The 115,343-nt window shown below is 68.8% G+C and carries 88 protein-coding genes, 3 tRNA genes and 3 pseudogenes (1 of these 94 running past the window's edge); 32 read left to right on the plus strand and 62 right to left on the minus strand.

All coding sequences use genetic code 11. The annotated features are described in order from the left end of the window. Positions 1-148: 148 nt before the first annotated feature. Complete coding sequence (locus ACIQU6_RS07400; protein ID WP_403480668.1) at positions 149-3,346, minus strand: cytochrome P450; 3,198 nt, start codon at positions 3,344-3,346, stop codon at positions 149-151. A gap of 145 nt (positions 3,347-3,491) precedes the next feature. Between ACIQU6_RS07400 and ACIQU6_RS07405 the strand changes: the two genes are divergently transcribed. The 4 genes and pseudogenes from ACIQU6_RS07405 to ACIQU6_RS07420 form a co-directional block, all read left to right on the plus strand. After that, on the plus strand, positions 3,492-4,220 hold the full coding sequence (locus ACIQU6_RS07405) for a PAS domain-containing protein (RefSeq protein ID WP_403480669.1): 729 nt from the start codon (positions 3,492-3,494) through the stop codon (positions 4,218-4,220). 36 nt (positions 4,221-4,256) lie between these two features. Further along, positions 4,257-4,718 carry a universal stress protein gene (locus ACIQU6_RS07410; protein WP_403480670.1) on the plus strand — a complete coding sequence of 154 codons (462 nt, stop codon included), beginning with the start codon at positions 4,257-4,259 and terminating at the stop codon, positions 4,716-4,718. Between the two features lie 101 nt (positions 4,719-4,819). Further along, positions 4,820-5,035: a dodecin gene (locus tag ACIQU6_RS07415; RefSeq protein ID WP_403480671.1), complete on the plus strand. Its 216-nt coding sequence runs from the start codon at positions 4,820-4,822 to the stop codon at positions 5,033-5,035. 121 nt (positions 5,036-5,156) lie between these two features. Then, positions 5,157-6,488, plus strand: a pseudogene (locus ACIQU6_RS07420) (amino acid permease); the annotation flags it as partial. A 738-nt stretch (positions 6,489-7,226) separates the two neighbouring features. On the opposite strand, the gene ACIQU6_RS07425 reads toward ACIQU6_RS07420, so the two are convergent. Together ACIQU6_RS07425 and ACIQU6_RS07430 are read right to left on the minus strand one after the other, a co-directional pair. Then, positions 7,227-8,327, minus strand: coding sequence for a methyltransferase domain-containing protein (locus tag ACIQU6_RS07425; protein ID WP_403480672.1), 1,101 nt, complete (start codon positions 8,325-8,327; stop codon positions 7,227-7,229). A 380-nt stretch (positions 8,328-8,707) separates the two neighbouring features. Further along, a complete protein-coding gene (locus tag ACIQU6_RS07430; protein ID WP_403480673.1) occupies positions 8,708-8,902 on the minus strand; it encodes a hypothetical protein in 195 nt (64 codons plus the stop codon). A 1,019-nt stretch (positions 8,903-9,921) separates the two neighbouring features. Here ACIQU6_RS07430 and ACIQU6_RS07435 point away from each other — a divergent pair. Together ACIQU6_RS07435 and ACIQU6_RS07440 are read left to right on the plus strand one after the other, a co-directional pair. Next, complete coding sequence (locus tag ACIQU6_RS07435) at positions 9,922-10,632, plus strand: GntR family transcriptional regulator (protein ID WP_403480674.1); 711 nt, start codon at positions 9,922-9,924, stop codon at positions 10,630-10,632. Positions 10,633-10,634: 2 nt separating this feature from the next. Then, positions 10,635-11,198 (plus strand): hypothetical protein, encoded by a 564-nt coding sequence (locus ACIQU6_RS07440; protein WP_403480675.1) that lies wholly within the window; start codon positions 10,635-10,637, stop codon positions 11,196-11,198. Between the two features lie 940 nt (positions 11,199-12,138). Here ACIQU6_RS07440 and ACIQU6_RS07445 read toward each other — a convergent pair. From ACIQU6_RS07445 to ACIQU6_RS07615, 35 genes are all read right to left on the minus strand, one after another. After that, positions 12,139-12,621 (minus strand): hypothetical protein, encoded by a 483-nt coding sequence (locus ACIQU6_RS07445; RefSeq protein ID WP_403480676.1) that lies wholly within the window; start codon positions 12,619-12,621, stop codon positions 12,139-12,141. A 150-nt stretch (positions 12,622-12,771) separates the two neighbouring features. After that, positions 12,772-13,161 carry a hypothetical protein gene (locus tag ACIQU6_RS07450; RefSeq protein ID WP_403480677.1) on the minus strand — a complete coding sequence of 130 codons (390 nt, stop codon included), beginning with the start codon at positions 13,159-13,161 and terminating at the stop codon, positions 12,772-12,774. 993 nt (positions 13,162-14,154) lie between these two features. Beyond that, positions 14,155-15,228 carry a helix-turn-helix domain-containing protein gene (locus ACIQU6_RS07455; protein WP_403480678.1) on the minus strand — a complete coding sequence of 358 codons (1,074 nt, stop codon included), beginning with the start codon at positions 15,226-15,228 and terminating at the stop codon, positions 14,155-14,157. Positions 15,229-16,002: 774 nt separating this feature from the next. After that, positions 16,003-16,434, minus strand: a complete 432-nt coding sequence (locus ACIQU6_RS07460; RefSeq protein WP_403480679.1) for an endonuclease VII domain-containing protein — start codon at positions 16,432-16,434, stop codon at positions 16,003-16,005. 129 nt (positions 16,435-16,563) lie between these two features. Then, positions 16,564-18,423 carry a DNA polymerase gene (locus tag ACIQU6_RS07465; RefSeq protein ID WP_403480680.1) on the minus strand — a complete coding sequence of 620 codons (1,860 nt, stop codon included), beginning with the start codon at positions 18,421-18,423 and terminating at the stop codon, positions 16,564-16,566. Positions 18,424-18,509: 86 nt separating this feature from the next. Beyond that, on the minus strand, positions 18,510-20,732 hold the full coding sequence (locus ACIQU6_RS07470; RefSeq protein ID WP_403480681.1) for a phage/plasmid primase, P4 family: 2,223 nt from the start codon (positions 20,730-20,732) through the stop codon (positions 18,510-18,512). 214 nt (positions 20,733-20,946) lie between these two features. Next, on the minus strand, positions 20,947-21,300 hold the full coding sequence (locus ACIQU6_RS07475; RefSeq protein WP_403480682.1) for a hypothetical protein: 354 nt from the start codon (positions 21,298-21,300) through the stop codon (positions 20,947-20,949). A 586-nt stretch (positions 21,301-21,886) separates the two neighbouring features. Beyond that, positions 21,887-22,066 carry a hypothetical protein gene (locus ACIQU6_RS07480; RefSeq protein WP_403480683.1) on the minus strand — a complete coding sequence of 60 codons (180 nt, stop codon included), beginning with the start codon at positions 22,064-22,066 and terminating at the stop codon, positions 21,887-21,889. Between the two features lie 94 nt (positions 22,067-22,160). Beyond that, positions 22,161-22,877: a hypothetical protein gene (locus ACIQU6_RS07485; protein WP_403480684.1), complete on the minus strand. Its 717-nt coding sequence runs from the start codon at positions 22,875-22,877 to the stop codon at positions 22,161-22,163. Between the two features lie 106 nt (positions 22,878-22,983). Further along, on the minus strand, positions 22,984-23,637 hold the full coding sequence (locus ACIQU6_RS07490) for a Bro-N domain-containing protein (protein ID WP_403480685.1): 654 nt from the start codon (positions 23,635-23,637) through the stop codon (positions 22,984-22,986). A 114-nt stretch (positions 23,638-23,751) separates the two neighbouring features. After that, positions 23,752-24,573, minus strand: a complete 822-nt coding sequence (locus tag ACIQU6_RS07495; RefSeq protein WP_403480686.1) for a hypothetical protein — start codon at positions 24,571-24,573, stop codon at positions 23,752-23,754. Between the two features lie 553 nt (positions 24,574-25,126). Continuing rightward, positions 25,127-25,384, minus strand: coding sequence for a hypothetical protein (locus ACIQU6_RS07500; RefSeq protein WP_403480687.1), 258 nt, complete (start codon positions 25,382-25,384; stop codon positions 25,127-25,129). 84 nt (positions 25,385-25,468) lie between these two features. After that, positions 25,469-26,737 carry a hypothetical protein gene (locus ACIQU6_RS07505; RefSeq protein WP_403480688.1) on the minus strand — a complete coding sequence of 423 codons (1,269 nt, stop codon included), beginning with the start codon at positions 26,735-26,737 and terminating at the stop codon, positions 25,469-25,471. A 424-nt stretch (positions 26,738-27,161) separates the two neighbouring features. Next, entirely contained in the window at positions 27,162-27,743 is a 582-nt protein-coding gene (locus ACIQU6_RS07510) for a hypothetical protein (protein ID WP_403480689.1), read from the minus strand. 49 nt (positions 27,744-27,792) lie between these two features. After that, complete coding sequence (locus tag ACIQU6_RS07515; RefSeq protein ID WP_403480690.1) at positions 27,793-28,080, minus strand: hypothetical protein; 288 nt, start codon at positions 28,078-28,080, stop codon at positions 27,793-27,795. A 244-nt stretch (positions 28,081-28,324) separates the two neighbouring features. Continuing rightward, complete coding sequence (locus ACIQU6_RS07520; protein ID WP_403480691.1) at positions 28,325-29,578, minus strand: peptidoglycan-binding protein; 1,254 nt, start codon at positions 29,576-29,578, stop codon at positions 28,325-28,327. A gap of 85 nt (positions 29,579-29,663) precedes the next feature. Further along, positions 29,664-30,275, minus strand: a complete 612-nt coding sequence (locus ACIQU6_RS07525; protein WP_403480692.1) for a hypothetical protein — start codon at positions 30,273-30,275, stop codon at positions 29,664-29,666. Continuing rightward, on the minus strand, positions 30,275-31,051 hold the full coding sequence (locus ACIQU6_RS07530; protein ID WP_403480693.1) for a hypothetical protein: 777 nt from the start codon (positions 31,049-31,051) through the stop codon (positions 30,275-30,277). The genes ACIQU6_RS07525 and ACIQU6_RS07530 overlap by 1 nt, the downstream gene beginning before the upstream one ends. A gap of 550 nt (positions 31,052-31,601) precedes the next feature. Beyond that, a complete protein-coding gene (locus tag ACIQU6_RS07535; protein ID WP_403480694.1) occupies positions 31,602-32,192 on the minus strand; it encodes a hypothetical protein in 591 nt (196 codons plus the stop codon). A gap of 1,071 nt (positions 32,193-33,263) precedes the next feature. Beyond that, entirely contained in the window at positions 33,264-34,457 is a 1,194-nt protein-coding gene (locus tag ACIQU6_RS07540; protein ID WP_403480695.1) for a hypothetical protein, read from the minus strand. Then, positions 34,457-35,605 carry a hypothetical protein gene (locus ACIQU6_RS07545; RefSeq protein ID WP_403480696.1) on the minus strand — a complete coding sequence of 383 codons (1,149 nt, stop codon included), beginning with the start codon at positions 35,603-35,605 and terminating at the stop codon, positions 34,457-34,459. Before ACIQU6_RS07545 ends, ACIQU6_RS07540 begins: the two co-directional genes overlap by 1 nt. Positions 35,606-35,800: 195 nt before the next feature. Beyond that, complete coding sequence (locus ACIQU6_RS07550; protein WP_403480788.1) at positions 35,801-38,809, minus strand: phage tail tape measure protein; 3,009 nt, start codon at positions 38,807-38,809, stop codon at positions 35,801-35,803. A 292-nt stretch (positions 38,810-39,101) separates the two neighbouring features. Next, complete coding sequence (locus ACIQU6_RS07555; RefSeq protein ID WP_403480697.1) at positions 39,102-39,305, minus strand: hypothetical protein; 204 nt, start codon at positions 39,303-39,305, stop codon at positions 39,102-39,104. Positions 39,306-39,544: 239 nt separating this feature from the next. Beyond that, positions 39,545-39,844 carry a hypothetical protein gene (locus ACIQU6_RS07560; RefSeq protein WP_403480698.1) on the minus strand — a complete coding sequence of 100 codons (300 nt, stop codon included), beginning with the start codon at positions 39,842-39,844 and terminating at the stop codon, positions 39,545-39,547. A 115-nt stretch (positions 39,845-39,959) separates the two neighbouring features. After that, positions 39,960-40,622 (minus strand): hypothetical protein, encoded by a 663-nt coding sequence (locus tag ACIQU6_RS07565; RefSeq protein ID WP_403480699.1) that lies wholly within the window; start codon positions 40,620-40,622, stop codon positions 39,960-39,962. A 71-nt stretch (positions 40,623-40,693) separates the two neighbouring features. Further along, positions 40,694-41,077 (minus strand): hypothetical protein, encoded by a 384-nt coding sequence (locus ACIQU6_RS07570; RefSeq protein ID WP_403480700.1) that lies wholly within the window; start codon positions 41,075-41,077, stop codon positions 40,694-40,696. A gap of 632 nt (positions 41,078-41,709) precedes the next feature. After that, positions 41,710-42,153, minus strand: a complete 444-nt coding sequence (locus tag ACIQU6_RS07575; RefSeq protein WP_403480701.1) for a hypothetical protein — start codon at positions 42,151-42,153, stop codon at positions 41,710-41,712. Further along, positions 42,153-42,527 carry a hypothetical protein gene (locus ACIQU6_RS07580; RefSeq protein WP_403480702.1) on the minus strand — a complete coding sequence of 125 codons (375 nt, stop codon included), beginning with the start codon at positions 42,525-42,527 and terminating at the stop codon, positions 42,153-42,155. The genes ACIQU6_RS07575 and ACIQU6_RS07580 overlap by 1 nt, the downstream gene beginning before the upstream one ends. A gap of 664 nt (positions 42,528-43,191) precedes the next feature. After that, a complete protein-coding gene (locus ACIQU6_RS07585) occupies positions 43,192-44,370 on the minus strand; it encodes a hypothetical protein (RefSeq protein WP_403480703.1) in 1,179 nt (392 codons plus the stop codon). A 69-nt stretch (positions 44,371-44,439) separates the two neighbouring features. Then, entirely contained in the window at positions 44,440-44,979 is a 540-nt protein-coding gene (locus tag ACIQU6_RS07590; RefSeq protein ID WP_403480704.1) for a hypothetical protein, read from the minus strand. Between the two features lie 763 nt (positions 44,980-45,742). Beyond that, a complete protein-coding gene (locus ACIQU6_RS07595; protein WP_403480705.1) occupies positions 45,743-47,125 on the minus strand; it encodes a phage portal protein in 1,383 nt (460 codons plus the stop codon). A 35-nt stretch (positions 47,126-47,160) separates the two neighbouring features. Further along, a complete protein-coding gene (locus tag ACIQU6_RS07600) occupies positions 47,161-48,555 on the minus strand; it encodes a terminase (RefSeq protein ID WP_403480706.1) in 1,395 nt (464 codons plus the stop codon). A gap of 2,087 nt (positions 48,556-50,642) precedes the next feature. Beyond that, a tRNA-Thr gene (locus ACIQU6_RS07605) sits at positions 50,643-50,710 on the minus strand. 60 nt (positions 50,711-50,770) lie between these two features. Next, positions 50,771-50,844: transfer RNA gene (locus ACIQU6_RS07610), tRNA-Asn, on the minus strand. A 723-nt stretch (positions 50,845-51,567) separates the two neighbouring features. Further along, positions 51,568-53,274: a recombinase family protein gene (locus tag ACIQU6_RS07615; protein ID WP_403480707.1), complete on the minus strand. Its 1,707-nt coding sequence runs from the start codon at positions 53,272-53,274 to the stop codon at positions 51,568-51,570. A 45-nt stretch (positions 53,275-53,319) separates the two neighbouring features. On the opposite strand from ACIQU6_RS07615, the pseudogene ACIQU6_RS07620 reads away from it, so the two are divergent. Both ACIQU6_RS07620 and ACIQU6_RS07625 read left to right on the plus strand, forming a co-directional pair. Continuing rightward, positions 53,320-53,436, plus strand: a pseudogene (locus ACIQU6_RS07620) (amino acid permease C-terminal domain-containing protein); the annotation flags it as partial. Positions 53,437-53,538: 102 nt separating this feature from the next. After that, the gene (locus ACIQU6_RS07625; RefSeq protein WP_403480708.1) at positions 53,539-55,926 is read left to right on the plus strand and encodes a GH92 family glycosyl hydrolase; all 2,388 of its coding nucleotides are present in this window, start codon (positions 53,539-53,541) and stop codon (positions 55,924-55,926) included. A gap of 75 nt (positions 55,927-56,001) precedes the next feature. On the opposite strand, the gene ACIQU6_RS07630 is transcribed toward ACIQU6_RS07625, so the two are convergent. The 5 genes from ACIQU6_RS07630 to ACIQU6_RS07650 form a co-directional block, all read right to left on the minus strand. Next, complete coding sequence (locus tag ACIQU6_RS07630; protein WP_403480709.1) at positions 56,002-58,491, minus strand: ABC transporter; 2,490 nt, start codon at positions 58,489-58,491, stop codon at positions 56,002-56,004. A gap of 263 nt (positions 58,492-58,754) precedes the next feature. Beyond that, a complete protein-coding gene (locus ACIQU6_RS07635; RefSeq protein WP_403480710.1) occupies positions 58,755-60,050 on the minus strand; it encodes an NAD(P)/FAD-dependent oxidoreductase in 1,296 nt (431 codons plus the stop codon). Then, a complete protein-coding gene (locus ACIQU6_RS07640) occupies positions 60,047-60,241 on the minus strand; it encodes a ferredoxin (RefSeq protein ID WP_274912218.1) in 195 nt (64 codons plus the stop codon). The genes ACIQU6_RS07635 and ACIQU6_RS07640 overlap by 4 nt, the downstream gene beginning before the upstream one ends. 67 nt (positions 60,242-60,308) lie before the next feature. Continuing rightward, positions 60,309-61,538 carry a cytochrome P450 gene (locus ACIQU6_RS07645; RefSeq protein ID WP_403480711.1) on the minus strand — a complete coding sequence of 410 codons (1,230 nt, stop codon included), beginning with the start codon at positions 61,536-61,538 and terminating at the stop codon, positions 60,309-60,311. A gap of 274 nt (positions 61,539-61,812) precedes the next feature. After that, a complete protein-coding gene (locus tag ACIQU6_RS07650) occupies positions 61,813-62,433 on the minus strand; it encodes a TetR/AcrR family transcriptional regulator (RefSeq protein WP_274912220.1) in 621 nt (206 codons plus the stop codon). A 434-nt stretch (positions 62,434-62,867) separates the two neighbouring features. Here ACIQU6_RS07650 and ACIQU6_RS07655 point away from each other — a divergent pair, with 434 nt between their 5' ends. Further along, positions 62,868-63,638, plus strand: coding sequence for an alpha/beta fold hydrolase (locus ACIQU6_RS07655; protein ID WP_403480712.1), 771 nt, complete (start codon positions 62,868-62,870; stop codon positions 63,636-63,638). Between the two features lie 16 nt (positions 63,639-63,654). Here the strand turns inward: ACIQU6_RS07655 and ACIQU6_RS07660 are convergent, their stop codons facing one another. Continuing rightward, positions 63,655-65,742 (minus strand): restriction endonuclease, encoded by a 2,088-nt coding sequence (locus ACIQU6_RS07660; protein ID WP_403480713.1) that lies wholly within the window; start codon positions 65,740-65,742, stop codon positions 63,655-63,657. Between the two features lie 261 nt (positions 65,743-66,003). Between ACIQU6_RS07660 and ACIQU6_RS07665 the strand changes: the two genes are divergently transcribed. Genes ACIQU6_RS07665 through ACIQU6_RS07680 form a run of 4 tightly spaced genes read left to right on the plus strand, consistent with a single transcriptional unit; the run spans position 66,004 to position 69,457 of the window. Continuing rightward, positions 66,004-66,846: a triose-phosphate isomerase family protein gene (locus tag ACIQU6_RS07665; RefSeq protein WP_403480714.1), complete on the plus strand. Its 843-nt coding sequence runs from the start codon at positions 66,004-66,006 to the stop codon at positions 66,844-66,846. 29 nt (positions 66,847-66,875) lie between these two features. Next, the gene (locus ACIQU6_RS07670) at positions 66,876-67,337 is read left to right on the plus strand and encodes an RpiB/LacA/LacB family sugar-phosphate isomerase (RefSeq protein ID WP_403480715.1); all 462 of its coding nucleotides are present in this window, start codon (positions 66,876-66,878) and stop codon (positions 67,335-67,337) included. Positions 67,338-67,394: 57 nt separating this feature from the next. Further along, positions 67,395-68,408, plus strand: coding sequence for a zinc-dependent alcohol dehydrogenase family protein (locus ACIQU6_RS07675; RefSeq protein WP_403480716.1), 1,014 nt, complete (start codon positions 67,395-67,397; stop codon positions 68,406-68,408). Next, the gene (locus ACIQU6_RS07680; protein ID WP_403480717.1) at positions 68,405-69,457 is read left to right on the plus strand and encodes an NAD(P)-dependent alcohol dehydrogenase; all 1,053 of its coding nucleotides are present in this window, start codon (positions 68,405-68,407) and stop codon (positions 69,455-69,457) included. The genes ACIQU6_RS07675 and ACIQU6_RS07680 overlap by 4 nt, the downstream gene beginning before the upstream one ends. Before the next feature lie 24 nt (positions 69,458-69,481). On the opposite strand, the gene ACIQU6_RS07685 is transcribed toward ACIQU6_RS07680, so the two are convergent. Next, positions 69,482-70,522 (minus strand): glycoside hydrolase family 88 protein, encoded by a 1,041-nt coding sequence (locus ACIQU6_RS07685; protein ID WP_403480718.1) that lies wholly within the window; start codon positions 70,520-70,522, stop codon positions 69,482-69,484. A gap of 489 nt (positions 70,523-71,011) precedes the next feature. Between ACIQU6_RS07685 and ACIQU6_RS07690 the strand changes: the two genes are divergently transcribed. Then, on the plus strand, positions 71,012-71,851 hold the full coding sequence (locus tag ACIQU6_RS07690; RefSeq protein ID WP_403480719.1) for a nitroreductase/quinone reductase family protein: 840 nt from the start codon (positions 71,012-71,014) through the stop codon (positions 71,849-71,851). Between the two features lie 28 nt (positions 71,852-71,879). Here ACIQU6_RS07690 and ACIQU6_RS07695 read toward each other — a convergent pair whose 3' ends face one another. Continuing rightward, a complete protein-coding gene (locus ACIQU6_RS07695; RefSeq protein ID WP_403480720.1) occupies positions 71,880-73,442 on the minus strand; it encodes an AMP-binding protein in 1,563 nt (520 codons plus the stop codon). Between the two features lie 175 nt (positions 73,443-73,617). Between ACIQU6_RS07695 and ACIQU6_RS07700 the strand changes: the two genes are divergently transcribed. Beyond that, positions 73,618-74,193 (plus strand): TIGR03086 family metal-binding protein, encoded by a 576-nt coding sequence (locus ACIQU6_RS07700; RefSeq protein ID WP_403480721.1) that lies wholly within the window; start codon positions 73,618-73,620, stop codon positions 74,191-74,193. Positions 74,194-74,264: 71 nt separating this feature from the next. Here ACIQU6_RS07700 and ACIQU6_RS07705 read toward each other — a convergent pair whose 3' ends face one another. Beyond that, entirely contained in the window at positions 74,265-74,435 is a 171-nt protein-coding gene (locus tag ACIQU6_RS07705) for a hypothetical protein (protein ID WP_403480722.1), read from the minus strand. A 423-nt stretch (positions 74,436-74,858) separates the two neighbouring features. Between ACIQU6_RS07705 and ACIQU6_RS07710 the strand changes: the two genes are divergently transcribed. Next, entirely contained in the window at positions 74,859-76,283 is a 1,425-nt protein-coding gene (locus ACIQU6_RS07710; protein ID WP_403480723.1) for a lipase maturation factor family protein, read from the plus strand. Here the strand turns inward: ACIQU6_RS07710 and ACIQU6_RS07715 are convergent. Next, the gene (locus tag ACIQU6_RS07715; protein WP_403480724.1) at positions 76,177-77,265 is read right to left on the minus strand and encodes a tetratricopeptide repeat protein; all 1,089 of its coding nucleotides are present in this window, start codon (positions 77,263-77,265) and stop codon (positions 76,177-76,179) included. The genes ACIQU6_RS07710 and ACIQU6_RS07715 overlap by 107 nt on opposite strands. A 246-nt stretch (positions 77,266-77,511) precedes the next feature. On the opposite strand from ACIQU6_RS07715, the gene ACIQU6_RS07720 reads away from it, so the two are divergent. Both ACIQU6_RS07720 and ACIQU6_RS07725 read left to right on the plus strand, forming a co-directional pair. Continuing rightward, positions 77,512-78,663, plus strand: coding sequence for a lactonase family protein (locus ACIQU6_RS07720; protein ID WP_403480789.1), 1,152 nt, complete (start codon positions 77,512-77,514; stop codon positions 78,661-78,663). 93 nt (positions 78,664-78,756) lie between these two features. After that, entirely contained in the window at positions 78,757-80,193 is a 1,437-nt protein-coding gene (locus ACIQU6_RS07725) for an amino acid permease (RefSeq protein WP_403480725.1), read from the plus strand. Between the two features lie 251 nt (positions 80,194-80,444). Here the strand turns inward: ACIQU6_RS07725 and ACIQU6_RS07730 are convergent, their stop codons facing one another. Together ACIQU6_RS07730 and ACIQU6_RS07735 are read right to left on the minus strand one after the other, a co-directional pair. After that, positions 80,445-81,185 carry a transglycosylase family protein gene (locus ACIQU6_RS07730; protein WP_403480726.1) on the minus strand — a complete coding sequence of 247 codons (741 nt, stop codon included), beginning with the start codon at positions 81,183-81,185 and terminating at the stop codon, positions 80,445-80,447. 743 nt (positions 81,186-81,928) lie between these two features. Continuing rightward, complete coding sequence (locus ACIQU6_RS07735) at positions 81,929-82,678, minus strand: PaaX family transcriptional regulator C-terminal domain-containing protein (RefSeq protein WP_403480727.1); 750 nt, start codon at positions 82,676-82,678, stop codon at positions 81,929-81,931. A gap of 165 nt (positions 82,679-82,843) precedes the next feature. On the opposite strand from ACIQU6_RS07735, the gene ACIQU6_RS07740 reads away from it, so the two are divergent. From ACIQU6_RS07740 to ACIQU6_RS07755, 4 genes are all read left to right on the plus strand, one after another. Beyond that, positions 82,844-84,493 (plus strand): acyl-CoA dehydrogenase family protein, encoded by a 1,650-nt coding sequence (locus ACIQU6_RS07740; RefSeq protein ID WP_403480728.1) that lies wholly within the window; start codon positions 82,844-82,846, stop codon positions 84,491-84,493. After that, positions 84,493-85,278, plus strand: coding sequence for a crotonase/enoyl-CoA hydratase family protein (locus tag ACIQU6_RS07745; protein WP_403480729.1), 786 nt, complete (start codon positions 84,493-84,495; stop codon positions 85,276-85,278). Before ACIQU6_RS07740 ends, ACIQU6_RS07745 begins: the two co-directional genes overlap by 1 nt. 182 nt (positions 85,279-85,460) lie before the next feature. Next, on the plus strand, positions 85,461-87,608 hold the full coding sequence (locus tag ACIQU6_RS07750; RefSeq protein ID WP_403480730.1) for a SpoIIE family protein phosphatase: 2,148 nt from the start codon (positions 85,461-85,463) through the stop codon (positions 87,606-87,608). 140 nt (positions 87,609-87,748) lie between these two features. Further along, positions 87,749-89,317, plus strand: a complete 1,569-nt coding sequence (locus ACIQU6_RS07755) for a caspase domain-containing protein (protein WP_403480731.1) — start codon at positions 87,749-87,751, stop codon at positions 89,315-89,317. Between the two features lie 52 nt (positions 89,318-89,369). Here ACIQU6_RS07755 and ACIQU6_RS07760 read toward each other — a convergent pair whose 3' ends face one another. From ACIQU6_RS07760 to ACIQU6_RS07780, 5 genes are all read right to left on the minus strand, one after another. Further along, positions 89,370-90,767, minus strand: coding sequence for an NADP-dependent succinic semialdehyde dehydrogenase (locus tag ACIQU6_RS07760; protein ID WP_403480732.1), 1,398 nt, complete (start codon positions 90,765-90,767; stop codon positions 89,370-89,372). 487 nt (positions 90,768-91,254) lie between these two features. Continuing rightward, complete coding sequence (locus tag ACIQU6_RS07765) at positions 91,255-92,496, minus strand: MFS transporter (RefSeq protein WP_403480790.1); 1,242 nt, start codon at positions 92,494-92,496, stop codon at positions 91,255-91,257. A gap of 124 nt (positions 92,497-92,620) precedes the next feature. Further along, positions 92,621-93,769, minus strand: a complete 1,149-nt coding sequence (locus tag ACIQU6_RS07770; RefSeq protein WP_403480791.1) for an amidohydrolase family protein — start codon at positions 93,767-93,769, stop codon at positions 92,621-92,623. Between the two features lie 47 nt (positions 93,770-93,816). Further along, positions 93,817-95,199, minus strand: coding sequence for a glutamine synthetase family protein (locus tag ACIQU6_RS07775; protein WP_403480733.1), 1,383 nt, complete (start codon positions 95,197-95,199; stop codon positions 93,817-93,819). A 79-nt stretch (positions 95,200-95,278) separates the two neighbouring features. After that, a complete protein-coding gene (locus tag ACIQU6_RS07780; protein WP_403480734.1) occupies positions 95,279-97,342 on the minus strand; it encodes a SpoIIE family protein phosphatase in 2,064 nt (687 codons plus the stop codon). Positions 97,343-97,547: 205 nt separating this feature from the next. Between ACIQU6_RS07780 and ACIQU6_RS07785 the strand changes: the two genes are divergently transcribed. From ACIQU6_RS07785 to ACIQU6_RS07810, 6 genes and pseudogenes are all read left to right on the plus strand, one after another. Next, entirely contained in the window at positions 97,548-98,537 is a 990-nt protein-coding gene (locus tag ACIQU6_RS07785; protein WP_403480735.1) for a TetR family transcriptional regulator C-terminal domain-containing protein, read from the plus strand. 225 nt (positions 98,538-98,762) lie between these two features. Further along, positions 98,763-99,662, plus strand: coding sequence for a 3-keto-5-aminohexanoate cleavage protein (locus tag ACIQU6_RS07790; protein WP_403480736.1), 900 nt, complete (start codon positions 98,763-98,765; stop codon positions 99,660-99,662). 220 nt (positions 99,663-99,882) lie between these two features. Continuing rightward, positions 99,883-100,839: pseudogene (locus tag ACIQU6_RS07795) on the plus strand (3-hydroxyacyl-CoA dehydrogenase NAD-binding domain-containing protein); the annotation flags it as partial. A 194-nt stretch (positions 100,840-101,033) separates the two neighbouring features. Continuing rightward, positions 101,034-101,567 (plus strand): thioesterase family protein, encoded by a 534-nt coding sequence (locus ACIQU6_RS07800; protein WP_403480737.1) that lies wholly within the window; start codon positions 101,034-101,036, stop codon positions 101,565-101,567. A gap of 502 nt (positions 101,568-102,069) precedes the next feature. Further along, positions 102,070-102,399 carry a DUF427 domain-containing protein gene (locus ACIQU6_RS07805; protein WP_403480738.1) on the plus strand — a complete coding sequence of 110 codons (330 nt, stop codon included), beginning with the start codon at positions 102,070-102,072 and terminating at the stop codon, positions 102,397-102,399. Positions 102,400-102,643: 244 nt separating this feature from the next. Then, complete coding sequence (locus ACIQU6_RS07810; protein WP_403480792.1) at positions 102,644-103,141, plus strand: DUF309 domain-containing protein; 498 nt, start codon at positions 102,644-102,646, stop codon at positions 103,139-103,141. Between the two features lie 46 nt (positions 103,142-103,187). Here the strand turns inward: ACIQU6_RS07810 and ACIQU6_RS07815 are convergent, their stop codons facing one another. The 6 genes from ACIQU6_RS07815 to ACIQU6_RS07840 form a co-directional block, all read right to left on the minus strand. After that, a complete protein-coding gene (locus ACIQU6_RS07815; protein ID WP_403480739.1) occupies positions 103,188-104,144 on the minus strand; it encodes a D-alanyl-D-alanine carboxypeptidase family protein in 957 nt (318 codons plus the stop codon). Between the two features lie 208 nt (positions 104,145-104,352). After that, positions 104,353-105,576 carry a cytochrome P450 gene (locus ACIQU6_RS07820; protein ID WP_403480740.1) on the minus strand — a complete coding sequence of 408 codons (1,224 nt, stop codon included), beginning with the start codon at positions 105,574-105,576 and terminating at the stop codon, positions 104,353-104,355. Positions 105,577-105,701: 125 nt separating this feature from the next. After that, positions 105,702-106,922, minus strand: a complete 1,221-nt coding sequence (locus ACIQU6_RS07825; RefSeq protein WP_403480793.1) for an MAB_1171c family putative transporter — start codon at positions 106,920-106,922, stop codon at positions 105,702-105,704. Continuing rightward, positions 106,915-107,487 (minus strand): hypothetical protein, encoded by a 573-nt coding sequence (locus ACIQU6_RS07830; RefSeq protein ID WP_403480794.1) that lies wholly within the window; start codon positions 107,485-107,487, stop codon positions 106,915-106,917. The genes ACIQU6_RS07825 and ACIQU6_RS07830 overlap by 8 nt, the downstream gene beginning before the upstream one ends. 61 nt (positions 107,488-107,548) lie before the next feature. Continuing rightward, positions 107,549-108,055, minus strand: coding sequence for a helix-turn-helix domain-containing protein (locus ACIQU6_RS07835; RefSeq protein WP_403480741.1), 507 nt, complete (start codon positions 108,053-108,055; stop codon positions 107,549-107,551). A gap of 323 nt (positions 108,056-108,378) precedes the next feature. After that, a tRNA-Pro gene (locus tag ACIQU6_RS07840) sits at positions 108,379-108,452 on the minus strand. A gap of 169 nt (positions 108,453-108,621) precedes the next feature. Between ACIQU6_RS07840 and ACIQU6_RS07845 the strand changes: the two genes are divergently transcribed. Both ACIQU6_RS07845 and ACIQU6_RS07850 read left to right on the plus strand, forming a co-directional pair. Continuing rightward, positions 108,622-109,380: a transketolase gene (locus ACIQU6_RS07845; protein ID WP_403480742.1), complete on the plus strand. Its 759-nt coding sequence runs from the start codon at positions 108,622-108,624 to the stop codon at positions 109,378-109,380. A 124-nt stretch (positions 109,381-109,504) separates the two neighbouring features. Then, the gene (locus tag ACIQU6_RS07850) at positions 109,505-110,398 is read left to right on the plus strand and encodes a transketolase family protein (RefSeq protein WP_403480795.1); all 894 of its coding nucleotides are present in this window, start codon (positions 109,505-109,507) and stop codon (positions 110,396-110,398) included. A gap of 21 nt (positions 110,399-110,419) precedes the next feature. Here the strand turns inward: ACIQU6_RS07850 and ACIQU6_RS07855 are convergent, their stop codons facing one another. Beyond that, a complete protein-coding gene (locus ACIQU6_RS07855; RefSeq protein ID WP_403480743.1) occupies positions 110,420-111,334 on the minus strand; it encodes an alpha/beta fold hydrolase in 915 nt (304 codons plus the stop codon). Between the two features lie 166 nt (positions 111,335-111,500). Here ACIQU6_RS07855 and ACIQU6_RS07860 point away from each other — a divergent pair, with 166 nt between their 5' ends. Both ACIQU6_RS07860 and ACIQU6_RS07865 read left to right on the plus strand, forming a co-directional pair. Further along, entirely contained in the window at positions 111,501-114,713 is a 3,213-nt protein-coding gene (locus ACIQU6_RS07860; RefSeq protein WP_403480744.1) for an amidohydrolase family protein, read from the plus strand. A 274-nt stretch (positions 114,714-114,987) separates the two neighbouring features. Continuing rightward, positions 114,988-115,343, plus strand: partial view of an acyl-CoA dehydrogenase family protein gene (locus tag ACIQU6_RS07865; protein WP_403480745.1) — the 5' portion only. Its footprint extends 901 nt past the window's final position; only the first 356 of its 1,257 coding nucleotides appear in the window; it begins with the start codon at positions 114,988-114,990; its stop codon lies beyond the right edge, outside the window.

A 115,343-nucleotide genomic window follows, 5' to 3' on the forward strand; every position in this document is an offset into this window, starting at 1 on the left:
GGCGGCGGCGGGGGGGGGGGGGGGGGGGGGGGGGGGGGTGGGGGGGGGGGGGGGGGGGGGGGGGGGGGGGTGGGGGGGGTGGGGGGGGGGGGGGGGGGGGGGGGGGGGGGGGCCCCCCCCCCCCCCCCCGCCGGGGTGTGACCGTGTGTCAGCCGGCCGCGTAGACGTCCTCGATGTAGCGGCCGGCGGCGGTCAGTTCGCGCAGCCACGCCTCGGACTCCTGCTCCGAGGCGCCGGTGGCGGCCCGGTGCACCGCGCGGAAGGCGTCCCGCACGCCGGGCGCCATCCGGCTGCCGTCGCCGCAGACGAAGACCCGGGCGCCGGCCCGCAGCAGCTCCCACACCTCCTCGGCCTCGGCCGCGATCCGGTGCTGGACGAAGCGGTGGCCGTTCTCGGGGCGGGCGCTGAAGACGGGGTGGACGGTGACCGCGCCGGCCCGCTCGGCGGCGGCGAACTCGGCGGCGTGCAGGAAGTCGCCGTCGCGGTCGTCACAGCCGAAGTAGAGCCGCGCCGGGCCCCGTTGACCGGTAGCGACGCGGTCGGCGACGGCGCCGCGGAACGGCGCCAGCCCGGTGCCGGCGGCGACCATGACGACCGGGGCGTCGTCGGCCGGGTCGAGCCGGAACGCCTCCCGGCACGGCTGGACCCGGGCCAGCAGGACGTCACCGGGGCGCAGGGTGTGCAGATATGTGGAGCCGGTGCCGCCGGGCAGCAGCGAGACCATCAGTTCCGCGTGCCGGGGGTCGGCGGCGGGTGACGAGGACAGCGAGTAGTGCCGCGGGCGCAGCGGGGGCAGCAGTTCCAGCACCGCCGGCCAGGGCAGCGCGCCGCGCAGCGCCGGGTGCGCCTCGATCAGCTCGACGACGGTGCGCGGATCGTCCTCGGGGAGGCGTTCCAGGGCGTGCCGCTCGGGCGGGCAGGGGTTGTGCGCGGCGAGCAGCGCCATCTGCCCGCGGCCGGCACGTGCGCCCAACTCCACGTGATAGGTGAGTAGTTGGCGCACCGTCAGGGGGCGGTCGACGGGGAGGGTGGCGCGGGTCGGGCGGCCCGTGGGCGGGCGGAGCGACAGCACGGTGTCGAGGTCGACGCCGAGCGCCCGGGCGGCGCGGTCCACCGCCTCGGGGGTGTTGACCGGCAGCACGGCGAGGTGGTCGGCGGTGCGGTAGGTGACGCCGTCGGGGAGGGCCAGCCGCAGGAAGCGCTTGGGGCGCGGCCAGCCCTCGGCGGTCAGGTCGTGCGCCTCGGTGACGACCATCGGGACGAGGTCGTGGCGGGCGGCGAGCGCGTCGAGCGGGCCGCCGGTGAGCTCGGTGACGGCGTAGCCGGGGTCGGCGGCCTCGCTCCCGGCGCCGTCGGTGGCACCGGCGGTCGCCGGGTCGCCGTAGCGGGTCAGCAGCTCGGTGCGGAGCGCGGCGGCGAACCGGGTGACGGCGGTGGTCAGTTCGCCGGAGGCGTCGGCCTCGGCGCGGGGCAGCAGCCGCTCGCCGCCGAGCGCGGCCAGCCGGTCGTCGAGGAGGGTGGGGACCTGCTGGTAGGTGGCGGCCCAGTTGCGGTCGCCGACGCCCAGCACGGCGAAGTGGACGCCGGTGGTGGATCCCTCGGGTGCCGCGGTGAGCCAGGCGGTGAACGCGGCGGCGTCGTCCGTCGGTTGGCCGTTGTAGGAGGCCGCGACGAGGACGACCGGGCGGTCGGTGGGCAGGCCGCCGGCGTGCGCGTCCAGCGGCGCGACCTCGGGGGCGAAGCCCAGACCGGTGGCCTCGTCGGCGAGCCGCTCGGCGAACTCCCGGCAGGTGCCGTAGTTGCTGCCGTGCAGCAGGAGCAGCCCGGTGTCCTGCGGGACGCGGGTGGGCAGGCCGTCGTCGGGCGCGGCACCGGGGGTGCCCCGGTCGGTCGGGCCGCCGGGCAGCACGGCGAGCGCGGCGCGGACCGCGGCCCGGTCGGCGGGGGTGCGCGGGGCCAGGGCGAGGGTGAAGCCGTCGGGCTTGAGGGTGAGGGTCTCCTTGATGCGGAGCCGGTAGTCGGCGTGGTCGACCAGCCGGTAGCGGTGCACCAGCAGGGCCAGCAGCATGGTGGCCTCGTGCAGCGCGAACTGCCGTCCGATGCAGGCGCGTTCACCGGTGCCGAACGGCTTGTAGGCGTGTGGGGAGCGGGCCGCCTCGGCCTCCGGGGTGAAGCGGAACGGGTCGAACGCGTCGGGGTTGTCGCCCCAGACCGGGTCGCGGTGCAGCATCGGCGTGAGCACGGTGACCAGTTGGCCGGCGGCGACCGGATAGCGGCCGCCGAGGACGGTGTCGGTGCGGGCCTGGCGGGTGAAGGCGGCGGCGGTGGGCCACAGCCGCAGCGCCTCGTTGAGGACCTGGCGGGTGAAGGGGAGCCTGCCGATGTCCTCGAAGGTGGGGTCCGGGTCCGGGTCGTCGCCCCACAGCTCGTCCGCCTCGCGCTGCGCCAGCCGCAGCGCGAGCGGGTCCTTCAGCAGGTGGTACAGGGCGAACGAGAGGGCGCCGGAGGTGGTTTCGTGGCCGGCGATCAGGAAGGTGATGACCTGGTTGCGGATGTTGGCGAGGTCCAGGACCGGCCCCTGGGCCGCGCCGCCGGCCTCCGTGGCGGCGAGCATCAGCCCCAGCAGGTCGTCGTCGCGACACTCCCCGCCGGCCGTGCGGGCGGCGATCACCTCGTCGACGACGGAGGCGAGGTAGTCGGCGTCCGCGCGGAACGCCGCGTCGGCGGCAAAGTGGTCGCCGCCGGGCGGGCGGGAGAACTTGGTCATGCTCCACTGGAGGCAGCGGACCATCGCCTCGACGAAGGGGTGCGGGGTGTCCCGGGAGAACGACGCGAAGTCGAAGCCGAATCCGGCCAGTCCGATGGTGTCCAGCGTCATCCGGGTCATGTCCTCGGCGACCTCGACCGGGCGGCCCTCGGCCAGCCGTCGGTCCCAGGCCGCCGTCACCCGGCGGGCGACCCTCAGCATCGCCGGGTGGTACGTCCGCATCGAGCCCAGCGCGAAGGCCGGCATCAGGACCTCGTGGGCCCGGGCCCAGTTCGGCTCCTCGTTGTAGGCGGTGAACAGACCGTCACCGGCGAACTCCCGGACGTCCTCCAGGACCACCGAGACGCCCTTGGCGAAGCGGGTCTCGTCGGAGACCTCGGTGACCAGGTCGAGGGAGGAGAGGAACAGCGTCTCGCGGGCGCCGAACTTGCGCAGGTACGCCGGGCCGTGGACCCGGGCCAGCTCCATGGCCTGCTGAATGGGCGTGTTGCTGATCCCGGTCGTCGTCAGGTCGGCGACCGGGAGGCTCGCGGCGGCGGTGGCGCGGTCGCCCGTCTGGGGCGCGATGGTGTCGGTCATGACTCCAGCGTGACCGGCCCAATGACCGTCCCTTACCCGGCGAACTGCATGATTGTGCAGTGGTTCCTCGCCCGGCACCCTTGCGCCCGCGGCGGGGATGGGCAAGGACGGGCCCCAGCACCGGAGAAAGGGCGGAAACCGGGCGATGGACAGGGCGACGGGCGGGGCGACGGGGGACGACGGGGGTACGGAGGCGGCGGGCCCGCCCGCGCCGGCCGCGGTGAGCCCGTTCCGGGACTACTTCGTGATGCTGCTGGACCGCATCCCCACCCCGATCGCGGTGTGCCGGGCCGACGGTGCGGTGCTGATCGCCAATCCGGCGATGGCCGCGCAGTGGGGCGCGGTCCCCGGCCAACTCCGCGGCCGCAACCTGCTGGACCTCTTCCGGCCCCGCGACCCGGCGCAGATCGTCCGGATCATGGAGGCGCTGCGGCTGGGCCGCCGGTCCCGCTATCCGGTGCAGGTGCGCTGGCGGACCGCGCCCGGGGAACCGGAGCGGCACGGGGAGCTGACGATCGATCCGGTCGGCGACCCGTCCGCCGAACCGCCGGCGCTGCTGGCCCTGTTGCGGGAGGAGACCGGGTCCGCGGCCACCGCCCCGCCGCCCGCGCCGCGCGCCGCCACCAGCCCCGTCGAGGCCCGGATCCTGGCGCTGGCGGCGGGCGGCGCGACCACCGCGGCGATCGGCGGCGCCCTGGGGCTGACCGTGGACGGGGTGAACTACCACCTGACCCGGCTGGCCCGCCGCTGGCGCGTCCAGGGCCGCACCGCGCTGGTCGCCAGGGCGTACGTGCTGGGGGTGCTCGACCCGGACCGCTGGCCGCCCGCGCCCGCCACGTCGGAGGCCGGTGGCGCCCAACCCCCCGGCCCCTGAACCCGACAGCACGCGTGTACGGATAACCTCGCGGGTGTGGAGGACAAAGCAGCCGCGCCGTTCGAGCGCGGAACGGACGGCCCGAAGGTCATCGTCGTCGGCGTCGACGGCTCCGACTCGTCCTGGCGCGCCGCGGCGTACGCGGCCGGACTGGCCAGGCGGCAGGGGTCGAAGCTGGTGATGGTCTACGTCCAGCCGGTGCTGGCGACCGGCGCCGCGATGGGCGCGCCGGTGATGGACGCCACCAACGAGGTCGCCGAGGAGCTGATGGCCGAGATCCGCGAGGCCACCGAGCGGATCGACGGGATATACCACCTGCGGTGGGAGTTCCACACCCTGCGCGGCGACCCGTACAACGGCATGGTGCAGATGGCCGACGAGCTGAAGGCGGACGCGGTGGTGGTCGGCGCCTCGGAGTCGGCCGGGCACCGCATCATGGGGTCGGTCGCGGTGCGGCTGGTCAAGGCCGGGCGGTGGCCGGTCACGGTCGTGCCGTAGGCCCCCGGCCGGCCCGGTCCGGCTCCGCTGGTGGGCCGGGCCGGGCTGAGGCACGGTGGAGGGTGGACGGGCGGAGCGCCGCCCCGGCGAGGGAGACCACCGTGACCGACCGCACGTACCGCGTGACCGAGATCGTGGGGACGTCCCAGCAGAGCGTGGACGCCGCGATCCAGAACGGCATCAGGCGCGCCTCGGGCACCCTGCGCAACCTCGACTGGTTCGAGATCACGCAGGTCCGCGGCCACATCGTCGAGGGCCGGATCGACCACTACCAGGTCGGTCTGAAGGTCGGCTTCCGGCTGGAGGACACCGACTAGGCACCCCCGGGGCCGATTGGCTCCCCCGCCGCCGCGCCGCCTTCGTCCGGCGTCGCCGGCAGTCCATGATGATCCGCCGTCGCACCACGACGGAACGCACCGAGCGTACGGAGGGTCATCCATGGCACGCCTGTTGCGAGCGGGTCAGGGCGTATGGCGCCGCAAGCCCATCGAGCACATCGAGGAGCCGGAGGGCGGCGCCGCCCAGCAACTCACCCGCGAGCTGGGGCTGTGGCAGCTCACCGCGATCGGCGTCGGCGGCATCATCGGCGCCGGCATCTTCACCCTGGCCGGCACCGTCGCGCACGAGAAGGCCGGCCCCGCGGTCCTGGTCTCCTTCCTCATCGCGGGCGTGGCCAGCGCCGCCGCGGCCTTCTCCTACGCCGAGTTCGCCGGGCTGATCCCGAAGGCGGGCTCGGCCTACACCTACGGCTACGCGGTGCTCGGCGAGCTCGCCGGCTGGTTCATCGGCTGGGACCTGCTGCTGGAGTACACCGCGATCGTCGCGGTGGTGGCGATCGGCATCTCCGGCTACTTCTCCTTCCTGCTCGGCGAGTTGGGGCTGCGGCTGCCGGCCTGGATGCTCGGCGCGCCCGGCACCGGCCCCGGGCACCGGGTGGACCTCTTCGCCTCGGTGCTCTGCCTGTTGATCGCCTATCTGCTGACCCTGGGCATCAAGAACGCCGCGCGCTTCGAGACGATCGTGGTCGGGCTGAAGGTGCTGGTGGTGCTGCTGGTGGTCGGGGTGGGCTTCCTCCACATCGACACCGCCAACTACCGGCCGTTCTTCCCGTTCGGGGTGGGCGGCGCGTTCACCGGCGCGGCCACCGTCTTCTTCGCGGTCTTCGGCTACGACGCGATGAGCACCGCGGCCGAGGAGTCCCGGGACGCGCAGCGCCACATGCCCAGGGCGATCATGTACTCGCTGGCCCTCTCGATGGTGCTGTACGTGCTGGCCTGCCTGGTGTTGACGGGCATGCAGGACTACCGGCACATCGACCCGGAGAGCGGCTTCTCGACCGCCTTCAAGTCGGTCGGCCTGGACGCGCTGGCGAACGTGATCGCGGTCGGCGCGATCATCGGCATCCTGACCGTGATGTTCACCTTCATGCTGGGGGTGACCCGGGTCTGGTTCTCGATGAGCCGGGACGGGCTGCTGCCGAAGTGGTTCGCCAAGACCAGCGCCACCCGCCACGTGCCGGTCCGGGTCACCTGGATCGTCGGGGTCGCCGCCGGGCTGATCGCCGGCTTCCTGCCGATCGGGGAGGCCGCCGAACTGACCAACATCGGCATCCTGTTGGCGTTCGTGGTGGTGTGCGTCTCGGTGATCGTGCTGCGCTACAAGCGCCCGGAGCTGCCGCGGACGTTCCGCACGCCGGGCATGCCGGTGGTGCCGGCGCTCGGGGTGTGCTTCTCGCTGTGGCTGATCACGTTCCTGGAGTGGCAGACCTGGGAAAGCTGCCCACACCCCATACTAGCGAATAGGCAGGTAGGAACGGCAAAGGCCCGTCTCAACTCAGAGGCGGGCCTTACTAGTTCCGGCTACTTGCCGACCGGTGTCACACGGACGCGAACCCCGTTCCCGTTGAACGAGGCACTCCTCCCCTGCTTCACCGTCCGTGCCGCCGTGCCGACGAGCCAGACCCCCATCGCGGGCATGAAAGCGCTGTACGCCTCTGCACGCTCCTCCGCATCGTCCATACCGTCCAGGTGGGCCTTTAGCTCCGCTTCGAGCTTCAGGCGGGCGTCTGTGGCCTTCTCGGCGGTTCCCTCGCCCTCGGAGATCTCTGGTGTCCACGTGAACACCCACGTGTACCTCATGGTCATGCGTGAGCCCTGCGGTGCCGGGCAACCCACGTCTCGGCGGGGGCTTGCCCCTCGGAGCGTACGAGCGCATCGCGGTTGTGGGCTTGCACGCACTCGTCACACAGGGGTTCGCGCACGCGGCGGGCCACTGCTTCGGGCGACGGCACGATCCGCATGGGCTCGCCGTCCGGGCCGCGTGCCACGTCCGGCGCGATCCCCGTCTCAGGGTCGATGAACACGGTCGATACGCAGTCGGGGCACGCCATGAATCCCGCGCGGCAGGCAGTGCAAGTCATGATCGCTAGAACTTTGGATTCCAACATGCCCCCGAGCATACGAAAGGGCCCCTCCCCATGTTCGGAGAAGGGCCCTTAGGTACTGCTTGTCAGCCGATGACGTTGTGTGGATCGTCCAGCCACACGCGATGGCCGCTGGGATCGGCAGTAAGGCCGAACCGGGTTCGCTGCGGTTTCCCTAGGTCGTGCCACTTCAGGAACGCGGCTCGCACTTCATCCCAGAGTGCCCGTGGACCGAACTGTTCAACTTCGTACGTGTCGGCGTTCGGCACGTATTCGACCGTGGCCCACGACTTGCCGTCGTCGGCGAAGAACCACAAGGTGGCTTCCTCGCTGCCGTCGTCAGCTTCGCACCACTGATACCAAGCGTCAGTGACGTTGAGGCTGATGAAGAACGCCGGATCGTCCTGAATGACGTTCTGAGGCGGAATCTCGGTCGCGCCTTGCTGGCCCGTCTCCCCGTGGTACAGGTCGGAGATGCGTGCGGCCCCGGCCCGTTGGGTGCGGTCCCACATGAAGCAGGGGTACCCGGAGAACGTTCCTTGCGCCTCCCCGTCCACCACGCTCAGCGAGACGTATGAGCCGCTGAAGAAGCTACTCCCCCACGGGGTGACGATCCGCCCGTTAGGGCACTGCTCCAGCCACGCACGGGGAATCTTCCGCATGGTGCAGGTGCAGATGATCCGGTTGTACGGCGCTCCCCCGGGGTAGCCGTCGTGCCCGTTACCGACTATCACCGTGGGGAAGAACCCTGCGTACTTGAGGTTCTTCCTCGCTGTGGCCGCGAGTGTGGGATCCAACTCCACTGAGAACACACGGTGTTCGCCTAGGCGGTGCGCCAGCCATGCCGCGTTGTACCCGGTCCCCGTGCCGACCTCCAACACGGTGTGCCCGTCATGCACCTTGAGCAGGGTGAGCATTTCGAGCATCACGGACGGCATCGAGGATGACGACGTTGAAAGGCGGAACTCCCCTTCAGGCGTGCTCTTGCCGTCGTTGATTTGGGTGATGATCGGGGCGTCACGGTAGATGGCTTGTATCCAGGCTTCAGGATCGGCGTGGAAGTCGCCTCCCTCGAACACCTCGGGAATGAACAGTGCCCGGTCTACCGATGCCACCGCGTCTCGCCATTCGGCGGGTAACAGCCCCTCCCCCGCCAGGCTTTCAACTAGGTCCCGCTGGTTGGTCATTCGTCCGCCTCACTTCTTCGGAGGCTCGTACGGCTTCGTCGGCCCCGGGGGCCTGTCCCGGTGGCCGTCACTACCGGCCGTGTCGGGCTTGCCGGAGTGGTCTCCGCCCTTCTTGCCCATGGCGTTCTCGCTTCCTGTCTCGGCTCTGATGTAGTTGCCGTGCGACCCGTCCGGCCGCCACCGTCACGCAGGCGACCGGACGGGGTTCTCCCAGACAGTCAGCCCACAGTCCAACTGTTTTGACAGTCCAGGCATGTGTACGTCTTGCCGTCGTACGTGACGACGCTGCAACTACCACAGTTGCTACAACTTGAGTTGCGCAGGATGAGGGCGGATCGAATTGCCGTGTACAGACGTTTCATCACACTCACCTCTTTGACTCACTCGTATTCGTCGGGTGCGCCTCCGTGCTGGTCCTGGGGCCACGCAATACGGCAGTCCAGGCAGGTGAACCGCCAGAAGAGCCGCCCCGTGTCGGGGTGTTTGGCCTCGGACAGGATCACGGAGGTGTCAAAGCACTTGATGCACCGAACTGGCGGTTTTTGCGGGGTATATGGGCGGTAGCTGTCGCTCATGGTGGCACTCTGGCGTCAGAATCGCCCCTCCCGCAACTGGCCTTCTTCCTACCGCTTGTAGGGCATGACCTGATGACCCGCCCGGCCGCCGCTTCCGTGACGTCCCGGTGACCGGGCGGGGGTTCTAGGTGCGGGTGGGGGTGTCGTCGCCGGACGTGCGGCTGCTGGCCTGCCCCTTCCCCGCCCTGGTCTTACCCGTCGGGCATGATGGTCCCCTCGGTTGTAGCTCTTTGGAGTTGTGCCGAACAGTCCGCCCCGGTGCTGATGAGTCCCCACTCCGTTGCCACCGGGGCGGACGCTTCAGGGGTGAGGGCGGGCTTCCTCCGGGGCAGGCAGCGCCTTGACTACCTCACCCGCGATGATCGCTCCCTCGGGCGGGATGGCCTTGCACACGTCCCCCATGCTGCGCCGGAACGTTGTGTGCCCCGTCGCCTGGACGTGGGTCGCCATCCACTGCTCACGGGCTTTCAGGGTCGGGTGCAGACCCGAGAAGGCCGAGCAGTCGCCAGGGGCCGAGATGCACAGGGCGGAAAAGTGTGAGTGACTGTCCGCCTGGTGCACGAAGTCCCATTCGGCGTAGCGGAAGACTCTCGACTCACCCACGGTTCGAACCGCCGTTCAGGCACTCAACGTGCGTGTAAACCACGAGAGTTCCCCGGGACTGCTGTTCCTGGTCACGCCGCCGGACCGGCTCTAAGTCGCCGATCCGCCCCTGACACCTGGGGCAGGTGTTACCCGGCGGAGCGTACGTCACGTAGTCCCACGGTCTGAGGCTGGTGTTGGGTTCAATCTTCACTGCCCGGCTCACAGTTGCGCCCTTCTTGCGCAGAGGCGGAGACGGGCGGATGCACTGCCGGGTTCGGGGGCCTCGGCGTACAGCGACCTTCTCCGCACTGATGCGCGGTCCGCTGTGGTCATGTGATCGCTATGAGTATTGAGCTAGCTCGAAGGTAGAGTCAACTAGCTTGCCGCCGCAAGGTACTTGAGTGAACTAGCTCGAAGGTGGGAACCTCATTTGCATGCACCCTTACGAGCGCATCGCGGAGCACTACCGGCAACAGATCAGGGATGGCGTGCTATCGCCCCGGGAGAAGTTGCCGACCGTCAAGGAACTTGCGGAGGAGCACAACGTCGCCACGGCCACCGTTCGGAACGCTATGGGCTGGTTGAAGACTGAGGGGTACATCTCAATCAGCCACCGAGGAACGTTCGTTGCAGAGCACCCGCCGGGCGGTGCAGCGCCCCGTGATCGGCTAGCCCGGGTCCTGCGGACCGGTTCTCTGTTCGCCACGGGTGAGACTGCCCGCGTCACAGCGGCCGAGCTGGTCGTTCCGCCGCTGTACGTGAGTGAGCTGTTCGACCTTGACCCCGGAGACCAGGTGATCAGGCGCGAGTACGTCACCGGCCGGGGCAGTCAGCGACTCATGTTGGCCGTGGACTGGTACCCGGCGCAGTTCGCGGCCGTGCCGGATATCCTCTCCACCGCCCCGGGCAAGGCCGATCAGGTGCTGTCTCAGATCGAGGAACACACCGGCCGACGGGCGACCAGTGGCCGGGATGCTGCGCATTCGCGGGCCGCAGACGAACGGGAGGCGAACCTCCTCGGGTTGCCACCCCACTCCATGATTCTCGCTGGGGCTCACGAGTGGTCAGACAACCAAGGCTTGATCACCTACGGGGAGTGGTGCCTTCCACCCCGGTTCACCATCGGATACGAGTACGAGGTCTGAACGTGCGCGGAGTTGGGATCATCGGCCGACCCCGGGTCGGCAAGGACAGCGCCGCTGATCACCTGATCCAGCGACACGGGTTCACCAGGGTTTCGATCGCCGATCCGATCAAGCGCGCGGCCCTCGGAGCAGACCCCATCATCGGGTGGTCCAAGAACGCGGGCGAACCCGTCAGGCTCGCCAAGACCGTTGAGCGGTACGGGTGGGAGTACGCCAAGGACACCTTTCCAGAGGTGCGGCGGTTCCTGTGGAAGATGTCCGTTGACGGGGTCGCTACCGTCCTCGGCGAGGACGTGTGGACCGATGCCGCCGTGAGGGCGATTCGGGCCGTCAGCGGGCCCGTGGTGGTTACTGACGTGCGCCTGATAGAGGAGGTCAAGGCGCTGCGGGCAGAGGGGTTGCGCATGGTCTACATGACCCGTGAGGGCGTGCCCGAGCTTGACAGTCGGGAGGGTGAGCACCTGGGCCCAGATGCGGCCGATTTCCGGTTGCACAACGGCGGGGGCCTGGACGAGCTAGGCGTTCAGGTAGACGCGCTGGTGACGCGCATACGCGACGAGTCCTGACACACCCTCAAACGCTGCGAGCCCCCGACCATTTCGGCCGGGGGCTCGTCCCGTGACTCGATATGATTACTTAGGCTAACTATTGAAATAGTTAATGTCTGATGGATCGTCAGTAACCCACGTCTCCCCCGTTTACTCCCAGATACCGGCAGCGTCTCGACGGACCACGCAATACGCCACCATTGCCCCCGTATCGAGACGACGGACAGTAACGCGTAGATAGTCATACGTGCGTTCCACATTGCCTCGGCCGGCATTCCACTTTCGGTAGGCGCGACACAGAAACGCCGTAAGCCGATACGTGGCCGTGTACAACTCATCAGCGCTGCGCACATCCTCCAGCGCTTCAGCGGGCCCCTTTGGGGACATGTGAGGCAATCCATGCCATACGTCCGTTCCGTCGGCGTATTGCCCCTCAAAGGTGATACTAATGTTGCGTTTATCCACGGTGCCCGCCTGCCTCAAATAATCAAGGATAAACGAAAATAACCCCCTGCCGCCCACTTGAGCGATAGGGGGGTTAGTCCGTTTGGCGGCAAGAGTCGAATTCGACGCTAGGCCGACAGAACAGGGGGTGAGTGCTTCGCTCACCATGCGACCATTCAGCCTTACCTCATGCGAAACATTCGGCTCATGCCGGATAGCGCATGGGGTCACCATGGCAACGAAAAAGCGGGCAAGAGTCGAAAATGACTCTTGCCCGCCGCACGGCTATGCCACTACTCCAGCCCTAGCCCCCGCTCGGACAAGGCCGCTCCCAGCGCTAGAGCCACAGTTACGGCCGTAACGGCTTCACCTCGACCACCGGAACCGCTACACCAGTCACGCCAAAGATCCTTACGAACCTGAAGAAGTTCCTCGTTAGACACCCCATCCTTTGGTCTGGTGAGCCATGAGGTTACGTCTGCTCGCGCCCGGAGGTTCGTATACTCCTCGGCCATCACTTAATGTCCTTCTTGATCTTGAACTCAGTGAGAGTGATCTTCGTTATCTTGTTATCGGGCTTGTTCATGTCGGAAGCGCCAAGCTCCTCCCGGGCCGTCTCCCCTCCTGAGAGATCAACGAAGTTCGTGCCCTCGTACACCCGAACGCCGTTCTTGTCGAAGCCCTTCCATGACAGCATGATCTTACGGTCACCGTTTGACTTGTTCTTGAGCGTGATCATGCGCTTTGAGTTGCAAGTTCCAAACTCGCAGGAAGCAGAGAACTCCCCTATCTCGTACGAAACAAACCCCTTCTCCCCCTTCTCCTGTGGCAGGTCACCCGAAGGCTTGCCCATTGCTGGGCTGTCAGTAGCCGGATTGGAGGATGCGGCGGGCGCGCCGGACGACTTCCCTTCCGCATCAGAGCCACACGCCGTAAGAGCCAACGCCCCAACGGCCACGAGTGGAACCGCCAGACCCGTGATCTTCTTTACCTTCACGTCTCCACCTCTCCACGGGGCGGGGTGCCCCGGTCTTTGCAACCCCTTGACCCTTGCACATAGCTAAAGGGTTCACCAAATCACCGCAAAGTGATCATGACCACAAGCAAAAGGGCCCGCCCCCAAGGAAGCGGGCCCAAACTTCACGGATCAGCCGTAATGCACCTTGCCAAATACGGCAACCTGTACTACCTCATCCGCCCTCTTCGCATCGAAGTCACACCCGTCAGCGTTGCCCAGCAGCATTCGAAGGGACTCCTTCGAACACAGCTCACTGACGTACTTAGCTTGTCGCTGGTCCTTGTCTGCGCAGATCCGAAGCGCCCGCATCACGTCCGCGTGAGTCAACTCAAAGGCGTATTCAAACGCACCCTCTTCGCCGTACGGGTCATCCGCGAACCCGGAAACCTTCCAGTCATCGGCTACATCATCAATGGGGTGAACCGCACCTTCCACGCTGTCCACGTCCCACCATGAGTGAGCGAACGCGAACGCCCCAACGATGTGCGCGTACGTGTCTTGCGGGGTTACCGACTCCATCACATCTCCACTTTCGCCGTGTCAACGGGAGCAACGTAGCAAGGGGGCGCGGAACTTAGCAAGCGTCGAATTCGACCCTTGCCACAACTTCACCCCCCTCATCTCACCCCTAAGGACTGGCCCTAAAGTCTGATGCGAGCCGTACGGACTCCTCGGCAGCGCAGGCCAGGGCCTCAGACAGTGCGCGAGCCGCACGGTAATCCAGAACCAGAACCGTCCCGCTGCCCGTCGGGCGACAAGCCGTCACCTCCACGCACGCCAGACCATCCGGAGTGACAGCAGGGATGGCAAGCCCTTTCGAGTTCAGCGCGCCGTAGACCGTCCTCACCGCTCCCCCATCTCAGATTCAGCCAGGAACCGAGCCAGCTCAACAGCCGCACCGTGAGAGTAGGAATACGGGCCGCTCTTCAGCAACTCCACCGCCCGCAGGTAGTGACGCTCATGACTCGCCGACCGAGAAGAGTTGGGCAACATCACGTCTCGGAACGTCGGAACGGCCGGAACGTTCGACGGGGACGACATTTCTTCCGTTGCCCGCCGATGCTTGCCCGCACCCTCCCCGACACCAGGGAACGTCTCGTTGAACGCCTCTCGCGCACGCTCCCTACCCGACTCAAACTCTTTCGTCCGCGCAACTTCCACAAGGTCCCGAAGATTCTCGGCCAACGTAACCGCATCCGCAGCACTCAGGTAAACGATCCGAGGGGACCCCATACCTTCCCGAATTGTGAACTCGAACTCTCCATCCGAATCCCCGCGCACAGTGAGGTAATCGCCCTCGTCCTGCGTGCATTGAAACCGTTCCGCCTTAGAGCTCATCGTCCCCCGCCTCCCACTTGTCGCCATCCCATTCGGTCCAATCGGGACCGTCCAGAACCGACATGCCTGCAAGCGCGGCATCCTCCGGCGTCAGATGGTTAGTCACTTTCCGTACTCTTCCTGTGAGTCGTACGGGGCCCGGCCGTATACCGGGCCCCGGTCGGCATGGCCGCCTTAGATCTCTCCAGCCTCGCGCGCCTTACGGGCCTTAGCCCGTGCACGCTTCAAGGTCACGTTCACCGTGTTGTGCGTCTTCCCCAGCGCTTCGGCGATTGCATGCAGATCAGGCGAACCCTTGTCATTCAGCAGCGGAGAAGCCCCACCAATGCCGTAGGCAAGTTCCAATACCTGTCGCTCGCTAGGCGACATGAGGTCAAGTACGATGGCCGCCTTTACCTGAACGGCCCCCAGGTACCGGGCCCGGGTCTCTGCTTCCGCATCCCGGTCAATGAGCGCGCCCTGTCCGTCCTTCGCCTCTCCCTTGCCCTGCCCTATTCGCTGGTTGAAGTCCGTTCGGTCAGCGCGGCCCTTGCGGGGTGCGACAGGGTTAGCCATGTCCTTGCCGCCGGTCGTCTGCACGCCCTTCGCCCGTATCGCGTCACGCGACAGATCGAGCGGGTAACACATGTGGTCCGGCAAGTCGCCTTGCGACTCGGCCCAAACACTCGGGTCCGTGCTTTCCGTGGATTCCTGAACGAGCGCCCCGAAGTTATACATGCCTGCATCCCGTCCCAAGGGGGAATCGACGGGCACACCTACAGCCGCCCCCGCGTCGTAGACACCCGTACCCGGTGTGTCCATCGAAACAGTGCCCTCAAAGGCCCTGCGCACGTGCTCCGCCTGCTCAGCAGAGAACCGACGCTTAGAGTCCGCAAGGGCCGTCAGTTCCGCCACAGCTTCATCATGGTCACCCTTGTTACGCCCCAGCGCTCCGGCGTAGGCCGCTGCCGCACTCTTAGCTATGCCCGGGGCCTGCGCCCGTAGCGACTCATCCTGAACGCGGCGATACGCCACGTCATAGGCGTAGGTAGTGAACGCCCCCTCCCCCGGGGTGTAGTCCTTGATGGCGCGCCATATGGCAAGTCGTGATTCCTGCTTGAGATCTTCGAGCGAATCGTTACCGCCCGGCATGCGCTTCGCCCGGTCGATTGCCAGGTAATCCGTCATCGTCTCAAGCTCACGCAGTATCGCTTCAATAGCTTCACGGTCGCCCTGCTGTGCAGCTTCGATCAGGTCGTTTGCACTCATGGGAATGCCTTTCGTTCGGTTCCGGAAAGGGGGACTCGGGGTGGGGTACAGCCCGGCCGGAACCGAAAAAGGGCATGGCGAAGCCACATGAGGGCATGCCGAAGTCCCCGAACGGCGGGTTGGCCGGGCGGGGATATGGCTGGATACAGCGATGCCCCTGCGCCGTCAGCGAGACGGGCAGGGGCAACCGACCTGCGACACCGCTAGCGGGTGCCTAGGTTGATGTGATGCCGCTACGCCGCCTTAAGCGGCGGAATGGTGTGGCAAGAGGCGTGCAAAAATGCCGTTGTCACTCGGCAGGCGCACGCATAGCGCCTCAAGGGCCCGCGCAGACATGATCTTTCGAATGAGGTCAACGCGGCGAGACAGGCGCAACGGGCGTTTGAGCCACGGGAGCACCACGCGGGCGCACCATCGGTAGATACGCCTTGACACCTCAGCAAAGTTGAGACCAAGCGTCTCAGCGAAGCCACGAAGGGTCTCGGTATCGACCTTGACGAACGCACGGAAGCGCAGGCGGAACAGCGCACGACGGGTCTCGTGAGTGACGCTCCGGTTGCTGCCTCGGCGCATGCCTACACCTCCCAAGCTGTGCGTTCGGCGTTCTTGATGATCAAGACACAACCCGACCACACCAAGGAGAGGCAAACTCACACACGGTAAACGCAACGATTCGTTACGTTGATCTCCTACCTATGAATGAGGGTCTGACCTGCGAAGTTACGAGGCGATCACGGGGCAAGGGCCGAATTCGACTCTTGCCCCTGGTGACGATCAACACACGTCGCCGACCTGCGTTCTCGGCTCAGCGTGACGAGATACGTACCGTGCGGCGCGCTCCAGCCAATCCGGCCGGTCACGCAGTAGCCCAAGGGCCGCATTGCACTCCGAGTGCAGCAGCCCGCGAACGCGCCCGGTCGCGTGATCATGGTCCACGACGAGACGAACCCCCTTCGGGGCCCGCTCTCCGCACACCAGGCACCGCCAACACTGCCGGGCACCCATGGCCCGGTACTCGTCCCCTGTGATGCCGTAGGCGGTCCACAAGCGACGTTCACGCTCTCTGGCGGGGTTACGGGCCCTCTTCCTCCGCACGGCCGTACAGACGCGACAGCGTCCCGTGCGACCATCCGCGCTCCGCACATGCTTTGGAAAGCGCGCCAATGGCAGTAGATCTCTACAGTCCCCGCATGGCTTAACCGTCATCCCCGTTCATCCCCCGTCTCCTGGCAGGTTCCCCCGCTGGAATGAGATCCAATCATCCCTATGTCCGTATCGCAAGGAATTTCGATCTTGTTCGCAACCGCCACATTTTCAACCAATGACATGATCTCGTCACTGATTGGCACCGTATGCCCATTCTTGCGGCAATCCGTAACCATCAGCCCAGCTAGGGCCGGTCACTTCGCAATCCGTATCGAGAGGCACACCCAAAAGATCCATGCGCATAGCCTCGGCGCATTCCTCGGCAATCTCCTGTGCCGACTCTCGCGGGGCCGTTCCAACTACTTCGTCATGAATCCACCCAGTGAGATAGGGAGTGAGGCCCCGATCGTCCATCTCAATAAGGGCCCGGCCCATGGTGTCCCGCGCCGTGGACTGACAGGCATACGCAACAACCTTGTAGAGGCGATCGCGATCTAGGTGCAGCCGCCGACCTGTAACCGTCGTCAACACCGCCCCGTCAGTCATCGCAGCTCGTTGCATCCAGTTCGCCCAACGACGGATTCCCGGAAACGCCCGGTTGTACCGGTTCAGTGTGTCCCGCATAACGTCAACAGGCTGTCCTGTCTGCTTAGCCAGCGTTGCCGCCCCGCCCTGATAGGCCGTACCAAGACCGGCGATCTTGGCCAACGTGCGCTGAGGCTTAGTGAAGTCGGGCCCGAACATCATCTCTGCGGCGAACCCGTGAAGATCCTTACCGTCAGCGATAGCCTGTTTCATCTTCTGCTCACCCGAAAGGGCCGCCAATACACGCAGCTCTACCGCCGCCTGGTCAACAGAGAAATACACTTCTCCCGGATCAGCCACCACGCAACGGCGGATCATCCACCCCTTAGAAGGGAGTTGCTGAAGCGGAGGATTCGAAACAGCCGCACGCCCCGTCTGAGCCCCGAGAGGGTTCAAGTCCGGGTGTACCCGGTCGGCAGCATCACGGTTCGTCAACATCGCTTCCGCGTACGAGGTAGACCACTTACCAGCGCGCTTCGCCCGCAACACCGCATCAGCGAGAGGGTTCGGCTTGCGGGTGTTCAGCCGCTCCCAATTGCCGTCAAGGTCCGCGAGAGGCAACAAGACCTCCTTGCCCACCGCAACCGCTCCCCCGGCTGTACGCTCCGTTAGCCGCTCCCCCATCGCCATCAAGGCTTCCGCTACTTGCTTCGGAGAGTTAACCGACACAACGCCATAGCGGGCCGCAAGGGTCTCGTACTTGTTCTTCTGATTGACCAGTCTGCCGACGAGCCCGGAAGTGTATTCCGGATCGACCCGCATTCCCCGTCGCCGAATCTTCGCGCACACCACGGCTAGCTGATGCTCGTACGGGATCAGCGCTTCGCGTCCACCCTCGGCGTGGAATCGTTCCAACAGCCTCGGGAGCAGTCGCACGCACAGCACCGGATCAAGGGCCGCATAGCGCAAATACTCGGGGTTGAAGAGATCTATAAGACTCCACCCGGTTGACTGATTACCCCCGGCCGCCCTGAACTCCGCCTGTAGAGCCTTCTGGGGGTCCTCCGCCGTCGGGTCTACGTAGTGAGCTGCAAGGCTCTTCAGCGTCAGCCCAACACCCCCCTCGAAGTCCTGCCGAGAATCCGTCAAGTGGGCGACAATGCGGGTATCCGTAATCTTGGGCATGTGCTCTTCGATCGGTACCCCGAGGTGCCGGTCAGCGACGAGTGCATCAAAGGTCCCGTTCTGGTAGACGAGATTCGGAAGCACCCGAAGCGCCCACGCTACGGCTTCCATGAACTGCGGGCCCAACTCGACTGGAACGACCCATGCCGCGCGCTCTGTACCGAATTGCCATAGGCGAACACGGAACGTGGGCGAATACCAATCGAGACCACTCGTCTCGCTGTCCGACCCAACGGGGCAACCGGAATCGACCATATCCGCAATCCACCTCCGGAACTCCCAAAGGTCGTCCAGCCGCTCACACACGCTGTAATACACGTGCTCGCCGTCAACTGTCATTACTCGGCGGATCATCTTGCCTCTCTCCAGGCATGCAAAAGGGGGCAAGAGTCGAAAATGACTCTTGCCCCCTTGGGGGTTGCTTCTTACTCTCCGCTAAAGATTCCCGGCCCAGCGGGACCGGTGGCCACACCGGCTATCTTCACGCCAACCAACACCATGCCGGAGTTGCGGCGGGTGCGTGGCACTCCTCGTTCATCCATCGCTGCAAGGAACGCGCGCTTCGTCCACCGTTCCTTGAGTGGAAGGTTGTTCTCCTCGCACCATTCGAGATACAAGTTGAACGCCTCTTGTGCCGGAACAACGTCCGAATCCTCGCCCTTGACTAGCACGCCAGGGAAGAACTCAAACAGCGCGTCCGAGGTTTCTCGATAGTTCTTCGTTGCCGCCCGTACGACTTCAGGGTCTTGCAGTCCCCCGGCGAACCACTCGACAGCCCCACGAACGGCCCATGCGACGATACCGGCGCGCTCCGAAAGTAGCTTGTCCCCGAGGTCGTAATCACGCTCGTGGGGGGCGAAATAGCGATTGAAAGGTATCAGCTTCACCCTTCGCCACAATCCATCATCCTGCCCCTTGAACGCCGGACGGTGGTTCGTGGCGAGCATGATGAGGAATGTGGGTTGAAACGTGAAGAACTCTTGCCGGAGAAACCGGGCTGTCACCTTGTCCTTACCCGTCAGCCGCTTAATGACCGACTCCGACATGGGCTTACCCGCTTCACCCTCACTCGCCATAACGAGTCGGGCATCTCTCAGCGCGGCAATGTCATTCGGGATGCCGCCGCCCTTCTTTTCCTCGAAAGTGTCGAACGGGGTCGTCTTAGTGATCTGCCCGAACACGTCCGTGATCGCATCCGTAAGAACCGACTTGCCGTTAGCGCCCTTACCCAGCAGCACAGCGAAACACTGTTCAGTCGTGTACCCCGTAATCCCGTAGCCGATCAAACGCCGCAGGTACGCGGGCATCTCAGGCATGCCAGGCATGATCTCAGCTAGGAACGCTTCCCACCGTGGACACTGCGCGCCCGCCTCGTAGTTGAACGGCAGCGTCACCGTGAGCATGTCCTCTTTACGGTGCGGGCGGAGTGTCCCCGTGCGCAGTTCAACCACGCCATTCCGGAAGCTCAGCAGATCCGGCTGCGCATCGAACTCCGCCGCCGCAACATGCACGTTTGGCACCGATCGAAGTTCGGTCATGAGATTGTCAATGCGAGTAGTCATAGTGAACGGCTTAGCCTTATCCGTCTTCCCGGCGACAAGCAGAGCCGCCCCCATGCGGTGAATCTCTTGCCGAACCTTCACCTCGGACGATTGCCACACAGTCCCGTTCCACACCATGTAGCCGAGACCCGGGGCGTACTTGATCCGGCCCTCCGTCCATGCAACGAGCGCATGCGCGTTCATCGCATCCGAATCGCCGTACCGCTCAATCAACTTGTCAAGCATGCGAGCCGCTTCCGACCCCTCATCAGAGGAGACGACAGCCGCACCCGTACGCTCAGCCAGATCAAGCGACGAATTCGACTCTTGCTCAGGCTCACGAGCCGAACGAACGGCAGCGTGAAGCTTGGCCGTGAAGCGCTCCGGATCATCCGCGCGCCACGCATTCAAGTCCCCGAACTGCTTCGGGATATCGAGAAGTCGAACCGTGATACCTGCCGCTCGCAGCGAGCGAGTCAGATCCGCCGTGAACGTCTCCCCCGCCGTATCGTTATCCCCAGCGAGAATCACTACACGCCCACGCAGGCCATCTACCAGTTCACGCACCAGTGACTCAGAGCGAGCCAGACCAGCACCCCGAACCGCGATAGCGTCATAGCCCACACCAACGGCCGTCAGCGCATCAGACGGGCCCTCACAGATCAGGATCTGGTCAAATCCAGAACCCGCCTGGAAGTACCCGTACTTCTGCCACACGAGACCATCAGGGTTCCCTAGGCTGCACCAGCGGACGAGACACTTACCCGTCACGTCACGCCCCTGCAACCCCCGCACGATACCCGTGAAGTCACGAAACGGCACGACTAGGCGCGGGTACTTCGTGAACGCCCGAGTCACATAGGGGAACGTCGAACCGGTCGCGCCGTCGTCGTATCCCAGCTCAAGCTCGGCTGCCTGATCATCCGTGAGACCGAACCGCGCAAGGTAATCGCGGCCAGGGGCCGACCCCGGGGAGAAGTCCCAGAGTCGGCCCGCCATCTCATCCACGTACATGCGCAGCGCAGCAACCTGCGCCGGACCAACAACAGCGGCCGGGGCCGACGACACCGTACGCCCTTCTCCGGTCGCATTGAACAGATCAGACATACTCAGCCCCACGGCCTTAACCACATCAGCAGTAAGGCACCCGGCCCGACACGTAAGCCTCACCTTGTTATCGTCCCCGCGCCATATTCGGAGCGAGGGACGCGAGTCATTGTGCGCGGAGCACAGCGCCAGGTAACCCCCGTCGCTGTGGTTCTCGATCCCCTTAAACCGCGCCATGATGGAACCGAAGTGCACGCCTAATCTCCCTTTAGCCCTATAGGGGTTCAATCCCCAGCACCACAGCGCGCAGCTTGCGGAACTGCTCCAGCGACATGACGACGTAGGCCGCCCCCGCACCCTTACCGCGCCTCTTGACCACAGCGGCACCAAAGGGCGTGTCGGCCGCCTCGGCTTCCCGTTCCGCCTGGTCCACGAACGACGCTAGGTTGATCTCTCGATGATTTTTCGCCTCGATCGTGAAGGGCCAGGCATCGACGTCGCCGGTATCCCGGTAACCCGTCTGAGCCTTCCGGAAGGCCATATGGCGACGGTCCGTGAGTCCCTCGTTCAGGTACTCACGGACCGCTGATTCAAAGGCCGTTCCAAGCCTCTTCCTAGCTGCACTCATGCCGCCCCCACTCCCTCACTTCACGCGCCACAGACGCGACCACGTAGCCGAGTAGGTACGGCCAGAACTCCCAGCCAACAAGCCGAAGCGTGCCAACACCCGCCAGAACCACTAGAAGCTCAGGCACGATTCCGCGCACCGCTTGCCAACCCTTCAAAGCCCCACCCCCGTTACCCGGGCACCCCGGTACATAGCCACACCAGCAGCAGCCCAGTAGCGAACAAAGTCCTCACGCTCCCGCGCATCCGACGTGAACACGATCACGTCCCCCGGCCCGCACTTCGCGATGTCACCCAGCGCGGGAGCACTCTTCTTCATGATGTGACGAGTCACCGCACATGCCTCCACGTCGTTCGCTGGCATGCGTGGCGAATCGTCCGAACGCTCACGCCGAACGCGGCAGCGAGACCGGAGTAACTAGCGCCCGCATCAGCAGCAGCACGGATAGCCCGAATCTTGCCGTCATGTAGCCGAGCGGCGCTGTTGCCTGTACCCGTGGACGGGTGAAGTTCGTTCTCAAGGTCTCGCATCTTCTCTTCTCTCTCCTGAAGTTCTCGCAGCAACGAACCGGGAATGTAAGTCCAACTCACCGGCCGCCACGCTCCCCAACCTGCGGATGCATGAGCCCCAGTCGGCCGTAGAGATAGGCCAGCGAGACGCGAGCCTCAAACGCGTCGGCCGTCCAGCCAATACCGGGCACGTCTTGCTGAAGCTTGATCAGCAGGTCATCAACAGTCTTCAGGTGCTTAAGCGCAGCCTCGTTCATCCCTGATCTCATCTCTCTACGACCGGGGGCAAGCGTCGTTTTCGACCCTTGCCCCCGGCACCACTTCAACTACCGTGCAACCGCAGCACAGTTACTAGAACGGCGCGTCGTCCGCGTACGGGTCATCCGCAATCGCATCGTTGAATGCCTTGATGACCTTGATGACCGGCTTCCGATACGACACGGCCTGTCCGGTCTTGGTCACGAACTCCACAGCCTCAAGGCCCAGTTCACACAGCGCGGGACCGCCAACGCGCTCTAGCGCATCCTCAATCTCGTGAAGAACCTTCACGAGTTCCCAAGAGGACGACACAAACCGGAACTTGCCCAACTCCACATCATCCGCAAGGCGGAACGCGACTCGAATGTTCGGAGAAGGGCCACGCTCTGCCCGAGCCGCCGCCTTGCGATCGGCGAGAAGTTCCGGGCAACCGCAAGCCTTCCCCTTGTCCTCCTCCAGGCTCAGGAAGAACCGCCCATCACACTCATGAATCGGGCCCTGTCGCCCCCAAAGGACCATCGAAGCCCTGATGGCATCCGGCCCGTCAATAACTACCTTGACGCGCTCCGCATCGGTAATGACCTCCGTGGAGTCCTCGCCAGAGGTCTCCCACTCCTCCGCTGTACCGCCCATGAGCTGAGCGACAGCACCCGCAACCGTCGGATCACCGGTCGTCACCCGCCAAGTAGCGAGCGCCTGCGGACGCTTACCAACCAGGCGGCCGGAACGGAACCGCCCAACGATGTCATCCTGAAAACGAGGCTTAGGCATGCTGCCAGGGTCAGTCTCGAAGATACGCAGACCAGACATTGAATACTCCTGTGAGCTAAGGGGTTTTGAACCAGCGAGAGAGGCGGGGTTTCCCGCGCCGCCCCTCTCGCTTCACAAACCTGGACTCGGGGCGGGGTACAGCCCGTCAGGCGTACTCAGAACGCAGGAACTCAGCACCCGCCCGCGTCACGTGCACAACCCCACTCGACAGCGCCAGATAGCCCAGCTCACGCATGCGGCGAGTCGGCTTATAGCGACGCTGCGAACCCGCATCGTCCGGAATGAGGAACTGATCCTCAATCATCGCGGCGCGCAGCAAACGCACCGGCACACCCATGCTCTTCGCAACATCCGACAGCAAATACCCGCCAGCGTTCTCCTCGGCCGAACGCCACATCATCAGCGGAGGAACCGCCTCACTCCGCAACTTCGCAATCTCCTCCGCAAGCGACGCAAGCTGATCAGCCGTCGCATCCGGACGCACATAACCACCGGTCTTACGGATGGTGGGCAGAACCTCGGAAGTAACCCAACGCTTAAAGCGTCGAGCCTCTTCCTTCTTGCTACCGAAGATCAGCGCGTAAAGACCGGACTCATTGACGGTAGCCGTTCGCTGCCTACCTCCAAGGGTGTCGCAAAACGCGACACCCTTGTCATCCTCGTCAACGTGCTTCCGGATGGCGTCTCGGGGGTTGACGTAACCCAGCGCCCGCGCCACATCCGTCGCAACAAACCACGGGTCTCCGCCCTCAACAAGGGTGCGGATCTCGTGAGCCTCAAACTCGAACTTCTCAAGCATCGACGCTGTTCCTAGTCTCTGGTCTCAACACGGGGGCATGCGAAGAGGGAGACACGGCGTAACCGTGTCTCCCACTCGCTTCAAAAACGTCTACTTGGGGCGGGGTACAACTCCCTAGCGGGCCGCCCGTCGAGCCGTCCCCGTCATCTCAGACGACACGTGCAGCGGCGTACCAATCACGCCCTTAGACATGACCCGGTCCCACTCGAAAACCTTCCGCAGACGCTTGAACATGTCGAACACGTCATACTCCGCACGCACCGGCGTGAACTGCCACGCCTCCGGACGACTGTGGAACACAGCCGCCGCCGTAATCTCCTCGGGCCGCACGGTCGTGATCTCCGATCCATCAGCGCCATCGAGGTACTTATCCGCGTACCGGTAGGCGGAGAGCTGAAGAGCCACATCCGCATGGATGCCGGAACGCGTCGTCTTCCAGTCAGCCATCACCACTTCCGGCGTACCGTCCACAGTCACACGCATGATCGCGTCATACGAACCGGCGTACTGGTGACTGTCCGACCAAGCCACGTGCTCCAGCGACAGAAACTCAGGCTGGAACCGATCAAGAAACTCTGCGAAGTTCGTACGGTGCGGCTCTAGATCCGGGTGTACCCGGCGCACATCCTCACCCCGAGCCATCCGCTCAAACAGATCATGCGCATCGCTGCCAAGATCCGCAGCCTTAGCCGTCGTCCGCGTCGGCGTGCGCTTCAGGTAGTCAATCGCGGCGTCCCGGTCGCGCATGGCAATACCCAACACGTGCGGCAGGTTCTCAACCGCCTCTTCGGCTACCAGCTTCGCAGCCCAGAAGGTGAGGAACCCCTTCGGGAGCATGCCGCATACGGAAGTCACGCCCGGGTACTTGATGCCGGGATCTTCCGGCGAGACGTAGAAGCGGCTACCACCGCGCTTGATGGTGTTGACCTTGCCCATTCTGTTCCCTCTTTCGTTGCCTCGTTGGCCTTGCGAAAAGAGGGACATGGGGCGGGGTACAGCGGGGCGGGCCCGGGCACACGGTGTAGAAGTGCACGAATGAGGTGTCTTTCTGTATGCCCTATAGGGCCTCTATGTGTATTCCAGAAGACACCTCTATATCTACACTTCTGCACTTTCCGCAGGTCAGAGGGGGTGCGCCTTCCAGCCGCCGGTGTAGTTGTCACCCGCTGTGCATGCCACCCTCAACGGAGCGTCACGGAAGCGCTCAGCGCCCGTCTGCGGGCATGAAAAAGCCCCCGATACCTTATAGGTACCGGGGGCAGGGTACAGCCGCCAGAGGGCCGCCTAGGGGCGCTCAGACGTCTCCACATCTCGCCGTACTGACACGTGCGTGCCGTATTTCGTCGCTGCCCACATCGCAATACCGATGTGGAGGGACTTGCTGCACGCGTGAACCTCCCACGCCCCACCTCCGGGGAGCGTGACCGTCGCATGCAGAACGGGAGACCCTTCACACTCGGAGGCTGCTAGAACGCGCTTTGCGGCGCACTCAGTCACTGTCGCGCTCACCTTCGCCGTTGTCGTCGCGGTCGGTGATCGCGGAACGCGCGTCGGGATCCTCGCGCTCCCATGCTTCGCCAACCCGGTCCACAAGACCTCGAAGCATGGTTCCGAGCGGGTCAGTGTCGGTGTCGGGGAGTTCGGCCGCACGGTAAGCCAGCGATCTCATGACTTCCCGGAACTCAGCAACGTTCAGCGTGAGCGTCAGCGTGCGTGTGTGATCGTCCGGCAGCGTCTTGTCTGTCATGTGCGCCTCTCTGAAACGAAGGGGCCCCGCTCGCAAGAGTCGAATTCGTCTCTTGGTCGTGCGGGGCCCTACTGCCTGGGGGTCTTACTCGTCGTTGTCGCCGCTCAGTCGCTTGATGACCGCCTCGGCCCAGTCGCGCAGACCCTCGGCGTTCGTTACGGCCATGGTCAAGTCGTCGCCTTCCAGGCCGTCAAGGTACGCGGGGTCGAGCTTGTTGGCCGCGCTCAGGAGCGCGCCGAACACGTCGCTGACGCGCTTCTGCGGAGCTTCCCGCTTGCTGCTGTCCGTAGCAGATTCTACGGACTCCCCCGCCGCGTCTACGACCTTCTTAGCCTCAAGCTCAGCGCGCTTCTGCTGAGCCTTGAGCTGAGCCTTTTGGGTGGCCAACTCACCTTCGGAAAGGGGGTTGATCTTGTAGGTGCGGAAAACCGCCTCAGAGATCTTCTCGCCCTCCGCAAGCTCTACGAACCCGTACAGCTTGGCTTCCTCCGGGCTGTTGTCCAGCGCGCGAATGTAGTCCACGCGAGACTGAGACCGGGCCCGCTTGATCGTAGACTGAGCGGCAACGGCACGCTTGCGCTCTTCGTCGCTCTGCCCCTCCTTGCGGGCGATCCCCGCCGCCTCGTAAACCTCGTTCGCCCAATCGCGGTACGCCTGTGAACGGAAGCTCAGGTCCGGGCGACCGTCCTTGTTCTTGGAAAGGGTGGCCATGGACACCTGAGTACCAGCGAACGCGCGAGCACTCGCACCGGCACTAGCGAACCCGGCTACAACGTCCTGAGCTTGCTGCGTGCCCTCGTCAAAGAGGTGCTTACCCTCGGGAATTTCCTTCTTCCAGTCGAGAGTCTCCTTGGTCTCGATCTCCTTCGAAGCAGCCTTGCCCTTGAAGCTCTCACGGGCCTTGCTCATTGCTTCCTTCATCTGCATGCGCAGACCGGCACGCTTGCCCGAGGGAAGTCCGAGAAGTTCCGATTCGATCTTTGCTTGGATGTCAGAGGCAGCGGTGTCGGTCTTGGCTTCCGCAATAGTATCGATCATGCCCTGAATCAGGGCGCTGATCTCCGCCTCGGACGGCTTGTCGGTGTTCTTCTTGGTGGCCACGCCATCACCCTTTTCTTCGGGAGTTCCAGCAAAGACGCTCGACGCGCAGCGTGCGCAGATCTTCGTTTCCAGCGTCAAACCCTTCACGCCGTCAACGTGCGCAACAGCGCGAATCTCCTTGGCAACCTTCGCGTCGGCGCATCGCGTCAGAGCCTTACCCGGCCGCAGGACGTGAGGAACCTTGCCGCTACCCACCATGCCAAGCGCGCCGTCCGCCTCAAGCACTTCACCTACGGTCAGCGTCTTCGCCATGGGAACTCCCAACCTCTGAGTCTGCCGTCCGGGCCCGTCCCGGGCGGCTCAACGGGGACGACGCTACGCCCACGATCATGGGGTGTCAAGCCCGCAGGACAGCGAGTCGCGCGCCTCTAGCGTCGAATTCGACTCTTGCCAGGAACGCAAAAAAGCCCCCGTGACAGGATGAACGTGTCATCCCACCACGGGGGCAGTGAGCCGCTAAACGGCCCTATTAATGGCCGGAACGCCGTCCCGATAGCCGGGTACAGCGGCCCGCATTCGGGCGTTCGCGGCAATCTCGGAACGCATTGCGTCACCGGTCGCAGGGGCCTTAACGGGCGTGTCGTGATGACCGGCCGCGATGAGCATTCCCTCGTACTCTGCAACGGTCTCGTTCATCTGCTCTGCGGTGTACCCGCCGAGCATTCGAATCAGCGCCTTACGCACTCTGTAGTTCTCCCATCATCACGTCTACGCGTTCATGTAGCTTTTCAACCGTGCCGTCATTCGTCAGCACGTAGTCGGCGATATCGGGGCCTAGCTGTTCCGAACAGTGATCTCCCTTCCGGTCGCCCGGCCGATGGAGATACACAATCTTGAAGCCTCGGCCCTGAAGCCTCGAAGCCTCGTTCTCGAATCGCACGTCTGGCACAACGACCGGCCGCATGTCGCGTGCGACAAGTCGGCGTGTTGCCCGATGCTTGAACAGCTCAGATACCCAATGCCCGGGGTCTACGTGATCACGCACGCCCTCGGACCCGAGCCGCTGAAGAAACCTGCGTGCTTCCGGATAGAGATCCTTCACCCGCTCCCACCCGTGAGCCTCAACTACCGTCTCAAGGTAGACCGGCAGGTGTCCGAAGTGCAGCGGCTCATAACCCACCACAGGGTTAACAGCTAGGGCCATGTCCTTAAGTGGATCAGCGAGTGCCATGCGCTGAAATCCGTGCTGTTCAACCAGCCGGGCCGCCACGGTGTCCTTACCGCTGCGGGCCCGGCCGATGATCCCGATTCCGTTCATGCGCTCCCCTCATGTAGGTGCGCAAACATTGACTCGGGGCAAGGTACGTCTAGACGTGCGGTTCGTTCGGCTCGGGTAGCACGTGAGGACACCCGCAGCACTCCACTCGCGCCGCCTCAACGAGCGACAGCGCCTCATCTGTGCTCGCGCCGTTCACCTCATGCGTAACAACTTGCTTGCCGGCCGAGTGACCGAACCACAGGGCCACTACAGCGACGATCACGGACGTGATGGCGTCCGAGTCGATACCGGCAGGAACGATCAGCGACACGAGCGCCACAAGGGCCGCGCGGGCCCGAACCGGGTTCTCTCGAATGAGGGTCTTGAGTACCTTCATGTCATCCCTTCCCCACTGCTGTAACGATCGCTGATGCGACACCACCAACCGCGCCGACTGTCGCCACGGGTAGGGCGAACTTCCATCGCTCTACAGCCCGTAGACGCGTCTCGTGATCGGCGAGACGTTCAGCGATGTGCGCCTGGTGATTGGTCAGCGTGCGAACGTCGTCCCGCAGGCCAACAATCTCGTCATAGATTTCGCGGGGCCCAATCCGGACCCCTCCCATGTCGTCACTCACGACTTACCGCCCCCGAGGTGTCTTGGGGTTTTCCATGAGAAGGGCCCACGTGTGCGGACCCGGAAGCCCGTCAGACTCCGTACCGTCCCAACCTTGCGCTATCTGGAAGTCGCGCACGTTCAACCGGTCAACCTTCCGCCATACCGGATCAGGCCCAACTCGGTAATGTCTGCCGAATCCGTGAGCAACCAGCCGCTCACCCAGTAGCGTGATGTGGTCCCCACGCTGGCCAACACCGAACCGAGAAGCCCCCGGGAAAGCCCTATAGGGGGCCTTAGAAGGCTTCTTGGGCTTCTCGGGTACCCGACTACCCCCAGGCGTCTTAGAGGGCGTCTCCCGGGCATTCGGAGGCTTTGCGGGAACCGTGATCTCTTGACCCTCATTGATGCGATCCGGGTTCTTGATCTGAGGGTTCAGCGCGAGAAGCCCCACAACCGTCGTGCCGAACAGTGCGGCAATCGCCGTCAATGTCTGTCCGGTCTTAATCCGGTACTTCGCTGTCTGAGGCTTCACGGGATCGCCGTGTTCCCGGAGCAGCTTCGCAAGTTGCTTCGGGCCCGGCACACCATCCGCGCTACCGTGATCACCAATCTTGATCTGATAGGCACGCATCGATTCAGTGTCAGCAGATGTCCAGTTAGGGCCCGGACCCTCCTTGTACCGACTGCAACTCGCACGAACCAGCGCCCGACCCATGACCGTAATGTGATCCCCCTTGGAGCCCGGACCGTACGGCTTACCGTCGATAACGACCGCACCGCCGGAGCTAGAACCCCCCGCCCCGTAAGACGGGCGACCAAACCCGAGAATCACGCTACGCGGACGAGTCTTGTAGCAGACAGCCCCGCCGCTCCCCTGGTTCGGACCGTCACCCGCAACCGTGTTGCCCTCAATGGTCCGCACGTTGCCACTGGACGAATCAGCGATCACGAATCCGACGTGATCAGCAGTCGGCCCGCCATCCCACGAGAAGAACACCACATCGCCCGGCCGAACCGACGCGTTCCGCCCGAGCCACTGCCCCCGACTCTTGAACCACTGCACATGGCTCGGACAGTAGGCAAACTTACCGACCGCCGCACCCTCCCCCGCAACCGCAGCGCAGTACGAAACGAACATGTCGCAATACGGCTGATGATTCATCGGATACCAGCGACCAAACGGCGTGTCATACCGCTTACCGCTAGGCGACAGACCCCCCACGTACCCCTGATCGGCCCACTTGCGGGCTTCTGACAGAGCAGAGCCAACGCTCATAACAACCTTCCCTCAAAGCATGCAAACGCCCCGCCAACCGAAGTCGGCGGGGCGCAGGTCAAGAGTCGAATTCGACCCTTGCTGTTCAGTGATGCGCGTACGCAAGATGCGGAGGCCACACCCTTCCCCGGTAGACGGAACGCACCTTCGGGCCGCCATCGGCGTACGCGGCGACCGGAAGCGCGTGCGCCTGCCTCACCTCCACATCGACCCAACGGGCCTTCTCTGGCGAGACATTCGGCATGTAGCCGTGTTCGCCCGCAAACGTCAGCTCTTCGCCGTACAGGGCGCTGTCAGCGTCACACCCGGGTGCAACCCGGTGCTCCGCCTTACCGGCCGCCGTGCGCAGCGGTACGCCCGTTCCCCGATTCCGAATGCGGATCGAGTAGGCGGGAAGTCTGTCCCCCGCCGGAGTCTCGCCGCACTTCGCACCCGCACAGCGAAGCTTGACTGTCAGCGATGGCATGGAAACCTGTTCAAGGTCGAGCGTGAACCACGGCACCCACCCGCCCGCCGAAACCTCATGAACCACCGGCGGAAAATCAACCGCGCCAGGATTGACGGCCACCCCCAAGACCGGGACACGCTCCGTAGCCTTTCGCCCGTTGGAGGCAAGCTCTAGAGACTGCACGCGAATTCGCAAATCCTCAATCTCAGTGAAGATACTCGGCGCAGTGAGCCGATAGTTGGTTTGCATCAGTCAGACTCCGTAGCTCGAAACATGTCCCGCTCAATCAGTCCTAGATCAACGGAACAAGAACCGTCGTCGCCCACGGTGGTCTGAGTCTCGGTAATCATGTAGGCCGTAACCATCTGCTCACCGAAACGCGACCGAGGAACCTCAAGGTGAACGGTGTCACCCTTGTTAGCTGTCACCGTTGCTAGGTCAAGTTCACCACTCGTGGTCTTGATCGGCAGGTGCGAATACAGCGTGACCCGAGGAATCGTAATTGCACGCTGCCCGAAACGAAGCATCGTTTCCGCCTTCTGCGTAAGTGTTTCCTTGAACTGAATACTCGTGTACTTCCGAAACACGTCCCGTACTGGCCACTGATGCCGCTTACTTGTCGGGTTATGCATCGTAACCAAGGGGTCAGGACTTCCATGCTCGGCGGCCTGCCCGTACGCGTAGGCGACGCGTGCCCATGAGGCACCATCAATGAACAGCTCACCAACCGAACAATTCTCGCCGTCAATCAGCTTGGCCACATGCTTAGAAGCAGGTTCACGCTTAGCAAAGAACATCGTGTGCTTTAGGTCTCCACCCGGAGCCCCCGCGTTAGTGACCTCCGGTTGCATCCACGCAAAGAAGCCCTTGACATTGTCGGCGAGATCGTACGCGGTCTTAGCGGCCGGGTGATACTCGTTCGTGTAATCAAAATCCATCTCGGGTTGTTTCGGCAGTGCCGCGCGGTTCAGCCCGGTATTGATACCCCAGTTGCCATCATCAATCCCGTGCTGATAGATGACCATGCACGGCTCATGGTAGTGCGGGCCCGTCCCCGGAATCGTGGCATGCCCACTCTTAGACCCCATCTTCCGGCACTCATAGAACGTCATGAAGTCGCCGCACGACAGCGACACCACTTCACGCCCCATATCCACCCGCGCCGCCCAAATGATCCCACCAAAGACGCAATGCCACTTGCCAGTCTCCCGGTCGTACCGCATCAGTGCAGCAGCACTCCGAAACGGCTGAATCTGAGCGGGGGTAACACCACTCGGTCGCCCCTGCACCTCTCCACCCGCAACGGGAACGTCAATCTCCGCTGTAGCCGGGCCGTCAATCTTCGTATTCACCCGCGCAGACACAAACGAGACCGGGACGCCATTCTGTGCGAGCTTGAACCCCTTATCGCGAATAGCTTCGGGGCTAGACTTGTCCACTGCTTCCCAGCGATAGAGTCGAAGTTCCCAACTGTAACGATCTTGCTCGTTGGCCCAAACCGATGGCATAAGTCACGCTCCAAACAGAAGCGGGGCAAGAGTCGAAAATGACTCTTGCCCCTCAGGGGGTGGGAGATCAGCGAGCGTAGAACGCCACGCCCTTGATATAAGTGTGCTCAGAACTGCGAATCACGCGGCAGGATTTAGACCAGCCATCAAGGGAGCCCATCATCCGAAATTCGTAAACGGTATTCGCCGGAATGGCCCACCGCGTATTGATGTCAGCGCTACCGTAGATCTCATTAATGGCCGGAGGGGCTATCTTTCCAGAATCGGGAAGTTGCCCGTCATCCAATTCGCCAGGCAACGGGCGACCCGTAATTGCCTTGTAGCGCGAACTCGCCGAGATACCTACCCACGCCCCATTAGCGGGCCGCCCCTGAAGCAGGCCATTAAAGGCGCGGGGGGTCTCGTTCGGATTGATATCGACTATTCGACCCCACCAAGAGCCGAATAGCTCAACCTCTCGCGCCCACGGCTTCGCAGAGAACGAAATTCGAGAAGTCTCGGCCCACTTTCGACGGCCGTTGATATCAATGTTCCCAGTAGGGTGGAAACCTTGACGATACTGCGCAATGCCTCCCACCTCCACCCAATCCCCCGCCGAATCAGCGAGATATTCAACTCCCAATTTGGTGTCTACGTAGACACTCCCTGGAATAGCCACAGCTAATCACCCTCGGGGTACACGGAGACATGAAGAAAGTTGGTCGGCGACGTGGCACCGGTGCGCCATTCCAGCCCCCGCGTTTGCGTGTGATAAACACTCGCATCCAGCCAGACCGCCATAGACTGCCCAGCCCTAAGATTCGTAGCTGACGCACCCGTACAGAATCCTAGAGTCTGGGACGCGTAAATACGCCATGACTCCATCATGGTCACGTCCGAAGAATCGCCACTCTTACGCGTGGAAACACGAACACAGCAACTCTGAACGTTATACCCCTCTTGCTTAATGCTCCCACCCGCAGAACACTTCATAACCACAGCGCGCCGATACGGTCGAGCAGGAATCTCAAGCCGAGAAATATTCTTCCAGGAACCCCTAACGGTATGAACCGCCGCTGAAACAGCCCCCTCAAGGAACTCTACAACCGGATGAGCGACAGGCTTCCATGCGCCCGCAGCGTCCGCAAAGTACCTATCCCCACTCGCGGTATCGATATACCGAGACCCAGCAATAGCCACTACGCCCCCCTTTCAGCATGCAAAGTAACCCGAAGATAGTTCTCGTGATGCGCCGGAACACCATCACCCGTAAACGGCTGATACGTCCTAACCCACTTGGTATTCATGGCGAAACAACGGAGGCGAGACTCAACCTTGAATGCCGCATTAGCCGGAACCCGCACACCCAACGACAGGTCTGCGCCTCCACCATCAGGCCACGATTCCCACCGCGCCGTCTCGCCTTTAAGCGACCCGTTTACGTAAACATAGAGAGTGGTTCGCCCCCAACTTCCCCCATCACCACCAATCGCCTTCCCGGAATGCAGGAAGACGGAGGAATCAATAGAAGCGAACCGCGCATACGGCACTGCCGGAAAGGAGATGCCCGACCCGAGGGAAGTCATAGGCGCATCTCCTCCCGAAGTGGAAGGCTTCAGCTCGATACCGCTGTGAAACTCTTCCTTAGCACTAACCGGCGGGCGGGCGGAGTTCTGCCAAGACCCGTCAGAAAGCCCCGAGTAGAGACGGCCAGCCTTAACGTCCACATACTGCGATCCAGGCACGGCCACTACGCATCACCCGCAAGCGTCGAAATCGACTCTTGGCCATCTGTCGAATCCGCCGCCTTGGGAGGGGGCCCCGATCCGGCCAAAAGCTGCGGACCGCCCGTAAGGCGGTACTCCTCCCCCGCCTTGTTGCGGGCCCACAGGTCGCCACCAGCAGCCCAAACAACCGCGCCATCACCCACAGCGCCCGATGGCGGAGAAGCGGCATCAGCGAGCGAAATAGCCCCATCCGTGCCACTGCCAAGATTTGCGCTCTTAGTGCCAACGCGAATGTTCTTGATACGCGTAGTAGCGCTGAAGTCGTTCCCGCCCGTGAAGATGGTACGGCCCGCGAACTCAAGCCCGTCGCTAACCTGCGCACGCATCTTCCCCGCGTCATCCTTGGCTAGCGCGAAATACTCATCACCAGAGAAGACTGTAAACGCGTCAAAGCTGTGGCCGACAATGTTGTTGCCGTCCACCTGAAGCGTGCCGTCATGAACCAACACGCGGCCTTTTAGGTCGACACCGTCGTACCCGCCCTCAAGGCTTCCCGCCGGTCCCTGCGGACCAATCTCGCCCGTGTCACCCTTCGGGCCACGAGAACCCGTGCTTCCCTTGTCACCCTTCGGGCCTTGATCCCGAACCCACTCGCCACTATCCGTCAGCGCCCAGCGAATACCGTTCGTTATGTTCGTGAACTGCGTACCCCGACGGAATCGCCTCGCATCCTCCGAAGTCGGGTCACGGGGAACAGCCGGGCCCGTACGAGTCAGAAGATATTGACCCGGGGAAGAAAAGCGAACGTCCTCTACGGCCAGAGCCCCACCGACGCGAGTCAGCTTTGCGAGCGTCAGACGCCGGTCGCCTTCAACGGCAGGCTCATCCGCCACATCAAAGCGAAGCTCATTCTGATCATCCCCGAGGCTCTTATCCCGGATACGCAGAATCACGTACCCGGATGTACGCCCAGCATCAACGCCAGTCTCTGCCACGTCCCCCAGCTCAGCCCAGAAGACACCGCCCGGATCATCGGAGTCCTTGACCCAGGCACGCCCAACAGCCACCCGAACGACATTGCCCGACGCTGTCACCTTCATGTCTTCAACCGAGTCAAACCCCGCAGCGAAGTCCTGAAGAGAGCCAAACAGCCGACGGAACACACGGGCCGGATACTCGCCGTCATCCTGAAAGCCAACAAACCGCAAATCAGCCATTACACAAACCTTCCCGGGTACCACTCGACATAGCCCGACGGAGCGCCATCATGAACGGGCTTGAACACCTCTATAGAAACCTCGATAGTGCTACCCGAGGGAGCCGCGAACACCTGCGTGAACTGCGGAGGATCAATGATCTCTTCCCCGGCCGTATTGAAGCGCGTCATAGTTCCCGTAGTCGGCTTGCCCGTAGCCTTATCAATCTTCATTTCGAATTCGACCCGCTCACCCACACCAACGAGATATGACGTGTCGTCGTCCCATTTCAGACGCCCGAACCTGCCGATAGGGCGGCTGTTCTCCTTGGCGTTGATAACCATCCCGTTGAATGGCCCGTGAACAACAACCTTCAAATCACTGTGGTCAAGGCTTCCGTTCGTCACCCACGCCGGAGTGAACCCACCGAATCCGCCGTTTGCCGGAATGAACAACGGGAACGTGACACCCATCTCCGGATCATCCGGAAAGTGCACGCCACCAACCTTGTAAGTGGAGTTCACCGCAAGTCGGCGGGACAGGGAATCTGTCGCCGTAATCCATGGCTGCGTTGCCTCAAACTGCACGTCCACCACGGGAGACATTGCCCCATACGCCCGATCAATACGAACGCTGCGCTTCCGCATGCGTCCCATGACCTTAGCTACAGCCCCCTGCGCCACGCCAGGAATGCAAAACTCTAGGGGCTTCTCCTCGCGCGAGTGCGTGAACGCCGAAGAAACCTCACCCATCAACAAGTCAAGATGTTCACTGTTGTCAGCGAGCGCACGAAAGGACATAGTGACCGACCGGCCGCGCGTGTAGTCGCGACCAGGCAACAGCCCGTCATACTGGATCAATTCAAGGTCTGAATCCTTAACGTCCGGCATAGACGCCAACCCGTCCACCTCAACCGGAATGAGCGGGGACGATCCACCAAGCAGTACGCCCCCATAGCTCAAAGTCCACGGGCATCCGGCGAATTCCTGCCGCGCCGAACTCCCTAGCTGCGCCTGCGCGGCGGGGTTCGCGACACCCTTGGTCTTGATCCTGAATTGATCCGACCACGCCGACCAGCCGCGCTCATTGCCCGCCCGCACCTGAATCAGATACGAGCTACCCGCACCCAACTCCCGGTTAGAGCCAGATGAAATATTGTCACTGCCCACCGTGACCACGGTCCCAGTGACAGCACCCGCCATCGCATGGGGGCGACCCCCGGGAGTCAGCGCCCATACCGCATAGCGCGTAGCCCCGGGGACCGCATTCCAGCGAACACGACACGTGGTTTCCGTGATCCGGTCAATACGAACATTCCCCGGAATGGGCAGATCAGTAATCGGAAGATCCGGACTAGACACGAATCACCGTCCCATCGTGCGAAGCGTCCACGCAACCTCACGACCAATCTCGTACGGATCAGCCTCGGTGCGCGCATTAACCGTGATGCTCGGAGTTGCTCGATCGCCAGCAAGTGCCGAATTCGACTCTTGGCGATCGAGCGAAAAGGATGCCAGCGACTTGTAAACCCCATCGGGTTCGAAGTCGCTGAACGCCGAACCCACCTTCCCCTGAACGGCCCTCAGCGCGTCCGTCACGGGGTCGGCGGCCATCGGGGCCGCAAAGGGGGCCGCGACGGGAGCCGCGAACGCCTCCATGCCCCCCGCAAGTGTCGAAAACGACACTTGCGGAGCCTCGGGGCCGGCTCCCCCGAATTCCGGAACCGAGAGGCTAAACCAGTTAGCGGGATTCAGCTTCGAAGCGACATTCTTAACGGCACCGCCGACAGCGCTTGCCATCGACTTGATTCCGTTAATCAGGCCCTGAACAACTTGCTTACCCTTGTCATACAGAAGCCTGCCCATGTTGCCCAGCGCGCCCGTGATTCGCCCGGGAAGTTCCCTGAACCAACCAATGACCTTTCCGGTCATGTCGCGCACGGCCTGAGTCAGCTTCTCCGGGGACCTAGCGCCCGTCTGCACGGCGGACACAAACCCGTTAATGGCACCCTTGACGATGCTAACCGCCGTATTGAACGCCGACTTAATCAGGTTCCATGCTGCATCGACAGCAGAACGAATAGCATTCATGACCGTCGTTACAACGGACTTGATGGCATTGAATGCCGAAGTAATCGGCGGCTTCAGCGCGTTCACTGCCGCATTCCATGCCGACTTGATCGCACCCCACACGGACGAGATTACCGAAGACACGGCATTCATGACCGTCTGCACCACAGAACGCACGGCGTTGAACGCCGCCGAAACCGGCGGACCGAGGTAATTGACCGCAGCTTGCCACGCGGCCTTGATGCCGGACCAAATAGCCGAGATCACCGAAGAAACGGCATTCATCGCTGCCGATACTCCAGCGCGAACAGCCTCGAACGCCGCTTGCAGCGGCGGCCACAGCCACGTAACCACAAAGTCCCACACGGCCTTGATGGCGTCCCATGCAGCCGAAATGACAGTCTGCAACACCGTCATGACAGCGCTTACAGCCGCCTTACCAGCCTCAAAGGCCGTCGTGATAACAGACCACAAACCTTGGACCAGAGGGACCACAATCGCGGCGATAGCGTCCCACACAGCTAGAACGACACCCTTAACGACAGCGATGATGACCGTTACGAGATCCACGCCGAATTGAAAGGCTGCGACGATTCCGTCCCAAATGGCCTTGACGACTGGAAGCACGTTAGCGCTGATCCAGTCCCAAACGGCCATGACGCTATCGCGTATCGACTCGTAGACGCTGATTGCCAGATCAACGCCCCACTCAAACGCAGCAACAATGCCATCCCACACAGCCTTAGCGGCCGGTATTACGTTGGCAGCGATCCAATCCCACACAGCGACGGCCGCCGTCTTGATAGCCTCCCAAACAGCATTTACAGCGTCACGGAACCACTCACACTTGACATAGAGGAGTACGAGAACCGCAATCACAGCAGCAATAGCCGCAACGATCGGGTTAGCCATGATCGCAAGACTGATTGCCCGGATACCCAGCGCCACACCACGCAACACAGGGCCCGCCACTGTAGCCGCTGATGCACCCGCCTTGAGGATCTGAAAGAAGTTCTTGAGCTTGCCGCCCAAAAGCGCCATAGCCGAGAGACCCGAAGTAGCCGTACCCAGGTTACGGAACCCGGCCACGAACAGCGACACGCCCCGCGACGCACCTACCATGGCCGTACCGATCCGGGACACCCCAGAACCCAATTCCTTCCACGGCTTAGCCAGAGCAATAACAACCTTGCCCAACCGGCTAAACACCAGAAGCAGCGGAGAGACCACAGCCCCGAGAACCAGAAGGATGCCGATAGTCGAATGCACCGGACCCGGAGCGTTCGTCAGCGCGCGAACCCACTCCGTGACCTTATTGGTTACCTTCGTGAATGCTTCCAGTAGGCCACTTTCGCCAATCGCGATAGCCAGACCCTCAACAGCACTCGTAAACCCCTGCATACCCGCTTTAGCAGTCGTGCCAATCTCCGCCGCAAACCTGTCCGTCGTACCCGCCGACGACTCAAGTTCCTTCGTCAGATCCTTAAGCGCCCCCGACCCCTGCTCAGAAAGGGCCGTCATCGCTCGCGCACCTTCAGTGCCGAAAATCCGCATGAATTGCTCAGCGGTAAGCCCAGCCGCGCCTACCTCATCAATGATCTGAGGCAGCGGCTTCATTTTGCCACTGGCATCAAGAAAGCTAAGGCCAACCTGATCCATGGTCTGCTTGGCGAACTTACTCGGCTTCAGCATCGAGCGGAGCGAAGCACCCAACGCCGTACCGCCCATAGAACCCTGAAGGCCAGCACTACCAAGCAACGTATACGCCGCCGCCGCTTCCTCAACCGACAGACCAGCCAGCCGGGCAAACGACGTTCCATACTTGAACGACTCACCCAACATCTCAACATTGACATTGCCAAGCTGAGACGCCTTAGTGAGGAGATCAGTCGCCCGCGTCGCCTCGGCAGCCTTAAGACCGTAACCGGTCATGATATTCGAGACGACATCGGCCGTCCGCGCGAGATCCATATTCGCGGCAGACGCGCCATTCAGAACAGCGGGAAGCGCTTCATAAATCTCCTTCGGCTTAAAACCCGCCATGGCAAGGAACTCCATAGCGTTCGCTGCCTCAGTAGCCGAGAACTGCGTTGTAGCACCCAGTTCCTTAGCGCGCCCCTTCAACATGTCAAAGTCATTGCCGGTCGCCTGAGAAATAGCCTTGACTCGCGTCATGGCGTACTGAAAGTCAGACGACGACTTGATAACTCCGACAAACGCGCCAGCAGAAGCGAGGCTAAATCCCTTCATGGACTGCCCGGCGTTATCGATGGGACGCGACCACTCGTGAAAGCGCTGCCCCATCTGCACGCCACGCTGACCCGTAGCAACCATCGAAGAGCCGAGATTCGCAATCCTCGACCCCATATTACCAAGGGCCACCGTTGAGGCCCGAAGGGCCGACGGCATAGCCGTCAAACCCTGCTGCACACCCCGATTCAGGGCACGACCCGAGGCAGTGCCTACGCGCTGTGCTTGAGCCTGAATTTGACTGAACAGCCGGTCGCCCCGCGCCTGCAAGTCAATGAAAGCCGTTCCGACCTTCATTCCGGCCATAACGGCACCCCCAAACAGCAAGCGTCGAATTCGACACTCGCTAGGTCACGCGGAACGGTGCCGCCTGCGGAGGCTGCTCGGGTCGCTGTGCGCCCATCCTCGCCGCCAGCGACAACAGCCCCTTATTGCTTGCCTTACTCCGCTTCCGCTCGACGCCCGGCCGATACACGGGCTCAGGTTCCGGAATCGGATTCTTCTTCGCGCCGTTGGCCTGCAACAGTGCGCCAAGCAGGTAGTTAGTCACCCGCTGATTCTCAATAACGCTCGCGCTCAGATGGGCATCTAGCGAAGCCCACAACGTCTCCTCCGGAGAGTGGCTCCGTTGCGCCGTAATCGACTCGCGCGGAAGACGCTCCACCAGCGAAGCGAAACGCCCCCACGCCAGCCCCTCTCCCCCAACGTCCCAGACGCTCAATCCATAAAACCGCTGCAAATCCGCGTCTAGATCGTCGCCCTGAGTCTCAATCAGAGCCGCGAGCGCCCTTATTCCCCCGCCGTAGCACCCTGCTCAGCCTGGTAAGCCTCAATAACGAGCATGAGATCCGTCGAGCGATGGCCGCCGGAAACAAAAGCCTCATACTGGTCACCCAGAAGCGCACGCCCCATACCCGGAACGTCTTCAGCGCGCGCAGCATCATGCACCGCGTCATCCCAGAATGCCGGGCCAGGGATGGTGTACGCCTTGCCGTCCACACCATCAAACTCAATAACCGCGTCGCCCTTGGACTCCGCGCGGGCGCGCAGGGTCTCCAGCTTAAGGCGCGACTTGTTCGGCTTACTCATGATGAATTCCTCTCAAAGGCGGGTAGATGGATGACGGGACCGCCCCCACCCATGACGGTCTCGCAAGTCTCAAAACAGAAGGGGCAAGAGTCACTTTCGACTCTTGCCCCTAGCCTTAGATACTCTCTCGAACGTTGCCGGTAATGACATTCTCACCCGGGCCGGGCGGGTCGATCGGTTCGCAAACGCGCTTCTCAAACTTCCAAGACACTAGCGACGAACCGTCGTCGCATGTAGTGGCCGCGTCGCCATAATTGGAGCCAAGGGCCTTAATGGTCATGCCCCACTTAATGGCGTCAGCCGCGCTGAACGTCGGGGCCTCAACCTCCGACACCTGCGCCGACCGCAGATAGGCAGAGATCACCGTCTCGCCATCCTCAAGCACCATCACGGCAGAGAACGGGGCACGCTTAGCCGACGCGCCAACCTTCCACGTGAACGAGCCATCAGCGCCCGGCTTAATGCTGCCAGTCTCAAGGCCATAGAACAGCTCAAGAGTTCGAGGGCTCGTCTCCAGCGCAAGGAACTTCAGGGTCAGGTCTCGACTCGTCACAATGGTGCGTACTACGCCCTGCTGCCAAGACTTGATATCCTCCGTCTCCTCCTCAAAGGCATGCTCAACACCAGTCTCGGCGTCGAACAGACCAAGAGACTTCCATGGGCTGTCTTCACCCTTAAGGTCATCAATGCCGGAGAAATCAGTCTCATTCGGCGCGACGTAGATGCGGCCGACCGCCGCGACCGTAACGGCATCCTTGTTGTAAATCTCGTCAGCCATAATCGGCCCTTCTATTGGGCATGAAAAAGGGCCCGCCCGCACAATGCGCGAAGGGCCCTAGGTCATGCGAACTACTTCGGTCGAACCGCTACACCAACCGATGCATACCAGCGCGGCTCATCAGTCATCGGGTCCGGGGTGTACTGAATGCCTGCAATCTCGTACGTACGCGCCACCGGCAGGCATCCGCCCGGCATCGCGTGAATATGCGCCAAAACCTCTTGCATACGGTCATGAGCCGACGCGCGATCAGCGCCATACACGTAGACAGCCAACACGGCCTGATCGAGAGCAAACCGCTTCTTAACCCCGCCGTTCCGCTCAACGACAGCGAACGGCAACCTGCCCTTGAAATCGGCCGGAGGTTCCGGGCCGCCCTCAAAGGCCGGTATCACGTCACGTAGGTGATTCAGTATCAGCGCCTCAACATCAGGGAATATGACGACAGGCAGCATTAGGCAAAGTCCCCCACGTTGAACACACGGTGAGGCTTACGGCCCGACTTCCGCGAACCGAGAACAATGATGTTGCCCTCGGAGCTACGCGTAGACACACGCGCCGTCATGTGCTCACCATCCCGCGAGCGACGCACCTTCGTGGACACACTGAAACCCGCGCCCCTGAACGCACCCGTCAAGACCGGCGACCGCGCCGCAGCACGCGCCGCCGCGCCCTGCCCCTTGGACTGAAGCAACGCCTTGACCTCCGGCGTCCGGTCAAGTAGCGCGATAGCAGCCCGATCCAACACAACACGAGTCGTCATCCGTCCACCGCCTTAACCTTCACCTTAAGGAGACCCGGACCGAATGCCTGCCGCTGATGCAGCGGCGGACCGTCGATCTCCCACACGTCACCATTCACAGAAAGCCGTGAACGGCCTTCTACGGCCCTCCGAGCCTCCGGGGGCAGCATTACCGCCGCCCCGTACGCCTGAGCGTCCCTGCGGGTCGTTTCTTCGCGTCCAGAGGGGTATATCAGGCGTCCCCGCCACGACTCCCCCGGTATCCACTTGTAGACCGGCGAACCGTACCGGTCCTCACCATCACGCACACGCTTCAACACACGCACGTCATCCCGGAACAGCGCCTTAGACAGCACGCCCGTTCCTCCACTCCACACGGTCACGCTCAGACGTGCCGACCGGCGCGAACAGCCGATACGTAGACCGGTCAACACCGACCCCCACAGGGGCCATAGTGACCGGCGGAATACCGCAAGCCCGCTCCAACTCCCGCCGCTCATCGGCAGAAAGCTGCATACCGCCCTGCGCATGCCGCGCAAGCCGATACGACGCGTCACCAATCGACTCCGACTGAATGCCGTTCGGGTTGTCCAGCGCACGAGAAGCTAGACGGATCACCATCAGGCGAACCGTCGCCGGAATCGGGTCCGTGAGGCAATCACACCCGACCACCTCACGAACCAGGTCCGAGGCGTCCTGAAGCAGGCACTCAGCTCGCCGCTTCTCATCCGCTGTCAGGGGTTCCGGACGGCGGCACGCGAACTCTTCAACGGAAACAAGCGAAGCCATCAATCCTCCCCTGACTCCAGTTCCCTCGGATTGTAGATGCCTGCTTCTACCGGGCCGCTCCATTCACTCGTGCCTAGAATGTTGCAGGCATGGCCCCGGGCAAAGATCCTGTCCCCTGGTTTAAGACCGAAATTGGGGTCATTCACAAGCTCAGACTTTATGTCAATGATGAACTTGCCATTAGTCCCCAAATCGAATGCCTTAACCTGCCCCTTAAACTCGGCATCCTTTGCAACCTGAAGCTCATATTCACGACGCGGGTACTCTGGAAGCTTGGGGCTAGATATTTCGCCTTCCAGGGTGTACACAACGGGAAGCTGTCCCGAACTGACGACCCTGGCATGAACTTCCGGAACCTTGGGAGCGAAGTTCATGCCAATCGCGTCTGCCTGTTCCTGCAAAGCCCGAAACTCCGCAAGGTGATCAGCCCACTCTTGCTTAGACGGGGCTCCATTTGCACCCGCAGGACCCTTAGGACCCTCCGGGCCAGTCTTACCAGGAGGCCCGGGGACCGTAGAATCCTCCCCCTTCGGACCGGCAGGGCCCACGGGGCCGGTATCCCCTGTCGGGCCCACAGGACCACGGTCACCCTTAGCGCCCTCAGGACCCTGTAAACCCGGCTCGCCATCCTCACCCGCAGGACCAGCAACACCAGCCGGACCGCGCTCACCAGCATCGCCTTGCGGGCCCCGTTCGCCAGCCGGACCGGTCTCACCGGTCTCACCCTTCACACCTTGGGGACCCCTATCACCGGGAACACCCGCCGAACCAGGATCGCCCTTCTCGCCCCGCAGACCGGGCTCACCATCGGCACCAGCAGGGCCGGGCGGTCCCGAAGGGCCACGGTCCCCCGTGTCACCCTTCGGGCCCCTCAGTGAACCGTCATCGGCCTTCTCGCGCATCTCACGCAACACCGCAAGCTCAGCGTTATGCAACGCCGCATGACCAGGGTCACCAACCTTGCAGTCACCAGGAATCGCCGTACCCCACTCGATACGCGATGACTTCACCCGACCCTCCACGGTCAGCCCCTTTCAATTACCGGCTAGTGGTCTTGCCCTCCGGCTCAGGATCGGGCTCGGGCGCAGCCTCAAGCATGCCGCCAACAGCACGCATTTGCCGGTTCGCGCCAAACTTGACCTTGCCGAACTTGTCATCACCCGCACCCGAGGAACCAGCGCCCGCCACCCGAATCGCCTTCCGGTCGGTAATCTGCGAGATACCCGAGTAGGCAGAAATCAGGGAACGCTCACGAGCAACAAGGGAGTTGTAATCCTTGATGGCCCGCAGCGCGAAACCACCAAAGGACTGTGAGCCACCCGAAACAGTCGCCGGAACCGACGGAGCGCGATTGGTCAGCATGATTGCCGACGGATGGAACGCCACAATCGCCGCAGCGTCAATCTCACTGGAAATGAACACCGGGAAACCGTAGATACGGCCCAGCTCAGCGCCACGGAAAGCGTTACTGTCGCCCGCCTTATCGGCCTGGACAAACTGAGTGTCCTTAAGCAGATACTCTTCAATATCCACGCCCACGAGAAGGCGACGGCCGCCCTGCTCGACATTGTTCTTATTCAGTTCCTTACGGAGCTTTAGAATCGCGTCACGAATGTTCTTGCCGGTCTCGTCGTCAGTCTTGCCACGCTTGATGACGAGAGGTTCGGTCTTCTCCTCGATATCGATCTGACCAGCGCGGTTCTTCTTCTTAACCTCGGTAGTCAGACCGTTCTCGGCAGCAATCTGGTTGAACTCATCCGCAACCATCTTCTCAAGCTGATGAGCAACCGCCTTGACCTGCGGCTGAAGAACCTGAACACCAAAGTTCTCAATGTCGAGTTCCATCTCAACATCAGTAAGGTCAACAGCACTGTAAACGTGGTGCGTCAGCTTGACCTGAATAACCGACTCATTCAGGTTCTCGGAAAGAATCTTGTACTGCGAATCGGACGGGTCAAAATCACCCTTGTCCATCGTCCGCAGACCCTCAACCGTACCGGCAAGAATCGACGGACGCTTGATGTTCACGACTTCATGAGCCGCACCAGTGAACTGATCGCCCGCGTCACGGGTCACCATCTGAGAGAGAACACTCTCGCCCTCAAGCAGGCCCAGCGCGGCCGGTGCCCACTTCTCAGTGACAATAACGCCCTTGTGGTTCGGCACGAGCGACCCGGACGACTTGTTGCCCTCAGGGGAAAGATTATGGTTAGGCATTGCGCCCCCAACTCCTTGCATAACAAAGGGCCCCGCCAAGAGGCAGGGCCCTACAGAACTTGCAGCAGGTCAGAAGCGACCAGCGGCCTTACGAATAGCTGCGGCCAACTTGCGGGGGTCCACAACTTCGGGAGCCTCCGGCTTCTCCTGACCAGTCGAAACCGTCGGCGTCGGCCGCTTCGGCAGACCCGAACCCCTCGGCGAGGAAATCGCAGCAACAGCCTTAGCCGCACCCATTAGATCCTCTTCCGAATTGCCTGAAAGTAGCGCGACAACGTCAGACGGAAGTCCGGTAGCCTCGGCCACCTTCGCCCGCATCACAACGCGGCGTGCGTCCGCAGCCTCCGCCCGAGCAGCCTCAAGAGCCTCAGTGAGCTTCTGCGCCTCAGACTTACGCGCCTCTTCGGCATCCTTGTGAGCCTGAAGGATCGGAGCCGCTTCCTCAATCTGCTTACGCAGCGCGGCAATCTCGGCATCGCGAGTATCAGGCTCCGTACGCCCATGCTCCGGGGGAAGAGTCGAATTCGACTCTTGCACGGTGACCTCCGGGGCATCCTTGGGCCCCTCTCGGTCAGCCTCCGCACCCGGAATCTCAAGCTGCTCAGACATAACGTCTCTCCTTACGCGCGGCCCTCAATTAGCCGCCTAAACTCGATAGGGTCTCCCCTAGACTCACGCCACAATCGCTCAAACCGAGCCGTATTCTTCGGGGGCTTCGACTTGTAGCTATACACCGGCTCCATTTGACACTGACACGCGCGGTGCACCTGTGCCCCTCGGCCACCCCGGGAAGTGCGCCCCTTGCGGTATCCCTCAGCGCTCTTGCGATCCTTATAGACCGCTCCCCTAGACGCGAGCATCGCACAGAAAGAACAACACTTCGAATTCGCTACACGCTGCCAACCGATGATGCGCCGATCAGCCCCGATAGCGTGATCAATGACGATGTGGCCACCACTGCTAATCACGCCAATCATGTCCCCGGCCTGCCCAGACAGCGCGAGCCGTTTCGCCTCTTCCAGTGAAATCCCGCGCTCTTCCATGAGGGCCCGTACGTACGACGGCCCCCACTGATCCAGCGCCCGAAACACCTCACGCTCCGAAATGTCCGGCCGGTCATGCACCAGGAACCCCGAACCCGCCTCAGCCTTAGCGAACTCATCAATGTAACGAGCCGCAGCGTCCGCGCTCAGCGTGTGAGCGCTACGCAGCAACGGAAGCGCCTTCCGGATGAACTCCCTATATGTGGCAGGGTCATCAATATCGACCCTGCGCCACAGCCTCTCAAGCTGCGCCAACGCCTCACCCTTAAGGGCGCGTTGAGCCGCCGCATGGGCTTGCGTCAACGCCGCCCCCTCAACGGTTACAGCCATCAGATACCGTCACCAGGTCCCGGAGCGTCCTGCCCGGCATCCATCGACGTATCCGAAGTGTGTTGCCCTGTAAGAAGCATTGCTGCCATGTCCACGGAAGACTGTTCATCGCGCATCTTGCGCCACTTCGCGACATCAAAGCTAGTCACACCCGGGATACGCTCCCAAAGAGCCTCAGCGGGCACGCCAAGCTGTTGAACGAGCTTGCCGTAAGCATCCGCAACCTGCGAGATAGAGCGCGCCTCAGTATCCCGCCAAATGATCCGAGCCTCGGTATCCTCGGCGGCCACCGTATCGCCCTCAGCAAGCGCAGCAAGCCTAAGAACCTGCCCCCACGCCTCACCAAAGAGCGTCTGACGTTCATGCACCTTCCGCGAAAGACCCGACTCAAGAGCCGTCAACGCATCCGCGCTGATATTCGCGACACCAGACGCGAACGTGTGCGGCGGAACCTGCGCGATAGCAGCCATAGACCGAACCGCCGCGTCCCGAGACGCCAGATAGCCCGACAGCTCCGTCTGTTCAAACTCACCGAACTTGACGTCAGTCGATGGGGTCGCCCACACACGGTCAATAGCCGCACGGAACGTCTCAACGGGCTTACCAGTCCGAGGGTCCTTCGGAATCTCAATACCGGTCGCCCAACGCTGCCGGAACGCCGAATATGATTGCGCAACCAGCATGTCAAACGTCGTCATGTTCAGCCGGTCAGTGATGGGAATCAGCGGGGAAACCTCACCCAACTCATGCGGCAGCGTGTCCGGCGCATCAGCCCAACGATTCCTGAACTGAATCACCGGGCACTGACCCATCCCATGCGGACGGGACTCCCCCTGTATTCGCCACTCGGACGGGTCCGACTCGTCACCCGGAGGAACCCATACCTCGGTAATACCTTCGGCGTCCCACACTTCATAACGGTCAAACTCATCTTCCTTGACCTTAACGCGCCCAATGAACCGGGCAACATAGTCAAGGAAGTCGCTATCCGGGTCCTCGCTGACCCCAGTAACCGACAACGGCGACATTGGTCGAATAGCCGGGCCAGAATCACCAGGCAGAACACTGACGTACGAGATACCGAAAGTCAGTGCAGCACGATGAACCTGCGCCTGTCGCGAATCAAGCAAATTCTTGGACCAGTGCGACCACGGTCCAAGGTCCTCCGGATCATCCGAACGCCGGTAACCTTCCACCATGAGATTCTGCGCCACCGTTGAGACAATCAACGGCAACCAGTTCTCTAGCGCCTTAGTGACCATCTGCCCAAACTCGGCCTCTGCCCTCTTCGGGATATACGGGCGATCCTGAATCCCCCGATAGTAGAGATCCACCCGCCGAAGTTCCGGCATTTCCTTCTTGCGCTGCATCAGCGCGCCCATGAGGGCAACACGAACATCCCCCACGGGACAACCTCTCAGAAACCGTAGACAACGCCCGGTTCCTTCGGGGCCCATCGCTCCAAAACGCCAGCCTCAATGGCCTTACGTCGAGCCTCACGAGCCAGAACCAGAGCAGCCGCCGCGTCCACCTTCCTGGCAGACTCGCGCGACTCCTTACCAAACCCCACACCAAACGCATTCGGACGACGTCGAGCATTCTTCAAATGGGTCACAAGACGCGCATCCGAATCAACGGAAATCGCCTTGTCCTCAAACGCCGCACACGCAGCCTCAGCCGCATACGTAAAGTCCCGTATTCGGCGACGCATATCGAACGCCACAGAATGACCCGGGCCAGCCTTGATAAACAGCGACTCGTGAAAATCCTCGGCCCACCGGTCAATGTACGACTCAAAGAACGCATAGTCAGCGAAGAACGCCGCTACACGCCACTTCTCGAACGCAGAACGCACAACGGCGTCAATATCGCCCGTCGGCACGCTCCAAGTATCGGCACCCGGCCCGTCCGGACGCTGCCACACGCCCAGCACCCAACAGAACCCCGTAACGGCGTCCGTAGCCACCAAAGCCGTAGCGTCATGGCCTCGACTGCCGTCAAAACCAAGAGCGATGACCCCGCCCTCGGGAGTCTTCCCAAGAGTCGAATTCGACTCTTGCAACGTCGCCGCATCCACATCAGCCGGATCAAGCCACGCATCCGAAGCGGCAACCACGCGACTGAAGTAGAAGCGCATTGCCTCATCACTCGTCGTGCCCGGGTCGTAAATCTCGTCAACAAGACGATCAATCGATATCCACGGACAATGCTGATAGCAGATCCGAAGGTTCCGCCTAACCGACTCTTCGTCGGACAGATCAACATCCGGCTCAGCCTCAAGGGCCGAATACAGCAGACCAGCGCCATACGGCACGTCAGCCACCTTCAGGTAAGCCTCGTACGTGCCTTCCGCTACCGACTCCTCGCCGGGCGCGTGCGCGTTAGTAGTCTCAATGCCACGCCCCTCAACCTTGGCCGCGTTGCGCTTCAGCACACGGGCTAGCTTGTGGCCGCCATTCGCGTTCACAAGGTGGTGCGGCTCATCAAGAATGTAAAAGCTGGTCCGGTTTCCCTCCAGCGAACTAGAGGAGGTGGTAACCGGCTCAAGCTTCCCCCGAATCACTCGACGGCCATCATGACGCCTCATCAGGATTCGAGTCTGACCAACATCTAGACCGAACCGTTCCATCGTCAACGGGCCGACCATCGACCTGATAGACGCGAACGTGTTCTCTGTTTGCGCGAATGAGACGGCAGCAAGCTGCACCAACGGTGCCGGATGAGGCTTACCGATCGCCACACGGACCCCCGAAGGAGTCTCGACTATCTTGTGCGGCAGGCACGGCCCGCAGAGTTCAAACAGTGCAAGCATGGCCGCGAACGGCCCTTTACCCCAGCCCGTAACTTGCTCCGGCGTAGAGCACCACGCCGGAAGCGAAACCGTCCCTTCTCATCAAATGCGTACCACCACGCGATGAAATGCTCTTGCTCCGGAGTTGGCCGCAAAGGCTCACCCGCGCGTTCGCCATCCGGCTGCACAAGGTGTTCACGCATCCAAGAGATAGCCTGATAGCCCAGTGACTCAGCTAGCGTAGGCCAGTTCTCAGGATACGTATCGCGCGGCTTGAACTCGGGAATCGTGCCTATATGCACTAGCCACCCCCGAAGAGGGCAACGACGTTTTCCGCCTCGCCCCTATCGGCCACGGCTGACGCCGGGCCCGTAGAATCACCGGATGCCACCTTTAGGCGGCCCCGGAGCCTGTCAGTATGTGTTGCACCTAGAAGTGATTCGTTCTGCCGAATCTCGCTCAACACGTCCTTACCGGCGCGGAGCTTGCGCGGATCATCCGCCGCCTTATGCATGAGGCGGTTGTATCCATCGACCATGGGCAGCAGGCTCAACAGTCTTTGCCAGTCGGTCGCCTCAAAAACAGCGGACTGTGGAGAAGTGACCCACGCCGACCACCACTCACGAGTAGCTGTAAGCCACTTCTTAGGGGTCGGCAACTCCGGGGCCGGAACACCGCTAGGTTCCAGCTCAACAGCGGACGTACCAAGGTTCTTGGTGCGCCCGTGCTTCTCTTCCTTCGGGAGCGGTCCATACCCCGCCATACGCGCCGCCTCCTTCCCTGCAAGAGTCGAATTCGACTCCTGCTCATCACGTGCGCAGCCCGCAAGCGGGCGCGCATTGCGACGGGCGGCGAAACTCACTGTGCGGCCATCTAACGGCCTCGCGAGCGCCAGGGGCACCAGGGGAGCCGCCACGGCCTCAGGGACCGCCAGGAGGGCGCACAGGGCTTTCTAGAGGGGGCTACGCGTGCGCGTGTACGCGCGAGCGGAGCGCAGCAATCCAACAACCAGCGCGGACACGCGACCAGTTACCCCCGACCCAAAACCACCAGACCCGCACTTAGATCCGGCTGCTATTGGGCCCCGGGTGGGGTTGGAAAAACTTTGGGGGCCCTCCCCCACCCTCTCTCACGAAGAGTCACCTTCGAAGCGCAAAGCGTTCACTCTTAGCGACGCTGCTTACGCTGCTCAAACGGTGAAACACTCACATCGCGTTCACGACGAACACGTTTCGCATTACGCGCATTCGCGCCTTCACTTGCGCTCTTACGCGCATGATGATGACGACACAGCGCCTGAAGATTGCCCAACGAGTGATTGTCACCAGGTTCAATATGGTCAACCTGATTCGCATAACGTGCGCAACGCTGACCAGTATCAACACGTATCCACACGCACGCATAGCCAGCAGCCACTAGCACACGCTCACGTATCACCGACCAATCGGCAGGCAACCGCTCACGGCGCGTGGAACCCTCCCACGCCACAGGAACCCCCTATGCACGGCCCGCAAGATGGTCGATGCTCCATGCTCTTAACAGCGACTCCCGGAACGGGACATGTAGAGCACGAGAACACCGACCCCCGCAACAGGGCCCCTCTATAGGGCCACCCCTCAGAAGCCCCCATGCTGGGGACCCTCAGCGCACACGGCCTATCGGGCCCCCAGAGGCCACCCCGGGGCTAACGGATACTCACCCCGCAGGGAGCCCGGGGGTGGGAAGTCTAGGCCCCGTGAGAACCCTAGGAATGAAGACAGCACTTCCCGCCACACGGGTCAACATCAATCGCAATCTCATGAGGCGGGCACAATGCCCTATCCCCTACAATGCGGGTCCCCGCACCCTCACAGCGCGTAGACGGGTCGTTCGAGTCATCAAGGTACTCACACCTAAACCCTGCCCGCTCCTTGATCGCTAGTCGTGCACGGTGAGCCTTGAACTTCTCGGCACGCGCACGCGGATCACTTCCGCGCATTCCGCATCACCGTAAACACACCCACACCATAACCGCCCACATAGGCAACGATGAGCCCGAGCCAGACCGGCACGACAACCCCCAAACAGCAAGAGTCGAATTCGACACTCGCTCAACCTTCAAAGTAGCTTGCATCCGGCCGGATTCGAACCGACGTTGCCCCACACGGGGGGTTCTAGGCCGCTGAACTATGGATGCTTTAGGCGATTCCGTGGGAGCTACCCACCACACCAAGGGATCGCAGAACGAGCCCACAAGTTAAGGCGACTGGATTCGAACCAGCATCAGTGGACTGAATATGCCCGCCGCTCTACCATTTGAGCTACGCCCCATTAACGCAACCGCCTAGGGTGACTAGCCCATCATCAGTAGTTGCGCACGGTTTCGGCCCCCATGGGATGGCCGTGGACGTGACACCACCTTGCACCCCCTTTGGCCCGGGGGTCAGCCGGGTTATCGCAGGGGACAAGTGGAACCCCCTCCCGTTCCGCTGTCCCGGGTTCGGGGAGTCTTGGAAGGGGAGGGGAAGATTAGGGCCCCTCTGGGGCTCAGAACCCCGGGGAGAGAGGCCGAGGGAGCCGCACACAGAGGGGCGGGCAATCGGGGTGGGGGTGCCGCGTTAGTCGCGCGCACGCGCTCACTTCCCCGCCTTGCATAAAGATTGACTCGGGGTGGGGTACACCAGCAGGTGCGGCGGCTAGCGCTTCGCGGGTCTCGATCTTGGGGTGCAACCACCTTGGGTGTAGAAGTGCAGTTTTAAGGGGTGTTTCTGTATTTCCTATAGGGCCTCTATGTGCATTCCAGAAGACACCCCTAGATCTACACTTCTGCACTTTCCGCAGGTCAGAGGGGGTGTGAAAAATTGGGCAAGTGTAGTTTTGTGGGACGCCATCGCGCCGTTGCGACGCCAACCACAACCCGCAAGAGTCGAATTCGACTCTTGATCCATGCGAACACCCTCCACGACGTGAGCTATCTCACAATATTTAGATGTAGTAAGCATCATGTTTTGAGGTAAAAAAGGGGCCCGGTCGCGAAAACCGGACCCCTGTCACCTACACGGCAACTCGCCCCCTGCCGCCGCTGCGCCTCTTGTACTTGCGCTTACGGGCCTTTGGCTCCCCGGCCCAATTGATGGTCACCCGCTCATCCCCAACGAACTTGACGCCCCTGCCGGGGGCTTTGTGAACCCATATCTCGTCTATCGCCAGGCCCACGAGAGTGCGCCGCATGTGGTCACCCGCCTTGAGCCATGCATCCTCGATGGATGCCGGGTCCATGAGGAACGACACGTCTACGGCCGTCGTCCCGCGCAGTGTTTCGACTTCCTTCCGGGCCTCTAGGACAAGCTCCGTAGCCTCATCTAGGTCGCCGTCGAAGAACGCTTCGTTGGGTCCGTCGTACCGGCCGCGCTTACGGTCCTCCCAAACGCGCTTGAGGGCCGTCTCGGCGTCTTTCAGCGCCTCTTGGGCCTCGTCCATGCCCTCGGCTTCCTCGGGCCTCTCGTGGGCCATCCAGCGCTTCGCAGCCTCAATGACGATCGGATCGTCACGTTCGGCGTTCGTCAGTCGGGATACCACCTTGCGGAAGACGTAGCCCTCAATGGTGACGCCTCTCGCGTAGGCGGGTGCGGGGCAACCCTTCTCACCCTGGCCGTCGCTCTTCCTCCAGCAGCCGTAGCCGTCTCCCTGCCATACCATCGCGCCTTCGCAGCCTTCGCAGAACGAGCGGGTTGATAGGGGGTGGGTTGCGGGGGTCTTTCCGTCTACGCGGGGTGCCCAGCTCGTTCCCTTGCTGGTGTTCTGTGCGGCTCGCTTCTGTTCGTCGGTGACCAGGGGCGGGCCGACCATGACGGAGACCTTTTTGCCGTGTTCGTCTCGGAAGACGCGTCGTTGGCTCTTCACCGCGTCACCTTGGCGTCCGGTGATCTGCCACCCGGCATAGACGGGGTTGTTGATGATGTCGGTCACGGTGGCGGTTGCCCATGCGCCGGTACCGGTGGGAGTGGGGACGCCTTCGGCCGTGAGTTGCGTGGCAATCTTCTTGCGTGACAGGCCGTCGGTCACGGGGAGCGTGTGTATGAGGCGCGCTATGTCGGCCTTGGTGCGCCCCTGGGGGTCACCTGCCGGGTCCTTGGTGACCTGAAGCCGTCGTTCCTCGTACACCTCCCCGTCTTCGTCTTCAACTTCCACCATGGCAAGTTCGAGACCGTAGGGGATGCGTCCTTGCGTCCACTCTCCGCCTGCGCGCTGGTGTTCCTTGGTGTTGCGGACGCGTTCTGACAGGTGCTCTGTTTCTTCCCGAGCGTCCTCGGCGCGGCGGATGAGTTCGCCTCGGTCGCGCTTGTTGGTGGAGTCGAGTTCGGGGCGTTCGGTGCCCTCGTCCCATCCGAAGAGCAGTCGGCGGGGTTTGCCGTCGGCGGGTTCGATGATGCGGAGGATTGATCCCGCTCCCCGGCGGTCCCACCTGTCGAGTCGGAAGCACCACAGTGCGGACACCTCTCCGGCTTCGATGGTTGCGAGTGCCTGGTCTTGGTCGGTGCGGGCCCCCTTCTTGCGGAAGCGGCTAGCACTGCCGACTTCCCGCCAGACGTGGCGGACGGTAAGGCCCAGTTGTGCGGCTACCTGCTTGCCTCGGGCTTCCTGTGCGGCAACGCTCAGCTCCTTCTTTCCGCCACGGCTTGCCCGGCTCTTGACTGCCTTGGACTTGCGACAGAAGAGGTCTATCAAGGTGGCCGGGTCGGGGCCGCTTTCGTGTTGCATGTCGGGATTCTCCCACGTCAAAGCACTATTGGGTGTGGGCAACTTTCCTGGGTGCGGTTCGTGGTGTGGTTCCTGGTCGGCCTGGTCATCTACTTCTCGTACTCCTACCGGAAGTCGGAGCTGGCGGGGGTGCCGGAGTCGGCGCCGCCCGGGCTTATGTGAGGTGCCGTCAGACCACCCGGGGCCCTCTTGACGGGTCGGGGTGCGGGCTCAAGAATGAGCCCGCCTCGACAACGTTGTCGGCCCTCTTCGGGAGGTCTTCCCATGCCCTGGACCAGACGCGGACGGCCGCGCGCCGCGGGCGCGGCGGTGGCGGCGGTGCTCCTCGGGAGCGTGCTCACCGCCCCGACCGCGGGCGCCGCGCCGGCCGAGCCGTCCGGCGGCCGCCTCACCGACCTCGTCAACCCCTTCATCGGCAGCCAGAACGACGGCAACACCTACCCGGGGGCCGCCGTCCCGTTCGGCATGGTGCAGCTCTCCCCCGACACCGGGCACACCACCGGCTACGACTACGACGACACCCACATCCGCGGCTTCAGCTCGGTGCACCTCTCCGGCGTCGGCTGCGGGCTCGGCGGCGACCTGCCGATCCTGCCGACCACCGGCGACGTCACCGAGACCGACTACGCCAAGTACGCCGCCGCGTACACGCACCACGGCGAGTCGGCCCGTCCGGGCTCCTACCGCGTGCGGCTGACCTCGTACGGCGGGATCACCACCGAGCTGACCGCGACCGCCCGCACCGGCCGGCAGCGCTACACCTTCCCGGCCACCGACCAGGCCAACGTCCTGCTCAACGCCGGCCAGTCGCTGCACAAGACGGTCTCCACCCGCGTCGAGGTGCTGGACTCCCGCACCGTGCGCACCGCGATCACCGGCCGCGGCTTCTGCCAGGACACCCGGCCGTACACGGTCTACACCCTGACCCGCTTCAACCGGCCGTTCACCGCGTACGGGACCTGGCGCGGCGACACCGTGACGCCCGGATCGCGGGACTCCACCGCGCCCGGACGGCACGGCGCCTACGTCCGGTTCGACACCCGCAAGGACCGCGTCGTCGAGGCGACCACCGCGCTGAGCTATGTGGACCCGGCCGGCGCGGCGCGCAACCTCCGGGCGGAGGGCGGGAGTTCCTTCGCGCGCACGCGGGCGGCGGCGGACGCGGCCTGGGAGCGGCGGCTGGGCCTGGTGCGCGTCCGGGGCGGCGACCACACGCTGCGCCGCACCTTCTACTCCGCCCTCTACCGCTCCTTCCTCGCCCCGAACATCGGCGGCGACGTGGACGGCCGCTACACCGGATGGGACCAACGCCCGCACCGCGCACGGGGGTTCACCTACTACCAGAACTGGTCCCTGTGGGACACCTACCGCACCCAGACCCAGTTGCTGTCGCTGCTCGCGCCGCGGGAGGCGCGCGACATGGCGCTGTCGGTGCTGCGGGTCGACAAGGAGGGCGGCTGGCTGCCCAAGTGGGGGTACGGCACCGTCGAGACCAACATCATGACCGGCGACCCGGTGACCCCGTTCCTCACCAACGCCCATCGGCAGGGGCTGCTGGCGGGCCACGAGGAGGAGGCGTACGCGGCGCTCAGGAAGAACGCCGACGGGGTCCCGCCGGCCGCCTCCCCGTCCGTCGGCCGGGAGGCCAACCCGGCCTATCTGAAGCGCGGTTACGTGCCATACCTCAAGGGGCGCCCGCACGCCAAGCCCGGTGACTCCGACTTCGACCACGGGGCGTCCGCGACGCTGGAGTACGCCCTGTCGGACGCGATGCTGGCGCAGATGGCGCGGGACCTGGGCCATCGGGCGGACGCCGCGCGGTTCGCGCAGCGGGCGCTCAACTACCGCAACCTCTTCGACCGTTCGACCGGCTTCTTCCGGGCCCGGGACGGCTCCGGCGCGTTCACCGGGCCCGCCGACCCGGCCAGGAGCGAGGGCTTCCACGAGGGCACGGCCTGGCAGTACCAGTGGCTGGTGCCGCAGGACCTGCCGGGGATGCTGGCGCTGATCGGCGGCAGGGAGAAGGGCACGGCGCGGCTGGACTCCTTCTTCGCCTATCCGCAGTTGCTCGCCGACCCGGCGCGAACGGCCCGCGAGGTGTGGGTGAACGGCCCCTACGACTACGACAACGCCGACAAGTACAACCCGCAGAACGAGCCGGACCTGACCGCCCCGTACACCTACCTCTCCACCGGCCACCCCTGGAAGACCACGGACGTGGTGCACGCCGCGCTGACGCTGTTCACCGACGCCCCCTCGGGGATGACCGGCAACGACGACCTGGGCACCATGTCGGCGTGGATGGTGCTCTCCTCGCTCGGCGTCTACCCGGTGCAACCGGGCACGAACACCTGGGGGTTGAGCACCCCGGTCTTCGACCGGGTGGACATGACCCTGGACCGCCGTTACTACCCGTCGGGCCACTTCACCGTCACGGCGCCCGGCACCTCGTCCACCGACCGGTACATCCAGTCGGTGCGGCTCGACGGCGCGCCCCGGGACCGCACCTATCTGACCACCGCCGAGCTGCGCGCCGGCCACGAACTGGCCTTCTCCGTGGGGCGGGAGCCGTCCCGCTGGGGCACGGGCGACCGGGCCGCCCCACCGCCGGTGGGGACGCCGGCGGCGCTCGCCTCCGCCGCACGGCAGTAAGGCGACGGCGAGCGCTGAGGTCACCGCGGCGGAACCCTGGTGCGGGTGCCGCTGCGCGGAGCCCGGTGCCCGGTGTCAGTCCTGGAGCGGCCGCCGGGACTCGTCTCCCCGGTGGCGGGCGAGGTAGCCGGCAGTGCGGCCGTCGGGGGACGCGGCGACCTCGGCGGGGGTGCCGGCGGCGACGATCCGGCCGCCCTCCGCACCGCCGCCGGGTCCGAGGTCGATGACGTGGTCCGCGCCCGCCACCACGCCCATGTCGTGCTCCACGACCACGACGGTGTTGCCCGCGTCGACCAGGCCGTGCAACTGGCGCAGCAACACCTCGGTGTCGGCGGGGTGCAGGCCGGTGGTGGGCTCGTCGAGGAGGTAGAGGGTGTGGCCGCGGCGGGCCCGCTGGAGTTCGGTGGCGAGCTTGATGCGCTGGGCCTCGCCGCCGGAGAGTTCGGTGGCGGGCTGGCCGAGCCGGAGGTAGCCGAGGCCGACGTCCTTCAGGGTGCGCAGGCTGCGGGCGGCGGCGGGGACGTCGGCGAGGAACTCCGCGGCGTCGTCGACGGTGAGGGCCAGCACGTCGGCGATGGTGCGGCCGCGGTGGGTGATCTGGAGGGTCTCGGGGTTGTAGCGGGCGCCGCGGCAGTCGGCGCAGGGGGCGTAGGTGCCGGGCAGGAAGAGGAGTTCGACGGCGGTGAAGCCCTCGCCCTGGCAGGTCTCGCAGCGGCCGGCGGGCACGTTGAAGGAGAACCGGCCGGCGGTGTAGCCGCGGGCGCGGGCCTCGTCGGTGGCGGCGAAGACCTTGCGGACGGCGTCGAACAGGCCGGTGTAGGTGGCGAGGTTGGAGCGCGGGGTGCGGCCGATGGGCTTCTGGTCGACGCGGACCAGCCGGTCGACGGCGTCCAGGCCGGTGGCGCCGGCGAGTTGGGCACGGGCCGCGGGTGCGGAGGCGTCGGCGTCGGCGTCGGTGCCGTCCTGCTCGTCGGCGTCCGGGCGGGTGTCCGCGGCGCCCAGGCGGTCCTGGACGGCCTCCGCGAGGACCCGGGTGACCAGGGTGGACTTGCCCGAACCGGAGACGCCGGTGACGGCGGTGAAGACGCCGAGCGGGAAGGCGGCGTCCAGGTCGCGGAGGTTGTGGAGGGTGACGCCGTGCAGGGCGAGGGTGCCGGTGGGGGTGCGCGGGGTGCGGGCGGGGGGTGGTTCGGCGGCGAAGAGGAAGCGGCGGGTGGCGGAGTGCTCGGCGCCCGCGAGGGCGGCGACCGGGCCGCTGTGCAGGACCCGGCCGCCGTGTTCGCCGGCGCGCGGGCCGATGTCCACGAGCCAGTCGGCGCGCCGGACCACGTCCATGTCGTGCTCGACGACGAAGAGGGTGTTGCCGGCCTCCTTCAGGCGGCCGAGCACGGTGAGCAGCGCCTCCGTGTCGGCGGGGTGCAGGCCGGCGGAGGGTTCGTCCAGGACGTAGACCACGCCGAAGAGGCCGGAGCGCAACTGGGTGGCCAGGCGCAGGCGTTGGAGCTCGCCGGCGGAGAGGGTGGGCGCGGGGCGGTCCATGCCGAGATAGCCCAGGCCGAGTTCGGTGAGGACCTCGATGCGGGCGACCAGGTCGCGGGCGAGCGTGGGGGCGGGGCCGTCGCCGGGGCGGTCCGCGGTGGGGCGCAGGACGTCGACGAGGGTGCTGAGCGGCAGGCCGGCGAGGGTGGCGATGTCCCGGCCCTCGAAGGTGACCGCCAGCGCCTCCGGGCGCAGCCGGCGGCCGTCGCACACCGGGCAGGGCTCCGCGGTCATGAACTGGCGGACGCGCTTGCGCAGGGTCTCGCTCTTGGAGTCGGCGAAGGTGTGCAGCACATAACGCCGGGCGCTCATATACCGGCCCTGGTAGGGGCGTTGGATGCGGCCGGCCTCGCGGACCGGGTGGACGGTGACGACGGGTTGTTCGTCGGTGAACAGGATCCACGCGCGGTCGGCGGCCGGGAGCTCGCGCCAGGGGCGGTCGACGTCGTGGCCGAGGGTGGCGAGGATGTCGCGGAGGTTCTTGCCCTGCCAGGCGCCGGGCCAGGCGGCGACGGCGCCGTCGCGGACCGAGAGCGACGGGTCGGGGACGAGGGAGTCCTCGGTGACGCGGTGGACGGTGCCGAGCCCGTGGCACTCCGGGCAGGCGCCGGCGGCGGTGTTGGGCGAGAAGGCGTCGGAGTCGAGCCGTTCGGTGCTGCCCCGCGGATAGTCGCCGGCGCGGGAGTAGAGCATCCGCAGGGTGTTGGAGAGGGTGGTGACGGTGCCGACCGAGGAGCGGGAGGTGGGCGCGGAGCGGCGCTGCTCCAGCGCGACGGCCGGCGGCAGTCCGCTGATCTCCTCGACCTTGGGCGCGCCGACCTGGTGGATCAGCCGCCGGGCGTAGGGGGCGACCGACTCGAAGTAGCGGCGCTGCGCCTCGGCGTAGAGGGTGCCGAAGGCGAGCGAGGACTTGCCCGATCCGGACACCCCGGTGAACGCGACCAGCGCGTCCCTCGGGATGTCCACATCGATGCCGCGGAGGTTGTGCTCACGGGCGCCGCGCACCCGCACATACGAGTCGGTCATCCCTCCATGATCGGACACCGTGCGGGGTGCCGGGCGCTGGGTGCCGTGCCCGTCGGCGCGCCCGATCCCGCCGACGCACACCCGACGTCCGCTTCGTGGGTGCCGGACGGCAGACGGGAGTGTGCCGTCCGGCACCCAAGGCGCCGGCGATCCGCAGCGGGTGGGCAGCAGCCCGCGAACCGCTGTCGCCGAGGCAGTTGCCTCGGCGACAGCCGGTGCGGCAACTGTCGGTGAGCGGATGCTGCTGGGCAACTGCCGGGCCGTTAGCCGGCGGTGGTGGCCTCCCGGACGCGGTCGCGTGCCTCCTCCCAGGGGACGGGGGTGGCGACCACGGCGCGCAGGGCCCGTATCTGGCGCGGCGGCAGGGCGCAGGCCAGCACGCCGACGGCCCGGCCGTCCCGGCCGAAGAGCGCGACGGCGCGACGGGCGTCGTGATCCAGGACGGTGGTCTCGACCTGGTCGGCGCCGGCGGTCAGGCCGTACGCCTGGAGCTTGAGGCCGTACTGGTCGGACCAGAAGTACGGCACGGGGGCGAACGGGCGGCGCTCGGGCCGCTCCGCACCCTCGTCGGTGCCGCCGTCCTCGGCGGCGCGCTCGGCGGTCAGCTCGGCGACGAGGTTGCGGGCGGCGGCCATGGCCTGCTCGGTGGCGTTCATCCGGTGCTCGAAGCGGAGCGGGCGGCCGTGCAGCGGATGCTCCCAGCGGGCCACGTCGCCGGCGGCGTAGATGCCGGGGGCAGCGGCGCAGTAGGCGTCGCAGCCCAGGCCGTCGGTGGTGTCCAGCGCCGGGTCGGCGAGCCAGCCCACGGCGGGCTCGGAGCCGATGGCGAGCAGCACCAGATCGGCCGGGAGCCGGCTGTCGTCGGCCAGCCGGACGCCGCCGACCTGCGCCGGCGCTCCCGGCGCGGGCTCGCTCGCGGCCTCGAACTCGGCGAGCTCACCGGTCAGCAGCCGGACGCCGCGGGCCGTGTGCTCCTCGGCGAGCAGCTCGCCGATCCCCGCGCCGACGGCGGCGACCATCGGCACCGGCTGGCGGCCGATCAGGGTGACCTCGTGCCCCAACTCCCGGGCGACCGCGGCGGCTTCGCAGCCCAGGACGCCGTTGCCGACCACGACCAGGCGGCGGGCGCCGCCGGACAGCCGGTCGCGCAGCGCCAGCGCGTCGTCCAGGGTGCGCAGGGTGAAGACCCCGGCGAGGCCGTCGGCGGCGGGCAGCGTGCGGGCCGCCACGCCGGTGGCGATGATCACGCCGGCGCAGGCCAGGCGCTCGCCGTCGTCGAGGGTGAGGGTGCGGGTGGCGACGTCGAGGCCGGTGGCCCGGGTGCCGAGCCGCAACTCCAGGCCGAGCGGGTCGATCTGCTCCTTGCTGCGCAGCAGCAGGCGCTCCGGCTCCCAGGCGCCGTGCAGCAGTTGCTTGGACAGCGGCGGCCGGTCGTACGGGAGATGCGGCTCGTCGCCGATCAGGGTCAGGGGGCCGTCCCAGCCGGCCCGGCGCAGGGCCTCGGCGGCGGTGATCCCGGCCGCCGAGGCGCCGACCACCGCGATCGGGCGGGCGGTCATTCCTGGACCTCGATCACGGCGGCGGGGCAGATGGCGGCCGCCTCGCGGACCGCGTCGTGCTGCTCGGCCGGCGGCTCGGCGTCCAACAGGACGACCACGCCGTCCTCGTCGCGCTGGTCGAAGACCTCGGGGGCGACCAGCACGCACTGGCCGGCGGCGCAGCACTTCTCGGCATCGATGGTGATCTTCATGGGGTGGCTCCGTGGGGGTCAGTCGACGGGTGGTGGGACGGTCGGTGCGATCGGTGCGGCCGGTCGGTCACCAGGTGACGGGCAGGGAGTGGCAGCCGTAGATGGCCATGTCGGTGCGGAACGGGATCTCGTCCAGGGGCACGGCGGGCCGCATGGTGGGGAAGCGCCGGAGCAGGGTGGCGATGACGACCTGGAGCTCGACGCGGGCCAGGGCCTGGCCCAGGCACTGGTGGATGCCGTAGCCGAAGGCGACGTGGTGCCGGGAGTTGGGCCGGGCGATGTCGAGGCGGTCGGGGGCCTCGAAGACCGTCGCGTCGCGGTTGCCGGACGGGACGGCCACCACGACGCCCTCGCCGGCGCGGATGAGCTGGCCGCCGATCTCGATGTCGGTGGTGGCGACCCGGCGCGGGCCGTTGCGGATGATGCTGTGGAAGCGCAGCAGTTCCTCGACGGCACCGCGGATCAGGCCCGGGTCCCTGCGGAGCCGCTCGGCCGTCTCCGGGGAGCGCATCAGCGTCAGGGCGCTGAGGCCGATCATGTTGGCGGTGGTCTCGTGGCCGGCGACCAGGAGCAGGGCGGCGAACGCGGCGACCTCGTCGTGGGTGATCTCGCCGGTCTGCTGCTGCTCGACGATCAGCCGGCCGAGGATGTCGTCGCCCGGCTCCTTCTCCTTGGCGGTGACCAACTCGTCGAGGTAGGCGCGGAGTTCGACCCGGGCGGCCTCGCGCTCGCCCTCGGCGATGGTGCGGGAGAGCAGCTTGCCGGTGAGCCGCTGGAAGATGTCGTGGTCGTCGTAGGGGACGCCCAGCAGCAGGCTGATGACGAGCGAGGGGACGGGCAGCGCGAGCGCCTCGACCAGGTCCACCGGCTCGCCGGCCCGGCGCTCCAGCGCGTCGCACAGCTCGTCGGTGAGGCGCTGGATCTCCGGCCGCAGCGCCTCGACGCGCTTGACCATGAACTCGCGGGTGACCATCCGGCGGAGCCGGGTGTGCTCCGGCGGGTCCATGCGGATGAAGCCGCGGTTCTTGGTGCTGCCGCCGCCGGTCATGCCGCTGAGTGGGTAGCCATGGAGGGTGGTGTCGGAGCTGAAGCGGGTGTCGCCGAGGATCGCGCGGATGTCGGCGTAGCGGGTGGCCAGCCAGGACCAACTGCCGTCGGGGAGCGAGATCCTGGAGATCGGCTCCTCGGCGCGCAGGGTGCCGAACTCGGCCGGGGGGTCGAAGGGGCAGCCGCTCGGGGGCTGGACGGGCAACGGCGTCGGGGCCGCGGGAACTGTGGTGTCGATCATCTCGGTCATCTCGCTCCTCGTGCGCACATCGCGGGGGTGTGCGCCATGAGTCGATCCTTCGCCTAACGACTGTAAACTTACAGACGTAATGATCGGGTAAACGCCCCGGGGTTTCCGTCGAAACGTGAGGAAGGGAACACCCGACGACACTCAGCGACGCCCGGCGAAGACCAGGCGCACAGCACGAAGGCCCCGGCCGAAGAACGGCCGGGGCCTTGCGGCGCCACGGGCGGAGGGGGGAGGCGGGAAGGGGAGGAGCCGGCGGCCGGTCCCGAGGCCCGACTCAGCGCTCCAGCAGCAGCTCGATGAGTTCCTCCACGAACCCGTCCAGCCGGCTGGTGTCCTTGCGGCTCGGCATGACCTGCCAGATCATCACCCGGCCGTGCACCGCCGACCACAGCAGGTACGGCGCCTCGGCGCGCGAGCCGCGCACCCGCCAGCCGGCCTCCTCGCAGGCGGTCAGCGCGTGGTGCCAGCTGCGCACCAGGAGTCCGGCCGGGTGGCCGGCGAGCCGCTCGGGGCCGACCGGGGTCTGCCGGGTCTCGTAGAGCAGCCGGTAGTTGGCCGGGTGCTCTATGGCGTAGCGGCAGTAGGCGCGGAGCTGGGCGCGCAGCCGGGCCACCGGGTCACCGTCGTCGGCCTGCGCGGCGGCGTCGGTCATGGCGTGCGCCAGCCGCTCGTAGCTGATCTCCAGGGTGGCCCAGACCAGTTCGGTCTTGTCGGCGAAGTGCCGGTAGATGCTCGGCGCGGCCACACCGGCCTCGCGGGCCACCGCGCGCAGCGACAGCGCGTCCTCGCTGCCGACCTCCTCCAGGAGGCGCTCGGTCGCCCGCAGCAGCTCCTCGCGCAGGCGCTCCCCCTGTCCGCGCGGGTTACGGGGCCGGACGGCCGCACTCTCGCTCACTGCCCTCCGGTCCTTTCCTGGGCTGCCGCACTGATGGTCGGCGGGGCTCTGCTCCTTCACCAGGGTTTCACACCCCGGGGGCGGACCGTACCGGAGGATCGCCGTCCGCTCGTCCCACGACCCGACGGGCGCCCCCGGAAGCCAGGCCGGCGCGTCGGACCGGGAACCAGAAGCGATCACCATCCGTGAGCGCGCGGCGCCCCGGTGACGCCCCGCCCGGCGCCCGACCGACCGCCGGCCCGACACCGCGGGCCGGCACGTACCCGGCAAGGGCACACGGCACACCCTCCCCCCGACGCGTCCCACCAACTCGGCTGCCCCGCAAGCCGGTTACGACACCCGTTCGGACAACACTCCCCACCCCCCGGCCTGTTGGCGCCCCATGGGGTGGGCCCGCACCTAGGGTGCCCGGTACGGACGAGGAACCGCTGCGTGTGACGGTGTGGGACGAGGGGCTGCCCGGGGCGCCGCGGGCGCTGCTGGTGCACGGCACGATGAGTTGGGGAACCGCGTGCTTCGCCGGGCAGCGGCCGTTGGCCGGGATGTTCCGGCTGGAGCTGGTGGACCGGCGCGGCTTCGGCCACAGTCCGGACGTCGAGTGGAGCGACTACGCGGTGGACGCCGAGGGCCTCGGCCGGCTGCTCGGCGAGGGCGCCCACCTGGTGGGGCACTCGTACGGCGCGGCGGCCGCGATGCTGGCCGCCGCGGCGCGACCGGAGGCCGTCCACTCGCTCACCCTGATCGAGCCGTCGCCGCTGCGCACCGCGGCCGCGCACCCCGTCGTACGGGCGGCGTTGGAGCGGCTGCGGGAGGCGTTCGCGAACGCGGGGGCGCTCGGGGAGACGAGCCCGGAGGACTATCTGCGGCAGTCCACCGAGGCGTACGGGATGCGCCTGCCGGAGATCACACCCCGGATGCTGCGGGCGGTCGGGACGGCGATGCGGGAGCGGCCCGTCCGGGACGCGCAGATCCCGTTGGCGCCCCTGATCCGGGCACCGTGGCCCAAGACCGTGATCAACGGGACGTGGGAGACCGCCGACCCGGGATACCGGGCGTTCGTCGGCGAGGCTCTGGCCGCGTGCGGGGAGTACCTCGCCGAGACGGTCGGCACCCGGCACGTGCGGGTGCCGGACACCGACCACGCCCCGCACCAGGACCGGCCCGAGGTGGTCAACGAGGTGCTGACCCGGCTGTGGCAGGGCTGACCGGCGGCGGCCGGCTTCAGCTCACCTCGATGCCGAAGTCGCCCACCAGGGCGGCCAGTCCGCCGGGGTAGCCCTTGCCGCCGAGGACGAAGTCCCAGTCGTCGCCGGTTCGACGGCGGAAGGAGCCGAGCACCAGGGCCCGTTCGCCGGGTCGCCCGTCGGAGACCGGGAGTCGGTCCACCTCGGCGCCCGCGGTGTCCAGCAGCCGGATCCGGGCGTCGGTGAAGCCGCCGAGGTCACCGTCCGGGTCGGTCTCCTGGTCGACCGCGGCGACCAGGACCAGCCGGTCGGCGGCGGGCGGCAGCGCGTCGAAGCGCACCCGCAGCGCGGCGCGGTCCTGTGTCACCCCGGACAGCATCCGCACCGAACCGTCCGGTGTGGCCGGGTTGTTGAAGAAGACGAAGTGGTCGTCGTCGAGGACCGTGGCGCCCTTGCAGACCAGGGCGCAGACGTCGAGGGCGGCCGCGCCGGACCAGTTCATGGCGAGGGTGACGTGCTCGGGCGCCGCGTCGACGGGCGCCGGCGCGCCGGCGCCCGCGTCGTCGGGTCCGAGGCGGCCGCGCAGCCCGTACCGGCCGAGCAGGTCGACGAGTTCGGGGCCGGCGATCAGGGTGAGTGGCTTCCCCTGGGCGAAGCGGTGGGCGCCGGGCCCGAATTGGGAGGTCGTCACCAGGACGCCCTTGTTGGCGCCCTCGGACTGGACGGTCCCGTAGAGGTCACGGACCGCGGTGGGCGGGACGGTGTTGCGGTAGCGCTTGACCTGCACGACGATCTTGCCGCCGCGGATCGGGTCCGGGTCCAGGGCGTCCACGTCGATCCCGCCGTCGCCGGAGCGCTGGGTGGTGACGGCCTGCATGCCCATCGCGCGGAACAGCTCGGCGACCAACTGCTCGAAGGCGAGCGGGTCCATCGCGTGCAGATCGGCCTCGCCGTCGGTGCCGTGCGAGACCACCGCGCCGCCGGCGACGTCGTCCGGCCGCCGCCCGGGGCGCACCTGGGTGCACTGGTCGGGGCGGGCGGAGAGTTGGCCGCGGAGCCCGTCGGTGAGGCAGTCCGGGGCGCTGACCTGGGCCAGGTGATAGGAGTCGAGGGCGCTGCGGGGGGCCAGGACGGTGCCGAGGAAGAGGGTGGCGGGGCGTCCGGTGACCGGGTCGACGTCGTCGACGAAGCCGTTGAGCGCCACCGAGTCCAGGGCGCCGAAGGTGTCCGCGGCGAACAGGTCGTGCAGGACCAGCAGCATGCTCTGGGCGATGACCTCGCGGTAGAGGGCCCGGCGTTGGGCGGCCGGGCGGGCGGTCTCCCGCTCCTCGTCGGGGGTGGGCAGGTAGCGGACGGCCTTGACGGCGGGGACGACGTCGAAGCCGGGCAGTTCCCAGTCGAGGACCAGTTGGCGGGCGGCGGTGTCGTAGCCGGCGCTGAGTTGGCGGGGGAAGCCCTCGGGCCAGGAGGTGCCGGAGTAGAGGGCGGCCGAGAAGTACTCGACGACGGCGTCGGCGTCGCCGGCGCGCAGGCCGTCGAGCAGTTCCCGGACGCCGGCGTTGTGCCGCCGTATCCCGTCGAGGGCGCCGGCCGCCCACTGGTCGTACTGCTGGCGGTAGGCGGCCAGTTGGGACTGGCGCTGGGCCTCGGCGGACTGGGCGGCGTACCAGTCCTGTTCGAAGCGGGCGCGGGCCTCCTGCCGGTCGCGGTCGCGGCGGACGCCGGAGCGCAGCCCGCCGGTGGGCGCCTGGTAGCGGGCCGGGTCGGGCATGGACACCGGGGTGGCGAGGGCGCCGGGGGCGAAGGGTTCGACGCGCTCGGGGCGGAGCAGGGCGTCGGCGGTGAAGGCGGGGGCCCGGCAGCCGTCGGCGAGCAGGTCGGTGAGGGCGGTGACGCGGGCGTCGAGTTCCTCGGTGCGGCGGCGGGCGTCGGCCTCGCGCTGCCGGCGGTAGGCGGTCTGCCGCTCGCGGTGCATGCGGGCCATGGCGCGCTCGGCGGCGCGGGCCTGCCGTTCCTGTTCCCGTTGCTGCTGCACGCGGGCGCGGTGTTCGGCCTCCGTCCGGCGTTGCTGCTGGCGCTGCGCCTCGGCCCAGATGCCGAGTAATCCCTGGGAACGGCGGCTCATTTCGCGGTTCGTCCTCCCCCCGGGGCGGCGGCCCCCGGAACGTGCGGCAGTGGTGGCGTCTGTGCCGGTCTGCCCTGGTCTGCTGTGGTGAGCCGACTTTATCGGGGGCGTGCGCCGGCGATCAGAGGACGGGTGAGTCTCGGCCGGGAGGCGCCGGTGGTAGGGGCGGCCACCAACCCCGAGGGCTCCAAAAATCACAGACATCTCGTGAAGTTCACGTCTTGATTTGAGAACTTCACATGTGGTTCTGTTGGAAACATCATGAGCGACGTGATTCCTGAGGCCGTGCTTCCGCACCGCGCGGCGGACGCCGGCGCCGCGCCCCGCCCGGTGGTGGGCGTCTCGCTGAAGCTGTACTTCGGACTGGCGCAGACCCGGGCCTGGCTCGGCGAAGTCGCCGCCCTCGACCCGGTGTTGGCCCGCCTCCCCCGCCCCGTCGACCTCTTCGTCCTGCCGTCCTTCCCGGCCCTGGCGGACGCCCGGGAGCTGCTGGCCGGCACCGCCGTCGGCTACGGCGCGCAGGACGTGCACTGGGCCGAGCACGGCGCCTGGACCGGCGAGGTGTCGGCCGGGATGCTCGCCGAGACCGGCGCCCGCTACGTCGAGGTCGGCCACGCCGAGCGCCGCCGGCACTTCGGCGAGACCGACGAGACGGTGGCCGCCAAGACCCGGGCCGCCACCGCGGCCGGCCTGGTCCCGGTGATCTGCGCCGGCGAGCACCGCGCCCCCGGTGCGAGCACCGGCTCCACCGGAGCGGCTGGCGCCGCGCAGCCTGCTGCCGCGGCCGCCGAGGAGACCCTGACCCAGGTGCGGGCCGCGCTGGCCGGCGCCGTACCCGGCAGCGAGGTGATCGTCGCCTACGAGCCGGTGTGGGCGATCGGCGCCCGCGAACCGGCGCCCGCCGGGCACGTCCGCGCGGTCGCCGCGGCGATCCGCGGCGCGCTGCGCGACCACGACGTGCGCGGTCGGCTGATCTACGGCGGGACCGCGGGCCCCGGCACCTACGGCGAGCTGGCCGGTGCCGTCGACGGGCTCTTCCTGGGCCGGCTCGCCCACGACCCCGAGGGCCTGCGCAGGGTCCTCGAAGAGATCTCCAGCCGCTGACCGTCCCACCCAGCCCCGAGGAGCCCACCGTGACCCGCACCCCTCCGATCGCGATCGGCGCCGACGACGCCGCCACCGCCATGAAGGACGCGATCGCCGCCTACCTCACCGAGCACGGCCATCCGGTCACCGACCTGAGCGCCACCGCCGACGAGGACTACCCCGACGTCGCCGAGCGGGTCGCGCGCAGCGTGGCCCGCGGCGAGCACGAGCGCGCGGTGCTGATCTGCGGCACCGGCATCGGCATGGCGATCGCCGCCAACAAGGTCCCCGGCATCCGGGCCGCGCAGATCCCCGACAGCTACAGCGCCGAACGGGCCCGCAAGTCCAACGACGCCCAGATCGCCTGCTTCGGCAGCCGCACGATGGGCGTCGAGGCGGCGCTGGTGTGCCTGCGGCACTGGCTGGACTCCGACTTCGCCGGCGGCCGTTCGGCCCCCAAGGTGGAGAAGATCAAGCAGGTCGAGTCGCGCAACCTGCGCGCGGCATAGGCCCCGCTCCCCTCCTCGGCTCCCCAACGTCCCTCTCCCGAAAGGCGGTCACGGTCCATGCGCGCAGTAGTCATCGAGGAACCGCACCGGCTCCACGTCACCACCGTCCCGGATCCGACGCCCGGCCCCGACGAGGTGGTCGTCAGGGTCGCGGCGGCGGGCCTGTGCGGAACCGATGTGCACATGCTGGCGGGCGAGTTCGGGCCGACCCGGTATCCGGTCGTCCCCGGGCACGAGTTCGCCGGCGAGGTGGTCGCGGTGGGCACCGGGGTCACCGAGTTCGCCCCGGGCGACGCGGTCGCGGCCGACCCGGCGGTCTACTGCGGGGCCTGTCACTACTGTTCCATCGGCCACGGCAATCTCTGCGAGCGCTGGGGCACCATCGGCATCACCGTCGACGGCGCCTGCGCGGAGTACGTCTCGGTGCCGGTCCGCAACTGCTACCGGCTGCCCGAGGGCCTGTCGCTGGCGCACGCCCCGCTGATCGAGCCGCTGTCGACCATCGTGCGCGGCTTCGACATCGTCGCCCCCAAACTGGGCGACAACTTCCTGATCTACGGCGCCGGCACCATGGGCCTGCTCTACCTCCAGGTCGCCCAGCGCTCCGGCGCCGCCTCGGTCTCGGTGGTGGACCTCAACGAGGACCGGCTGGCGGTGGCCCGGCAGTTGGGCGCGGACGCCGTCGCCACCAGCGCCGACGCGCTGGCCGACGCCCACCCGCGCGGCTGGGAGGTGGTCACCGACTGCACCGGCAACGTCCGGGCCATCGAGGACGGGCTGACCCGGCCGGCCCGCGGCGGCACCTTCCAGCAGTTCGGCTGCGCACCCGACCAGGAGTCCGCGCGGTTCTCGCCGTTCCGGATCTACCACGACGAGATACGCATCGTCGGCAGCATGGCGATCCTGCACAGCTACGGGCGCGCGGTGGAGTTGCTCGGCAAGGGCGTCATCGACTGCGAGACCATGATCACCCACCGGTTCGGGCTCGACGCGTACGCCACCGCCCTGGAGACCTTCCAGCAGGGCACCGGACGCAAGCTGCAGATCGTCCCGGACGGGCCGGCGGCGTGACGGCCGCGGCGGGCCGGCCGGTCCCGGCCACCATGCGGGCCGCCGTCCAGCGCGGCCCCCGCCAACTCGCCGTCGAGGAGGTCCCGGTCCCCGTGCCGGGCCCGGGTCAACTCCTGGTCCGCGTCCTGGCGGTCGGCACCTGCGGCTCCGACGTGCACTTCTACGAGCACGGCGAGTTGGGCGGCTTCCGGGCGGAGGGGCCGCTGATCCTGGGCCACGAGCCCAGCGGCGTGATCGTCGCGACCGGCCCGGGCGTGACCCGGCGCTCCCCGCACGAGCGCGTCTCCATCGAGCCGGGCACCTGCTGCGGCCGCTGCGAGCAGTGCCGCGCCGGCCGGTACAACCTCTGCCCGGCGATGCACTTCTACGCCGTCCCCGGGCAGGCCGACGGCGCGTTCGCCGAATACGTGCTGGCCCACGAGGACTTCGTGCATCCGGTGCCGGACGGCGTCTCCGACGAGGCCGCGGCGCTGCTGGAGCCGCTGTCGGTGGCCGTCTGGGCCTGCCGCAAGGCGCGGGTCGCCCCCGGCGACCGGGTGCTGGTGACCGGCGCCGGCCCGATCGGTCTGGTGGCGCTCCAGGCCGCGCGGGCCTTCGGCGCCCAGGAGGTCGTCGTCAGCGACGTCAATCCGCACCGGCTGGCGCTGGCCCGGGAGTTGGGCGCCACCGAGGTGGTCGACGTGGCCGAACGGCCGCTGGCCGAGGCCGGTTTCGCGCCCGACGTGCTGCTGGAGTGCTCCGGCTCGGGCGCGGCGACCACCGAGGCGGTCCGCCAGGTGGCACGGGCCGGCCGGGTCGTCCTGGTGGGCATGGGCGGCGTGGAGGTCACCCTCCCGCTCGCCCGCCTCCAGAACCACGAGTTGGAGGTCACCGGCACGTTCCGCTACGCCCGGACCTGGCCGACCGCGCTCGCCCTGGTCACCTCCGGCGCGGTCGACCTGGACCGGCTGGTCACCCACCGCTACGGCCTCGCGGACGCCGAGCGCGCCCTGACCGCCGGCGCCCGCGAACCGGACGCCGTCAAGGCGGTGGTGCTGCCGCAGCAGTAGCGGCCGACGGGCGGCGCGGGGAGCTCACACGCCGAGCGCGGCGAGCTCCGCGCCGGCCATCAGGAAGGCCCCCACGCCGAAGTCGGCGGTGGAGTCACGGGTGACCGGCTGGCCCGACTCCGGCCGGTCGCCGACGCCTTGGACGTAGCCCAGGAAGCCGTCGGGGTGCACGGCGGTGGCCACCATGCCCGCCCAGGCGCGCTCGGCCATCGGCAGATAGCCCTCGCGCGGCACCACGCCGGCGCGGATCGCGGCGGCGACGGCGTAGGCGAACAGCGCGGTGCCGCTGGTCTCCGGGCCGGGCAGGTGCCGGGGATCGGCGAGGTTGACGTTCCAGAAGCCGTCCGGGCGCTGCAGGGCGCGCAGCGCGGCCAGTTGGCCGGCGAGGGTGCGGCGGTAGGCCGCGGCCGGCGCGAAGGTGTCGGGCAGCACCGCCAGCACCTTGGCGTGCGCGGCGGCGACCCATCCGTTGCCGCGGGACCAGCGCACCGGTCGGCCGTCCGGCGAGGTGATCCCGCCCGGCAGGAAGCGCTTGTCGCGGTACCACAGCGCGCTGTCGGGGTCGTACAGGCCGGGCCCGCCCTCGGCGTCCCGGGTGTGGCTGTAGAGGGCGTGCATCGCGGCCCAGTAGGCGGGCTCCTCGCGCAGCGCGCCGAGCCGGGCGAACGACGGCATCGCCATGTGCAGCGCGTCGTCCCACCACCAGTCGTCGTGGCGCTGTTCGACGGTGTCGGCCATCGCCCGCACCGCCTGCTCGATGGCGGCCGGCTTCGCCGGGTCGGGCGCCGGGTCCAGGGCGTAGAGGTCGAGGTAGACCTGGCCGGCGCACTGGTCGTCGGCGCGCCGGGTGGTGGGGCCGTTGTGCAGGCCGTAGCCGTGCCGCTCGGCCCAGGCGTGGGCGTGGGCGAGGTAGCGCGGTTCGCGGGTGAGGCGGTGCAGGGCCGACAGGCCGCAGAAGAAGGTGGCCCGGGCCCAGTGGTTGTCGCCGGGGTCGTGGTGCGCGCCGATCCAGTGGTCGGCGACCCGGCGCAGTACGGCAACGGTGGGGACGTGCCGGCGTTCCATGAACACCCCTCCGGGACGGAAGCACGGATATTCACGTACACGAACAGCGTTTCTGCACTTGAGTGAGCGGGGGACATCGTGGCAGCCAACTCGCGCCGGCGGAAGGGGCGGTGGTGCGCCGGCGCGCGGAGGGCCGGATTGCGCATCGCACGCGCGTGCCCGTAACCTGGGGGCGTGACTACCGGGTCGGCCATGGGCCATGAGCGAGTGAGGCACCCGGTCACTTCGTGACCGCGCGGCGGGTGAGAGCCCCGCCCCCGCCTCCCAACCCCTTCTGCTTCTCCCTCTCTTCCGCGCCTACGCCGCGCGCGCTTCCGTACGGCGCGCCGCCACTCCGCGCGCGTTTCCTTCCTTCCGTGCCACGGACAGCGCCCTGCCGCGGACGCCGCCGTGCCGCGCCCCGCTGCGCCGCACCGCCGCCGTCGCGTGGCCGCTCCGCCCTGCCCGCGCGCTTTGCGCACCTCACCTTCCTCTGGAGAACACCCCTTCATGCCCCATGACTTCAACCAGCAGGTCATCGACGAGTTCCGGGCCAACGCCGGCCGGGTCGGCGGCCCCTTCGAGGGCGGCCGGCTGATCCTGCTGACCACCACCGGCGCCCGCGGCGGCGCCCGGCACACCACCCCGGTCGGCTACCTCCCCGACGGCGAGCGGATCCTCGTCATCGCCTCGGCCGGCGGCGCCCCGCGCCACCCGGCCTGGTACCACAACCTCGTCGCGCACCCCCATGTCACCGTGGAGACCGGGGTGTTCGACTACGAGGCGCGGGCCGAGGTACTGACCGGCACCGAACGCGACCGGCTCTTCGCCCGTGCCGTGGAGGCCGACCCCGGCTGGGCCGCCTACCAGGCGAAGACCCGCCGCACCCTCCCGGTGGTGGCGCTGACCTCAGCCGAGGCCGGCCCGCCGCGCTTCGCCGGCGCCACGCCCGGCGCCACCCTGACGCTGGTGCACGACGCCTTCCGCCGGGAACTGCGCACCATCCGCAGGGAGTTGGCCGCCTCGGGCTCGCTGCTCGGCGCCCAACTCCGGGTCAACTGCCTGGCCCTGTGCCAGGGCCTGGACAACCACCACGCCGGCGAGGACCGCATGATGTTCCCCGCGCTCCGCCACCGGTCGCCGGAGCTCGCCCCGGTGCTGGACCGGCTGGACGAGGAGCACCGGCGCATCGCGGCGCTCCTCGCCGAGCTGCGGCGGACGCTGGCGGATCCGTCCGCCGCACCCGGCGGGATCCGCGCCGAGGTCGAGCGCCTGACGGGCGAGCTGGAGGCCCATCTGACCTACGAGGAGGAGCAGTTGATCCCGTTGCTCGACGCGATGGCCGGCTGAGCGCCGCGCGGGGCCGCGGCCGACGGGCTCAGATCCGGCGGCCGTGCCCCTCCCAATAGGGGTCCCGCAACTGCCGTTTGAAGAGCTTGCCGGACTCGTCCCGCGGCAGCCGCTGCTCGAACACCACGGTCCGCGGCACCTTGTACGCGGCGAGCCGCCCGGCGACGTGGTCGCGGACCGCCGCGGCGGTGAGCCGCACCCCGGACTCGGTCTCCAGGTGCGCGGCGAGGGCCTCGCCGAACTCCTCGTCCGGGATGCCGAACACCGCGGCGTCCCGCACGCCTTCGAGCGAGAGCAGGCAGCCCTCGATCTCCGCCGGGTAGATGTTGACGCCGCCGGAGATCACCATGTCGTTGCGGCGGTCGCTGAGGTAGAGGTAGCCGTCCGCGTCGAGGTGGCCGACGTCGCCGAGGGTGACGAAACCGGGCAGGCCCGGCGCCTCCATGGCGGCGCGTTTCTCCACGTCGCCGAGGTAACTGAAGCGGGGCCAGGTGTCGGCGGGCCGGACGTAGATCTCACCCGTGGCGCCAGGCGGCAGCACCGCCCCGCCGGGCCCGAGGACGGCGACCTCGCAGGTGCCCTGGGCGCGCCCCACGGTGCCGGGGTGGGCCAGCCACTCCTCGCTGTCGCACCAGGTCACCGCGCCGGTCTCGCTGCCGCCGTAGTACTCCCGAAGCACCGGACCCAGCCAGTCGATCATGGCGTGTTTGATATGCGGCGGGCAGGGCGCGGCGGCGTGCACCACGGAGGTCAGCGAGGAGATGTCGTAGCGCTCGCGGACGTCCTTGGGCAGCCGCAACAGCCGGACGAACATGGTGGGGACCACCTGTGTCTGGGCGATGCGGTGCCGCTCGACCAGCCGCAGGAACTCCTCCGCGTCGAAGTGCGGCATCAACGTGATGTCCAGGCCCGCGGCCAGCGCCAGGACCGCGTGCTGGCTGGGCGAGGCGTGGTAGAGCGGGGCGGGGATCAGGGTCCGCCCGCCGGGCTCGACCGCGAAGTATTCGAGGAAGCCGCTGACCGCCTCGGTGAGCAGCTCCTGGGTGACCGGCTCGCGCAGAACTCCCTTGGGACGGCCGGTCGTTCCGGAGCTGTAGATGACGGTGGGCGGTCGGGCGTCGGCGGGACGGTCGAGCGGGAGCCGGTCGGCCAACCAGGCGTCCAGCAGCGGGTACCGGCCGGTGACGGGCGGGACGGCCAGCCCGCAGGCGGCCGCCACGCCGGACGGCACCGGCACCTCGATGACGTGGACGCCGTCGGGCAGCACGGCGGCCACCGCGGGCAGCAGGTCGGTGTGGGTGAAGACCACCGCGCTGCCGCTGTCGGTGAGCACATGGCTCAGGTCGTCCGCGCGGAAGTGCCAGTTGACCGGGACGGCGGCGGCGCCGAGCAGGGCGGCGGCGGTGGTGATCTCCAGGTGCGCGGGCTCGTTGCGGAGCACCACCGCGACCCGGTCGCCGGGCCCGACTCCCAGCTCTGCCAGGCCCGTTGCGATGCGTGCGGCGCGGTCGAGGAACTCCGGATAACCACGTTCGTGCCCGGCGCAGCGGATGGCGGGGGCGCCGACGGTGGACGGTGCGACGGCTTCCATGGTGCCTCCAGGAGGGAGCGGCCAGGACCGGCGCACACCGGTCCGGCTCATTGAACAGCCAACGGTCACGCGCCCACCAGAGCGCCCCGCGCCATCCCCGGCGCACAGACGGCGCGGTGCTCCGATCGCCCCGCACGGGGCGCCGCTGTCGGTGGCCGCTCCTATCCTCGGGGCCATGGGAAACAACGAGATCCTGCGCTCCCACGGCGAGGCGTTGGCGCTCTTCGGCACCCGGGTCCACGCCGTCCGCGAGGACCAGTGGGAGGCACCCACCCCGTGCACGGAGTGGTCGGTGTTCGATCTGGTCAACCACCTGACGGCGGAACAGCTCTGGGTGCCCCGCCTGGTGCGCGACGGGTCCACGATCGCCGCGCTGGACGGGGACTTCGACGGCGACCAGCTCGGCGAGGACCCGGTCGGCGCCTGGGACCGCGCCGCGGCGTCGGCCGTCGCGGCGTTCGCCGAACCAGGCGCGCTGCACCGCTCGGTCCACCTCTCCTACGGCACCACCCCGGCCGACGCGTACTGCACGCAGATGACCGCCGATGCCGTGGTGCACACCTGGGACCTCTCGCGGGCGATCGGCGCCGACGAGCGGCTGCCGGAGTCGCTGGTGACCGCGGCGCTGCGCGAGGTGGAGCCGTACGCCGGGGCGTTGGAGGGTTCCGGGTTGTTCGCCGCGCCGGTGCACCCCCCGGCCGGCGCCGACGCGCTGACCCGGCTGCTGTGTCTGCTCGGTCGCCGGCCCTGACCACCGCGGAAACCGGCCCCGGCCCCCCTTGGGGGCCGGGGCCGGCGGGCGCCCGCGGCCGGGCTCAGGGTTCAGTCGATGCCGCGGACGATATGTGGTTCGACGGGATCGTCCTCGCAGCCGGCCAGTCGCACCGGGGCGCAGCGGTCCCACGCCTCAAGATTGCGGACTTCCTTGATTCGCCCGGGGCGCTCGCCCTGCTTCAAAGGGGGCTGCTTGTGTTGAGCCTTGTGCACTGCCACCACGCACTCCTTCTTCGAGGTATTGGTTCCGACGCGGTGGCGCCTTGTTCTCGGACCGGGAGGTCGGCCAGGGTTCATGGCGTTCCCGCGACGGGCCAATGGTGTTGGCGTCTCCCAGGTGGGTCGTCCGTCGTCCTCCAGGGTATCGGCGTCGCTCGCGGACCGCGCGACTTTTTCGGCGATAACCGCACGTCTCGGGAAGGCGGAAATGCCGCCCGGCGCCAAGGGGCGCACCGGGGCGCCGGAGCACGCTCCGTCATTCACCCGTTCGGGCGACCGTCCCCCTCGCGCGCCGCGCTCCCGGGCCGTGCGGTTGCCGGCCCGGGGCGGATCCGTAGCGTGGAAAGGTAGTGCGTATGCGCGAGGGCGTCGCCCCGCGCGCCGGGTCCGTGCGCCGCTGGCCGCGGTGCTACCCATGGGCGGGTGGAATGGTTCTCGGATCCTGGTGCCTGGCTCGGCCGGCTGGTCTTCCAACGGATGCTCGCGGCGCTGTACGTGGTCGCGTTCGTCGCCGCGGCCCGGCAGTTCCGGGCGCTGTTGGGGACCCGGGGGCTGTTGCCGATCCCCGCGTTCACGGCGCGGGTGCCGTTCCGGCTGTCCCCTTCGGTCTTCCAGCTCCACTACTCGGACCGCTTCTTCGCGGGCTGGGCCTGGGGCGGGGCGGCGTTGGCGGCGGCGGTCGCGGCGGGGGCGGCGGACGCGGTGCCGCTGGGGGCGGCGATGTTGCTGTGGGCGGTGCTGTGGGCGATGTACGTGTCCATCGTCAACGTCGGTCAGACCTGGTACGGGTTCGGGTGGGAGACGCTGCTGCTGGAGGCCGGGGTGCTGGCGGTCTTCCTCGGCAACGCCGACACCGCTCCCCCGGTGCTGTTCGTGTGGCTGCTGCGCTGGCTGCTGTTCCGGGTGGAGTTCGGCGCCGGACTGATCAAGATGCGCGGCGACGGCTGCTGGCGGGACCTGACCTGCCTCTACTACCACCATGAGACGCAGCCGATGCCGGGCCCGCTGAGCTGGTTCTTCCACCATCTGCCGAGGCCGCTGCACCGGGCCGAGACGGCCGCCAACCACGTCGCCCAACTCGTCCTGCCGGTCCTGCTGTTCACGCCACAGCCGGTGGCCGGGTGGGCGGCGCTGGGGATGGCGGTCACCCAGCTCTGGCTGGTGCTGTCCGGCAACTTCGCCTGGCTGAACTGGATCACCATCGCGCTGGCCATGTCGACCGCCGCCCCCCTGTGGGCCGGCCCCCCGGCGGCGCCGGGCGCCCCGCCGGAGTGGTTCGAGGTGCTGGTGACCGCGGCCGCGGTCGGCATCGCCGCGCTCAGCTACCGTCCGGCGCGCAACCTCGTCACCCGGGGGCAGTTGATGAACACCTCGTACGAGCCGCTGCACCTGGTCAACTCCTACGGGGCGTTCGGCAGCGTCACCCGGGTCCGTCGGGAGATCGTCCTCGAAGGGACGGCGGACGCGGTCTCCGGGCCCGGCACGAGGTGGCACGCCTACGAGTTCCACGGCAAGCCCGGCGAAGTCGCGCGCCTGCCGCGCCAGTTCGCCCCCTATCACCTGCGGCTGGACTGGCTGATGTGGTTCGCGGCGCTGTCGCCGGCCTACGCCCGGCCGTGGTTCGTGCCGTTGGTGGCGCGACTGCTGGAGAACGACCGGGACACCGTGCGGCTGTTGCGCCGCAACCCGTTCCCGGATCTGCCGCCGGCCCGGGTGCGGGCGCGGGTCTTCCGCTACCGCTTCACGACCTGGTGGGAACTGCGGGAGACCGGAGAGTGGTGGCACCGGACCGCGGAGCGGGAATTCCTGCCTCCGGTGTCGCGGTCATCTCTTCCCGGAAGGCGATGACCATCTCACGGGCGTGCCGGAGCCCGATGCGGGCGAAGTCGCCCTCCAGGACGTCGAGTTCGGCCAGCGTGCCGATCCGGTCGCGGCCCAGCCGGGCACGGGACTTGGTCAGGCCCAGCCGGGAGAGCGCCTCCCCGCGCGGCTCGCTCATCTCGCGGAACTCGCCCAGCGCGAGGGCGTAGGTGTCGCGGGCCTCGGCGTAACGGCCGGCGCGGTAGAGGACGTTGCCGCGCATCTTGTGGTTGTAGGCGAGCGCGCCGGCGAGGTCCATGGTGCGGCAGATGGTCTCCGCCTCGGACAGCAGGGCCAGCGCCCGGTCCGGTTCGCCGCGGACCGAGAGCACGTCGGCCACTCCGCGCAGCGACCAGGCCCGGCCGCGGAAGTCGTCGGCCTCGGCGGCGATCCGGGCGGACTCCTCGAAGAGTTCCAGGGCCTTCCCGTGGTCGCCGGTGTTGCGGTGCATCTGGGCTATGCCGGACATCGCCCAGACCATGTGCCGGGCCTCGCCGTGCTCCCTGGCCTGCGCGAGGAGTTGCTCGTGGAGCTCGGCGACTGCCGCGTAGTCGCCCTGGATGCGGCCGGTCTCGGCGAGCCCGGCGAGGGAGTAGCCGTGCGCCAGGCGGTCGCCGCCGGTCTCGGCCAGCGTCACCGCGTGGGCGAGCAGCCGACGGGCGAGCGGCAGGGTGCCGCACTGGCGGGCCAGGGTGCCGCCGCTCCACAACGCCCAGGCCATCGCGGCCGGTTCGCCGGCGGTGCGGGCGCTGCGGTAGGCGGCGCGCCAGGCGGTGCCCGCCGCGTCCACCCGGCCCAGCCGCCGATTGGCCTCGGCGACGGCCAGTTGAGCTCTGGACCGCTCCAGCGCGGTGTCCGCGGCGGCGAGTGTCCGGTGCGCGGTGGCCAGTACCTCCTCGTAGGAGGAGTTCACGCTCAGCGCCGAGCCCAGTTCGCCCTGGTACTCGGGGGCGAATGCCTTGCCGTACATCGATCCGCGACCTTTCGATCAAGCGTTTGCCTTGATCGCAAACGTACGGAAGGCGGGGGGTGCGGCGAATCCGTCCGCGTATGGGTTGTGACGTACGACTGGAGTGCTACGCGCGGGGGTGCTGGTCATCATCGGGATGTACGGGGTCCTCGGGGTTCCGCATCACTGACGAGACGTCAAAACCGTTGCCCCGACGGGGTGGTGGGCGGTGGAATCGGGCTGACCGGCATGACACCGGAGGTGGACATGGGCGAGGCGGCTGGGGTCCGGGGCGGGATCGGGCGGCGGGGGTTCGTCGGGGCGGTCGGGGCGGTGGCCCTCGCCGCCGGGGGCGCACGGGCGGCGCGGGCCGCACCGCGGGCGCGACCGCTGTTCCTGGGGACGTACACCTCCCAGCCGGGCGGCGGCACCGGCATCGGGCTGGCCGCCTACGACCCCGCCACCGGCGCCCTGACCGCCACCGGGGTCGTCCCGGGCGTCGCCGACCCCTCGTACCTGGCGTCGGCGCCGGACGGCCGGACGCTGTACGCGGTCGACGAGCGGCAGGACGGCGCGGTGACGGCGCTCGCCCTGCCGCCGGGCGGCGGCGCGCCGGCGGTGCTCGGCGGTCAGCCCACCGGCGGGGCGGGGCCCTGCCATCTGTCGGTGCACCCCAGTGGGCGGTGGCTGCTGAGCGCCAACTACCTCTCCGGGAGCGTGGCCGTGCACCCGATCCTCCCCGGCGGCGCACCGGGGCCGCGGACCGACCTGGTCGTCCACGACAGCCCGCCACCCGGCCCCGGGCAGACCGGGCCGCACGCGCACCAGATCGTCACCGCCCCGGACGGCCGCCATGTGCTCGCCGTGGACCTGGGCAACGACACCGTCTACACCTACCGGCTCGACCCGCGGGCCGGGACGCTGGCCCAGGTGTCGTACGCGACGCTGCGGCCCGGCGCCGGCCCCCGCCATCTGACCTTCCACCCCTCGGGGGCGTTCGCGTACCTGGCGAACGAGGTCGACAACACCGCGGTGGTCTGCGGCTACGACCCGTCCAGCGGGCGACTGGCGCCCGGTGCACCGCAGTCCACCGGAACCCGACCCGGGGTCAGTTATCCGGCGCAGTTCCTGGTCACCCGGAACGGCCGGTTCGCCTTCCTCGCCAACCGCGGCGACAACACCCTCACCCGGTACGCCGTGGAGGCGGGCGGGGCCCGGCTGCGGCTGCTGGACACGGTGCCGGTGGGCGGGGACTTCCCCCGGCAGATCGCGTTCTCGCCGGACGAGCGGTGGCTGTTCGCCGCGAACCAGAAGTCCGGGTCGGTGACGGTGTTCGCGGTGGACGCCCGGGTCGGGACGCTGGTGCGGGTGGGCGAACCGTTCCCGGCGCCGCTGGCGGTCTGCGCGCTGCCGCGGTGATCCGCGGGGCGCGGCGTCCCCCGGCGGCCGGCCGACGCGCCCGAAACACTGCCGCAACACCGTTGCAGGACTGGCGCGTTAGCGTCGCGCCCCATGAGTACGGGAACCACAGCCTCCGGCGGCGGTGCCGCGCCGGACACCAGTTCGCGGCCCGACGGCCCCGCGGAGCCGGGCGCGGCGGCCGCCGGCGCGGGGCTCCAACAGGGCCTCAAGCGCCGCCATATGCAACTGATCGCGCTGGGCGGGGTGATCGGGGCCGGGTTGTTCGTCGGCAGCGGGGTGGTGGTCCGCTCGGCGGGGCCGGCCGCGGTGCTGTCGTTCCTGGCCGCCGGCGTGCTCACCGTGCTGATCATGCGGATGCTGGCCGAGATGACGGTGGCCCGCCCGGCGCTCGGCTCGTTCTACGCGCATGTGCGGGAGACCCTCGGCCACCGCGCGGGGTTCGCGGTGGGCTGGCTGTACTGGTACTTCTTCGTGATCGTGGTCGCCGTGGAGGCGGTGGCCGGCGGCCGGATCATCCGACTGTGGCTGCCCGGGGCCCCGTTGTGGGCGGTCAGCCTGGTGCTGATGGCGCTGCTGACGGCGACGAACCTGGTGTCGGCGCGCTCCTACGGCGAGTTCGAGTACTGGTTCTCGTCGATCAAGGTCGTGGCGATCGTGGTGTTCCTGTTCCTGGGCGCGCTGTACGTGCTCGGGCTGTGGCCCGGCTCGCCCGGCGGGCTGGCGCAGCTCACCGCGCACGGCGGCTTCGCGCCGCAGGGCGTCGGGGCGGTGCTGGCCGCCGTCGTGCCGTGCGTCGGCTTCTTCACCGGCGCGGAGATCGTGACCATCGCCGCCGCGGAATCGGTGGAGCCGGAGCGGGCGGTGGCCACCGCCATCCGGTCCATCGTGCTGCGGGTGGTCGCGTTCTACGTGCTGTCGATCTTCCTGGTGGTCGCGGTGGTGCCCTGGACGTCGAAGGCGATAGAGGTCAGTCCGTACGCGGCGGTACTGGACCGGCTGGCGGTGCCCGCGGCCGGCACGGTGATGAACGCGCTGGTGTTGATCGCGGTGCTCTCCTGCCTGAATTCCGCGCTCTACACCTCGTCCCGGATGCTCTTCGCGCTCACCCGCAATGGGGACGCGCCGCGCGGCTTCACCAAGGTCAGTGCGAGCGGGGTGCCGCGGCGCGCGCTGCTGGCCGGGACCTCGGTCGGATATCTGTCGGTGATCGCGGCCTGGATCTCGCCCGATGTCGTCTTCCAGTTCCTCATCAACTCCTATGGCGCCATTGCCCTGTTCGTCTATCTGGCGATCGCGGTGGCACAGCTTCGGATGCGGCGCCGGCTGGAGCGCGACGAGCCGGAACGGCTGACCCTGCGGATGTGGGGCTATCCGTGGCTGAGCCGGCTGACCATCGCGCTGATGGCGCTGGTGATCGGGGCGATGGCCGTACTGCCGGACAGCCGGGCGCAGTTCTGGCTGAGCTTGCTCACGCTGGGTGTCGTACTGGCCGCCTACGAAATCCGGCGACGGGTCCGACGGACCTAGGGCCGGTGTCGGGCGGGCCGTCCGCGGCGCCACGGACGGCCCGCCCGCTCCCCCCTCGCGGCCGGCTCGGAAACTCCCCGGAAAACCTACGGATTCCCCCCGGATTCCCCAGGATTCCTCAGAGGCACATTTCCCACTTCCCCCTGCACTCCATTGGCGTTTCCGGTTTCACCACTCGCCTCGTCCGGTCGAATTCCCGGCGCATTCGACCGGACGAGGAGCGGCTACGGAGGCCGATCAGCCGCCGTTCATCACTCCGTACCGGAGCCGTGGACCCGCAGATGGGTACCCGGGTAGATGAGGTTCGGGTCCTCGCCGATAACCTGGCGGTTCTTGCGGTAGATTTCCTGCCACGGCTTTCCGTGGACGGTCGCGATACCGCTCAGCGTGTCGCCGATATTGACTGTCACGGTGGCGCCGGAGATCCGGCGCAACGGCTTCTTGTGGGTTTTCTCCGCGGGCACGGGGCGGTGCTTGTGGGCGTGCTTCGGCGCGGCGTGGCTCCGGGCCGGCAGGGTGTGCACGCGGCCGCCGTGGGGAGTACCGTGCAGCCCGAGCGAGGCCGAGCAGGCGGGCCAGGCGCCCCAGCCCTGGCGGGCCAGGACTCGTTCGGCGACCTGGATCTGCTGTGTCCGCGAGGCTCGGGAGGCACGCGCCGCGTAGGCGCCGCCGCCGTAGGAGTGCCAGGTCGAGTGGCCGAACTGGAGCCCCCCGGAGAAACCGTTACCGGTGTCGATCCGCCAGTTGCCGCCGCTTTCGCACTGGGCCAGACGGTCCCAGGTGCCGGTGCTGACGGCCTCGGCCGGCTCGTCGGACACCGCGCCCAGCGCGCCGGCCGCCAGCAGGACGGCGGCCGCGGTGACGCCCCGGGCCCCCCGGCCTCGCAGTGCCTCGCCGCGGGTGGTCCGGTCCGCCGGTTCGCGGGTCTCCGCTGCCCGGCATTCCTGCGCCGCGGGCGATTCCTGCGTTTCCGGTACCTGCTGAGATTCCATTTTCGTGCTCCCGTCGCTTGTGCTGTGCGTACTGATGTGTCACTCGTTCCGGGGTTCCGGTCGGGCCGGTATTTCGGCGAGCGCGCAGAGGTGTCAGCGATTTCGGCGAGTTCTGGGATTCGGGATCGTCGGATGGTTTCCGCGGTGCGCTTTTCTCCGGTGCGTTTTCTTCGGCGCGTTCTGCGGTGTGTTTCTGCGGTGCGTCGAATTCGACGAGGAAGAGACAACCATGGGCCGCGTCGGCATGGGCAGGGCGCGCGGTAGCGCCTCCGACGGGCGGCTCGCCCCCTCGCCGCCGGAAGGGGGACGGAATCCTCCGCATGGCACACGGGCCCGGCGGGTAGGGGCGCACCCTTCGTGCCCGGGGTGCCGGGCCGGGCGACAATCGCCCGCCCGTTCGACTTCGGGGTGTCACCCCCCGTGGCTACGCCGGCGTCGGTGCATATGCGCGGCGGGGGGCCGCACGGACCGCGCACGGTCCGCGACGCGGTGCAACCGCCCGGGTTTCGGGGGGAGTTGGCAGGTCGCCCGGCGGCCGGCGGCCGGTCGCGCGGTGGGCAGCGGCCCGGCGCACCGAGGCCGCCCCTGCCGATCCGCCCCGTGCGCTCCCGCCCCCGCCCGCACGCTCCGCATCCGCGCGCGTCGCCGCGCCGCCCGTGCGCCCCTCCGCCCCACCGACCCGCCGGCCGCGGGGGCCGGGGAGCACCGCGCCAACGGGGTGGCACGTGCGCGGGGCAAGCGCGCTAGGGCCTGTCGGAAGCGAGCAACTGCCGGAGGAGTTCCCGGAATTCGGCCTCGAAGGCGTCGTAGCGGGCGCGGAGCGCGGCGCCCGGCCAGGTGACCGGGAGGAGGGGCGGCGGCAGCAGCGGGTCGGTGAGGAGGTGGCGGAGGACGGCCGCGGCGGCGGTGAAGCGGTCGGCCGGGGCGTCGGCGCGGTCCAGCGCGGCCGACAGCTCGCCGGCGCGGGCCGCCCAGCCGTCCAGGTCCCACAGGCCGCGGGCGAGTGCGGCCGGATCGCCGTCGGGGCTGCCGGTGAACCAGGTGCACTGCGCGGTGGCCACCTCGGGGCGGGGCCGGTCGAGGTTGGCGGGGCGCAGCCAGTTGCCCTCGCGCAGCTCGGCCAGCCGCAGCGCGGCCATCGCCTGGCGCAGCGCGGCGCGTTCGGCCGGTGGGCGGCTGCCGTCCGCGCTCACCACGGCGATCTCCCACTCGCCCGACCAGGGGCGGGTCCGGGGCGCACGGCTCTCGTCCTGCCGGGCCTGGCGCTCCAGCAGCCGGGTGGTCAGCGCGTAACCGCCCGCCCGTTGGCGGAGGTCGCCGGCCGCCACCATCCGGGAGAGCGCGACCCGGACGGTGCCCTCGGCGATGCCGAAGAGTTCACCGACCCGCACCAGCGCGCGCACCGGCAGCCGCGGCGGGTGGTGACCGAGGAGCGTGCTCAGCACGACGGAGCGGGCGGTCAACGGCCGGAGGGCGAGGGGAGCGTCGTTCATAGGTGCCGGAAGTCTAGGTCGTGCGGGCGGGCGGGGCGGACGGGGGGCGGACCAGGGACGGACGGGACGCGGACGCGGTGTGCGCCCCCGAGGCGGCCGGCGTCCCACGCCGCACCCGCCCTTACACCCTTCCTCCAGCCGTATGGAATCTGTAACGTCAGGGTCATGACCGTCACCCATGAAGTAACCAATCAGGCCCCGCCGCTGACCGGTTTCAGCGCGGCGGACGAGCCCGCGTTGCTGGAGGCGCTGCGCCGGGAGGGCGGCGCCTGGGGCGAGGCCGAGGTGGTCGAGCTCGGCGCGCTGGCCGGGTCCGCGGAGGTGCAGGACCAGGCGCACTGGGCGGAGCAGCAGCCGCCCCGGCTGCACACCCACGACCGGTACGGGCACCGGGTGGACGAGGTCGAATTCCACCCGGCCTGGCACCAGTTGATGACCACCGCGGTGGAACACGGTCTGCACGCCGCGCCGTGGACCGACCGGCGCGCGGGGGCGCATCTGGTGCGCGCCGCCAAGTTCTACGTCTGGTCGCAGGCCGAGGCCGGCCACGGCTGCCCGATCTCGATGACCTACGCCGCGGTGCCCGCGCTGCGCGCAGCCCCCGAACTCGCCGCGCGGTACGAGCCGTTGCTCGCCGCCCGCGCCTACGACTTCGGGCTGCGCGCGCCGCTGAGCAAGCGCGGACTGATCGCCGGCATGTCGATGACCGAGAAGCAGGGCGGCTCGGACGTGCGGGCCAACACCACCGCCGCGGTGCCCACCGGGGACGGGAGCTACCGCCTCACCGGCCACAAGTGGTTCACCTCCGCCCCGATGAGCGACGTCTTCCTGGCGCTGGCGCAGACGCCCGAGGGGCTGACCTGCTTCCTGGTGCCGCGGGTACTGCCGGACGGCAGCCGCAACGGGATGCGGCTGCTGCGCCTCAAGGACAAGCTGGGCAACCGCTCCAACGCCTCGTCGGAGATCGAGTACGAGGACGCCGTCGCCTGGCCGGTGGGCGAGCCCGGCCGCGGGGTGCGGACCATCGTCGAGATGGTGAACATGACCCGGCTGGACTGCGTGCTGGGCTCGGCGGCCGGGATGCGGGCGGGGCTGCGGCAGGCGCTGCACCACACCGCCCACCGGCGGGCGTTCGGACGGGAGTTGGACCGCCAGCCGCTGATGCGCGCGGTCCTGACCGACCTGGCGGTGGAGTCGGAGGCGGCCACCGTGCTGGGGATGCGGCTGGCGGCCGCGGTGGACCGGTCGGGGGCCGGCGACGCCGGGGAGGCGGCGCTGCGCCGGCTGGCCCTGGCGGCCGGGAAGTACTGGGTGTGCAAGCGGGGCAGCGGCCACGCGGCGGAGGCCCTGGAGTGCCTGGGCGGCAACGGCTACGTCGAGGACTCCGGGATGCCGCGGCTCTACCGGGAGGCGCCACTGCTGTCGATCTGGGAGGGCTCGGGCAACGTCGCCGCGCTCGACGTGCTGCGCGCGCTGACCCGGGAACCGGCCGCGCTGGACGCCTACTTCGCGGAGGTGGACGCCGCGGCCGGCACCGACCGTCGGCTGGACGCGGCGGTGGCCGGGCTGCGGAAGCTGCTCGGCTCCCTGGGCGACCCGGAGCGGGCCCAGCTCATGGCCCGTTCGCTGGCGGAGCGGCTGGCGCTGGTGCTCCAGGGGGCGTTGCTGGTGCGGCACAGTACCCCGGCGGTCGCCGATGCGTTCTGCGCCTCCCGGTTGGACGGCGAGTGGGGGCACGCCTTCGGCACCCTGCCGCCCGGCGTGGACCACGCCGCGGTCCTCGGGCGCGCCCGGACCGGCGCGGACGCCGGCTGATGGCCGACGAGCCCGAGGCGGCCGTACGGGTCGAGCGGGTCGGGCCGGTGACGACGGTGGTGCTGTCCCGGCCCGCGGCCCGGAACGCGGTGGACGGCCCGACGGCCCGTCAACTCGCTGACGCCTTCTGTGCGTTCGACGCAGATCCGGAGGCGCGGGCGGCGGTGCTGTGGGGCGCGGGCGGCACGTTCTGCGCCGGTGCCGACCTCAAGGCGGTGGGCACCGCGCGCGGCAACCGGGTGGCGGCGGACGGCGACGGGCCGATAGGGCCGACCCGGATGCGGCTGCGCAAGCCGGTGATCGCGGCGGTCGCCGGGCACGCGGTGGCCGGCGGCCTGGAGTTGGCGCTCTGGTGCGATCTGCGGGTAGCGGAGGAGGACGCGGTCTTCGGGGTGTTCTGCCGGCGGTGGGGCGTCCCGCTGATCGACGGCGGGACGGTGCGACTGCCCCGGTTGATCGGCGCGGGCCGGGCGATGGACCTGGTCCTGACGGGGCGTCCGGTGCCGGCCGCGGAGGCCCTCGACATCGGACTGGTCAACCGCGTGGTGCCCACCGGCGCCGCCCGCACCGCGGCCGAACGGCTGGCCGCCGAGCTCGCCCGTCTGCCGCAGGCGTGCCTGCGCAGCGACCGCGCCTCGCTGCTGGACCAGGAGGGGCGGGACGAGGAGGCCGCGATGGCGTCCGAACTCCGGTACGGGCAGGCCGTGTTGGCGGAGGGGTTGACGGGCGCGGCCCGGTTCGCGGCCGGCGCGGGGCGGCACGGCGCGCCGGACGACGCACGGTGACCGGCGGCGGGCCGGCCCGCCCGGAGCGGGGCGGTCCCGGCGCGCCCGCACCTCTACCGGTCGGCCGCCGCCACCCGCGTGCGTCGCCGTCCACCGCCCGGGCGGTGTGGCGCCGCTCGCCGTCACCGGGAGTGACGGCGAGCGGGAATGCGACCCCCAGTGGCCCCGCCTAAGGTGTTCGCATGGCCGAGCGGCCCCCCGACCCCTCCGCGGAGGGCTCCGACCCCCGCGCCGACCGGGTGGCGCCCCGGGGCGAGGAGGAGGCACCCGGGGTGCCCGACCACGAGCCCGTCGGCCTGCGGGAGCGGCTGTCGCTCAACCGGATGGGCACCTTCGACTGGGATCTCGACGGCGGGGTCATGGAGCTGGACCCCGGCGCCCTGAAGGTCTTCGACCTGCGCCCCGGCGAGTACGACGGCGCGCCGCTGTCGTTGCTCTCCCGGCTGCCGGCGGAGGAGGGCCTGCGCCTGGACGCGGCGCTGTCCCAGGCGCTCCAGGAAGGCAACGCCTCCTACGGCGCGTACTTCCGGATCCAGTGCCGGGACGGGACCCGGCGGTGGACCCACTCCCAGGGCCGGATCCTGCGCAACGCACGGGGCGCGCCGTACCGGGTCGTCGGCATCGTCCGGGAGGCGACCAGTGAACTCGCCGACTCGGCGCTGCTGCGCTCGCTCCAGGAGGAGCGACAGCGGCAGACGGTGATGGTGCAGCAGACCACCGCGGCGCTGGCCCGGGCGCTGTCGGTGCGGGACGTGACGCGGGTGCTGACCGGGACCGGCGGCGCCCGGCGGTTCGGCGCGGACGCGCTGGTGCTGGGCCTGGTGGCGAACGACCGGTTCGAGGTGATCGCCACCGCCGGGCTGGACGGCGAGGTGCCGGCCGACATGATGAACTCCTGGCTGGACGACACCCTTCCGCTGTCCGAGGCGGCGCGGTCCCGGCGCCCCAGCTTCCTGAGCACCCGCGGCGAGTTGGTCGCCCGCTACCCGCGGCTGCGCCCGTTCGTCGACGTGCTGCCGACCGGCAGCGCCGCCTTCCTTCCGCTGATCGCCCAGGACACCGTCCTCGGGGCGCTGGGGCTGTTCAACCACGAGCCGGCGGTGCAGTCGGCGGAGGCCCGGAACCTGGCGCTGGCGCTGGCCGGTGTGGTGGCGCAGTCGTTGCAGCGGGCCACCCTCTTCGACCAGGAGCGGGAGTTCGCGACCGGGCTCCAGGAGACGATGCTGCCGCGCCGGCTGCCGCCGATCGCCGGCGGTGAGGTCACCGTCCGGTACCACCCGGCGAGCGTGGGCCGGGACGTCGGCGGCGACTGGTACGACGTGATCGCGCTGCCGCAGGGCCGTACCGGGCTGGTGGTCGGCGACGTCCAGGGGCACGACACCCACGCGGCAGCGGTGATGGGCCAGTTGCGGATCGCGCTGCGCGCCTACGCCAGCGAGGGGCACGCCCCGGAGACGGTGCTGGTGCGGGCCTCCCGTTTCCTGGCGGAGCTGGAGACCGAGCGGTTCGCGACCTGCACCTACGTCCAGGCGGACCTGGAGTCGGGGGCGCTGCACCTCGCCCGGGCCGGCCACCTGGGGCCGTTGATCTGCAACAGTTCCCGGCACATCGACTGGCCGCAGGTGGCCGGCGGGCTGCCGCTGGGGCTGGCCACCGCCTTCGGGCAGGACCACTTCCCGGAGACCCAGTTGTTCCTGGAGCCGGGGTCGACGCTGCTGCTGTGCACCGACGGGCTGGTCGAGCAGCCCGGCCGGGACATCGCGGCCGGGATCGAGGCGCTCTCCGCCGCGGTCCGCGCCGGGCCCGCCGAGCTGGACGCGCTGGCCGACCGGCTCTCGTACCTCCTGTGGGCGGAGCCGGGTTCGGACGACGACATGGCGCTGTTGCTGCTGCACCGCAGCGCGGTGCGCGGGGCGACCGCCACACCGCGGCTGCGGCTCCACGTCCACCAGGCCGATCCGGCGGGCACCGCGGAGGTCCGCTCGGCGGTGCGCCGCACGCTGGACCAGTGGCGGGCCGGCGCGGTCACGCACGATGTCGAGGTGGCCGCCTCGGAGTTGATCGCCAATGCGCTCACCCACACCGAGAGCGGCGCCCTGGTGTCGGTGGAGCTGCTGCCCGGTGCGCCGCGCCGGATCCGGCTGGAGGTCGAGGACCGGTCCAGCCAGTGGCCGCGCCGCCGGCGGCCCGGCGAGACCGCGACGTCGGGGCGCGGGCTGCTGCTGGTGGAGGCGCTGGCGGACCGGTGGGGCGCCGAGCCGCGGGGCAGCGGCAAGGCGCTGTGGTGCGAGTTCTCGGTGCCGGAGACCGCGCCCGGAAACGGAGCCTGACGCACCCCGAACTCCGTTATTCCCCAGGGGAGATGGGCGGGGCGCGCGATGTCGCTTCGGGCACCGGCGAACGGGGCCGCAATCCGGGGTGATCGTGCCAGGATGGCGACGACCGTTCGTCATGCAGGGGGAGGGCATCGATGAGTGGCAGACCCGACGACCGGTGGTTCCCGCACGGGCCGGCCAGTCGCGCCGTACTGATCGGCACCGGCAGGTTCACCGGTCTGCCGGCGATCCCGTCGGTGGCGGCCAACCTCCGGGGCCTGTGGGCGGCCCTGACCCACCCGGACCACGGGTTGTTGGCCCCGGAGCACTGCCGGGTGGTGCCCGACCCCACCGACGCCTCGGCGATCGGGGCGGCGCTGGCCTGGGCGGTGCGGGAGGCCGAGGAGGTGCTGCTGGTCTACTACGCGGGCCACGGGGTGCTGGACGACGGCGGGTTGCTGCACCTGGGGCTGGTGCACACCGACCGGGACCAGGTGGGCTTCTCCGCCGTCCCGATCGAGCTGGTCAAGCGGCACGTGAGCGGGGCCCGGGCGCGGGCGCGGGTGTTGGTCGTGGACTGCTGCTTCTCCGGCCGGGCGGTCTCCGCGATGTCCGATCCGGCCGACCTGGCGGTCGGTCAGCTCGACCTGGCCGGCACCTACACGCTGACCTCCACGACCCGCACGGCACCCTCGCACGCGCCGGAGGGGGAGACCTACACCGCGTTCACCGGCGCCCTGTTGGACGCCCTAGCCGAGCCGGTTCCGCTCACCCTCGACGAGGTCCACGGGCGGGTGGACCGCGCGCTGCGCAGCCGGGGGTTGCCGCGGCCACAGCGCCGATCGGCCGGCGCGGCGGGCTCGTTGGTGCTGCTGCGGGGGCCGTCGGGGGTGCCGGGCGCGGCCCGCGTCGCGGGTCCGACGGTACCTCCCCCGCCGAGGATGCCGCCGCCCCCGCCGCCGCCCAGCGATCCGCCGCCGTTCCACCTGGGCGCCCCCGTGCCGCCGCCGCGGCCGGCGCGTCGCCGCCGGCCGGTGCTGATCGCCGCCGCGGTCGGCGGTGCGCTCGCCGTGCTGCTGACGTCGTCGCTGGTCAGGGGGTGGTTCGCGGGTGACGACGGGGGGTCGGGCAAGGCCGCGGACGGCACCGTGTCGGGCGGGACCAACACGCCCGGCAATACGGGCGGCTCCTTCGGCGGTGCCCCCGACACCGGTCCGCCGGGCGCCACCTCGCAGAGCCCGCACTCCCCACGCCCGGCCGCCGCGAAGGTGGTCTACCGCGACCGGCGGGTGGTCTGGCGCGCGCCGAGCTGCATGGGCAGCGTCTCCCAGGCCCTCGATCTCGACACGCCCGCGGTCACCGCACGGACGGTGGACACCTCCGGGGGCACCACGCTGGACTACATCGGCTGCCAGAACGGGCTGAACGGCGCCCAGGCCGTCATCACGCTCGCCAGCAGCTACGGCAGCCCGGTCCGGGCGGGCACCGCGGACGCCCGGACGAACACGGGCGAGGCGTGCCGGGCGGCCGCCGAGGGCAGCCCGCTGGGCCCCAACACCAACGCCGCGAAGGTCTCCCCCGGCACCGTCTGGTGCGTGGTGACCAAGCTGAACCAGGTGGCGCGGATGACGTTCAGCAAGGTGGACACCTCGGACAGCAGCAGCGGCGCGGGCCCGGGCAATCCGACCTTCGAGCTGACCGTCACGCTGTGGGCCGCACCGTGAACGGGCCGGGCGCCCCGACGAGTCGGGGCGCCCGGCCGCGGTGCGTGGCGGGTCAGTCCTCGGGCCCGTACCACAGCGTGGTCATGTTGCAGAACTCCCGGATACCGTGGCCGGAGAGCTCCCGACCGTAGCCGGAGCGCTTGGCGCCGCCGAACGGCAGGCCGGGGTGGGAGGCGGTCATGCCGTTGAAGTACACCCCGCCGGCCTGCAAGTCCCGGGCCAGCCGCTGCTGTTCGTCGGCGTCCCGGGTCCAGGCGTTGGAACTGAGGCCGAACGGCGTGTCGTTGGCGAGGGCGACCGCCTCGTCGAGGTCGGCGACGCGGTAGAGCGTGGCGACCGGACCGAACGCCTCCTCGTGGTGGATCCGCATGCCCGGGGTGATGCCGGTGAGCACGGTCGGCTCGTAGAACCAGCCGGCGTGCCGGTCCGGCGGGCGGCGGCCGCCGCACAGCGCCCGGGCGCCCTGGTGGATCGCGTCGTCGACCAGCTCCTCCAGGTCGGAGCGGCCCTGCTCGCTGGAGAGCGGGCCGACGTCGGTGCCCTCGTCCATCGGGTCGCCGACGGTCAGCGCGGCCATGCCCGCGGTGAACCGCTCGGCGAAGGCGTCGTGGACGGCGTCGTGGACGATGAACCGCTTGGCGGCGATGCAGGACTGGCCGTTGTTCTGGACCCGGGCGGTGACGGCGACCCGGGCGGCCTTGTCGAGGTCGGCGGAGGGCAGGACGAGGTAGGGGTCGCTGCCGCCGAGCTCCAGGACGGTCTTCTTGACCTCGTCGCCGGCGGTGGCGGCGACCGCGCGGCCGGCGGGTTCGCTGCCGGTGAGGGTGGCGGCGGCGATCCGCGGGTCGCGGAGGATGTCCTCGACGGCGCCGGAGCCGATCAGCAGGGTCTGGAAGCAGCCGTCGGGGTAGCCGGCGCGGCGGAACAGCTCCTCCAGATAGAGCGCGGTCTGCGGCACGTTGGAGGCGTGCTTGAGCAGCCCGGTGTTGCCGGCCATGAGGGCGGGCGCGGCGAACCGGACGACCTGCCAGAGCGGGAAGTTCCAGGGCATCACGGCGAGGACGGTGCCGAGCGGGCGGTAGCGCACCACGGCGCGGGCCGCGCCGGCGTCCTGGACGTCGGCGGGGTCGGGCCGTTCGTCGGCGAGCAGCGCCTCGGCGCGGTCGGCGTACCAGCGCATGGTCTTGACGCACTTGGCGGCCTCGGCGCGGGCCTGGGCCAGTGGCTTGCCCATCTCGGTGGTCATGGTGCGGGCGATGTCGTCCCGGTCGGCTTCGAGCAGATCGGCGGCGGCGTGCAGGAGTTCGGCGCGGCGGGCGAAGGACGTGGTGCGGTGTTCCTGGAACGCCTGGTCGGCGCGGACCAGGCGGTCCTCGATCTCGCCCGCGTTGAGCGCGTCGAAGGTCTTGAGGGTCTCGCCGGTGGCCGGGTTGACCGTGGCGATGGCCATGAGCGGTACCTCCTCGCGGTGTGGTCTGGTGTCACGGGCGTCGGGCGGGCGCCCGGGTGAGCGGCCCGGGGGCCGGGGAGGGCTCCGGGACCGGGTCGGGGTCGGGCCCGGGCGGGCGCGGCACCGGCGACGGTTCCGGCGGGATCGGATCGGGCGGCTCCGGGGGGTGGGGCGGCCCGGGGAGCGGTTCGGGCGGGACGGGCCCGGGCGGCGGTTCGGGGACCGGGCCGGGCGGGGGCTCCGGGACGGGGCCGGGCGGTGGGCCTCCGGGGTCCGGGGGGACCGGTGGGGGCTGCCGGTCGAGGTCGGGGGTGCGGTCACGGCGGACGAGCGGTTGCCGCTGCACGGCGGGCCTCCGGATCGGGACGAATGGTGCCTGTTGGTGCCCCCGTACCCGAGTCTGGCCCGTCCATGGCCCCGGCGCACGGCGGGTTCCGGCGCCCGGTCGGTGCGGTGGCGGGGGCCGGCCGGCCGGGCGCCGCGGGGGTCACGGCTGCGGGTCGCGGGCGTCGTACCGGGCGAAGGCGCGCCGGCCGAGTCCGAGCGCGGTGACGACCAGGACGCAGGCCAGTCCGCCGCCGATCACCGCCGCGGCCGGCGAGGCCAGGTCGGCCGCGGAGCCGGCGAGGAAGTCGCCGAGCCGGGGGCCGCCGGCGACGACCACGATGAAGACGCCCTGGAGCCGGCCGCGCATCTCGTCGGGGGTGGCGGCCTGGAGCATGGTGCTGCGGAACACCATGGAGACGGTGTCCGCGCAGCCCGCGACGGCCAGGAAGAACAGGCCGAGCCACAGGTGTCGGGAGAGGCCGAAGGCGGTGACGGCGGCGCCCCAGGACGCCACCGAGAGCAGGATCGCCAGGCCGTGCCGGCGGATGCCCCCGAGCCAGCCGGAGAACAGGCCGCCCAGGACGGCGCCGACCGCGGGCGCGGCGACCAGCAGGCCGACGGTCTTGGCGTCGCCGCCGAACCAGAGCGCGGCGATCGCCGGGAACAGCGCGCGGGGCTGGGCCAGCACCATCGCGGCCAGGTCGGCGAAGAACGTCATCCGCAGGTTGGGGCGGGTGGCCAGGAAGCGCAGGCCGTCCAGGACGGAGGCGCGGCGGGTCGGGCCGTCGCCCCGGCCGGGCCGCATCGACGGCAGCCGCCACATCGCGTAGAGCGAGACGCCGAAGGCGGCCACGTCGACGAGGTACGCCGCCTGGTAGCCCCACAGGCCGACGATCAGGCCGCCCAGCATCGGGCCGCCCATCAGGCCGAGGTTGGAGGTGAGCGACTGCAGGGCGTTGGCGGCCGGCAACTGCTCGGTGGGCAGCAGGCGGGGGACCATCGACGTGCGGGCCGGCGAGTTCATCGCGAAGCAGACGGCCTGGAGGGCGACGACGGTGTAGAGCAGCCAGACCCGGTGGTAGCCGGCGAGCGCCGCGGCGGCCAGCGTGACGGACAGGACGGTGGCGCCGGTGGCGCTGGCCAGGCCCAGTTTGCGGCGGTCGACGGTGTCGGCGATGGCGCCGCCGTAGAGCCCGAAGACGACCAGCGGGATCAGCGAACACAGGCCCACCAGGCCGACGGAGAAGGTGGAGCCGGTGATCGCGTAGACCTGGAGGGAGACCGCGAGCGCGGTCATCTGCTGGCCCAGCCAGGAGACGGTGTTGCCGCACCACAGGCGGCGGTAGTCGGGGGAGGTGCGCAGCGGGGTCAGGTCGACGAAGATCCGGCCGCGCAGCGGTATTCGGGGCTTGTCGCCCTTTCCGGCCCGGTCATCGGCCGGCGCGTCAGAGGTAGTTGTACGTGGCACGCGGCAGTAAACCACGCCGCGCGGCCACGATGGAACAGGTGTCCCGGTCGGGTGCCCCTTACTTCCCGTTCTCCGCCCCGCCGTTGACGCCCGCCAGCCCGTAGACCCGGCGCGCCGTACCCGCCGCGATCATCGCCGCGACCCGCCGGGCGTCCCCCGCCGACCAGGCCCCGGACGCCACCCAGCCGCCCAGCACCTCCCCCAGCGCCACCCGGAACAGCGCGCTGCCCACCGCGTACAGCTCCGGGAGCCCGTAGGCGTCGGTGGAGAACAACAGCTTCCCGAACGGCGCCAGTTCGAGGAACTCGGCGAGCACGGCGGTGGCCCGCGGGCCGGTGTGCGTCAGCGACAGCCCGACGTCGGCGTAGACGTGCGGGAAGGCCCCGGCGAGGTAGGCGGCCTGCCGGTGGTACGGGTAGCAGTGCAGCAGCACCAGGTCGGTGCCGGTGTCCGCGGTGGCCCGGACCAGGTCGGTGAGGAGCGCCGGGTCGGCGTGGTCCAGCCGCAGGTCGGGATCGCCGAAGCCGGTGTGCAGTTGGAGCGGGCGGCCGGTGGCGACGGCGAGTTGGACGAGGTGGCACAGCAGGACCGGGTCGGTGAGCCGCGGGGCGCCCGCGCCGAGCCAGGCGCGGGCCGCGGTCCGCACCGCGTCCGGGCCGGGCGGCCGGGGGTCCAGGGCGAGGCCGTGCCGGTAGGCGGCCACCGACTTGAAGGCGACGGCGGTGCGGGCCGCGGCGCACACCGCGCGACCGAGGGCGTCCGCGAACTCCCCGGCGCGCACGGCCCCTTCACTCCCCCGGTGGTCGGCCGCGACGCGCTCGGCGAGCGCCTCCAGCCGCACCACCTCATGGCCGGCGGCGCCGCCCGCGGCCGCGGTCTCCTCCGGCCCGGTCAGGTCGCCGGGCAGCCCGGTGTCGACGAGGTACGCGCCGATGCCGGTGGCGGACAGCAGCCGCCGCCGGGTCTCGTCCGGGCCCAACTCGCGGCGGCGGGCCAGGTATTCCTCGGGCGGGCAGTGCGCGGGCAGGTCGAGCAGCGGCGGGCACCAGCGGCGGACCGCGAAGCCGGTCTGGGTGTCGAAGTACGTGGTGCCGGCCGCCGGCGGCCGGTCCGATTCAGTGAGGAACGCGGCGAACGTCCCGGCGTTTGGTGCGTACCGGATCACGCCGTGGCAGTGGTGGTCCACCAGCGGCGGCAGCCCGTCCAGCACCGGGGCGCCGGCGTCGCCGACCGGCCGCGGCGCGTCGGCGGCGCTCACCAGCGCCAACGGGTGGCCGCGGCGATCTGGGCCGGCTCCCACTCCGCGAAGTGCGCCTCCTCGGCGCGCCGCACCGCGAGCACCGCGCCGTACAGCACCTCCCCCAACGCCTCCCGCAGCGGCGTCGACTTCTCGAACCGGTCGGTGGCCTCGGTGAGCGTGGCCGGCAGCCGGACGATGCCGCGCCGGGCGCGCTCGCGGACGCCCAGGGCGCCGGGGTCACCGGTCTGCGGGGCGGGGAGTCGGGCCCCGGTGTCGATGCCGTGCAGCCCGGCGGCGATCACCGCGCCGACGGCGAGGTACGGGTTGGCGGCGGCGTCGAAGGTCTTGACCTCGGCGTGTCCGCCGTCGGGGTCGTCGGGCGCGCCGGTGACCAGCCGCAGCGCCGCCTCGCGGTTCTCCACGCCCCAGCACTGGTACACGCCGGCCCAATGGGAGGGCAGCAGCCGCAGGTAACTGGCGGGCGAGGGACAGCCGATGGCGAGCAGGGCGGGCAGCGCGTCCAGCACCCCGGCGAGGAACGACGCCGCGTCGGGCGCCAGGGCCCAGTCGGCGCCGGCGGCCCGGTGCAGGCTCGCCCCGTCGCGGCGGAGGCTGAGGTGGAGGTGGCAGCCGTTGCCGACCTCGCCGGCGACGACGGACGGGGCGAAGGAGGCGCGCAGCCCGTGCCGGGCGGAGACCGCACGGATCGTCTCGCGGACCAGGACCACCTCGTCGGCGGCGCGCACCGGGTCGTGCGGCGCGGTGCTGACCTCGAACTGGCCGGCCGCGTACTCGGGGTGGATCTGGAGCACGTCGACGCCCTGGACGAGCAGCGCCTCGGTGACGTCCCGGAGGTAGTCGGAGAGTTCCACGACCCGGGCCATGCCGTAGGCGGGGCCGGCGCAGGGGTAGTCGAGCGCGTCGGCGTCGGCGCGGCCCTGCGGGGCGCGGGCGACCACCCACTCCGTCTCGAAGCCCATCCGCAGGTCGAGGCCGGCGGCCGCGGCCCGGTCGACCATCCGGCGGGCGAACAGGCGTTGGCAGGCCGGGTGCGGCTGCCCGAGCTGGTCGTAGCGGTCGACCGGCGCCCAGGCCCAACCGGGCTGCGCGGCCAGGGTGGTGAGCCGCGCCAGGTCGGGGAAGAGCCGCAGATCGCCGTCCGGACCGCCGAGGTGGTCGGAGGCGGTGACGGCGTCGTCGGAGGTGAACACGTCGAAGACCGGCGACATCCCCACGCCCCGCTCGACGACGTCCGTCAACCGCCGGGCCGGCACCGTCTTGGCGCGGGCGATGCCCGCATTGTCCACCCAGGTCAGCGCGATGTTGCCGACGCCGTCCGCGTCGAGTCGCGCCGCCAACCGGCGGGCGCCCTCGCGCTGTTCCGCCCGCGATTCCATAGAGCAGTCCTCACTTGGCCGTGCCGATCCCTCGGCGCCCGCGCCCGCTGGGTCCCGAGGTCGGCCAGGGCCTTCCCGGTCAGGGGCAGTTGAACTCGCACCATACGCACTTTCCACCGCCGCGCGGTTCCACTCCCCACACATCCGCGAGCCGGTCGACGAGCAGCAGGCCGCGGCCGGAGACCCCGGACTCGCCCGGTTCGCGGCGGCGCGGCAGGCTGCTGGCCCCGTCCTCGACCTCCAACCGCAGCCGCCGTTCCGCCCCGTGCGGCATCCGGAGGCTGACGACCGCCTCGCCGTCGGTGTGCAGCAGCGCGTTGGTGATCAGCTCGTCGGCAACCAGTTCGACCTCCTCGGCGCGGTCGCCGGCGCCCCAGGCGCGCACCGCGGCACGGATCATGTGACGGGCGGAGGACAGCGCCGCCGGGTCGGCGGGGGCGACGTGTTGACGGAGACGGCCCGCCGTGTCGTGCTCGGGCGGCCCGAGCCGACGCAGCAACAGCAGCGCCATGTCGTCCTCGCCGCGCCGGCCGTCCACCGACTCGCAGAGCCGGTCGGCGAGTTGCTGGACGTCCGACGGGCCGTCGCGGACCTCCCGGGCCAAGTGCCGCAGCCCGGCGTCCAGATCGGCGCCCGGCTCCTCCACCAGGCCGTCCGTGCACAGCACCAGCGTGTCGCCCGGCGCGAGGTGCACGGTGGTCACCGGGTAGTCCAGCAGCCGGAATTCGGAGGAGAGGCCCAGCGGCAGCCCGCCGGCCACCGGCAGCCGCCGACAGATGCCCTCGGCGTGCCGCACCATCGGATCGAGGTGACCGGCCCGCACGAACCGGGCGGCACCGGTGGCCAGGTCGGCGTCGACGTAGGTACAGGTGGCGAAGCGGTCGGTGTCGAGCTCGTTGAGGAACGCGGAGGCGCGGGCCATCACGGTCGCTGGCGCGTGCCCCTCCGCGGCGTAGGCGCGCAGCACGATCCGCAACTGGCCCATGAGCGCGGCGGCCTGGGTGTCGTGCCCCTGGACGTCGCCGATGACGGCGGCGACCCGGCCGTCCGGCAGCGGGATCACGTCGTACCAGTCGCCGCCGATGTCCCGGCCCATCCGGGCGGAGCGGTAGCGGACCGCGATCTGCGCCTCGACGACGCCCGGGATCCGACGCGGCAGCATCGCCTGCTGCAGGCCGGCCGCGATCTCGTGCTCCTGGTCGTAGAGCATCGCCCGGGCCAGGCTCTGCGCGATGCTGCTGCCCAGCGCGACCAGCACGTTGCGCTCCTGGTCGGGGAAGTCGGTCTCGCGCTCGAAGAACAGGCCGATCACCCCGATCGGACGCCCCTGGGCGATCAGCGGCAGATACGCCCCGGAGCCGACGTTCAACGGCTCGACGGCCGGCCACAGCCGCGGGTAGTTGTCGCGGAACTCGGCGCGGCTGCGGACGAACCGCGGGGTCAGGGTCCGCACCACCTCGCTCATCGGGAACTCGTCGCCGACCCGGGTGTACTCCAGGTCCGGCACGTAACTGCCCGCCCGGCCCTCGGAGACCAGCCGGATCCGGCCGGCCTCGACCAGGCCCAGGATGACGTTCTCCGCGCCCAGCCGGTTCAGCCCCTCGTCGCCGGCGAGGACGCCGATCACCTCGCCGACCGTGCGGGCGTGCGCCAGGGCGGCGGTGGTGCGCTCGACGATGCTGGTGTGCCGCCGGCGCTCCTCGGTGACCGCGATCCGCTCGGCGGCCTGGGCGTACTCGCCGGTGGCGTCCCGGACCACGCCGATGACCCGGCGGGGGCGGCCGATGGCGTCCCGGCGGATGCTGCCCTGGGCGTGCGTCCAGCGCAGTGCGCCGTCCCGCAGCCGGACCCGGAAGTAGGCCCCGTAGGAATGGCTGCCGTCCTTGAGCGCCCGGGTCACCAGCGCCTCCAGCCGCGCCGCCTCGTAGTCCGGCACCCGGCAGCCGAGGGTGGCCGGGCGGTCGTCGTACTCCCCCGGGCGGAGGTCGAAGACCTCCAGCGCGGGCGGGTCCAGGTGCATCAGCCCGCTGTCGAGGTCCCAGTCGAAGCCGCCCATCCCGTTGAGGGCCAGCGTCAGGTCCGGGTGGGCGGGCCAGTCGTCCGGCACCGACACGGTGGGCCGCTTCGCTCCCCGGTCAGCCATGCCGTCACTTTGCCACATTCACCCGTATTGCGGCTTGTCCAGCGGCCCGGACCCAGCCCGCCACACCCCACCCGCCCCACTACTGACTCATACATCAGCCAGCCCGCAACACCATCCCCCATATCCGTACAGAACAGCAGCTTTCACCCTTGCACTCCCTCACATCCGTTGCGATGTTCTCAACGCCCTGTTAGCGTCCCCGGCCATGGACGCAGACCCCGGCGGCCGGATCGCCGACGACACCGGACAGGTCACCGACCGGGTCCGGCAGGTGATCGCCCGGCTCGGTTGCAGCCATCGCGAGTTCGCCCGACGGATCGTGATGGACCCCTCCAAACTCTCCAGATCACTGGGCGGCACCCGGCGCTTCGCCCTCGCCGAGATCGTCCGGATCGCCGACATCGGCGGGGTCGACACCGGCTGGCTGCTCGGCGCCCCGGAACGCCCCGCGGCACCGCCCGGGCGCGGCCCGGCCCCGGTCCCCGAAGGCGGCCGCCCGCTGCAGATCGTCCGGGAAACCGTCCGGCTGATCGCCGAACACGGCTTCCACGCCGTACGGGTCGCCGACATCGCCGCCGCCTGCGGCACCAGCACGGCCGCCGTCCACTACCACTTCCCCGGCCGCGACGAACTGCTGGAGGCGGCCGTCCGCTGGTGCATGGACGAGGACACCGAACGCCGCGCGGCCGGACTGGCGAAGGCCCCCGACGCCCGCGCCGAACTGCTGCACCTGATCGCCCTCCAGACCCCGCGCACCGCACAACAGCGCCGGCAGTGGCTGGTCTGGCTCGACCTGTGGGCCCAGGCCGCCCGCGACACCGCCGTGGGGCGCCTCCACGAGCACTACTACCGGCAGTGGCGCACCACCGTCGCCGACGTCCTCCGCCGCGGCATCGACCAGGGCGTCTTCCGCCCCGTCGACCCCGACGTCACCGCCCTCCGCCTCACCGCGCTCATCGACGGCCTGGCCACCCAGGTCCTGGCCACCGCCCCGGACAGCACCACCCCGGACACCATGCATGCCGCCCTGTCGGCCTTCGTGGACAACGAGTTGGGGTGTGGCGGGAAGGACGCGGCCACTGACTTTGCGAGCGTCGACTCCGCGGCCACCGACCCCGACGCCTCCACTGCCGACGACACCGCTTCCGACGACACCGCCGCCGAGTCCCCTCCCGCCGCCCGACGACGTTCGTGACGCCCCGACCACGTTCATCTCGCTCCGACGACGTTCGCGACGCTCCGACGACGTTCGCGACGTGCCGCCGGGGCGGGCTAGCCGCGGGCCGGCTACCGCGCGGGCAGTCGGGCCGCGCCCGTCGAGCGCGCCCGGACTCCTCAGCTCACCCGCACCCCGGGGAAACACCGACCGCCACCTCTCCCCTCACCCACGCCACCCCACCGCTCCTACCGAAGGGACCCCATGGCCACCGCCCCCACCAACGAGGTCATCATCACCTGCGCCCTGACCGGCGCCGGTGACACCGTCCGCCGCTCCCCGCACGTCCCCGTGACGCCCGAGCAGATCGCCCGCTCCGCGGTCGAGGCGGCCGCCGCGGGCGCCGCGGTGGTGCACATCCACGTGCGCGACCCCGAGACCGGCGACCCGTCCCGCGACCCCCGCCTCTACGCCGAGGTCGTCGACCGCATCAAGCAGACCGGCACGGACGTCGTCATCAACCTCACCGCCGGCATGGGCGGCGACCTGGTCATCGACCCCGAGCGCCCGCTCACCCAGCTTCCCGGCACCGACCTGGTCAGCGGCCTCGAACGCCTCCCGCACGTCGAGGACCTGCTCCCCGACATCTGCACCCTGGACTGCGGCTCCCTCAACTTCGGCGACGGCTCCACGCTCTACGTCTCCACCCCCGACATGCTGCGCGCCGGGGCGAAGCGGATCCAGGAACTCGGCGTCCGGCCGGAGTTGGAGATCTTCGACACCGGCCAGCTCTGGTTCGCCAAGCAGTTGCTCGCCGAGGGACTGCTGGACGACCCCACCGTCTTCCAGTTGTGCATGGGCATACCGTGGGGCGCCCCGGCCGACCCCGGCGTCCTCCAGTCGATGGTGAACATGCTGCCCGAGGGCGCCGAGTGGGCCAGCTTCGCGCTCGGCCGGATGCAGATGCCGTGGGTCGCCCAGTCGATCCTGCTCGGCGGCAACGTCCGCGTCGGCCTGGAGGACAACCTCTACCTGAGCCGCGGCGTCAAGGCCACCAACGCCCAACTCGTCGAACGCGCCGTCCAGATCACCGAACTCCTCGGCGCGACCGTCGCCACCCCGGACCAGGCCCGCACCCGCCTGGGCCTGAAGCCCCGCAGCTGAGGCACGCCCGCCGGGCACCACGGGGACACCAACGGGCGGGCGCCGCAGAACCCCACGGTGACGAGCGGACCGACACCACACCTGTCCGCCCGTCACCGCCTCGCCCCACCATCACCAGCCACTTCACGCCCCGCGCCCCAACCCGGCCTCACACACCTCGCATACCGCGCCCTCGCCCCTCCCCTCACCACTCTCCGCATTCCGCGCAGGAGGCAGCCCCATGTCCTACACCCCCTCCACCACCCCCGAAGCCGCACGTCGGGTGGCGTGCATCGGCGCCGGCGTCATAGGCGGCGGCTGGGTCGCCCACTTCCTCGCCCGCGGCTACGACGTCACCGCCTGGGACCCCGCCGACGACGCCGAGGAGAAGCTGCGCCGCCTGGTGTCCGCCGCCTGGCCCGCCCTGGAACAACTGGGACTTGCCGAGGGCGCGTCCCAGGACCGGCTGACGGTCGTCCCGACCCTCGCCGAGGCCGTCGCCGACGCCGACTTCGTCCAGGAAAGCGCCCCGGAGAAGCTGGAGTTGAAGCGCTCGCTCCTCGCCGAACTGGCTGCCGCCACGCCCCCCGGCGTGGTCATCGCCTCCTCCACCTCCGGCTACCCGATGACCGACATGCAGACCCAGGCGGCGGACCCGGCCCGCCTCGTCGTCGGCCACCCCTTCAACCCGCCGTACCTGATCCCGCTGGTCGAGGTCGTCGGCGGCGCCCACACCGCCCCCGAGGCCGTGACCTGGGCATCCCGCTTCTACGACCTCGCCGGCAAGTCGGTCATCACCATGGACCGCGAACTCCCCGGCTTCATCGCCAACCGCCTGCAGGAAGCGCTGTGGCGCGAGGCGCTGCACATGGTCGCCAACGGCGAGGCCACGGTCGAGGACATCGACGCCTCCATCACCGAAGGCCCGGGCCTGCGTTGGGCGTTCATGGGCCCCTGCCTGACCTTCGCGCTGGCCGGCGGCGAGGGCGGCATGGCCCACATGCTCGACCACTTCGGCCCCTCCCTGAAGTCCCCGTGGACCCGCCTGGAGGCCCCCGAGCTGGACCGGGAACTCCGTGACGCCATGGTCGACGGCTGCGCCACCGCCGCCGGCGACCGCACCTACGCCGACCTGGTGGCCGAACGCGACCAGGGCGTCATCAACGTCCTCCGCGCCACCGGCCGCCTCCCCCACCAAGCCCCCCACGCCACCACCGAACACACCCCGCACCCCAACAACCACGCTGCCCACAACAGCTCCAACGGTGCTAACGGCTCCGATGGCCACCCTGGCCTCGACACCCACGTCGTGCCCAACAGCCACACTGCCCCCGCCGCCCACGCCACGCCCGACAACCAGAGGACCCCCAACACGCCTGGGAGCCCGGCCTGATGAGCGGCGCACCGACCCCCTCCGGTGGGGGCCCCTCCCCCCTCCCCCACCCCGCCCTTCGCCCTCCTCTCCCGCTTTTCCGGCAGGACGTCCAGGACGAGTGGATCGACTACAACGGCCACCTCAGCGAGGCGTACTACGTCCTGGTCTTCGGCTTCGCCACCGACGCCCTGATGGACGCGATCGGCCTCGACTCCGGCTACCGCGCACGCACGGGCTGCTCGCTTTACACCGTCGAGGCCCACGTCCGCTATCTCGACGAGGTCCCCCGCGGCGGTCAACTGGCCGTCCGCACCACGGTGTTGGGCGTGGCCCCGAAGAAGCTCCGCCTGCTTCACGAGATGTACCGTTGCCCTCCCTTTGGTGCTCCCACCGGCGACCCCGTGGCCACCGAGGAACTCTTCGCCCTCCATGTCGATCAGGACCAGGGGCACGCCGTCCCGTTCCCCGACGCCACCCTCGACCGGCTCACGGCCCTCGCCGCTCCGGCCCCGGATTGGGCCGGCCACGGTATCCGCCCGGTCGGTTCCTGATCACCAGGAGCCCGCGCCCCGTACCACCGCCGACGACGGCCCCCGACCGGTCCCGAAGGATGCGGCACCGGCGGCGCCCGCCGCACCCAGACCGGTGAGCGCCGCTCCGCGCCCACGGCACTCCAGCAGCAGCAATCCACCGCGGAGCTCTCCACCGCGGAGATCTCACCGGGGCTTCTGCCCAAGCCCCGGTGCGGACTCACGCCCGTACTCGCGCTCCCGCCCCCAGTCGTACTCGCACCCCCACGCGCACCCACGCCCACGTCCCAGTTCACGTCCCAGTTCACGTCCCGATCCCTTCCCGTAGATCTCTGCCGAAGCCGTCCCAAAAGCCGCCGCCCCCGCCGAGGCGCCCCTTCCGCTCGCGAGCTCTGCCTCTTCGCGAGCTCTGCTTCATACTGTGCCGATCTCGGGGCTCGACGGCTTCAGGGATCTCCCTGAAGCCGTCCCGGATGCGACCCTGAGGTAGTAACCATCCGCTTCACGAACGGAGATCAGGGTTATGTCCACAGAAGGTCACCGCATCGAGGTCAAGCCGGGCACCGAGCCCGTCCGGGTCGTGGTGAACGGGCAGGTGCTGGCCGAGAGCCGGCGACCGTTGCTGCTCTTCGAGACCGGCTGTCCGGTGCGCTACTACCTGCCGCCGGAGGACGTCCGCACCGATCTGCTGACGCCGTCGTCGACGCACACGGTCTGCCCGTTCAAGGGCACCGCCTCCTACTGGTCACTCGAACAAGGCCCCGAGGACGTCGCCTGGGCCTACCCCGAGCCGCATGCCCAGGTCGCCGAGATCAAGGACCATCTCTGCTTCTACGAGGTGCAGTTGGGATAGCGACGGCGACCGGCTCCGACGGCCAGATGGTCAGGAGGTCAGGCGGCGAGGCAGCCCTGCACCCATGCCACCGTGCGGGCGGTGGCATCCCCGCGGCCGTCGGAGCCCCCGGCCTGCCCGTCCCCACCACCCCGCCAACCCACCACCCCAGCACTCCCCCGGCCCCTCACCCGCGCACAATCGAAGGGTGAACACCTCCGAGAACCCCCGCCACCCCGTCCGGCCCGAGGAGGGCAGCGCCCCCGTGACCCGTTCCCGTGATCGCGACGAGCAGGGCCGGGCCCGGAATGCCCGGCCGCGGGACGGTCTCGGACGGCCGTTGCCCTACGGTGCGCCGGGGGTCGCCCGGCAGCCGGAGGGGGTACCCCGCGCACCGGACGAGGCGCTGGTGGAGGCGCAGCGGCTCCTGGATGCCGGGATGCCGTTCCATGCGCATGAGGTGCTGGAGGACGCCTGGAAGGCGGCTCCGGAGTCCGAGCGGGAGCTGTGGCGGGGGCTGGCGCAGCTCGCGGTGGGGTTGACGCATGCGGCGCGGGGCAATGCCGCGGGCGGTGCGGCGCTGTTGGGGCGCGGCGCCGCGGCACTGGTGCCTTATGCGCCGGCGGCTCCGTACGGGATCGATGTCGCCGGGTTGTCGGCGTGGGCGCGGGAGTTGACCGGCCGGCTCGCCGCGTCCGCGGAGGACGCGGCGGCCGGCCCGGTTTCTGCGGCCGAGGAGGCTCCCCGGTTGCGCACCCGGTAGGCGGTCGCCGCTCGCGGCCCGTTCCGGCGGTGGGGCGTGGTGGGCGTTACGAGCCGTCGTCGGTGGAGTCGGAGCGGCCGACCGGTTCGGCGTGCGTCAGGCGGTTGAAGCCCCAGTCCAGCAGTGTGCCGGCCTCCTTGTAGACGCCGTTGAGCGCGCCGGATTGGGGGTTGAGCACGGTGGCGATGAGGGTGTGGCCGTTGCGGCGGGCGGCGGCGATGAGGGTGTTGCCGGCCTTGCTGGTGTAGCCGTTCTTGACGCCGATGATGCCGGGGTAGCGGGCCATGCCGTGCGAGCCGACCAGCAGACGGTTGGTGTTCTCGATCTGGACGGCGGCGCCGCCGGTGGCGGGGAACGTGGCGCGGATGGTGGAGCAGTAGCGGGCGAACTCCTCGTTGGCGAGGCCGGCGCGGGCGAAGACCGTGAGGTCGAAGGCGGAGGACACCTGGCCGGGGGTGTCGTAGCCGTCGGGGGACTTGACCGTGGTGTCGCGGGCGCCGAGCCGGTTCGCTGTTTGCTGCATCTCGCGGGCGGTGGTGGACCAGCCGCCGTTCATGGCGGCGAGGACGTGCACCGCGTCGTTGCCGGAGCGCAGGAAGACGCCGCGCCAGAGGTCGGCGACGGTGTAGCGGCTGCCCTGGTGGACGCCGACGACGCTGCTGCCGGCGCCGAGGCCGGACAGGTCGGAGGCGCTGACCTGGCGGACGCGGTCGGCGGAGAACTTGGGCAGCACGGTGACGGCGAAGAGCGTCTTGAGGGTGCTGGCCGGGGCGAGTTTGCGGTGCGAGTTCTTGGAGGCCAGCACTCTGCCGGTGTCGGCGTCGGCGACCATCCAGGCCAGGGCGCTGAGGCCGCTGGGGGACTGTCGGGCGGGGGCCGTGGTCTGACGGCCCGTCGGCGCGGCGGGGCGGGCGTCGGCCGGTATCGGGGTGAGGGTCATTCCGGCGGCGGCGATCAGTGCCAGCGCACCGGTCTTCTTGGAGACGAGCGCGTCAAATGCCATGGGGTCACGCTAAGTAGGGCGGGCGGTGGGCGCAGCACGGTTGCGCCAGACGGGCCACGGGGTGGTGGTGTGTTCGGCGTGTCGGGGGCGTGCGCGGGTGCAAAGAAGGACCCGCCCGGTGCGACGGGGGATGCACACCGGGCGGGTCACAGCCCTTTTCTACCGCATGTCTGAACGGTTACGCATCAAAAAGATGTGCGCTCTTGGATTACCAGGCCACGGGCAGCGAAATCAGGCCACGTGAGCGGATCGTCCGGCGGTGGCGTACTTCGTCCCGGGGGATGTCGAGGTGCAGTCCGGGGAAGCGGCTGATGAGGGCGGCGATGGCGGTCTCGGCCTCCATGCGGGCGAGCGGGGCGCCGAGGCAGTAGTGGATGCCGTGGCCGAGGGCGAGGTGGCCGGTGGGGTCGCGGGTCGGGTCGAAGGCGTCGGGGGCGGGGAAGCGGGCCGGGTCGCGGTTGGCGGAGGCGAGGGAGAGCAGGACGCTCTCGCCGGCGGGGATGCGGACGCCGCCGATTTCGATGTCCTCGACGGGGAAGCGGCGGATGGCGAGGGCGGCGGGTCCGTCGTAGCGGAGGAACTCCTCTACAGTGGCGCCGAGTTCGGCTGGATTTCGGCGCAACGCCGCGAGCCTTTCGGGGTGGTCGAGGAGGGCGAGGGTGGCGTTGCCGATGAGTTGGACGGTGTTCTCGTAGCCGGCGAAGAGGATGAGGAAGGCGAGGGAGGTCAGTTCGTCCTCGGTGAGCCGGTCGGTGGCGGCGTCGCCGGGGCCGTCGTCGCGTACCGCGATCAGGTCGGAGAGCAGGTCATCGCCGGGGGTGGCGCGCTTGGCGGCGATCAGGTCGGTGTAGAACACCAGCATCGCGCCGACCGCTTCCTTCGTCGCGTGCGGGCGGTTGGGGTCGGGGGTGATGAGCGCGTCCGACCAGGCCAGGAAGTCGCGCCGGTGTGCGGTGGGGATGCCGAGGAGGTCGCAGATGACGGTGATCGGGAGCGGGCCGGCGTAGTCGGCGACGAGTTCGGCGCGGCCCTTCGCGGCCATGGCGTCCAGCAGTTCGTCGGCGATGCGGCGGACGGGGGCGCGGAGGGTGTCGATGCGGCGCGGGGTGAATGCCTGGGCGACCAGGCGGCGGATCCGGGTGTGGTCCGGCGGGTCCATGTTGAGCAGGTTGGCGTCCAGGGCGGGCGGCAGGGCGAAGCCGCGGTAACTGCCGGGCGCGGCATGGCGCTTGTCGAGCGAGAGCCGGGGGTCGGCCAGGGCGCCGCGGACGTCGTCGTAGCGGGTGACCAGCCAGGCGGGCTGACCGTCGGTGCCGGTGATGCGGTGCACCGGGCCGGCCGCGCGGAGGGCGGCGCAGGCCGCGTACGGGTCGTCCAGGAGGGGGGTGGTGTCGATCGGTGCGTCGGGGCCGGTCTCGGCGGTGTTCTGCATGGCGTACGAGCCTAGATCAGCGGAGGCAGCGGCCGGGCGGCACCGGCCGGGTGGGGTCGGTGCCGCCGCGGGCGGGTCGGGAGGCCCGGACCCCCGTACCGGGCCACCCCGTCTGTGGGGTGCGGTCAGCGGCGCGGGGTGGCGCTGCGCTGGCGCAGTTCGACGAGCACGGTTTCGATGAGCGGGGAGCGGTAGACGTCGGCGACGAGCGCCAGGTGTTCGTATTCGGCGGCGAGTTCGGGGCGGCGGTGGGCGGCGGCGACCACCACGCTGTCGGCGCCGTGGTCGGGGACGTGGCCGACCGCGCGGTTCTCCAGGCCGCGGCGCAGGGCGGCGGCCTCGGCGACGGCGGCCAGTTGCCGGTCGTCGAGGGAGACGGCGCGGGCGCGTTCGAGGACGATGTCGATGGCGTCGGACTCCACGTGGCGGCGGATGCCGCGTTGGACGTCGCGGATCTCGGCCATCTGACGGTTGGCGCGCCATTCCAGGTCGGCGAAGGGCCAACGGCCGGACCACCGGCTGCCGTCCATGGTGACCTCGGGGGTCTGGGCGGTGACGGTGCGCCAGAGGGGCGTGAGGCGGCGCAGTCGGCGCCAGGCGGCGACGCGGGGGCCGGCGGCGGGCAGGCTGAAGCCGGTCAGGACGAGGAGCGCGGCGACCGAGGCGCTGAGGGGGGCGACGCCGTTGGAGAGCCAGTGGGCCGGGTGTCCGGTCCATGACAGTCCGAAGCCGATGACCTTGCAGGCGCAGTAGACCAGGCCGAGCCAGCAGCCGGCGGCCAGCACCCGCAGCCCGCGGGCCAGCCAGGAGCGGCCGAGCCGGGCGGCGTAGCGGGGGCAGAGGGTGCCCAGGCCGGCGAGGCTGGCGCCGAAGACGGCCAGGTACAGGACCAGGAAGACCATCACGCCGGGGGCGTCGGTGTACGCGGTGCTGAAGTCGCGGGGGTGTTCCACGGCGTCGGGGCGGCCGACGGCGAAGCCGGTGACGGCCACCGCCCACAGGAGCGCCACCGCGCCGACCGTCCGGCGGGCCCTGGTCCGGGCCCTGGCCCGGGCCGCCTCGCCGTCGCCGGCCGTCCAGCGGAGCAGCAGCACCAGCGCCCCGGCGGCGAAGACCATGACGGAGGAGTACAGGAAGACCATGGCGAGGTTCGCGACGCCGACCAGGTGGTCGAAGCCGCGGTAGAGGCTGGGTGCGGAGAAGAGGAAGACCGTGGCGACGCCGCCGGTCATCACGCAGGCCAGCCCCAGGTCGGTGTTGCTGCGGTCGCGGAACCAGGCGACGGCCTTGTACGCCACCAGGGCCCAGGCGGCCGCCCCGAAGCAGAGGTAGACGACGTCAAACACCACTCTCCCCTTCCTCCGCGGCGGCCTCCCGTTGGCGGCGGATGTGTTGGAGGGCGGGGCCGAGCGCGGCCGCGACCTCGGCGGCCGGCCCCTCCAGCGGGAGTTCCCGCTCGGCCGCGGAGGGCACCACGTGCTCCATCAGCAGCGCGCCGAGCACCTCGGTCTCCCGCTCGGCGGGGTTGTCGTAGCCGTGGTGACGGGCGAAGCCCATGGTCAGGCCCATCCGTCGCATCGCGGTGGCGACGTCGACGGACGGGGTCCACAGCCGCAGCGCGTCCTCGGTGACGGCCGGGTCCTGGGCGTGGCCGAGGAGGAGGTGGCTGAGTTCGTGCAGCACGATGTGGGCTTGGTGCCAGGGGGAGGTCTTGAGTTCGTAGAAGACCCAGTAGCCGTCGTCGGTGGTGGCGGTCATTCCGGAGACCACCCCGCCCAGGCCCATCGGCGCCAGGTGGACGGGGCGTTGGACGCGCGCGGCGACGATGTCGCAGATCCCCCGCAGGTCGGTGGCGGCGGGCAGCCGCAGCTCCTTGATGAGCTGCTTGCACCGCCTGCGCATCTGCCCCACTCGCATGCTCGTCCCGTCCTCGTGTCCGGCCCGCCGCCAGATGGTGAAGACCCCGTCGCGCTCAGCGGTCGGTGTCGGGCCGTGCGGCACGCCGCTCACCTCCCTGCTCCGGCGGGCCGTCCGGCAGGTTCATCTGCCGGCGGAACTGGGAGATGATCGTCGTCAGGCTGTCCTGGACCTCCGGGGGCAGCCCGACCGAGCGCAGCGCGATGGCGCGCACCCGTTGGTCCCGCATGGCGGCCAGGAACCGGACCTCCTCCTCCACCCGCGCGGCCTGCGGCTGCGAGAGGTCCCCCAGCAGATACCCGACGGGCACCGCGAAGAACTTCGCCAGCGCGCGCAGGAGTTCGGGGCTCGGGTTCGCCCGTCGTCCGTTGCGCAGCATCGACAGGTACTGCTCGGTGACCCTGACGCCGCCGTACTCCGCCGTCCCGCGGCTGATCTCCTCGGCCACGTGGGCGTTGGTGTAGGGGGCGCCCGGCGGGTGCATGTGCGCGAAAAGGTGGTCGAGCCGTTCCGCGAGCACGCTCCCCTCCCCCTTGGACCGGTTGTCTCCTCCCACGGTCATCCCCCCGTCCGTCCCGCCGGCCCAACGAGCAGTTAAGGCCGCCGAAGTCACCTCCCCATCCTGTCACGCCGGGAACGCGGCGCACCAGTCCACATACGGACAGTGAGGAACGCCCGACTTAACCGGGAGTTGAGTGATGAGGCAACAACACTGCGTCGACCTGAGCAGGGCGTACAGAGCGGCGGGACGCGGCGGCTGCGTGGGGCTTCGGGCGGGCGCGGCAACGGCGTTGGGCCGACGTCGGGCGAGGGGTGGGTGCCGGGGAACGCGAAGAGGCCGTGTCGGATATTTCCGACACGGCCTCCAACTCACGTTTCCGTAAGTCGGGACGACAGGATTTGAACCTGCGACCCCTTGACCCCCAGTCAAGTGCGCTACCAAGCTGCGCCACGTCCCGATGCTCGCTGCCCCGGGGCTCCCGGAGCGGGCGTGCGACACAACGATACCGCACTTCAGAGGGTGGCTGTCGCCATTTCCCGACCGATGAGGGCCGGGCGGTCGGCGCCGGTGATCGCCCTCCGGTCGGCCTTGACCTCAAGTCGGCTTGAGGTTGCAAGGTCGGGGGCATGACGAACACGGCGACGCAACCGACCCTGGACGCCCCGCTGCACGGCGCCCGCGGATTCGACGAACTGCCCCGCCTGATGGGGCTGATGACCGGCGACGAGAAGCACGGCCCCGCGGCCACCTCCACCCTCGACGCCCTCTGGGTCCTCTACGACCGGGTGCTGCGGGTCTCCCCCGCCACCGCCGACGCCACCGAGCGGGACCGCTTCCTGCTCTCCAAGGGCCACGGCCCGATGGCCTACTACGCGGTGCTGGCCGCCAAGGGCTTCTTCCCCGCTGACTGGCTGCCGGGCTTCGGCGCCTACGACTCGCCGCTCGGCCACCACCCGGACCGGATGCTGGTGCCCGGCGTCGAGATCGGCAGCGGATCGCTGGGGCACGGGCTGCCGCTGGCCGTCGGCACCGCGCTGGGGCTGCGCGCCCAGGGCCGCACCGGGCCGGCGGTGTGGGTGCTGATCGGGGACGCCGAACTCGACGAGGGCAGCAACCACGAGGCGCTCGCCTACGCGGGCGCGGCCGGCCTGGGCCGGCTGCACGCCCTGGTCATCGACAACTCCTCGGCCACGCACGGCTGGCGGGGCGGGGTCGCCTCCCGCTTCGAGGCCGCGGGCTGGTCCGCGACGACCGTGGACGGCCGCGACCACGAGGCGCTGCACGAGGCGTACCGCGCCCCGCACCCGGGCCGGCCGCACGCGGTGGTCGCCCGCGTCGAGCCGAAGAACGCCACCGCCCCCGCGCCGCCCCGGCGGGTGGCCTGAGCGCCCCACGCCACACCACCGAGGGCGTTCGACGTTCCCCGTGACGACCGACGACTGACGGCGCTCGACCGGCGCCTGAACGACCAACAGACCCGATTCGAGAGGACTTTGAGTGAGGGACACCATGCGGGAGCGGTTCGCCGCGGTCGGTTCGCGACTGCTGGACGAGGACCCGCGGCTGGCCGTGGTGCTGGCCGACATCGGCGCGGACGGCTTCGCGGACGCGACCCGGCGGCACCCCGAGCGGGTACTGAACGTCGGCATCCGGGAGCAGTTGCTGGTCGGGGTGGGCGGTGGGTTGGCGCTGACCGGGATGCGGCCGATCCTGCACACCTTCGCCAGCTTCCTGGTGGAGCGCCCCTTCGAGCAGGTGAAGTTGGACTTCGGCCACCAGGGCACGGGTGGGGTGCTGGTGAGCGCCGGCGGCTCCTACGACTGGCCCAGCGGCGGTTTCACGCACATGGCCCCGGGTGATGTGGCGCTGTTGGACACCCTCGACGGCTGGACGGTGCACGTGCCGGGGCACCCGGACGAGGCCGAGGCGCTGTTGCGGAAGGCCGCGGCGGCCGGTGACGACAAGGTGTACGTGCGGCTGTCCGTACAGGTCAACGAGGCGCCGCGGGCGGTGGACGGGGCCGGCTTCGTGACGGTACGTCAGGGCGGTGGTGGCGTGGTGGTCGTGGTGGGCCCGATGCTGGACAACGTGCTGGTCGCCACCGAGGGGTGGGACGTGACCGTGCTCTACGCGACGACCGTGCGGCCCTTCGACGGCCGGGCGCTGCGGGCCGCCGCGGACGACGCCGGTTCCGCGGACGTGGTGCTGGTCGAGCCGTATCTGGCCGGGACCTCCACGGGGGACGTCAACGACGCGCTGGCGGACCGGCCGCACCGGGTGCTCGGACTGGGCGTCGGCCGCCGGGAGTTGCGCCGTTACGGGCGGCTCGACGAGCACCTGGCGGCGCACGGGCTCGACCCGCGGGGGCTGCGGGACCGGATCGGCGGGTTCCTCGGTCGGTAGGCCGGCCCGGCGGCGGGTGGGTCAGAGGCGGGCGTCGAGCCAGGCCAGCAGGTCGGCCTGGACCTCGTCGCGGTCGGTCTCGTTGAGGATCTCGTGGCGGGCGTCCGGGTAGGCGCGCCAGGTCAGGTCGCGGGTGCCCAGGTAGCGGAAGTCCTCCAGGAGTTCGTGGACCAGGGTCATCCGCTGGTGGCAGGGGTCCTGGTCGCCGACCGCGACGTGGACGGGCAGGCCGCGGGGGATCCGGGCCAGATGGGCGGGGTCATTGAGTTTGCGGATGGCGCGCACCCAGTCCAGCACCAGGCCGGCGGAGAACGGGAAGCCGCAGTCCTCGTCGGCGACGTAGCGGTCGACCTCGGCGGTGTCGCGGGAGAGCCATTCGTAGCCGGTGCGGTGCGCGAAGGCGTCGTTGAAGGCGCCGAAGGTGCGGGGGAGGAAGGGCGAGGGGTGGGCGCGGCCGTGGGCGGCGCTCTCCGCCTCCAGTTCGGCGGTGGCGGCGTCGATGTCGAGGCCCGGCAGGGTGCGGAAGGCACCGGTGAGGACCAGTCCGGCGAGGTCGGCGCCGTACTCCTGGGCGTAGTCGCGGGCCAGCATCGCGCCCATGCTGTGGCCGAGGAGGACGAGCGGGAGGCCGGGGTGGGCGGCGGCCGTGTGGTCGCCGATGCCCTTGAGGTCGCCGACGATGGCCCGCCAGGCGTCCTCGCCGGTCACTCCGCGGCCGCCGGTCGAGGGGGCGGTGGCGCCGTGGCCGCGGTGGTCGGAGGCGACGACGACGTAGCCGTGGTCGGTCAGGAAGCGGGCGAAGCGGTCGTAGCGGCGGGCGTGTTCGGCGGCGCCGTGGGCGATCTGCACCAGGGCGCGCGGGGCACCGGTCTCCGGGAGCCAGGTGTAGGTGGCGATGCGGGCGCCGTCGGGGGCGTGGTGGACGTCCTGCTGCATGGTGCTCTCCTGGGGCGGCGTCGGTGGTCGCGCCCACTCTGGCCGGTGGGGCGGCCGTTGGCCACGGGGCGCGCGAGGCGGATATGGCCGAGTGCCCGCCCGGCGTGGCACGATCGGGCGGTTCTGAGTCGACACCGTGCCGCAATCCCCTTTCGCAGGAGGAACGTTGGACACCGCAGACCGCTCCGAGCACTACCCGATCCGGCGTGCGCCGCTGACCCGCCGCAGATTCCTCCAGGGCACCGCCTCGGCCGCCGCCGCGGCCGGGCTGGCCGGCGTCGCCGCCCCCGAGGCCGAGGCCCTGCCCGCCGCGCCGTCCGCGGGCGCGCCCGCGGCGCTGTCCTTCACCGCCGCCACCAACGGCGCGGCCACCCTCGCCCCGTCCGGTGACCATCTGGTCGCCGAGGTGCAGAACGTCCTGTGGTCGCTGCCCCGACACGGCGGCGAGGCGCGGGCGTTGACCCCGCCCGACCTGGAGCCGACCCGCCCGGCGTACTCCCCCGACGGGCGCCGGCTGGTGGTCTGCGCCTATCGGGGCGGGAACTTCCACCTGTGGGCGCTGGCCCCGGACGGCTCGGGCCTGACGCGGTTGACGGACGGGCCGTGGGACGACCGGGGGCCGGCCTGGTCGCCGGACGGGAGCCGGATCGCGTTCGCCTCGGAGCGCGGCGGCGACGCGGTGGCCGGGAGTCCGTACCGCATCTGGGTCCTGGAGGTGGCGTCCGGGCGGATGTCCCGGGTGACCGGGCTGCCCGGCCAGGACGGGCCCCATCAGGACGGCGCCTGGGAGGACTTCGACCCATGCTGGTCGCCGGACGGCTCCCGGATCGTCTTCGTCCGCGGTCGGGTGAGCGGCGCCGCGCTGCTCTCCCGGACGGTGGCGTCGGTGCCCGCCGACGGGCGGGGCGCGGTGCGCACCGAGCACACCGAGGCCGCCGCGGCGCAGGTGATGGTGCCCGCGCTGTCCCCGACCGGGCGACTGGCGTATCTGCGGACCACCGACGCTCCGGGGGCGACCTGCACGCTGGTGGTGGACGGGACGGCGGTGGCGCTGGATGGCGATGTGGAGCCGGTGCCGCCGCGCTGGGTGTCGCGGGAGGAACTGTTGCTCACCGTCGGCGGGCAGTTCCGCTTCGTCCGGCCGGATGCGCCGCAGCACGTCGAGACCGTTCCGTTCACCGCGCGGCTGCCGCTGGATCGGCCGCGGTACCGCCTGAAGGACTACGGTTTCGAGTCCTCGGCGGCCGGCCCGGTCCGCGGCATCCATCTGCCGGCGCTCTCCCCGGACGGCCGCAGGGTGGCGTTCGCGGCGCTCAACTCGCTGTGGGTGGCGCCGACTTCCGGCGCCGGTGCGCCGCGCCGCATCACCTCGGCGGCGGCCACCCGGTATGTGCTCGCGCCCAGTTGGTCGCGGGACGGCCGGGCGCTGGTGTACGCGGACGACCGAGACGGGCTGTTCGCGGTGCGCCGCCGGGAGTTGGGCTCGGGGGTGGAGACGGTGCTGGCGACCGGCGGGCGGGTGCAGCCGGCGCTGTCGCCGGACGGCGGCCGGCTGGCGGCACTGGACATGGCGGGCAATCTGGTGGTGCGGACGCTGGCCGGTGGCGCGGAGAAGGTGCTGGCCGCGCCGATGGGGGCGGGCGGGCTGCCGGGCCGGCCCAGTTGGTCGCCGGACGGGCGGTTCCTGGCGCTGTGCGACCGCAATCGGCTCAACCGCCGGTTCCGCGAGGGCTACAACGTCATCCGGATCGTCGACGCGGAGTCCGGGAAGGACCGGTTGTACCAGGTCGCCGAGCACGTCTCGATCGCCGACCGCTATGACTCGGGCCCGGTGTGGTCGCCGGACGGCACGTGGTTGGCGCTGATCGCGGAGTCGGCACTGTGGGTGCTGCCGGTGCGGCCGGACGGGACGCCGGCGGGGGCGCCGCGGCAACTGACCGAGGAGGCCGCGGACCATCCGTCGTGGTCCGGGGACTCCGGGACGCTGCTGTATCTGTCGGCCGGGAAGCTGCGGTTGGTTCCGGTGGCCGGCGGTCCGGCGCGGACCGTTCCGGTGGCGCTCACCCGGCGCCCGGCGCGCGCCCGGGACACCGTGGTGCACGCCGGCCGGTTCTGGGACGGCACCGGTGAGACGGTGCGGGAGGACGTCGACGTGGTGGTGCGGGACGGGCGGATCACGGCCGTGGAGCCGCACCGGGCGTCCCGGGCCGGTGCCGCCCGCCGGGTGGACGCCGGTGAGCGGACGGTGCTGCCGGGACTGTGGGACGCGCACACCCACCCGTGGCAGACGACGTACGGCGGGCGGCAGTCCGCGCTGCAACTGGCGTACGGCATCACCACCACGGTGTCCTGCGGCGGCTTCTCGTACGAACAGGCCCGGCTGCGGGAGGCGTTGGCGTCCGGGGCGCTGACCGGGCCGCGGCTGCTGACCTGTGGTGAGCTGCTGGACGGTGGCCGGGTGGCGTACAGCATGGGGCGGGCGCACCGCACCGAGGCGGGGCTGCGTCGGTCGTTGGCCCGGGGCGCGGCGTTGGACTGGGACTTCGTCAAGACGTATGTGCGGGCGCCTGGTTGGGTGATGGCCGAGGCGGCCCGGTTCGCGCACGAGCGGCTCGGGGTGCGCGCGGGGAGCCATCTGGTCACTCCGGGCGTGCAGTTGGGTCAGGATCTGACGACCCATCTCCAGGCGACGCAGCGGCTGGAGTTCGGGCATGCGGTGTCGGCGTCGGGGCACGCGTACCAGGACCTGACGGAGGTCTATGCGCACGGCGGGTTCCGGATGCTGGCCACGCCGTTCTCGGCGTCGCCGCTGATCGGTGAGGATCCGGCGCTGGCCGAGGACGTGCGGGTGAGCCGGCTGATGCCGCCGTGGGACGTGGCGGTGGTGCGGGAGAACGCCGGACGCCGGCCGACGGCCGCCCAGTTGGCGGACATCGGGACCGAGGTCGGGGTCTACCGGCGGGTCCTGGACGGCGGCGGGCTGGTGGCGCTGGGCACCGACCAGCCGTTGGTGCCGGTGGGCCTGTCGTTGCATCTGGCGTTGCGGGCGCTGCACCGGGGCGGGTTGAGCGTGGCGCAGGCGCTGCGGACCGCGACGGCGCTGCCGGCCGAGGTGTTCGGCGCCGAGCGCGATCTGGGGACGCTGGAGGTCGGCAAGCTGGCGGACCTGACGCTGGTGGACGGCGACCCGTTCCGGGACATCGCGGCGCTGGTGCGGACCTCGGCGGTGCTCAAGGGCGGGCGGCTGTACGAGCAGCGGGAGTTGGTGGAGTCGTTCCCGGCGCCCGGTGCGCCGGCGTCGGAGGCGGCGACCGGTACGGACTGGCTGGAGGTGGGCCGGCAGCAGCGCCGTGAGTCCTGCTGCGACCTCGGGCACTGACGGCCGGGGAAGCGCGGGGTGGCGCGGTTCCGCGGGGTGGCGGGACCGCGTCGCACCGCGCTCCCGGGAGGGGGTTGTGCGGCGCACTTGCGCACTCCAAGTGTCCGTATGAATACGCCGGGTTGATGTTTTGTGCGCCCCGGAGCTGGTATGCCAACGGGTATTGCGTACCGCAGGAGCAAGATCGTTTCCTATACGATCGGGCGGCGCCGCGCGCGTCGCCTCCCAGCGGGGAGCGGTCCGCAGGCAGGAAGTTCGCGGAGGAGGGCTCGTCTTGCATCGCTACTTCACCGACCGGCGGCACGAGGTACTCCGGCGCCGGGTACGGGACTTCGCCGAGCGCGAGATCCGGCCCCGGATCGCCGGCATGGAGGCGAACCGCGCCGTCTGCCCCGACCTGTCGCGGCTGATCGCCCGTCAGGGGTGGATCGGCGCGACGGTGCACCGCAGATACGGCGGGATGGGCGCCGGGCACGTCGCCAAGACCCTGATCATCGAGGAACTGTCGCGGGTGAGCGCCGCGATGGGCGCCATGGCGCAGGCGTCCCAGCTCGGCGCGGCGAAGATCATCCACTTCGGCAGCGAGGAGCAGAAGCGGGCCTGGCTGCCGGCGATCGCGGCCGGCGACTG

The sequence above is a fragment of the Streptomyces sp. NPDC090442 genome, assembly GCF_044769405.1.
Classification (GTDB): Bacteria; Actinomycetota; Actinomycetes; order Streptomycetales; family Streptomycetaceae; genus Streptomyces.

Bases quoted from the DNA above. Each gene is read 5' to 3' on its own strand.
- ACIQU6_RS07400 (WP_403480668.1), bottom strand. From the start codon at position 3,346: ATGACCGACACCATCGCGCCCCAGACGGGCGACCGCGCCACCGCCGCC.
- ACIQU6_RS07405 (WP_403480669.1), top strand. From the start codon at position 3,492: ATGGACAGGGCGACGGGCGGGGCGACGGGGGACGACGGGGGTACGGAG.
- ACIQU6_RS07425 (WP_403480672.1), bottom strand. From the start codon at position 8,327: ATGACCAACCAGCGGGACCTAGTTGAAAGCCTGGCGGGGGAGGGGCTG.
- ACIQU6_RS07430 (WP_403480673.1), bottom strand. From the start codon at position 8,902: ATGAGCGACAGCTACCGCCCATATACCCCGCAAAAACCGCCAGTTCGG.
- ACIQU6_RS07435 (WP_403480674.1), top strand. From the start codon at position 9,922: ATGCACCCTTACGAGCGCATCGCGGAGCACTACCGGCAACAGATCAGG.
- ACIQU6_RS07450 (WP_403480677.1), bottom strand. From the start codon at position 13,161: ATGGAGTCGGTAACCCCGCAAGACACGTACGCGCACATCGTTGGGGCG.
- ACIQU6_RS07455 (WP_403480678.1), bottom strand. From the start codon at position 15,228: ATGAGTGCAAACGACCTGATCGAAGCTGCACAGCAGGGCGACCGTGAA.
- ACIQU6_RS07460 (WP_403480679.1), bottom strand. From the start codon at position 16,434: ATGACGGTTAAGCCATGCGGGGACTGTAGAGATCTACTGCCATTGGCG.
- ACIQU6_RS07465 (WP_403480680.1), bottom strand. From the start codon at position 18,423: ATGACAGTTGACGGCGAGCACGTGTATTACAGCGTGTGTGAGCGGCTG.
- ACIQU6_RS07470 (WP_403480681.1), bottom strand. From the start codon at position 20,732: ATGTCTGATCTGTTCAATGCGACCGGAGAAGGGCGTACGGTGTCGTCG.
- ACIQU6_RS07475 (WP_403480682.1), bottom strand. From the start codon at position 21,300: ATGAGTGCAGCTAGGAAGAGGCTTGGAACGGCCTTTGAATCAGCGGTC.
- ACIQU6_RS07480 (WP_403480683.1), bottom strand. From the start codon at position 22,066: ATGAACGAGGCTGCGCTTAAGCACCTGAAGACTGTTGATGACCTGCTG.
- ACIQU6_RS07485 (WP_403480684.1), bottom strand. From the start codon at position 22,877: ATGTCTGGTCTGCGTATCTTCGAGACTGACCCTGGCAGCATGCCTAAG.
- ACIQU6_RS07490 (WP_403480685.1), bottom strand. From the start codon at position 23,637: ATGCTTGAGAAGTTCGAGTTTGAGGCTCACGAGATCCGCACCCTTGTT.
- ACIQU6_RS07495 (WP_403480686.1), bottom strand. From the start codon at position 24,573: ATGGGCAAGGTCAACACCATCAAGCGCGGTGGTAGCCGCTTCTACGTC.
- ACIQU6_RS07500 (WP_403480687.1), bottom strand. From the start codon at position 25,384: ATGACAGACAAGACGCTGCCGGACGATCACACACGCACGCTGACGCTC.
- ACIQU6_RS07505 (WP_403480688.1), bottom strand. From the start codon at position 26,737: ATGGCGAAGACGCTGACCGTAGGTGAAGTGCTTGAGGCGGACGGCGCG.
- ACIQU6_RS07510 (WP_403480689.1), bottom strand. From the start codon at position 27,743: ATGAACGGAATCGGGATCATCGGCCGGGCCCGCAGCGGTAAGGACACC.
- ACIQU6_RS07515 (WP_403480690.1), bottom strand. From the start codon at position 28,080: ATGAAGGTACTCAAGACCCTCATTCGAGAGAACCCGGTTCGGGCCCGC.
- ACIQU6_RS07520 (WP_403480691.1), bottom strand. From the start codon at position 29,578: ATGAGCGTTGGCTCTGCTCTGTCAGAAGCCCGCAAGTGGGCCGATCAG.
- ACIQU6_RS07525 (WP_403480692.1), bottom strand. From the start codon at position 30,275: ATGCAAACCAACTATCGGCTCACTGCGCCGAGTATCTTCACTGAGATT.
- ACIQU6_RS07530 (WP_403480693.1), bottom strand. From the start codon at position 31,051: ATGGTCATCTATCAGCACGGGATTGATGATGGCAACTGGGGTATCAAT.
- ACIQU6_RS07540 (WP_403480695.1), bottom strand. From the start codon at position 34,457: ATGGCTGATTTGCGGTTTGTTGGCTTTCAGGATGACGGCGAGTATCCG.
- ACIQU6_RS07550 (WP_403480788.1), bottom strand. From the start codon at position 38,809: ATGGGGCAGCGCTTTCACGAGTGGTCGCGTCCCATCGATAACGCCGGG.
- ACIQU6_RS07560 (WP_403480698.1), bottom strand. From the start codon at position 39,844: ATGAGTAAGCCGAACAAGTCGCGCCTTAAGCTGGAGACCCTGCGCGCC.
- ACIQU6_RS07565 (WP_403480699.1), bottom strand. From the start codon at position 40,622: ATGGCTGACGAGATTTACAACAAGGATGCCGTTACGGTCGCGGCGGTC.
- ACIQU6_RS07570 (WP_403480700.1), bottom strand. From the start codon at position 41,077: ATGCTGCCTGTCGTCATATTCCCTGATGTTGAGGCGCTGATACTGAAT.
- ACIQU6_RS07575 (WP_403480701.1), bottom strand. From the start codon at position 42,153: ATGGCTTCGCTTGTTTCCGTTGAAGAGTTCGCGTGCCGCCGTCCGGAA.
- ACIQU6_RS07580 (WP_403480702.1), bottom strand. From the start codon at position 42,527: ATGAACTTCGCTCCCAAGGTTCCGGAAGTTCATGCCAGGGTCGTCAGT.
- ACIQU6_RS07585 (WP_403480703.1), bottom strand. From the start codon at position 44,370: ATGCCTAACCATAATCTTTCCCCTGAGGGCAACAAGTCGTCCGGGTCG.
- ACIQU6_RS07590 (WP_403480704.1), bottom strand. From the start codon at position 44,979: ATGTCTGAGCAGCTTGAGATTCCGGGTGCGGAGGCTGACCGAGAGGGG.
- ACIQU6_RS07595 (WP_403480705.1), bottom strand. From the start codon at position 47,125: ATGGGCGCGCTGATGCAGCGCAAGAAGGAAATGCCGGAACTTCGGCGG.
- ACIQU6_RS07600 (WP_403480706.1), bottom strand. From the start codon at position 48,555: ATGCTTGCACTGTTTGAACTCTGCGGGCCGTGCCTGCCGCACAAGATA.
- ACIQU6_RS07615 (WP_403480707.1), bottom strand. From the start codon at position 53,274: ATGCAACACGAAAGCGGCCCCGACCCGGCCACCTTGATAGACCTCTTC.
- ACIQU6_RS07625 (WP_403480708.1), top strand. From the start codon at position 53,539: ATGCCCTGGACCAGACGCGGACGGCCGCGCGCCGCGGGCGCGGCGGTG.
- ACIQU6_RS07630 (WP_403480709.1), bottom strand. From the start codon at position 58,491: ATGACCGACTCGTATGTGCGGGTGCGCGGCGCCCGTGAGCACAACCTC.
- ACIQU6_RS07635 (WP_403480710.1), bottom strand. From the start codon at position 60,050: ATGACCGCCCGCCCGATCGCGGTGGTCGGCGCCTCGGCGGCCGGGATC.
- ACIQU6_RS07640 (WP_274912218.1), bottom strand. From the start codon at position 60,241: ATGAAGATCACCATCGATGCCGAGAAGTGCTGCGCCGCCGGCCAGTGC.
- ACIQU6_RS07645 (WP_403480711.1), bottom strand. From the start codon at position 61,538: ATGACCGAGATGATCGACACCACAGTTCCCGCGGCCCCGACGCCGTTG.
- ACIQU6_RS07660 (WP_403480713.1), bottom strand. From the start codon at position 65,742: ATGAGCCGCCGTTCCCAGGGATTACTCGGCATCTGGGCCGAGGCGCAG.
- ACIQU6_RS07665 (WP_403480714.1), top strand. From the start codon at position 66,004: ATGAGCGACGTGATTCCTGAGGCCGTGCTTCCGCACCGCGCGGCGGAC.
- ACIQU6_RS07675 (WP_403480716.1), top strand. From the start codon at position 67,395: ATGCGCGCAGTAGTCATCGAGGAACCGCACCGGCTCCACGTCACCACC.
- ACIQU6_RS07685 (WP_403480718.1), bottom strand. From the start codon at position 70,522: ATGGAACGCCGGCACGTCCCCACCGTTGCCGTACTGCGCCGGGTCGCC.
- ACIQU6_RS07690 (WP_403480719.1), top strand. From the start codon at position 71,012: ATGCCCCATGACTTCAACCAGCAGGTCATCGACGAGTTCCGGGCCAAC.
- ACIQU6_RS07695 (WP_403480720.1), bottom strand. From the start codon at position 73,442: ATGGAAGCCGTCGCACCGTCCACCGTCGGCGCCCCCGCCATCCGCTGC.
- ACIQU6_RS07700 (WP_403480721.1), top strand. From the start codon at position 73,618: ATGGGAAACAACGAGATCCTGCGCTCCCACGGCGAGGCGTTGGCGCTC.
- ACIQU6_RS07715 (WP_403480724.1), bottom strand. From the start codon at position 77,265: ATGTACGGCAAGGCATTCGCCCCCGAGTACCAGGGCGAACTGGGCTCG.
- ACIQU6_RS07720 (WP_403480789.1), top strand. From the start codon at position 77,512: ATGGGCGAGGCGGCTGGGGTCCGGGGCGGGATCGGGCGGCGGGGGTTC.
- ACIQU6_RS07725 (WP_403480725.1), top strand. From the start codon at position 78,757: ATGAGTACGGGAACCACAGCCTCCGGCGGCGGTGCCGCGCCGGACACC.
- ACIQU6_RS07730 (WP_403480726.1), bottom strand. From the start codon at position 81,185: ATGGAATCTCAGCAGGTACCGGAAACGCAGGAATCGCCCGCGGCGCAG.
- ACIQU6_RS07735 (WP_403480727.1), bottom strand. From the start codon at position 82,678: ATGAACGACGCTCCCCTCGCCCTCCGGCCGTTGACCGCCCGCTCCGTC.
- ACIQU6_RS07740 (WP_403480728.1), top strand. From the start codon at position 82,844: ATGACCGTCACCCATGAAGTAACCAATCAGGCCCCGCCGCTGACCGGT.
- ACIQU6_RS07745 (WP_403480729.1), top strand. From the start codon at position 84,493: ATGGCCGACGAGCCCGAGGCGGCCGTACGGGTCGAGCGGGTCGGGCCG.
- ACIQU6_RS07750 (WP_403480730.1), top strand. From the start codon at position 85,461: ATGGCCGAGCGGCCCCCCGACCCCTCCGCGGAGGGCTCCGACCCCCGC.
- ACIQU6_RS07755 (WP_403480731.1), top strand. From the start codon at position 87,749: ATGAGTGGCAGACCCGACGACCGGTGGTTCCCGCACGGGCCGGCCAGT.
- ACIQU6_RS07760 (WP_403480732.1), bottom strand. From the start codon at position 90,767: ATGGCCATCGCCACGGTCAACCCGGCCACCGGCGAGACCCTCAAGACC.
- ACIQU6_RS07775 (WP_403480733.1), bottom strand. From the start codon at position 95,199: ATGGAATCGCGGGCGGAACAGCGCGAGGGCGCCCGCCGGTTGGCGGCG.
- ACIQU6_RS07780 (WP_403480734.1), bottom strand. From the start codon at position 97,342: ATGGCTGACCGGGGAGCGAAGCGGCCCACCGTGTCGGTGCCGGACGAC.
- ACIQU6_RS07785 (WP_403480735.1), top strand. From the start codon at position 97,548: ATGGACGCAGACCCCGGCGGCCGGATCGCCGACGACACCGGACAGGTC.
- ACIQU6_RS07790 (WP_403480736.1), top strand. From the start codon at position 98,763: ATGGCCACCGCCCCCACCAACGAGGTCATCATCACCTGCGCCCTGACC.
- ACIQU6_RS07800 (WP_403480737.1), top strand. From the start codon at position 101,034: ATGAGCGGCGCACCGACCCCCTCCGGTGGGGGCCCCTCCCCCCTCCCC.
- ACIQU6_RS07805 (WP_403480738.1), top strand. From the start codon at position 102,070: ATGTCCACAGAAGGTCACCGCATCGAGGTCAAGCCGGGCACCGAGCCC.
- ACIQU6_RS07815 (WP_403480739.1), bottom strand. From the start codon at position 104,144: ATGGCATTTGACGCGCTCGTCTCCAAGAAGACCGGTGCGCTGGCACTG.
- ACIQU6_RS07820 (WP_403480740.1), bottom strand. From the start codon at position 105,576: ATGCAGAACACCGCCGAGACCGGCCCCGACGCACCGATCGACACCACC.
- ACIQU6_RS07835 (WP_403480741.1), bottom strand. From the start codon at position 108,055: ATGACCGTGGGAGGAGACAACCGGTCCAAGGGGGAGGGGAGCGTGCTC.
- ACIQU6_RS07845 (WP_403480742.1), top strand. From the start codon at position 108,622: ATGACGAACACGGCGACGCAACCGACCCTGGACGCCCCGCTGCACGGC.
- ACIQU6_RS07850 (WP_403480795.1), top strand. From the start codon at position 109,505: ATGCGGGAGCGGTTCGCCGCGGTCGGTTCGCGACTGCTGGACGAGGAC.
- ACIQU6_RS07855 (WP_403480743.1), bottom strand. From the start codon at position 111,334: ATGCAGCAGGACGTCCACCACGCCCCCGACGGCGCCCGCATCGCCACC.